This is a genomic window from Pandoraea aquatica (assembly GCF_902459565.1).
Classification (GTDB): Bacteria; Pseudomonadota; Gammaproteobacteria; order Burkholderiales; family Burkholderiaceae; genus Pandoraea; species Pandoraea aquatica.
The window spans coordinates 967724-1080986 of sequence record NZ_CABPSN010000002.1 but is presented as its reverse complement, the minus strand read 5'-3'; the positions used below and the strand labels follow the sequence as shown (position 1 = coordinate 1080986).

At 63.5% G+C, this 113263-nt stretch carries 106 protein-coding genes, 1 other RNA gene and 1 pseudogene (2 of these 108 cut by a window edge); 29 read left to right on the top strand and 79 right to left on the bottom strand.

Features of this window, described 5'->3' with window-relative positions; genetic code table 11:
- A protein-coding gene (locus PAQ31011_RS10450) for a YdcF family protein (RefSeq protein WP_150575707.1) crosses the window boundary here: on the bottom strand, positions 1–659 show its 5' portion. It extends 166 nt beyond the left edge of the window; the window shows 659 of its 825 coding nt (coding positions 1–659); its start codon is at positions 657–659; the stop codon falls past the left edge of the window.
- A gap of 143 nt (positions 660–802) precedes the next feature.
- Positions 803–1300: a Dps family protein gene (locus tag PAQ31011_RS10445; RefSeq protein WP_150575706.1), complete on the bottom strand. Its 498-nt coding sequence runs from the start codon at positions 1298–1300 to the stop codon at positions 803–805.
- 197 nt (positions 1301–1497) lie between these two features.
- Here PAQ31011_RS10445 and PAQ31011_RS10440 point away from each other — a divergent pair, with 197 nt between their 5' ends.
- Positions 1498–2178: a thiamine phosphate synthase gene (locus PAQ31011_RS10440; RefSeq protein ID WP_150575705.1), complete on the top strand. Its 681-nt coding sequence runs from the start codon at positions 1498–1500 to the stop codon at positions 2176–2178.
- Between the two features lie 107 nt (positions 2179–2285).
- On the opposite strand, the gene PAQ31011_RS10435 is transcribed toward PAQ31011_RS10440, so the two are convergent.
- From PAQ31011_RS10435 to recG, 4 genes are all read right to left on the bottom strand, one after another.
- The gene (locus tag PAQ31011_RS10435; RefSeq protein ID WP_150575704.1) at positions 2286–3734 is read right to left on the bottom strand and encodes a catalase; all 1449 of its coding nucleotides are present in this window, start codon (positions 3732–3734) and stop codon (positions 2286–2288) included.
- Between the two features lie 66 nt (positions 3735–3800).
- Positions 3801–3965, bottom strand: a complete 165-nt coding sequence (locus PAQ31011_RS26345) for a hypothetical protein (protein WP_174990055.1) — start codon at positions 3963–3965, stop codon at positions 3801–3803.
- A 211-nt stretch (positions 3966–4176) separates the two neighbouring features.
- Positions 4177–5121, bottom strand: a complete 945-nt coding sequence (locus PAQ31011_RS10430) for a LysR substrate-binding domain-containing protein (protein WP_150575703.1) — start codon at positions 5119–5121, stop codon at positions 4177–4179.
- Positions 5122–5273: 152 nt separating this feature from the next.
- A complete protein-coding gene (gene recG, locus PAQ31011_RS10425) occupies positions 5274–7586 on the bottom strand; it encodes an ATP-dependent DNA helicase RecG (protein ID WP_150575702.1) in 2313 nt (770 codons plus the stop codon).
- A gap of 78 nt (positions 7587–7664) precedes the next feature.
- Here recG and queA point away from each other — a divergent pair, with 78 nt between their 5' ends.
- From queA to secF, 5 genes are all read left to right on the top strand, one after another.
- On the top strand, positions 7665–8747 hold the full coding sequence (queA, locus tag PAQ31011_RS10420; RefSeq protein WP_150575701.1) for a tRNA preQ1(34) S-adenosylmethionine ribosyltransferase-isomerase QueA: 1083 nt from the start codon (positions 7665–7667) through the stop codon (positions 8745–8747).
- Between the two features lie 138 nt (positions 8748–8885).
- Positions 8886–10016, top strand: a complete 1131-nt coding sequence (tgt, locus tag PAQ31011_RS10415; RefSeq protein WP_150575700.1) for a tRNA guanosine(34) transglycosylase Tgt — start codon at positions 8886–8888, stop codon at positions 10014–10016.
- A 174-nt stretch (positions 10017–10190) separates the two neighbouring features.
- On the top strand, positions 10191–10520 hold the full coding sequence (gene yajC / locus PAQ31011_RS10410) for a preprotein translocase subunit YajC (protein ID WP_150575699.1): 330 nt from the start codon (positions 10191–10193) through the stop codon (positions 10518–10520).
- A gap of 144 nt (positions 10521–10664) precedes the next feature.
- Positions 10665–12557, top strand: coding sequence for a protein translocase subunit SecD (secD, locus tag PAQ31011_RS10405; RefSeq protein ID WP_150575698.1), 1893 nt, complete (start codon positions 10665–10667; stop codon positions 12555–12557).
- Between the two features lie 24 nt (positions 12558–12581).
- Positions 12582–13559, top strand: coding sequence for a protein translocase subunit SecF (gene secF / locus PAQ31011_RS10400; RefSeq protein ID WP_150575697.1), 978 nt, complete (start codon positions 12582–12584; stop codon positions 13557–13559).
- 70 nt (positions 13560–13629) lie between these two features.
- On the opposite strand, the gene PAQ31011_RS10395 is transcribed toward secF, so the two are convergent.
- Both PAQ31011_RS10395 and PAQ31011_RS10390 read right to left on the bottom strand, forming a co-directional pair.
- Entirely contained in the window at positions 13630–14358 is a 729-nt protein-coding gene (locus tag PAQ31011_RS10395) for an LTA synthase family protein (protein ID WP_150575696.1), read from the bottom strand.
- The gene (locus tag PAQ31011_RS10390) at positions 14297–15799 is read right to left on the bottom strand and encodes an LTA synthase family protein (RefSeq protein WP_150575695.1); all 1503 of its coding nucleotides are present in this window, start codon (positions 15797–15799) and stop codon (positions 14297–14299) included. The genes PAQ31011_RS10395 and PAQ31011_RS10390 overlap by 62 nt, the downstream gene beginning before the upstream one ends.
- Positions 15800–16000: 201 nt before the next feature.
- On the opposite strand from PAQ31011_RS10390, the gene PAQ31011_RS10385 reads away from it, so the two are divergent.
- Positions 16001–16714, top strand: coding sequence for a cytochrome b/b6 domain-containing protein (locus PAQ31011_RS10385; protein ID WP_150575694.1), 714 nt, complete (start codon positions 16001–16003; stop codon positions 16712–16714).
- A 104-nt stretch (positions 16715–16818) separates the two neighbouring features.
- On the opposite strand, the gene PAQ31011_RS10380 is transcribed toward PAQ31011_RS10385, so the two are convergent.
- Positions 16819–17271 carry a c-type cytochrome gene (locus tag PAQ31011_RS10380; protein WP_150575693.1) on the bottom strand — a complete coding sequence of 151 codons (453 nt, stop codon included), beginning with the start codon at positions 17269–17271 and terminating at the stop codon, positions 16819–16821.
- A 204-nt stretch (positions 17272–17475) separates the two neighbouring features.
- The gene (gene purB, locus PAQ31011_RS10375) at positions 17476–18849 is read right to left on the bottom strand and encodes an adenylosuccinate lyase (protein ID WP_150575692.1); all 1374 of its coding nucleotides are present in this window, start codon (positions 18847–18849) and stop codon (positions 17476–17478) included.
- Positions 18850–18989: 140 nt separating this feature from the next.
- Between purB and PAQ31011_RS10370 the strand changes: the two genes are divergently transcribed.
- Entirely contained in the window at positions 18990–19616 is a 627-nt protein-coding gene (locus tag PAQ31011_RS10370) for a glutathione S-transferase family protein (RefSeq protein WP_150575691.1), read from the top strand.
- A 99-nt stretch (positions 19617–19715) separates the two neighbouring features.
- On the opposite strand, the gene PAQ31011_RS26955 is transcribed toward PAQ31011_RS10370, so the two are convergent.
- The 17 genes and pseudogenes from PAQ31011_RS26955 to PAQ31011_RS10285 all read right to left on the bottom strand — a co-directional run bounded on the left by PAQ31011_RS26955 (position 19716) and on the right by PAQ31011_RS10285 (position 33480).
- Positions 19716–20987, bottom strand: coding sequence for a lytic transglycosylase domain-containing protein (locus PAQ31011_RS26955; protein WP_343031667.1), 1272 nt, complete (start codon positions 20985–20987; stop codon positions 19716–19718).
- Positions 20984–22099 carry an EscU/YscU/HrcU family type III secretion system export apparatus switch protein gene (locus tag PAQ31011_RS10360; protein WP_150575690.1) on the bottom strand — a complete coding sequence of 372 codons (1116 nt, stop codon included), beginning with the start codon at positions 22097–22099 and terminating at the stop codon, positions 20984–20986. The genes PAQ31011_RS26955 and PAQ31011_RS10360 overlap by 4 nt, the downstream gene beginning before the upstream one ends.
- A gap of 7 nt (positions 22100–22106) precedes the next feature.
- Positions 22107–22943: a type III secretion system export apparatus subunit SctT gene (gene sctT, locus PAQ31011_RS10355; RefSeq protein ID WP_150575689.1), complete on the bottom strand. Its 837-nt coding sequence runs from the start codon at positions 22941–22943 to the stop codon at positions 22107–22109.
- A 23-nt stretch (positions 22944–22966) separates the two neighbouring features.
- Positions 22967–23233 carry a type III secretion system export apparatus subunit SctS gene (gene sctS / locus PAQ31011_RS10350; protein ID WP_039396281.1) on the bottom strand — a complete coding sequence of 89 codons (267 nt, stop codon included), beginning with the start codon at positions 23231–23233 and terminating at the stop codon, positions 22967–22969.
- A gap of 19 nt (positions 23234–23252) precedes the next feature.
- Positions 23253–23901: pseudogene (sctR, locus tag PAQ31011_RS10345) on the bottom strand (type III secretion system export apparatus subunit SctR).
- Between the two features lie 226 nt (positions 23902–24127).
- Positions 24128–25195 (bottom strand): hypothetical protein, encoded by a 1068-nt coding sequence (locus PAQ31011_RS10340; RefSeq protein ID WP_150575688.1) that lies wholly within the window; start codon positions 25193–25195, stop codon positions 24128–24130.
- Between the two features lie 10 nt (positions 25196–25205).
- Positions 25206–25988 carry an HrpJ domain-containing protein gene (locus PAQ31011_RS10335; RefSeq protein WP_150575687.1) on the bottom strand — a complete coding sequence of 261 codons (783 nt, stop codon included), beginning with the start codon at positions 25986–25988 and terminating at the stop codon, positions 25206–25208.
- Positions 25981–26670 carry a hypothetical protein gene (locus PAQ31011_RS10330; RefSeq protein ID WP_150575686.1) on the bottom strand — a complete coding sequence of 230 codons (690 nt, stop codon included), beginning with the start codon at positions 26668–26670 and terminating at the stop codon, positions 25981–25983. Before PAQ31011_RS10330 ends, PAQ31011_RS10335 begins: the two co-directional genes overlap by 8 nt.
- Complete coding sequence (locus tag PAQ31011_RS10325; protein ID WP_150575685.1) at positions 26646–27320, bottom strand: type III secretion system domain-containing protein; 675 nt, start codon at positions 27318–27320, stop codon at positions 26646–26648. Before PAQ31011_RS10325 ends, PAQ31011_RS10330 begins: the two co-directional genes overlap by 25 nt.
- Positions 27320–28102, bottom strand: a complete 783-nt coding sequence (sctJ, locus tag PAQ31011_RS10320) for a type III secretion system inner membrane ring lipoprotein SctJ (protein ID WP_246179465.1) — start codon at positions 28100–28102, stop codon at positions 27320–27322. The genes PAQ31011_RS10325 and sctJ overlap by 1 nt, the downstream gene beginning before the upstream one ends.
- 29 nt (positions 28103–28131) lie before the next feature.
- A complete protein-coding gene (gene sctI / locus PAQ31011_RS10315) occupies positions 28132–28497 on the bottom strand; it encodes a type III secretion system inner rod subunit SctI (protein WP_150575684.1) in 366 nt (121 codons plus the stop codon).
- Positions 28494–28901 carry a DUF1039 domain-containing protein gene (locus PAQ31011_RS10310; RefSeq protein WP_150575683.1) on the bottom strand — a complete coding sequence of 136 codons (408 nt, stop codon included), beginning with the start codon at positions 28899–28901 and terminating at the stop codon, positions 28494–28496. The genes sctI and PAQ31011_RS10310 overlap by 4 nt, the downstream gene beginning before the upstream one ends.
- Positions 28898–29116: a type III secretion system needle filament subunit SctF gene (gene sctF / locus PAQ31011_RS10305; protein ID WP_150575682.1), complete on the bottom strand. Its 219-nt coding sequence runs from the start codon at positions 29114–29116 to the stop codon at positions 28898–28900. The genes PAQ31011_RS10310 and sctF overlap by 4 nt, the downstream gene beginning before the upstream one ends.
- Complete coding sequence (locus PAQ31011_RS10300; RefSeq protein ID WP_246179464.1) at positions 29113–29913, bottom strand: helix-turn-helix transcriptional regulator; 801 nt, start codon at positions 29911–29913, stop codon at positions 29113–29115. Before PAQ31011_RS10300 ends, sctF begins: the two co-directional genes overlap by 4 nt.
- A gap of 229 nt (positions 29914–30142) precedes the next feature.
- A complete protein-coding gene (locus tag PAQ31011_RS10295; RefSeq protein ID WP_150575681.1) occupies positions 30143–31744 on the bottom strand; it encodes an FMN-binding glutamate synthase family protein in 1602 nt (533 codons plus the stop codon).
- 84 nt (positions 31745–31828) lie between these two features.
- On the bottom strand, positions 31829–33007 hold the full coding sequence (gene mnmA, locus PAQ31011_RS10290) for a tRNA 2-thiouridine(34) synthase MnmA (protein ID WP_246179463.1): 1179 nt from the start codon (positions 33005–33007) through the stop codon (positions 31829–31831).
- Positions 33004–33480, bottom strand: coding sequence for an NUDIX hydrolase (locus tag PAQ31011_RS10285; RefSeq protein WP_150575680.1), 477 nt, complete (start codon positions 33478–33480; stop codon positions 33004–33006). Before PAQ31011_RS10285 ends, mnmA begins: the two co-directional genes overlap by 4 nt.
- Before the next feature lie 408 nt (positions 33481–33888).
- On the opposite strand from PAQ31011_RS10285, the gene PAQ31011_RS10280 reads away from it, so the two are divergent.
- The 5 genes from PAQ31011_RS10280 (at position 33889) to PAQ31011_RS10260 (ending at position 38994) form a co-directional block, all read left to right on the top strand.
- The gene (locus PAQ31011_RS10280) at positions 33889–35019 is read left to right on the top strand and encodes a Re/Si-specific NAD(P)(+) transhydrogenase subunit alpha (protein ID WP_150575679.1); all 1131 of its coding nucleotides are present in this window, start codon (positions 33889–33891) and stop codon (positions 35017–35019) included.
- 19 nt (positions 35020–35038) lie between these two features.
- A complete protein-coding gene (locus tag PAQ31011_RS10275) occupies positions 35039–35371 on the top strand; it encodes an NAD(P) transhydrogenase subunit alpha part 2 (RefSeq protein ID WP_150575678.1) in 333 nt (110 codons plus the stop codon).
- Entirely contained in the window at positions 35368–36810 is a 1443-nt protein-coding gene (locus PAQ31011_RS10270) for an NAD(P)(+) transhydrogenase (Re/Si-specific) subunit beta (RefSeq protein ID WP_150575677.1), read from the top strand. The genes PAQ31011_RS10275 and PAQ31011_RS10270 overlap by 4 nt, the downstream gene beginning before the upstream one ends.
- A gap of 122 nt (positions 36811–36932) precedes the next feature.
- On the top strand, positions 36933–37694 hold the full coding sequence (locus PAQ31011_RS10265; RefSeq protein WP_150575676.1) for a 5'-methylthioadenosine/adenosylhomocysteine nucleosidase: 762 nt from the start codon (positions 36933–36935) through the stop codon (positions 37692–37694).
- Positions 37695–37812: 118 nt separating this feature from the next.
- The gene (locus PAQ31011_RS10260) at positions 37813–38994 is read left to right on the top strand and encodes a hypothetical protein (RefSeq protein ID WP_150575675.1); all 1182 of its coding nucleotides are present in this window, start codon (positions 37813–37815) and stop codon (positions 38992–38994) included.
- Between the two features lie 84 nt (positions 38995–39078).
- Here PAQ31011_RS10260 and PAQ31011_RS10255 read toward each other — a convergent pair whose 3' ends face one another.
- From PAQ31011_RS10255 to edd, 5 genes are all read right to left on the bottom strand, one after another.
- Positions 39079–40398 (bottom strand): THUMP domain-containing class I SAM-dependent RNA methyltransferase, encoded by a 1320-nt coding sequence (locus tag PAQ31011_RS10255; protein ID WP_150575674.1) that lies wholly within the window; start codon positions 40396–40398, stop codon positions 39079–39081.
- Positions 40399–40447: 49 nt separating this feature from the next.
- Positions 40448–40981, bottom strand: coding sequence for a gluconokinase (locus PAQ31011_RS10250; protein WP_039396206.1), 534 nt, complete (start codon positions 40979–40981; stop codon positions 40448–40450).
- Between the two features lie 110 nt (positions 40982–41091).
- Positions 41092–42447 (bottom strand): GntP family permease, encoded by a 1356-nt coding sequence (locus tag PAQ31011_RS10245; RefSeq protein ID WP_150575673.1) that lies wholly within the window; start codon positions 42445–42447, stop codon positions 41092–41094.
- A gap of 169 nt (positions 42448–42616) precedes the next feature.
- The gene (gene eda, locus PAQ31011_RS10240; protein ID WP_150575672.1) at positions 42617–43243 is read right to left on the bottom strand and encodes a bifunctional 4-hydroxy-2-oxoglutarate aldolase/2-dehydro-3-deoxy-phosphogluconate aldolase; all 627 of its coding nucleotides are present in this window, start codon (positions 43241–43243) and stop codon (positions 42617–42619) included.
- A gap of 38 nt (positions 43244–43281) precedes the next feature.
- Positions 43282–45114 (bottom strand): phosphogluconate dehydratase, encoded by a 1833-nt coding sequence (edd, locus tag PAQ31011_RS10235; protein ID WP_174990084.1) that lies wholly within the window; start codon positions 45112–45114, stop codon positions 43282–43284.
- 319 nt (positions 45115–45433) lie between these two features.
- On the opposite strand from edd, the gene PAQ31011_RS10230 reads away from it, so the two are divergent.
- Positions 45434–46279: a MurR/RpiR family transcriptional regulator gene (locus tag PAQ31011_RS10230; protein ID WP_150575671.1), complete on the top strand. Its 846-nt coding sequence runs from the start codon at positions 45434–45436 to the stop codon at positions 46277–46279.
- 139 nt (positions 46280–46418) lie between these two features.
- Here the strand turns inward: PAQ31011_RS10230 and PAQ31011_RS10225 are convergent, their stop codons facing one another.
- The 3 genes from PAQ31011_RS10225 to PAQ31011_RS10215 form a co-directional block, all read right to left on the bottom strand.
- Positions 46419–47384, bottom strand: coding sequence for an NAD(P)-dependent oxidoreductase (locus tag PAQ31011_RS10225; RefSeq protein WP_150575670.1), 966 nt, complete (start codon positions 47382–47384; stop codon positions 46419–46421).
- A gap of 66 nt (positions 47385–47450) precedes the next feature.
- Positions 47451–48068, bottom strand: coding sequence for a 2-hydroxychromene-2-carboxylate isomerase (locus tag PAQ31011_RS10220; RefSeq protein WP_150575669.1), 618 nt, complete (start codon positions 48066–48068; stop codon positions 47451–47453).
- A gap of 101 nt (positions 48069–48169) precedes the next feature.
- Positions 48170–48586: a CopD family protein gene (locus PAQ31011_RS10215; protein ID WP_150575847.1), complete on the bottom strand. Its 417-nt coding sequence runs from the start codon at positions 48584–48586 to the stop codon at positions 48170–48172.
- Positions 48587–48796: 210 nt separating this feature from the next.
- Between PAQ31011_RS10215 and ruvC the strand changes: the two genes are divergently transcribed.
- The 3 genes from ruvC to PAQ31011_RS10200 all read left to right on the top strand — a co-directional run bounded on the left by ruvC (position 48797) and on the right by PAQ31011_RS10200 (position 51527).
- Positions 48797–49339: a crossover junction endodeoxyribonuclease RuvC gene (ruvC, locus tag PAQ31011_RS10210; protein WP_150575668.1), complete on the top strand. Its 543-nt coding sequence runs from the start codon at positions 48797–48799 to the stop codon at positions 49337–49339.
- A gap of 55 nt (positions 49340–49394) precedes the next feature.
- A complete protein-coding gene (gene ruvB / locus PAQ31011_RS10205) occupies positions 49395–50465 on the top strand; it encodes a Holliday junction branch migration DNA helicase RuvB (RefSeq protein ID WP_150575667.1) in 1071 nt (356 codons plus the stop codon).
- Positions 50466–50540: 75 nt separating this feature from the next.
- Entirely contained in the window at positions 50541–51527 is a 987-nt protein-coding gene (locus PAQ31011_RS10200; protein WP_425495095.1) for an oxygenase MpaB family protein, read from the top strand.
- 12 nt (positions 51528–51539) lie between these two features.
- Here PAQ31011_RS10200 and PAQ31011_RS10195 read toward each other — a convergent pair whose 3' ends face one another.
- The 4 genes from PAQ31011_RS10195 to tyrS form a co-directional block, all read right to left on the bottom strand.
- Complete coding sequence (locus PAQ31011_RS10195; RefSeq protein ID WP_150575666.1) at positions 51540–52253, bottom strand: histidine phosphatase family protein; 714 nt, start codon at positions 52251–52253, stop codon at positions 51540–51542.
- A 104-nt stretch (positions 52254–52357) separates the two neighbouring features.
- Positions 52358–52984: a YbhB/YbcL family Raf kinase inhibitor-like protein gene (locus tag PAQ31011_RS10190; RefSeq protein ID WP_150575665.1), complete on the bottom strand. Its 627-nt coding sequence runs from the start codon at positions 52982–52984 to the stop codon at positions 52358–52360.
- Positions 52985–53133: 149 nt separating this feature from the next.
- A complete protein-coding gene (gene dtd / locus PAQ31011_RS10185; RefSeq protein WP_150575664.1) occupies positions 53134–53622 on the bottom strand; it encodes a D-aminoacyl-tRNA deacylase in 489 nt (162 codons plus the stop codon).
- Between the two features lie 38 nt (positions 53623–53660).
- On the bottom strand, positions 53661–54905 hold the full coding sequence (gene tyrS / locus PAQ31011_RS10180) for a tyrosine--tRNA ligase (protein ID WP_150575663.1): 1245 nt from the start codon (positions 54903–54905) through the stop codon (positions 53661–53663).
- Positions 54906–55107: 202 nt separating this feature from the next.
- Here tyrS and PAQ31011_RS10175 point away from each other — a divergent pair, with 202 nt between their 5' ends.
- Positions 55108–56481: a M23 family metallopeptidase gene (locus PAQ31011_RS10175; protein ID WP_150575662.1), complete on the top strand. Its 1374-nt coding sequence runs from the start codon at positions 55108–55110 to the stop codon at positions 56479–56481.
- 104 nt (positions 56482–56585) lie between these two features.
- Positions 56586–57758: an anhydro-N-acetylmuramic acid kinase gene (locus PAQ31011_RS10170; protein WP_150575661.1), complete on the top strand. Its 1173-nt coding sequence runs from the start codon at positions 56586–56588 to the stop codon at positions 57756–57758.
- Between the two features lie 112 nt (positions 57759–57870).
- Here the strand turns inward: PAQ31011_RS10170 and erpA are convergent, their stop codons facing one another.
- From erpA to rplM, 4 genes are all read right to left on the bottom strand, one after another.
- On the bottom strand, positions 57871–58236 hold the full coding sequence (gene erpA, locus PAQ31011_RS10165) for an iron-sulfur cluster insertion protein ErpA (protein ID WP_039396169.1): 366 nt from the start codon (positions 58234–58236) through the stop codon (positions 57871–57873).
- Positions 58237–58333: 97 nt separating this feature from the next.
- Positions 58334–59377: an N-acetyl-gamma-glutamyl-phosphate reductase gene (gene argC, locus PAQ31011_RS10160; protein ID WP_039396165.1), complete on the bottom strand. Its 1044-nt coding sequence runs from the start codon at positions 59375–59377 to the stop codon at positions 58334–58336.
- A gap of 161 nt (positions 59378–59538) precedes the next feature.
- Positions 59539–59934 carry a 30S ribosomal protein S9 gene (rpsI, locus tag PAQ31011_RS10155; RefSeq protein WP_039396162.1) on the bottom strand — a complete coding sequence of 132 codons (396 nt, stop codon included), beginning with the start codon at positions 59932–59934 and terminating at the stop codon, positions 59539–59541.
- Positions 59935–59943: 9 nt separating this feature from the next.
- Complete coding sequence (gene rplM, locus PAQ31011_RS10150; protein WP_010805091.1) at positions 59944–60372, bottom strand: 50S ribosomal protein L13; 429 nt, start codon at positions 60370–60372, stop codon at positions 59944–59946.
- A 637-nt stretch (positions 60373–61009) separates the two neighbouring features.
- Between rplM and PAQ31011_RS10145 the strand changes: the two genes are divergently transcribed.
- Positions 61010–61432, top strand: a complete 423-nt coding sequence (locus PAQ31011_RS10145) for an OsmC family protein (RefSeq protein ID WP_046290884.1) — start codon at positions 61010–61012, stop codon at positions 61430–61432.
- 92 nt (positions 61433–61524) lie between these two features.
- Here PAQ31011_RS10145 and rnpB read toward each other — a convergent pair.
- The 3 genes from rnpB to pyrC all read right to left on the bottom strand — a co-directional run bounded on the left by rnpB (position 61525) and on the right by pyrC (position 64008).
- Positions 61525–61934: RNase P RNA component class A (gene rnpB, locus PAQ31011_RS10140), an RNA gene on the bottom strand.
- A gap of 126 nt (positions 61935–62060) precedes the next feature.
- Positions 62061–62933: a DUF3025 domain-containing protein gene (locus PAQ31011_RS10135; protein WP_150575845.1), complete on the bottom strand. Its 873-nt coding sequence runs from the start codon at positions 62931–62933 to the stop codon at positions 62061–62063.
- A 37-nt stretch (positions 62934–62970) separates the two neighbouring features.
- The gene (gene pyrC / locus PAQ31011_RS10130) at positions 62971–64008 is read right to left on the bottom strand and encodes a dihydroorotase (protein ID WP_150575660.1); all 1038 of its coding nucleotides are present in this window, start codon (positions 64006–64008) and stop codon (positions 62971–62973) included.
- Between the two features lie 204 nt (positions 64009–64212).
- Here pyrC and PAQ31011_RS10125 point away from each other — a divergent pair, with 204 nt between their 5' ends.
- Positions 64213–65043 (top strand): class II glutamine amidotransferase, encoded by an 831-nt coding sequence (locus PAQ31011_RS10125; RefSeq protein ID WP_039396153.1) that lies wholly within the window; start codon positions 64213–64215, stop codon positions 65041–65043.
- Positions 65044–65139: 96 nt separating this feature from the next.
- On the opposite strand, the gene PAQ31011_RS10120 is transcribed toward PAQ31011_RS10125, so the two are convergent.
- The 7 genes from PAQ31011_RS10120 to PAQ31011_RS10090 form a co-directional block, all read right to left on the bottom strand.
- Positions 65140–65865 (bottom strand): amino acid ABC transporter ATP-binding protein, encoded by a 726-nt coding sequence (locus PAQ31011_RS10120; protein WP_039396149.1) that lies wholly within the window; start codon positions 65863–65865, stop codon positions 65140–65142.
- Positions 65862–66542: a glutamate/aspartate ABC transporter permease GltK gene (gene gltK, locus PAQ31011_RS10115; RefSeq protein ID WP_039396146.1), complete on the bottom strand. Its 681-nt coding sequence runs from the start codon at positions 66540–66542 to the stop codon at positions 65862–65864. The genes PAQ31011_RS10120 and gltK overlap by 4 nt, the downstream gene beginning before the upstream one ends.
- A complete protein-coding gene (locus tag PAQ31011_RS10110; RefSeq protein WP_150575659.1) occupies positions 66542–67282 on the bottom strand; it encodes an amino acid ABC transporter permease in 741 nt (246 codons plus the stop codon). The genes gltK and PAQ31011_RS10110 overlap by 1 nt, the downstream gene beginning before the upstream one ends.
- Before the next feature lie 106 nt (positions 67283–67388).
- Positions 67389–68297: a glutamate/aspartate ABC transporter substrate-binding protein gene (locus PAQ31011_RS10105; protein ID WP_150575658.1), complete on the bottom strand. Its 909-nt coding sequence runs from the start codon at positions 68295–68297 to the stop codon at positions 67389–67391.
- A 164-nt stretch (positions 68298–68461) separates the two neighbouring features.
- Positions 68462–69748 (bottom strand): Glu/Leu/Phe/Val family dehydrogenase, encoded by a 1287-nt coding sequence (locus PAQ31011_RS10100; RefSeq protein ID WP_150575657.1) that lies wholly within the window; start codon positions 69746–69748, stop codon positions 68462–68464.
- A gap of 275 nt (positions 69749–70023) precedes the next feature.
- Positions 70024–70980, bottom strand: coding sequence for a LysR family transcriptional regulator (locus tag PAQ31011_RS10095; RefSeq protein WP_150575656.1), 957 nt, complete (start codon positions 70978–70980; stop codon positions 70024–70026).
- 116 nt (positions 70981–71096) lie between these two features.
- The gene (locus PAQ31011_RS10090) at positions 71097–73010 is read right to left on the bottom strand and encodes an ABCB family ABC transporter ATP-binding protein/permease (protein WP_150575655.1); all 1914 of its coding nucleotides are present in this window, start codon (positions 73008–73010) and stop codon (positions 71097–71099) included.
- A gap of 140 nt (positions 73011–73150) precedes the next feature.
- Between PAQ31011_RS10090 and PAQ31011_RS10085 the strand changes: the two genes are divergently transcribed.
- Complete coding sequence (locus PAQ31011_RS10085; RefSeq protein WP_150575654.1) at positions 73151–73570, top strand: acyl-CoA thioesterase; 420 nt, start codon at positions 73151–73153, stop codon at positions 73568–73570.
- Between the two features lie 136 nt (positions 73571–73706).
- Here PAQ31011_RS10085 and PAQ31011_RS10080 read toward each other — a convergent pair whose 3' ends face one another.
- The 20 genes from PAQ31011_RS10080 to PAQ31011_RS09985 all read right to left on the bottom strand — a co-directional run bounded on the left by PAQ31011_RS10080 (position 73707) and on the right by PAQ31011_RS09985 (position 99666).
- Positions 73707–74474, bottom strand: coding sequence for an enoyl-CoA hydratase (locus tag PAQ31011_RS10080; RefSeq protein ID WP_150575653.1), 768 nt, complete (start codon positions 74472–74474; stop codon positions 73707–73709).
- A 125-nt stretch (positions 74475–74599) separates the two neighbouring features.
- Positions 74600–75799 carry an acetyl-CoA C-acyltransferase gene (locus PAQ31011_RS10075; RefSeq protein ID WP_150575652.1) on the bottom strand — a complete coding sequence of 400 codons (1200 nt, stop codon included), beginning with the start codon at positions 75797–75799 and terminating at the stop codon, positions 74600–74602.
- Positions 75800–75816: 17 nt separating this feature from the next.
- Positions 75817–78261: a 3-hydroxyacyl-CoA dehydrogenase/enoyl-CoA hydratase family protein gene (locus tag PAQ31011_RS10070; RefSeq protein WP_150575651.1), complete on the bottom strand. Its 2445-nt coding sequence runs from the start codon at positions 78259–78261 to the stop codon at positions 75817–75819.
- Positions 78262–78278: 17 nt separating this feature from the next.
- On the bottom strand, positions 78279–80066 hold the full coding sequence (locus PAQ31011_RS10065) for an acyl-CoA dehydrogenase C-terminal domain-containing protein (RefSeq protein ID WP_150575650.1): 1788 nt from the start codon (positions 80064–80066) through the stop codon (positions 78279–78281).
- 48 nt (positions 80067–80114) lie between these two features.
- On the bottom strand, positions 80115–80708 hold the full coding sequence (locus PAQ31011_RS10060) for a TetR/AcrR family transcriptional regulator (protein ID WP_046290871.1): 594 nt from the start codon (positions 80706–80708) through the stop codon (positions 80115–80117).
- 183 nt (positions 80709–80891) lie between these two features.
- Positions 80892–82055, bottom strand: a complete 1164-nt coding sequence (gene clsB / locus PAQ31011_RS10055) for a cardiolipin synthase ClsB (protein WP_150575649.1) — start codon at positions 82053–82055, stop codon at positions 80892–80894.
- Positions 82056–82101: 46 nt separating this feature from the next.
- On the bottom strand, positions 82102–82566 hold the full coding sequence (nudB, locus tag PAQ31011_RS10050) for a dihydroneopterin triphosphate diphosphatase (protein ID WP_150575648.1): 465 nt from the start codon (positions 82564–82566) through the stop codon (positions 82102–82104).
- Between the two features lie 190 nt (positions 82567–82756).
- A complete protein-coding gene (gene aspS / locus PAQ31011_RS10045) occupies positions 82757–84559 on the bottom strand; it encodes an aspartate--tRNA ligase (protein ID WP_046290870.1) in 1803 nt (600 codons plus the stop codon).
- Between the two features lie 47 nt (positions 84560–84606).
- Positions 84607–85251 (bottom strand): DUF502 domain-containing protein, encoded by a 645-nt coding sequence (locus PAQ31011_RS10040; protein ID WP_039396100.1) that lies wholly within the window; start codon positions 85249–85251, stop codon positions 84607–84609.
- Between the two features lie 53 nt (positions 85252–85304).
- Positions 85305–85649 (bottom strand): FmdB family zinc ribbon protein, encoded by a 345-nt coding sequence (locus PAQ31011_RS10035; protein WP_150575647.1) that lies wholly within the window; start codon positions 85647–85649, stop codon positions 85305–85307.
- A gap of 294 nt (positions 85650–85943) precedes the next feature.
- Positions 85944–87389, bottom strand: coding sequence for a high affinity choline transporter 1 (locus PAQ31011_RS10030; protein WP_150575646.1), 1446 nt, complete (start codon positions 87387–87389; stop codon positions 85944–85946).
- 397 nt (positions 87390–87786) lie between these two features.
- On the bottom strand, positions 87787–88485 hold the full coding sequence (locus PAQ31011_RS10025) for a methyltransferase domain-containing protein (protein ID WP_150575645.1): 699 nt from the start codon (positions 88483–88485) through the stop codon (positions 87787–87789).
- Between the two features lie 40 nt (positions 88486–88525).
- On the bottom strand, positions 88526–90085 hold the full coding sequence (gene ubiB / locus PAQ31011_RS10020) for a ubiquinone biosynthesis regulatory protein kinase UbiB (RefSeq protein ID WP_150575644.1): 1560 nt from the start codon (positions 90083–90085) through the stop codon (positions 88526–88528).
- 3 nt (positions 90086–90088) lie between these two features.
- Positions 90089–90712, bottom strand: a complete 624-nt coding sequence (locus tag PAQ31011_RS10015; RefSeq protein ID WP_174990049.1) for a ubiquinone biosynthesis accessory factor UbiJ — start codon at positions 90710–90712, stop codon at positions 90089–90091.
- A 166-nt stretch (positions 90713–90878) separates the two neighbouring features.
- A complete protein-coding gene (locus tag PAQ31011_RS10010; protein ID WP_150575643.1) occupies positions 90879–91850 on the bottom strand; it encodes a Tim44 domain-containing protein in 972 nt (323 codons plus the stop codon).
- A 227-nt stretch (positions 91851–92077) separates the two neighbouring features.
- Entirely contained in the window at positions 92078–92812 is a 735-nt protein-coding gene (ubiE, locus tag PAQ31011_RS10005) for a bifunctional demethylmenaquinone methyltransferase/2-methoxy-6-polyprenyl-1,4-benzoquinol methylase UbiE (RefSeq protein WP_039396086.1), read from the bottom strand.
- A gap of 59 nt (positions 92813–92871) precedes the next feature.
- Positions 92872–93285 carry a gamma-butyrobetaine hydroxylase family protein gene (locus PAQ31011_RS10000; protein WP_150575642.1) on the bottom strand — a complete coding sequence of 138 codons (414 nt, stop codon included), beginning with the start codon at positions 93283–93285 and terminating at the stop codon, positions 92872–92874.
- A gap of 123 nt (positions 93286–93408) precedes the next feature.
- Positions 93409–93846 carry an HIT family protein gene (locus tag PAQ31011_RS09995; protein ID WP_150575641.1) on the bottom strand — a complete coding sequence of 146 codons (438 nt, stop codon included), beginning with the start codon at positions 93844–93846 and terminating at the stop codon, positions 93409–93411.
- A gap of 65 nt (positions 93847–93911) precedes the next feature.
- Entirely contained in the window at positions 93912–95600 is a 1689-nt protein-coding gene (locus PAQ31011_RS09990; RefSeq protein WP_150575640.1) for a Na+/H+ antiporter, read from the bottom strand.
- A 70-nt stretch (positions 95601–95670) separates the two neighbouring features.
- Entirely contained in the window at positions 95671–99666 is a 3996-nt protein-coding gene (locus PAQ31011_RS09985; RefSeq protein ID WP_150575639.1) for a DUF3683 domain-containing protein, read from the bottom strand.
- Between the two features lie 586 nt (positions 99667–100252).
- On the opposite strand from PAQ31011_RS09985, the gene PAQ31011_RS09980 reads away from it, so the two are divergent.
- Together PAQ31011_RS09980 and PAQ31011_RS09975 are read left to right on the top strand one after the other, a co-directional pair.
- Positions 100253–100711 carry a (2Fe-2S)-binding protein gene (locus PAQ31011_RS09980; RefSeq protein WP_150575638.1) on the top strand — a complete coding sequence of 153 codons (459 nt, stop codon included), beginning with the start codon at positions 100253–100255 and terminating at the stop codon, positions 100709–100711.
- A gap of 17 nt (positions 100712–100728) precedes the next feature.
- The gene (locus tag PAQ31011_RS09975; RefSeq protein ID WP_150575637.1) at positions 100729–102948 is read left to right on the top strand and encodes a xanthine dehydrogenase family protein molybdopterin-binding subunit; all 2220 of its coding nucleotides are present in this window, start codon (positions 100729–100731) and stop codon (positions 102946–102948) included.
- A 180-nt stretch (positions 102949–103128) separates the two neighbouring features.
- Here PAQ31011_RS09975 and PAQ31011_RS09970 read toward each other — a convergent pair whose 3' ends face one another.
- On the bottom strand, positions 103129–103740 hold the full coding sequence (locus tag PAQ31011_RS09970; RefSeq protein WP_150575636.1) for a YqaA family protein: 612 nt from the start codon (positions 103738–103740) through the stop codon (positions 103129–103131).
- Positions 103741–103893: 153 nt separating this feature from the next.
- Between PAQ31011_RS09970 and PAQ31011_RS09965 the strand changes: the two genes are divergently transcribed.
- From PAQ31011_RS09965 to queF, 4 genes are all read left to right on the top strand, one after another.
- The gene (locus tag PAQ31011_RS09965) at positions 103894–104514 is read left to right on the top strand and encodes a nucleotidyltransferase family protein (protein WP_150575635.1); all 621 of its coding nucleotides are present in this window, start codon (positions 103894–103896) and stop codon (positions 104512–104514) included.
- Between the two features lie 121 nt (positions 104515–104635).
- A complete protein-coding gene (gene ilvA, locus PAQ31011_RS09960; RefSeq protein ID WP_150575634.1) occupies positions 104636–106165 on the top strand; it encodes a threonine ammonia-lyase, biosynthetic in 1530 nt (509 codons plus the stop codon).
- A 48-nt stretch (positions 106166–106213) separates the two neighbouring features.
- On the top strand, positions 106214–107185 hold the full coding sequence (locus PAQ31011_RS09955) for a 5'-nucleotidase (RefSeq protein WP_150575633.1): 972 nt from the start codon (positions 106214–106216) through the stop codon (positions 107183–107185).
- Positions 107172–107999, top strand: coding sequence for an NADPH-dependent 7-cyano-7-deazaguanine reductase QueF (queF, locus tag PAQ31011_RS09950; protein ID WP_150575632.1), 828 nt, complete (start codon positions 107172–107174; stop codon positions 107997–107999). The genes PAQ31011_RS09955 and queF overlap by 14 nt, the downstream gene beginning before the upstream one ends.
- 15 nt (positions 108000–108014) lie before the next feature.
- Here the strand turns inward: queF and PAQ31011_RS09945 are convergent, their stop codons facing one another.
- The 5 genes from PAQ31011_RS09945 to PAQ31011_RS09925 all read right to left on the bottom strand — a co-directional run bounded on the left by PAQ31011_RS09945 (position 108015) and on the right by PAQ31011_RS09925 (position 112035).
- Positions 108015–108530: a tetratricopeptide repeat protein gene (locus PAQ31011_RS09945; RefSeq protein ID WP_246179499.1), complete on the bottom strand. Its 516-nt coding sequence runs from the start codon at positions 108528–108530 to the stop codon at positions 108015–108017.
- Positions 108523–108999, bottom strand: coding sequence for a hypothetical protein (locus tag PAQ31011_RS09940; protein ID WP_150575630.1), 477 nt, complete (start codon positions 108997–108999; stop codon positions 108523–108525). The genes PAQ31011_RS09945 and PAQ31011_RS09940 overlap by 8 nt, the downstream gene beginning before the upstream one ends.
- 199 nt (positions 109000–109198) lie before the next feature.
- Positions 109199–109585, bottom strand: a complete 387-nt coding sequence (locus tag PAQ31011_RS09935) for a RidA family protein (RefSeq protein ID WP_044457733.1) — start codon at positions 109583–109585, stop codon at positions 109199–109201.
- A 58-nt stretch (positions 109586–109643) separates the two neighbouring features.
- Positions 109644–111152, bottom strand: coding sequence for an N-acyl-D-amino-acid deacylase family protein (locus PAQ31011_RS09930; RefSeq protein WP_246179462.1), 1509 nt, complete (start codon positions 111150–111152; stop codon positions 109644–109646).
- A gap of 1 nt (position 111153) precedes the next feature.
- Complete coding sequence (locus PAQ31011_RS09925; protein WP_150575629.1) at positions 111154–112035, bottom strand: MurR/RpiR family transcriptional regulator; 882 nt, start codon at positions 112033–112035, stop codon at positions 111154–111156.
- A 141-nt stretch (positions 112036–112176) separates the two neighbouring features.
- Between PAQ31011_RS09925 and PAQ31011_RS09920 the strand changes: the two genes are divergently transcribed.
- Positions 112177–113263 carry the 5' portion of an amino acid deaminase gene (locus PAQ31011_RS09920; RefSeq protein ID WP_150575628.1) on the top strand. Its footprint extends 185 nt past the window's final position, so the window shows 1087 of its 1272 coding nt (coding positions 1–1087); its start codon is at positions 112177–112179; the stop codon falls past the right edge of the window.

The window sequence follows — 113263 nt, the reverse complement described above, 5'->3', positions numbered from 1 at the left end:
GCGCGGCGCATATGCCAGGCGTCCGTGACCAGATAAACACGCGTCACGCCGACGTTGGTCAGCATGCGCGCGCTGAAAATGGCGTTTTGCGCCGTGTTCAGTGATTGTCCTTCGACCCAACGTACCGGCACGCCGAATTCGTCCTGCAATACGCTCGCCATGAGTTGCCCTTCGGACACCGGATAGCCGGACGGCGCGCCGCCGGAGACCAGTACCGGCAACTGCGCATGACGCGCCAGGAATGCGCCGTAGCGCACACGAGCAAACGCGCCCGGCGGCAGATCGGCACCATCGCGCCGACCATACTCCGTCGCACCGAGGCTGATGCCACCGCCAAGAATGACGACCGCCTGGGGAAGCGTCGACGCATTGCCCGCAGGGTTGGACGGATCGGGCGGCGCTGACGCCTGTGCCCGATGGGCCGTCTCGACGGACTTGATATCGAGCGCGGGACCGATGTCGAGCGAGTGCGTCAGCCGGTTGCTGAGCCACGGTGTCGCCTGCAACCAGAGTGCAAGTGCCGCGACGATAGCCAGCGTCTTGCCCACTCTCGGAAAGCGCCGCCAGCAGATGGCTCCGAGCCCTGCAAGCACCAGCACATTGGCGGGCGGCAAGAAGAGACTGACGAGGAGGTTTCGGGCGAGCCAATCGACGGGCATCCGGCCAGTGTACTGGACTGCACAACAGAGTGCACCCTTTCTCTATGACACGTCCGCTCTCCTGAACGATCGCCTTCGGGCTGACACAAAAAAGCCCACGCGAGTGCGTGGGCGTCATCCGTCGTCAATGCGTTACGGGCGCATCACGCTAGCAAGCTGCGTAGCATCCATGCGTTCTTTTCGTGCAGTTGCATACGCTGCGTGAGCAAATCGGCGGTCGGCTCGTCCGAGGCCGCGTCGACGATCGGGAAGATGCCACGCGCGGTGCGCGTCACGGCTTCCTGTCCTTCGACCAACTGACGAATCATCTCTTCGGCCGTGGGCACGCCTTCTGCCTCGGGAATCGACGACAGCTTTGCGAATTCCTTGTACGTGCCGGGTGCCGGATAGCCGAGCGCGCGGATACGCTCGGCGACCTGATCGACCGCCAGCGCGAGTTCGTTGTACTGCCCCTCGAACATCAGATGCAGCGTGTTGAACATCGGACCCGTCACATTCCAATGGAAATTGTGCGTCTTCAGATACAGCGTGTAAGTGTCTGCCAGCAGATGGCTCAAGCCTTCGACGATGCGCTTGCGATCCTTGTCGCTGATACCGATGTTGACGCTCGCCACCTGGGTCGCACTGTGCTTCTTTGCCATGATTTGACTCCGTTTGCTGTGCCGTCTCCCGAAAACGCCGGAAGACGCGCTGAATAAAATGGCTCGATATCAAGCGATATCGATCGACACCGACCGACATCGATCTCCGTACTTTCCTCAGGACGTTCGCGACGTCATTCCGGTTACACTGCGCCCTATCCGAATCAGCCAGCGCTCCCGCTGCCAACCTCCCGTCGATGCCCATACGTCTCACCGGAACGTCGCACGCAAATGCCGTCGCTCAAGACGCCGCGCATCCCGCCCAGCCGCTTCTGCCCCGCCAGCTTCTGGTGACGCCAGACGTCGCGTCGCGCTCACAGATCGCAGCCTTCGCCTCGCAACTCGCGCAGGCGCTCGCGCGTGGCACTCGCCTCGTCCAGCTGCGCAATCGTTCGCTCGATGCCGACGGCTACCGCGCGCTGGCGGAAAGCGCGTTGGCGCTCACTCACGCGGCCGGTGCGCAACTCATCCTGAATCCGCCGCATGACGTTGCCGACCGCTGGCTCGACGCCACTCAGGGCATGCACGCAGGCACGGTGCCGCAAGCGGACGGCTGGCATTTGACGAGCGAACGCCTCATGGCCTGCGAGACGCGCCCGGCAGGCTGGAAACTGATGAGCGCCGCCTGTCACGACGCCGCTCAACTGGCGCAGGCTTCGCATCTGGGTCTGGACTTCGTGACGTTGTCACCGGTGCTCGCCACGGCCACACACCCGGAGGCGACACCTCTCGGCTGGCCAGCCTTCACGTCACTTGCCGCGCAAACCACGCTGCCCGTCTTCGCGCTCGGCGGCATGCGTGCGGAGACACTCAATACCGCTCGCAATGCCGGCGCTTACGGCATCGCCGCCATCCGCGCCTTCTGGCCGGCAGCCTGAAAATACCGGCGCTGGGACTGTCTGCCCGTCCCAGCACCCTGACTACACGGACCTTCACAGACTGAAGCTCCGGCAGCCGCGCCGCCGGAACCGTCAACCGTGATGCCTTACTCCGCCAATGCCTTGCGTGCGGCGATCACCCCTTGCGCATACGCCGGATCGATCTTGTCGAAGTGCGCGATCTGACGCTCGGCGACGTCGTCCGGCACCCCTTGCATCGACGCGGCGATGTTGCCAAACAGACGGCCCTTCTGTGCGTCGTCGAACAAGCGGAACAATGCGCGCGGCTGCGAGTAGTAATCGTCGTCTTCACGATGGTCGAAACGATCGGCCACGGCACCCACCGCCTGCTGCGGATCGCGATACTCGGCCTGCTCTGCAAATGCACCGTAACGATTCGGCTCGTAGTTCGGCGTGCTGCCCAGATTGCCGTCGACACGCATCGCACCATCGCGATGGAAGCTGTTATGGAACGGGCACTTCGGCGCATTCACAGGAATCGAGCTGTGGTTCACCCCGAGGCGATAACGCTGCGTGTCGCCGTACGAGAACAGACGTCCCTGCAACAAACGGTCGGGCGAGAAGCTGATGCCCGGCACGACATTGCCCGGATTGAACGCGGCCTGCTCGACGTCGGCAAAGTAGTTCTCCGGATTCCGGTTCAACTCCAGCACGCCGACGTCGATCAGCGGGTAATCCGCGTGCGGCCACACCTTCGTGATGTCGAACGGGTTATAGCGATACGTCGCGGCGTCTGCCTCCGGCATCACCTGCACCTGCATGCGCCAGCGCGGGAAGTTGCCCGTTTCGATAGCGTCGAACAGATCGCGTTGATGGCTTTCGCGATCGTCGGCCACGATCTGCGCCGCCTCGGCGTTCGTCAGATTCTCTACGCCCTGCATCGACTTGAAGTGGAACTTCACCCAGAACCGTTCGTTCGCCGCGTTGATGAAGCTGAACGTATGCGAGCCGAAGCCGTGCTGCTGACGATAGTTCTTCGGAATACCGCGATCGCTCATGAGGATGGTGACCTGATGCAGCGACTCGGGCGAGCGCGACCAGAAATCCCAGGCGGCCGTGGGGCTGCGCATGTTGGTCTTCGGATCGCGTTTTTGCGTGTGGATGAAGTCGGGGAACTTGAGCGCGTCGCGGATGAAGAACACGGGCGTGTTGTTGCCCACGAGATCCCAGTTGCCTTCGTCGGTGTAGAACTTTATCGAGAAGCCGCGCACGTCGCGTTCGGCATCGGCCGCACCGCGCTCACCGGCCACCGTCGAGAAGCGCAGGAACACCGGCGTTTCCTTGCCGACGGATTCGAACACGCGGGCACGGGTGTACTTCGTGATGTCGTGCGTGATGGTCAGTTTGCCGAACGCGCCCGAGCCTTTCGCGTGCACGCGACGCTCCGGAATCACTTCACGGTCGAAGTGAGCGAGTTTTTCGATCAGCCAGACGTCTTGCAACAATGCCGGGCCGCGCGGGCCAGCCGTTTGCGTGTTCTGGTTGTCGGTGACCGGCGCGCCGGCGGCGGTCGTGAGTTTCATCTTGTCGGACATGTGACGCTCTCCTGTTTCCTGGTTCCTGATCGGTCGATTTCTTGCGACTTGCGTAACTTGTACGGCTTAGGCCCCCATCAGGGCGAAGTCGGCAAGTACGTGTTCCAGCGTGGTTTCGATGTCGTGCAAATAGGCCTTGAGTTGGGTCATTGCGGGCACCTCGAATGCGTCTTTCTGCGGGTAGGGATTCGCGCCTGAGCGCTCGGGCTTCTCTGTGTGGCCCGGTTTCAAGCGCGTGGGTCTAGATTAATTATTTATATTAAAACGGTCGAATTAATCGTTTTTATATATATCATAGGCAAAAGCAATACGCCGCAGCACAAGGCAGCGGCGTAGGGCTTTACAGCGGGGAGAAGCAGGAGAAGCGAGAGATGAGGACCGGCCTGAAGTGTCCGATCCTGGGCGCGAGCCGTTGGACCGTCAACTCGACATCAGTCGGACATCAGTTGGACGTCGCTGGCAGATCGAGCGGGATGATGCCCGGCAGGTCGCACTTGGCGATGGCCTGCGCCACCGCTTCGATGGCCGGCAAACGCGTGAAGCTTTTGCGCCAGGCGAGCACGACGCGACGGTCGGGCACCGGTGCCGAAAACGGCACATAGCTCAGCAGGCTGTCCGGCGCCTGCTTTTCGGGCACGGACGTCTTCGGCAGTACCGTGATGCCCACGCCGCTCGCGACCATATGGCGAATCGTTTCGAGCGACGAGCCCTCGAACGTCTTCTGAATACCGTCGGCGTTCTGCGAGAAACGCATCAGTTCCGGGCACACGCCCAGCACGTGATCGCGGAAGCAATGCCCGCTGCCGAGCAGCAGCATCGTCTCTTGCTTGAGGTCACCGGCATCGATCTGTTCACGGCCTGCCCACGGGTGCGAGCGCGGCAGCGCCACGACGAACGGCTCGTCGTAGAGCGGGCGCACCATCAGGCCGCTCTCCGGGAACGGCAGCGCCATGATGGCGGCGTCGATCTCGCCCTGCTTGAGCAACTCGATGAGCTTGAGCGTGTAGTTCTCTTGCAGCATCAGCGGCATCTGCGGCGTGGTCTCGATCATTTGCTTGACGAGTGCCGGCAGCAGATACGGTCCGATCGTGTAGATCACGCCAAGACGCAGCGGGCCGGCGAGCGGGTCGCGTCCCTGCTTGGCGATTTCCTTGATGGCGATGGTTTGTTCGAGCACGCGCTGTGCCTGCGCCACGATCTGCTCGCCGAGCGGCGTCACGCTGACTTCAGCCGCACCACGCTCGAAAATCTGTACGTTCAGCTCGTCTTCGAGCTTCTTGATAGCCACCGAGAGCGTCGGCTGGCTGACGAAACAGGCTTCCGCCGCGCGACCGAAATGGCGTTCACGCGCCACCGCCACGATGTACTTGAGTTCCGTGAGGGTCATGTCGTCCTAACCTGTGTAAATTAATCGAACCGATGCAATCGATAGATTTTGTTTTTTATAGCACAATCGGGCGGCAATTGCCCGTTTTCGACCGTTCCGGGGTGACGCTCTACCCACCAGCTCCCGCCATCGTCCGCCGTCCCCTGCTTGCTTCAGGCCTTCAGATAGTCTTCTCGCGCCCCGAGCCATCGCTCCAGATGCGCGGCGACCGCGCCCGGATGCGACTTCAGCAGCGCATCGGCTGCTTCCTGCGCGCCCGGAATCATCCAGGCGTCCTCATTGAGATCGACGAAACGCAGCATGGCCGCGCCCGACTGACGTGCGCCGAGAAACTCGCCGGGGCCGCGGATTTCCAGGTCGCGCCGGGCGATGATGAAGCCGTCAGTCGTCTCCCGCATCGTCTGCAAGCGCGCCTTCGCGCCCATCGACAGCGGCGAGGCGTACATCAGCAAACAGACCGATTCGGCGGAACCGCGACCGACGCGTCCACGCAACTGGTGCAATTGAGCGAGACCGAAGCGCTCCGCGTGTTCGATCACCATCAGTGACGCATTGGGCACATCCACGCCCACTTCGATCACGGTCGTCGCCACCAGCAAATGCGTGTTGCCGCGCGTGAAGTCCTCCATCACGGCGGCCTTCTCGGCGGGCGACAGACGCCCGTGCACCAACCCGACCCGCAACTCCGGCAACGCCGCCACGAGCTGCGCGTGCGTATCGACGGCCGTCTGCAATTGCAGCGCCTCGCTCTCTTCGATCAGCGGACAGACCCAGTACACCTGACGCCCGGCCAGCGCCGCCGCGCGCACCCGGTCGATCACTTCCAGGCGACGTGTATCGCTGATGAGTTTCGTCACGACGGGGCTACGTCCGGGCGGCAGTTCGTCGATGACGGAGACGTCGAGATCGGCGTAGTACGTCATGGCGAGCGTGCGCGGAATCGGCGTGGCGCTCATCATTAACTGATGCGGCATGGCGTTCGGGCCCATGCCAGCGGTCTGCATCTTGCTGCGCAGCGCAAGCCGTTGCGCGACGCCGAAGCGGTGCTGTTCGTCGACGACCGCCATGCCGAGGCGCGCGAACGTGACCGTGTCCTGAATGATGGCGTGCGTGCCGATGACGAGCTGCGCTTCGCCGCTGGCCACGCGCGCCAGCGCTTCGCGCTTTTCCTTCGCCTTCATGCTGCCCGCGAGCCACGCGACTTCCACGCCCAGCGGCGTGAGCCACGCCGAAAGTTTGCGCAGGTGCTGCTCGGCGAGGATTTCGGTCGGTGCCATGATCGCCGCCTGAAACCCGGCGTCGATGGCCTGTGCGGCGGCCAACGCAGCGATGATCGTCTTGCCGCTGCCGACGTCGCCTTGCAGCAGACGCTGCATCGGATGTGCTTCGGCCAAGTCGGCGCGAATCTCGGCCCACACGCGTTGCTGTGCGCCCGTCAACTTGAACGGCAGCGCGGCTTCGAAACGTTCGAGCAAACCGCCTTTTATGTGCTCGCCAAGCGACGGGGCACGCAAACGGCGACGTGCCGCCTGCGCCCGTTTGAGCGACAGTTGTTGCGCGAGCAACTCCTCGCACTTGATGCGTAACCACGCCGGATGCGAACGCTCCATGAGCGCTGTCTCGGAGACATTCGGCGGCGGGGCGTGCAGCAGACGGACAGCGTCGGCCAGTGGCGGCAACGGATGATCGGGGCCGATAGCGTCTTGCAGCAGCCCGGGCGGCAGCAACTCGGGCAGCGGCGTGCGATCCATGGCGTTGTGGATCGCTTTACGCAGGTAGGCCTGAGACAGACCGGCGGCGCTCGGATACACCGGCGTCAGCGATTCGGGCAGCGGCGCGGCGGCGTCCTGCACGACGCGGTATGCGGGATGGACCATCTCGAGACCGAAGAAGCCACCGCGCACTTCGCCACGGACACGCACACGCGTGCCGATGGAAAGCTGTTTTTGCTGACTGCCGTAAAAATTCAGAAAACGCAGCACCAACTCGTGCCCTTCGTCGGCGATGCGTACGACCCACTGACGTCGCGGACGGTAAGCGACGTCGCTCGCCGTCACCACGCCTTCGACCTGCGCCGGCTCGCTCGGCAGCACTTCGCCGATCTTGCGCAGCGTCGTTTCGTCCTCGTAGCGCATCGGCAGATGCAGGATCAGATCGATGTCGCGCTTGAGGCCGAGCTTGGCGAGCTTGTCGGCGCTGCCGGCCGCTTTCTTTGCGGCGGGTTTGGCGTCTTTCGCGGATTTGGCGGGCTTGCTCGCCTTGGTGGCCTTTGCCGCCTTGGGATCGGCGGCGTCTGCGCTTGCGTCGTTGGTTGCGCGCTTGGCAGCGGCCTTTGCGCCGCGCTTCGCCACTTTCGCCGCAGGACGGGCGTCGGCGTCAGCCTGCGCGCTTGCCGCGTCGGCAAGATCCACGAGGTCGGCGGTAGCGTCGTCAGGCGCGGTGGCGGGCATTCTGCGTTCGGTCATGCAGTCGCGAGTCGGGGGCTTGGGGAAACGTTCGGTCGAAACAAGTAAAATGCGGGTTGCCACGTATTGTAAACGCTGATGTATACCCTTTCCGATTTCGATTTCGACCTGCCGCCCGAACTGATCGCGCAGACCGCGCTCACCGAGCGTACCGCGAGCCGCCTGCTGGAGGTCGACGGCAGCGTCACGCCGCCGCATCTGTACGACCGCAGCTTTGCCGATCTACCCGGTCTGCTCGCCCCCGGCGACCTGCTCGTGTTCAACGACACGCGCGTCATCAAGGCGCGCCTGTTCGGCCAAAAGGCCAGCGGCGGCAAGATCGAAGTGCTCGTCGAGCGCGTGATCGACAACCGCACCGTGCTGGCGCAGATCCGCGCCAGCAAGAGCCCCGCGCCCGGCACCGTGCTGCATCTGGCAGATGCCTTCGACGTCACCGTCGGCGAGCGCGTCGAGCCGTTCTACACGCTGCACTTCCCCGAAGACTGCTACACGCTGCTGGAAACTTACGGACGTCTGCCGCTGCCGCCGTACATCGAACACGATGCCGACGCCGCCGACGAGACCCGTTACCAGACCGTCTACGCCCGCAATCCGGGTGCCGTCGCCGCGCCAACGGCCGGTCTGCACTTCGACGATGGCCTCTTCGCCCGTCTCGACGCCCTCGGCGTCCAACGCGCCACACTGACCCTGCACGTGGGGGCTGGCACGTTCCAGCCGGTGCGGGTGGACAACATCGGCGAACACAAAATGCACTCGGAGTGGTACGAGATCACGCCCGCGCTGGTCGACGCCATCGCCGCCACGCGCGCACGCGGCGGTCGGGTGATCGCTGTAGGCACGACGTCGATGCGCGCGCTGGAGTCGGCCGCGCAGGCCACGCTCGCGGCCGGTGGCGCGCCGGGCACGCTGCGCGCGGGCAGTGCCGAGACGGACATCTTCATCACGCCGGGTTACCGCTTCCAGTTGGTCGACCGGCTCGTGACCAACTTCCACCTGCCCAAGTCCACGCTGCTCATGCTCGTGTCCGCGTTTTCGGGCATGGAGACGATCCGCGCAGCCTATCGTCACGCGATCGAGCAGCGTTATCGCTTCTTCAGCTACGGCGACGCGATGATCCTCTCGCGCGTCGAAATTCACGACACCCCGAAGGCTGCCGCCTGAATCCCGGACGGCCATGGCGTCCAGGGCCGTCCGACCAAGTACAATACCGCCTTGGCCGCGCATTGGGCGCAGGCCGCTTTTTTGACGTCCCGTGCGGGCGCCGGCTTGTTTTGCCGGTGGTGCCGGGGCGCACGACACATGCTCAAGTTCGAACTCATTACCACCGACGGGCAAGCCCGCCGGGGGCGCGTCACGCTCAACCACGGTGTGGTCGAGACACCCATCTTCATGCCGGTCGGCACTTACGGTTCGGTCAAGGCGATGTCGCCGGTCGAACTCGTCGAGAACAACGCCCAGATCATCCTCGGCAATACCTTCCACCTCTGGCTGCGCCCGGGGCTGGAGACGATTGCCGCACACGGCGGCCTGCACCGCTTCATGGGGTGGGATCGTCCGATTCTCACGGATTCGGGCGGTTTTCAGGTGTTCAGTCTCGGCGAGCTGCGCAAGATCAGCGAAGAAGGCGTGAAATTTGCGTCGCCCGTGAACGGCGATCGCCTCTTCCTCTCGCCCGAGATCTCGATGCAGATCCAGCACGTGCTCAATTCGGACATCGTCATGCAGTTCGACGAATGCACGCCGTACGAGATCGACGGCCGTCCGGCCACGGAAGTCGAGGCCGGCCAGTCCATGCGCATGTCGCTGCGCTGGGCCAAGCGCTCCATCGACGAATTCAACCGCCTCGAGAACCCGAATGCGCTGTTCGGCATCGTTCAGGGCGGCATGTATGAGCATTTGCGCGACGAATCGCTCGCCGGGCTGTCGGAACTGGACTTCCACGGCTACGCCATCGGCGGGCTGTCGGTCGGGGAGCCGAAGGAAGACATGATGCGCGTGCTGGAGCACGTGGCGCCGCGTCTGCCCGCGAACAAGCCCCATTACCTGATGGGCGTGGGCACGCCGGAAGATCTGGTGGCCGGTGTGGCCGCCGGCGTCGACATGTTCGACTGCGTCATGCCCACCCGCAACGCGCGTAACGGCTGGCTGTTCACGCGTTTCGGCGATCTGAAGATCCGCAATGCGTCGCACAAGACCGATACGCGTCCGCTGGACGAAACTTGCGGCTGTTACGCCTGTCGAAACTTCTCGCGCGCCTATCTGCACCACTTGCAGCGAGCCGGGGAGATTCTGGGCGCGCGGCTCAACACCATCCATAACCTGCATTACTATCTCACGCTGATGCAGGAAATCCGGGATGCCATCGAAGCTCACCAATTCGACGCGTTCGTTGCCAAATTCAAGGCCGATCGCGCGCGCGGCGTGCAGTAACGTGGCCGGTGCGCCGAGGCGGTTGACTCGGCCACCGAATCCCCCGGGAACGGGGTCGGGCAGTGGTAAAATGCCGGGCTTGGATGCTGCATCCTCGCACCGAAACACACGCCGCGCGTGTCCTGAGACCGGCCACACGCGGCTTTTACACGTCTTACATAAGGAGAACCGAACGTGCTGATTTCCGAAGCCTTCGCTCAGACCGCTGGCGCCAGCGCCAGCCCCCTGGGCAACCTGACGAGCTTCCTGCCGCTCGTGCTGATGTTTGTGGTGCTGTACTTCATCATGATCCGTCCGCAGATGAAGCGTCAGAAAGAGACCCGCAACATGCTGGCCGCACTCGCCAAGGGCGACGAAGTCGTGACCTCGGGCGGCCTGGCCGGTCGTATCTCGAAGGTCGGCGAGACCTTCGTGACCGTTGAAATCGCCGACAACGTCGAGATCAACGTGCAGAAGGGCGCTATCACCACGTTGCTGCCGAAGGGCACCATCAAGGCGCTCTGATCGTTTGCACCACCGCACGCGGCCGCCCTTACCGGCGGCCGCAGTGCATGGCGACGCCGGTCCGGCTTGTCCGATACGCCTGCGTCGCCGTGCAAGACGGTCTGAAGCACGGTTTGCCACGAGGCATCACCCTAGCCCGCTGCTATGAATCGCTATCCTCTTTGGAAGTACATCGTCATTCTGGTGGCTCTTGCCATCGGGGTGCTCTACACGCTGCCGAACCTGTTCGGTGAAACACCGGCGGTACAGATTTCCAGCGTCAAGGCGACCGTCAAGGTCGATCCCTCGACGCTCTCGCGCGCCGAAGACGCGCTCAAGGCACAGAACATCGCCTATACCGGCGCGGTGTTCGACAGCACGGGCAACAACCCGAGCGTGCGTATCCGCTTCGCCGATACCGACACGCAGCTGCGCGCCAAGGATCTTCTCCAGACGTCGCTGAACACCGACGCGACCGATCCGACCTTCGTCGTCGCCCTCAACCTGCTGTCGGCCTCGCCGGAATGGCTCTCCAAAATCCACGCACTGCCGATGTACCTCGGCCTCGACCTGCGTGGCGGTGTGCACTTCCTGCTGCAGGTCGACATGGCCGGTGCGATTACCAAGCGTCTGGACGCGTCTGCTGCCGACGCCCGTACGCTGCTGCGTGACAAGAACATCCGCCACAACGGCGTGACGCGCACGGACACCGGCATCGAAGCCGCCTTCAGCTCGCAAGCAGACGCCGAGCGCGCCCGCAGCGCGCTCTCCGACGGTCTGCCCGACCTCGCCTACACCACGCAGCCCGCTGCGAACGGTGCGTTCAAGGTCGTGGGTGCGTTCACGGAAGCCGCCCGCCGCGCAGTGCAGGACAACGCCGTCAAGCAGAACATCGTCACGCTGCATAACCGGGTGAACGAACTCGGCGTGGCCGAACCGGTGATTCAGCAGGAAGGCCCGGACCGTATCGTCGTGCAGTTGCCCGGCGTGCAGGACACCGCCAAGGCCAAGGACATCATCGGTCGTACGGCAACGCTCGAAGCACGTCTGGCCGATCCGGATGCCCCGCGCATCGTGTCGGCCGACACGCCTGTGCCGCCGCAGGACGAACTGTTCCTGCACGGCAACGGTGCACCGGTCATGCTCAAGCGTCAGGTGATCTTCAGCGGCGACCGCATCACGAGCGCCTCGGCCGGCTTCGACGACCACCAGCAACCGTCGGTGAACATCAAGCTCGACGCCGCCGGCGGCCGTGTGCTGCGCGACGTCTCGCGTGACAACATCGGCAAGCCGATGGCGATCGTGCTGTTCGAGAAGGGCAAGGGCGAAGTGCTGACGGTGGCGAACATCCGCAGCGAACTGGGTCAGAGCTTCCAGATCACCGGTATGGGCTCGGCACAGGGTGCGAACGATCTGGCGCTGCTGCTGCGCGCCGGCTCGCTCGCCGCGCCGATGGAAATCATCGAAGAACGTACGATCGGCCCGAGCCTCGGTGCGGACAACATCCATAAGGGTGTCGACTCGGTGATGTATGGCTTCCTCGCCATCGCCGTGTTCATGATGGCGTACTACATGCTGTTCGGCGTGTTCTCGGTCATCGCACTGATGTTCAACCTGCTGCTGCTGGTGGCCGCGCTCTCGATGATGCAGGCCACGCTTACGCTGCCGGGTATCGCCGCTATCGCGCTCACGCTCGGTATGGCCATCGACGCGAACGTGCTGATCAACGAACGTATCCGTGAAGAGTTGCGCGGTGGTGCGTCGGCCCAGAAGGCGATTTCGCTGGGCTTCGAACACGCCTGGGCGACGATTCTGGACTCGAACGTGACCACGCTGATCGCCGGTCTGGCGCTGCTGGCCTTCGGTTCGGGCCCGGTGCGCGCGTTTGCCGTGGTGCACTGCCTGGGTATTCTGACCTCGATGTTCTCCGCCGTGTTCTTCTCGCGCGGTCTGGTCAACCTGTGGTACGGCGGCCGTCGCAAGCTCAAGTCGCTGGCGATCGGTCAGGTCTGGCGCCCGGACGGTGCGACGAACGCACCCGACGCAGGCGAGCAATAACCGCAGGCGCGAGAGGAAACAGTCATGGAATTTTTCCGCATCAAGAAAGACGTGCCGTTCATGCGGCATGCCCTGATCTTCAACGTCGTCTCGGCACTCACGTTCCTGGCGGCGGTGTTCTTCCTGCTCACGCGGGGCTTGCACCTGTCGATCGAGTTCACCGGCGGTACGGTCATGGAAGTGGCCTACACGCAAGCGGCCGATCTCGAGAAGATCCGAGGCGAAGTCGGCAAGCTCGGCTATCGCGACGTGCAGGTGCAGAGCTTCGGCACCTCGCGCGACGTGATGATCCGTCTGCCGATTCAGAGCGGTCCGGACGGCAAGCAGGTCACCAGCGCGCAGCAAAGCGACGCCGTGATGACCGCGCTCAAGGCCGACGCCCCCGACGTGTCGCTGCGTCGCGTGGAATTCGTCGGCCCGCAGATCGGGCACGAACTGTTCACGGACGGTCTGCTGGCACTGACCTTCGTGGTCGTCGGCATCATCATCTACCTGTCGTTCCGCTTCGAATGGAAGTTCGCCGTGGCCGGCGTGATCGCCAACTTGCACGACGTGGTGATCATTCTCGGCTTCTTCGCCTTCTTCCAGTGGGAGTTCTCGCTGGCGGTGCTCGCCGGGGTGCTCGCCGTGCTGGGCTACTCGGTGAACGAATCGGTCGTTATCTTCGACCGGATTCGCGAGACGTTCCGCAAGATGCGCAAGGCGACGGTGCAGGAAGTCATCGACCACGCCATCACGACGACGATGTCGCGTACCATCATCACGCACGCGAGTACGGAAATGATGGTGCTGTCGATGTTCTTCTTCGGTGGCCAAACGCTGCACTACTTCGCACTCGCCCTGACCGTGGGTATTCTGTTCGGTATCTACTCGTCGGTGTTCGTGGCCGCAGCGCTTGCGATGTGGTTCGGCGTGAAGCGCGAAGACCTCATCAAGCATGGCAGCAAGGATGACGAAGAAGGGCTGGATCGCAACGATCCGAACTTCGGCGCACGTGTCTGATTCACACGTCGTCGCACACGAAAAAGCCGCCGGCATGTCCGGCGGTTTTTTTTCGTCCGTCGTTCAGGCGTTACTCCCTTGATACCGCGGATGCACTGGGCGCAGGCTTCGTCAGGCGTTGCATCTCGCCAAACCATGCCGACAGCGCAAGCGACGCGTTGGCATCGGCGGCTTGCTGCCTGAGCGTATCGGCGTCGCCCCCTTCCATATGCGTATAGCTCACGCCACTACGCAAATCCTGCGCCCCTGCCGTCGAGAACAGATAGCGCTGCTGCGCCACCGCATAGCGACGGGCTGCCGGCACCGGGCCGAACAGCGGTTCACCGAACCCCACGTAAGGGGCGTCGGACAGGGCGAGGTGATAGAGCGTGGGGAAGATATCGCGATGCCCGACGAAGTCGTCCAGTCGCAGCGGCCCCATCGGTTGATACGCACGCGGCACACGGAAATAGATCGGCACGTGATAGCGCTCGAACGGCGAGAGCGACGCGTTGTCGAGATCACGCCATTGCGGCGCGCGATGATCGCCCGTCGCCACCAGAATCGTGCGCGAACTCATCGGTGAGTATTTGAGACGGTCGATGAAGTCACCAAGCGCATCCATCGCGTAACGATAGGCGCGCACGCCGCGCTGACGTTCGTCCCGCTCGGCGTCGCTGGCGGGTGACGCACGCCATCCCTTCGTGAGGTCGAACGGGCCCGTCGCCGCATCGTCGGGCACATTGAAGGGCCAGTGGTTACTCATCGTCAGTGCGAAAACGAACAGCGGCTGGCCGCGGGCGTCGGCCTCTTCGAGCATGTCGTGCACGTAGCGCCAGAGATAGCCGTCGTACACGCCGTAGGTGCCCGTGTCGGCGTGCGGATAACGCGCGACGATATCGGCGCGTGATCACCTCGTCAAACCCTTGCTGACGCATCACACGGTCGATGTGCCGCCAAGTGCGTGCGCCACCGTAGACGAATACGGTTCGATATCCCTTTTGCTGAAACGGTCTGGCGGCAGCCGACGTGAAGGAGACCGGCCGCGTGTCATCCGTCAGCATCAACGACTGGCTGCCGCTGTTGATCAGCAGATGTTCCAGCGTGGAGATCGTATCGGAGCGCGCGGCGACGGCATGCCGGAACCACCATCCGGCATCCAGATGCCTGCGCATCGCGCCTGCGATGGGAAAGCTGTCGGCGTCGAGCGACAGGCCGTAACCGCCCCACCCTTCCATCAGTCCGAAGACGACATGCGGCGGATGCGCTGCCAGCATGGCATTGGGCGGCGTGCGATGCCACGCGGCGTGCTGAAGGGCCGCTGTCGGATCGTATGCATGCTCCTCGTCGTTTGCGTTACCTTCACTGCTTTCGTTGCTTGCGTTGCTTTCGTCACCTTCGTCGCGCGGGCTGTCCACGCCCAACGCGCGAGCAAGCGCCGCAGCATCGTCGAAGCCGTGCGACTTCAGCGCGCGATTCGGTGTGTCTGCCCGTTCGTGCACTTCCCGACTTTGCCGGAACGCGAGGTAAAGCCGTACGGGCGTGTTGACGAGCAGGTCGTCGAGGATCGGACGCCGAGCCACGCTGACACCCTCCTGCGTCGTCAACTGCGAAGCGGGCTTGCCACAGGCGACTACCAACAAGGTCGAGACCACCGCGATCTGCGCGATTGCGTCGCGCCACGTCGCTTGACGATGCGGGACCAGCGTCAGGCGCAGCGTGCACCACGTCTGCAAGAGTGCGAGCCCCACCGCGCACAGCAACGCCGTGCCCACGGGGAGCAGATGCGCGGCGGCGTCCATGGCGATGCCGATATCGTCGTCGTAAATGCTGAAAATCTGTGGACCGAACGGCACGCCGAAGTAGCGCACGTAGAAGTGTTCCGCCAAGCCCGCCACGTTCACGGTGACAAACCAGAGCGCAACGCCTGCGACAAAAGCCGTCCGCATGGCGGGCGTCGACGCGAACATCCCCCGCCCGATCGCCAGCGGTAGCAGCCACGCCAACATTCCCCAACTGCTCAACAGGATGTCGTAGCGTGCGCCGTACCAGAGCCACAGCATCCATTCATGGGCACTCGTAATGACTGTGGCGTGCTGCGCGTCGGGCGTGAGCGTCATGACACCGAAGCCACGGATCAGCAGATTGCCGAGCCACGTCGCGACCATCACGGCGGCGCATAAGCGCCATAAACAAGGAAGTCGAGGAACGGCTGGCGAGGCGAGCGTCGCCGCCGGGATGTCGGCAGTCGAGGGCGTCATGAATGGACGGATGGTCGGAGGAGGGGCGGCCCGCTGCGCAGACGCGAGCGAGACCTGCATGGAGATGGCTGTCAGCCTGACAGCGAATGTCCGGCCCCCGATGCGGGCAATTTCACAACGTGCGTGTCTCCGGTCGAACGTGCACGCGCCACAGGCTTGCGGTAATCTCGCGGAATTCGCAATTTACGAATTTTCACGCCGATGAAGCCGATCCGCATCTGGGACTTGCCGACGCGATTGTTCCACTGGTCGTTCGTGGTACTGGCCGTCGCCGCCTACGTCACCGCCAAGACCGGTGGCAACGCCATGATCTATCACTTCTGGTGCGGCTATGCCGTGCTCGCGTTGCTGATCTTCCGTGTGATCTGGGGCATCGCCGGTCCGCGCTATGCGCGTTTCTCGGCGTTCCTGACCGGGCCGCGCACGTTCTTGCGCTCACTACGCGACACATCGAACACGTCGGATGCGTCGGGCACGTCGGAGATGCAAGCGCGCTTCGCCGGACATACGCCGCTCGGCGGCCTGTCCGTCATCGCCATGCTGTTGTTCTTCGGCATTCAGGTCGCGTTGGGCCTGCTCTCGAACGACGACATCTTCAACGACGGCCCGCTCGTCAAGTTCATCGACAAGGATACGAGCGACATGCTCACCGGCTGGCACCTGCGCAATCAATGGGTGCTGGTCGCGCTGGTGGCATTGCATGTGCTGGCCATTGCGTATTACCGCATCGCGCGCAAGAAGGATCTGATCCGGCCGATGATTCTCGGCGACAAGACGCTGCCGGGCCCCGTGCATCCGGCACGTGACGACTGGCGTGTGCGCGCGGGCGCGCTGGTGCTGATCGTGCTGGCGTCGGCGCTCGTGTACCGCCTCGTGCATCTCACACCTGCGGTGGCGGCATTGCCGTCATATTGACGACTCGCCGGTGTCCGACGAAGGTCGGCATCGCGCCCATGAAAAAAGCCGGTCGCTTGAAACGACCGGCTTTTTTGTGGGTGCGGCAGATGCCGCCAGACAGCTTACTTCGCGCGGAAGTTGTCGTGGCAGCTCTTGCAGGTTTGTGCCGCCTCGCCGAAAGCGGTCTTGATCGACGCGAGGTCACCGCCCTTGGCCACCGTGTTGAGCTTGGCCACCGCCGTTTCCATCTTCTCGGCAGCTTGCTGGAACTTCGCCTTGTCGGAGAAGACTTCCGGCTTGGCTTTGCTCTTGCCGTTCGTCTGGCCGCCCTCGAAGGCGGGCCACGGCAGCTTCGAGAGCGTGGCGACGAGTTCGGCGTTCTTCGCCACATCGTCCTTGTTGAACGGTGCGTCGCCCTTGACCACCGCACCGATGCGGCCGAAGTGGTTGCCCATCAGGAACAGCGCGGACTGACGGTACTCGACGGCGTCGTCGGCTTTGGCGAACTGGGCTTGAGCGAGGGCCGGCGTGAGGACGGCTGCGGCGAGCGCAACCACTGCGAGAGCGGACTTCATTCGTGGGGTTCTCCTTATGGTTTGTGCGGCTATGATACACACCAACTTGCGTACCCGTATGACACGATGGGACACGAGGGTCATATGCACAGAAGCCCGCCATAAGGTCGACGAACAAAGACGAACACCGAAGAACCATGCAAAACGGGCCGCAGAAGCGGCCCGTCTCGATGATGCAGATGCTGCGGATGAAGCGTCGCGAGCTTACACGCGCTTGGCGAGCGACTCGGCGATGCCGACGTAGTTCGCCGGCGTCATTTCCAGCAGACGCGCCTTGGCATCTTCCGGGATAGCGAGTTGCTTGATGAACGCCTGGAGTGCTTCGCGGGTGATGCCCTTACCACGCGTGAGCTCCTTCAGTTGCTCGTACGGGTTCGGCACACCGAAGCGGCGCATCACCGTCTGCACCGGCTCGGCCAGCACTTCCCACGTGTTGTCGAGGTCTTCGTCCAGACGCTGCGGGTTCACTTCGAGCTTGCCCAGACCGCGCAGGCACGAGTCGTACGCCAGCAGGCTGTAACCGAAGGCCACGCCGATGTTGCGCAGCACGGTCGAATCCGTCAGGTCACGCTGCCAGCGCGAGACCGGCAGCTTGTCGGCCAGGTGACGCAGCACGGCGTTGGCCAGACCGAGGTTGCCTTCCGAGTTTTCGAAGTCGATCGGGTTGACCTTGTGCGGCATGGTCGACGAGCCGATTTCGCCGGCCTTCGTCTTTTGCTTGAAGTAGCCGACCGAAATGTAGCCCCAGATGTCGCGATTCAGGTCGAGCAGGATCGTGTTGGCACGGGCCACGGCGTCGAACAGCTCGGCCATGTAATCGTGCGGTTCGATCTGGATCGTGTACGGGTTGAACGTGAGGCCCAGACGCTGTTCGATGACCGTCTTCGAGAACGTCTCCCAGTCGTATTCCGGGTAGGCCGACAGGTGCGCATTGTAGTTACCCACAGCACCGTTCATCTTCGCGAGCAGTTCGACGCGACGCACGCGCTCCAGCGCACGCGCCAGACGCACCGCCACGTTGGCGATTTCCTTGCCGAGCGTGGTCGGGGAAGCCGGTTGGCCGTGCGTGCGCGAGAGCATCGGCTGGGACGCATGTTCACGCGCCAGTTCACCGAGCTTCGTCACGAGCGATTCGAGGGCCGGGACGATGACTTCGTCGCGTGCGCCCTTGAGCATCATGCCGTGCGAGGTGTTGTTGATGTCTTCCGACGTGCAGGCGAAATGGATGAACTCGCTCGCCTTCTCCAGTTCGGCCTGCCCCTGCACCTTTTCCTTGAGCCAGTACTCCACGGCCTTCACGTCGTGGTTCGTGACCTTCTCGATGTCCTTGATGCGCTGGGCATCGGCATTCGAGAAGTTGGCTGCCAGATTCAGCAGGAACGTCTCCGCCGCGCCCGAGAACGGGGCGATCTCGGCGAAACCGGCCTTGGACAGGGCGATCAGCCAGTGGATTTCGACCTTCACGCGGTTGCGCATGAATGCCGCCTCGGACAGCCAGGGACGCAGGGCGTCGGTTTTGCTGGCGTAACGGCCGTCGAGCGGGGAAAGCGCGGTCAATGGGGAGAATTCGTCGGACATGGCACTGGGCACCGAAAAAGAAAATCGGGGGAGCCGGCGATGTGCCAACTCGGAAAGGCCAGTATTTTACCATTCCCGGGGCCTGGCCATCCCACACGTTATACTCTGCTCCGCGCTACAGCGATTTATCAAGGATTCACATGAAGTTGATCGGTGCCCTCGCCAGTCCCTACGTTCGTAAAGTCCGCATCGTGCTGGCTGAGAAAAAGCTCGACTACAAGCTCGAGCTGGAGAACGTCTGGGCCGACGACACCCGTATCCAGCAGTCGAACCCGATCGGCAAAGTGCCGTGTCTGGTCATGGAAGACGGCGAAGCCGTGTTCGATTCCCGGGTGATCTGCGAGTACCTCGACACCCTCTCCCCGGTCGGCAAGCTCATTCCTCCGTCGGGACGCGAACGCGCCGAAGTCTGCTGCTGGGAAGCCCTCGCCGATGGCGTGACGGACGCCGCCGTCCAGATTCGCGTCGAAAAGATGTTCCACGACGAAGCCTCGCGCTCGCAGGTCTTCATTGCGCGTCAGGTCGGCAAGATCGAGGAAAGCCTGCGGGCGATGGCGCGCGGACTCGACGAGCGCCAGTGGTGCGCAGGCAACCGCCTGACGCTGGCCGATGTGGCCGTCGTCTGCGCGCTCGGCTATCTCGACTTCCGCTATCAGGAAATCGACTGGCGCGGCGACCATCCGAACCTGGCGCGTCACTTCGAACGCATGTCCGCCCGCGCCTCGGTCGCGGACACCGTGCCGACGGACGTCGTGCCGGCACTTTGACGTGACACGGGGCGGTGGTGCCCTTCATCCTCGTAGCGCCTACGCCGCCCCAAACGTCTCATTGCGTCACCGTTCTTCGCATCCAGCCCTCCCCCACCCTCACCCGTCGCCGTGCCCGCCCGGCCGGAGTACCGCCCCGGCGGTACGCTCCCGCACGCGCGACGGCATGACGACCGCCGGTTGATCCCGCCCGCGGGCATTGGCTTTGCCCGCACGACGTGCGGCGTCGGCCGACGGGCTGCGGGTAATCAGCTCTCCCAGTCCCTGTAGCAAACGCCACGCGCGGGCGTTCTTCTCGTCGGCGACATCGGCCCTGCCTGCCCCTTCGCTCCCCTCGGCTTTCGTCACCGTCCGCACATTCGCGGCCTTGTCCCGCGTGTCACCCCGCCGCATTTCATCCGACGGAACGAGTGCCTGTGCCGCAGACGGCGAGGCTGCGCCTCCCGATGCCAACGGCGGTACGACAGCATTCGCCCCCCTGGCGTCGCGCAGACGCGAGTAACCCGCCATGACCTTGCGCACGTAGTTTTGCGTCTCGGGGAACGGCGGCACCTGACGGCCATACCGCAATACCGCCCCCTCGCCAGCGTTGTACGCCGCGAGTGCAAGACTGATATCGCCATCGAAGCGCGAGAGCAGCCAGCGCAGATACGACGCGCCTGCGCGCAGGTTCTCGGCAGGGTCTTCGAGACGACGCACACCGAAGCGCTGGCCGGTGCGCGGCAGGATCTGCATCAGCCCGATGGCCCCGCGCTCCGACACTGCCTGAGGGTCGTATCCCGACTCGGTGTCGATGATCGCGTGCAACAAGGCCGCATCGACGGAGGTCGCGTGGGCCGCGCGACGCACGAGCGCATCGAAGGGGAGCTTTGCAGGGATTGCAGTCGCGATAGCGCCGGGGTTGGCGGGTGTGCGGCTCGCCTGCGATGCTGAATCGGCAAGATCGAGGCGACTCTCCGGATCGGACGCGACGTTCGGGTCAGCCTGCGGGATCTGCCCCACAACAGGTGTCGCGGTCCTCGCCGACGCGATGGGCGGTGGCGTCGATGCCTGCGCCTCCCGAAACGACGAGACGAGGCGTCTCGCGGCATCACGTGTGCGCGTCGCATAGGGCGCATTGATCACGTCAGGCGCCCCCGGCGTCTCATGCGCCTCGCGCAGCGCTGTGCCGGTTCCACCGGCCACACCCGTCCTATTCACGACATGCCCCGTCGTCGGCACGGCGATCTGCGCATCCGCAACTCTTGGATGATGCGGCAGCAATCCCCGATCCGCCGCCAATGTCGGCAAACCGCTCAGCCCCAGCGCGCCGGACATCAGCAAAACGTGACGCCAGCGCGACCGCCCCCGATTCGTCAACCGCCCGCTCATGCGCCCTCCCCGTCACGAGTTCGCATCGCCGGACCTGCCGGTGCATCGGCTTCTGCCGAGGACGTCTGCACCTCATAAGGCAAATCCAGTGCGAGACGCAGAATCGCGGCGACTGCATCGAAGAGGTCTGGCGGGATCGGTGCATCGATGTCGACATCGTCCATCAGCCGCCGCGCCACCGGCACATGCTCAACGACCGGCACGCCCTCGCGCTCCGCGATCCGCACAATCGTGCGCGCCCGCGCGTGGCGGCCCTTCTCGATCACCAGCGGCACAGCCGTCTCGCCGGGCACGTAACGCAGACAAATGGCGAGACGCGTCGGGTTGCGCACCACCGCCGTCGACCGCTTGACGTTGTCCGACAGGCTGCCGCTCTCGATCGTCTCCCGGTGAATCTCGCGCCGCTTGTTCTTGATCTCGCGGTTGCCCTCCACCTCCTTGGACTCACGCTTGGTCTCGTCGTGAGACATCATGAGCTGTTTGCGCAACTGATACTTCTGATACGCGAAGTCCAGCCCGCCGAACACGACATAGGCGATCACCAGCACCGCCATCAACCAGAACATCAGCCGCACGGTGAGCGCCAGCCCGCAGGACGGTCCGCACTGCGCAAGCACGGCCAGCGACGGCGTGTACTGCCGGATCAGATAGAAGAACACCAGCCCCAGCACGACGACCTTAACGAGCGACTTGCCGAACTCGAAAAGCGATTGCATCGAGAACAGCTGCTTGGCTTTGGCGACGGGGTCGATGCGCTCGTACTTCGGACGAATCACTTCAGGTGCGACCAGCGCGCCCACTTGCAGGACCATCGCGAGCCACGTCGTCACGATCAGCAGCACGGCAAGGCCGCCAGCGAAGCGCACGAAGATCAACAGCGACGGACCGAGCATGCCCTGCACCGCTTCCTCCACCGGATCGCGCAGCACGAGCAGCATGCGGGCAATCAGCGCTTGCAGCGCGTCGTAGAGAGCAGGCCCCTCGAACGTCAGCCACGCGAGCGTTACGCCGAGTTGCATACAGACGGCAAGATCGGCACTCTTGGCGACGCGCCCCTTCTTGCGCTCGTCCTGAATCTTCTTGGGTGTCGGGGGAAGGTTCTTCTCGCTCATGCGCGCCTCACGAAGCGGGAAGCGCCATGGCGGCCCATGTGCGGAACACCTCAGGCAGGCGATACCAGTGCGCGAGCGGCACGGCAATGGCGAACGGGAGACTTGCAACGGTCACAAGCAGCGCCATCGCGCTCTTGACCGGCATCGCGAGGAAGAACACGTTGAGCTGTTGCGCCGCGCGGTTCACGAAGCCCATCGACATATCGACGAGCACCATCACGACCATCGCAGGCAACGCCACCGCCACGCACATCACCTGCATCGCCTGCCAGAGCGACAGCAGCCAGGCGACGGACGCGTCCTCCCATCGCCATGACTGCCCGATGGGCAACGCCGTGTACGAGTCGTACAACGTGCCCAGCACCGCATGCGCCGCCGGCGTGACGAAGAAAAGCACGCAGAGCATCTGGGTCAATGCAATGCCGAAGATCGACGATTGCGCGCTCATGAGCGGGTTGAGCACGCTGGCCATCGACGCCCCGCGCATGGTGTCGATCACATACCCCGTCATGTCGACGGCCCAGAACGGCAACGCCGCCACGAAGCCCACAAGACCGCCGATGAAGAGCTCGCGCAAGATCAACATGCCCCACGCGCTCCATTGCGTTGGCAGATCGGGGGTCGCATGCACGAGCGCGACGACCGGCAACGCGAGCGCGAGCACCAGCGCGTTGCGCAACATGCCCGCGCCCAACATGCCGACCGACAGCACCGGCAGCAACATCGCAACACCCAGCGGGCGCAGCATCGCCACGCCCCACGCCAGCGTCCAGCCGAACAGATCGGTCCACTGCGGCGCGATCAGCGTATCGGACGACGCCGTCATGGCGGTGATCTTCGTCATATCAACCATATCGACCATGGCGCTCACCCCATCCGGCTGATTTGCTCGAACGCGCTGCCCGCGTAGTTGAGCAACACGTGGCCCATCCATGCGTAGGTCGCAGCCAGCGTGACCGACACCGCAATGAGCTTGATGAGGAACTGGACGGTCTGGTCCTGCACCTGCGTAAGCGCCTGCACCAGCGACACCAGCACGCCGACGGCGGACGCAACGACGACCGTCGGCAGTGACATCAGCAATGTGAGCCAGAGCATTTCACTGGTGAGATTGACGACGATGGCTTCGCTCATGCGCAGGCTCCCCTCGGTGTCATGCGTAGGAGAGCATTAACTGCCGCACCAGTTGCTCCCAACCGTTCATCATCACGAAGATGAGCAGCTTGAACGGCAGCGCGATGGTCATGGGCGACCATCATCATCCCCATCGCAAGCAGAATGTTCGAGATCACCAGATCGATCACGATGAACGGCAGATAGAGCAGTAAGCCGATCTTGAAGGCCTCGGCCAACTGACTCAGCGCGAAGGCAGGCATCAGTACGAGCAGCGAGTCCTCAGCGAGCCGGTCGCGATGCGCTTGCGGCCATGTCTCGTTCCCCAACCCGGCGAAGAAGTCACGCTGTCTGGCGTCGGTGTGACGGGTGAGGAACGCACGGTACGGTGAGAGCACGCTGGCATCGACGTCGGCCACGAAGCTTTTCGAAGAGAGCGAAACCGGCCGGGAACCAAGGTTCGCTTCGATATCGAACGCGACCGGCGCCATGATGAAACAGGTGAGCACGAGCGACAGACCGTAGATGGCGATGTTCGGTGGGATCTGCTGCGTACCCAGCGCATTGCGTAGCAGCGCGAAGACGACCGCCAGTTTCAGGAAAGCAGTCCCCAGCACCACCAGCAGCGGCATGATCGAGAGCAGCGAAAGCAAGACGACAAGCTGCACCGGGTGGTCGAGCAGGGACATACGAACTCCAATGAACGCCTGGGTCCACCGGACGAGCGCGTCGGCCGGCGAGGACGAAGGAAGAGACTGCGGGACGAGGCGAAACGACATGGCAGCGACGCGGCCGTACCGTGGCCGCAACGTAGCCGTAGTGCAGTCGCGTGCGGACGAAGCACGACGCAGAGGTCGTCGATCGGCAAATGGTAGGACGTGGCCGAATGCACGCCCATCGGGTCACGACCCGAAATCAGGGCACCGGGTCGATTTGCACCGCCAGCCGTCCGTCGCCGAAGCGCAAAAGACGTCCGTTGACCCATGGCGTGCCATCGCGCCAGAGCGCGACGTGGGCGGCGCTCAACACGCTTTGTGGCGCGTGTTCGTGTGACGTGGCGCGCCCGAGATGCCACGCCGCCAGACTCGGAATGGACAACGCCCTTTCGGCAATGACCGCGACCAGACGGGTACATGGCGCTGCGCCGTCTCCGGCGTCCGACGTCGCGATATCGGGCATTGCGACGTGACGCCCCGACGGCTGTCCATCGCGCATGGCAATGCCTCGCGTACCGTCGAGCAGCCAGTATTCACCGGACGCAACGTCGGCCGCCACGTCGAGCAGTACCGCGCCGCCCCCGCGCAGGCGATCGCAAAGCGAGGCGGGAAGCTCACCCCAGCCCGCCGCGAGGATGCATCGACGCGTCGGCAGACCGGACGGGTCCAGCGGCGTATCGCTCGGCAGTGCGTGCTGACAACGGTCCGTGAGCCACGACGTCACACCATCGAGATGCATTAACGCCAACCGGCGCGCCTCACGCTGCAACACAATGCCGATTCGCCACGTCGTCTCGACGGGCTCACGCGTCATCGTCGTCACCTGCGGCCAGGACGTCGGCGCAGCCGGTGCAGCCTGTGCGTCCGGGCACTCACGATGCGTCGCGGCAGCCCGCTTTTCCGTGTCCCACGCGCGCCCGGTCATCGCCTCGCGCTGAGGGTCGTCCTCCCCCTCGGTGTCCACGCCCTCCGTCGCGAAGGTCAGCGACGCCGCGCTCGCCTGCCAGTCCGGCGGCAAAGCGTCCCAAGACGGCACGGGAAGCCGGTCGCCGAGCCAGTCCGCCCATTGCCTGGCATCGCACCAGAAGCGCGTCTGCCCCACGACACCCTCGTCGACCCGTGCGGTCACAACGAGGCCGTCGCCCCCTGCGTAGAGCCATCCAACGCGCACCTCCGTCCCGCCTTCGTTGAAGCGCACGCAACCCGAGCCCGCCAGCACCCCCTCCAGTGCAACGCCGACATCCTGCGTGGACGGATGATCCGACACCCCGCTCGCCTCACGGCACATAGCGTGCCTCGACTTCCACCGTGACGGGCAGCGCAAAGCGCGACGTCAACGTCCGCGAGAGTTGCCCACGATGCGCCAGCAGCCTGCGATACATCGCCAGACGCACGCACAGCAGACTCACGGTGATGCCCTGCGCGCCTTGCGATTGACGAAACAGCGATTTGAGCTGTTGCATCAACGCCAGGCCGGGCGACTTTCCGTCTCCGCATTCGAGAGCCCCAAATGCCTCGATGGCCCATACGTCCGACGTCGTCAACGCGTCGAGCGTGCGCCGAAGTCGCGTGCGGGTTTCCGCATCGAGCCCATTGTCTGCCAACCACGCAGCGACAACCAATGCAGCGTGCCCACCCGACATCTGCGCCTGACGGATCAGTTGATGAGGGTCGGGGACAAACGGGAGATCGCGCAATTGACTGCGCAGCCGTTCGAACTGCGCACCGTTCACGCGTGCGAATCGTTGCATCTGCTGTTCGAACAACGCGCGCGCGCGTTGCTTGTCGTCGCGAACGTCTCGCTCGCCGGTGCGCCGAAAGCGAACGCCCAGTGCGAAGCTCAGATTTTCCTGCGACTCGGAGAATGCGGCTTCCTCGTTCTGCGCGATGGTCGCTTCGATCAGCGCCACGTGCCCCGGCAAGTCCGTCGGCGCTCCACGAGACGAAAGACCGTCGGCTTCGAGCGCCTGCCATTCGTCCGTCAATATGCGCTCGAGCGCCTTGTTTTCCTGCGGTGTCTGAACGCTCGAATTTGCGGACGTGGGCAGACGCTCAACCATAAGCGACCTCCAGATTCGGCACGGCGCGCAAACGTTTGATCACCGCCGCCAGATCCGCGTCGAGATCCAGACGCACGGTGACCCACTCGCTTTCGATGTGCGCCTGACGGCCCGAGAGCGACGCATCCGGCGTACACGCGAGCATGATGTCAGCCTCGCGCAATGCGTCTGTGACAGCGCTGTGGTGCGCAGTCGGCACACGCAGGACGAGGGCGCCTTCGCGTACGAGGCCGGGCAGCGTTTGCCCGATACGATGCGCGAAGCGCTCACCGACGTCGAGTTTGCCGACGAAATTCGCCAGCGCGCCCGTCATCGCATCGGCAACTCTGCGCTCCAGCGAACGCACAATCTCGCGCTCCATCGACGCTTCGTCGACCAACCAATCCACCGTCTGCGCGATGGCCGCTTGCCGCGCGGCTTCCGCCTGTGTCGACGCCTCCTGTCTGGCACGCGCCTGCGCCGCTTCCTGCCACGCATTGCGCTGCACCTCGACATCGTGTCGCGTCTGCTCGCGCTCCGCTAGCGCAGCGTCGCGCTCGGCACGCGCCTCGCTCATCCAACGTGCCCGCTGACCGGCGTCTTCACGCAGTCGAGTAAGTCCTTCGGCGGAAATCACCGGCCCCGCCGGAGCGGGGCCGTCAATCGTTTCGATGGGGGTCAATGCGTAGTCGACGACATACATAGCATTTTCTCCAACGCCGCGAGTCGCGGCCAGATATCGTCCGTGACCGGATCGCCGCCCACTGCCGATGCGGCGGTCGTCGCCGGCGGTGGAAGCACGATCCGTGCAGCCATTTGGACGGTGGCGACGTCGTCGATCGTCGCGACGGGATCGTCGGGCGCGTCCGAAGTGCCCAGCGATGCGCGCGCGGCAGCGGCGGCATCAAGCTGTTCACCGGTCGTCGCCATGGCCGCCATGGCAATCTCGTCCGCCGCAAACGCACGGTGCGACGGCCAGTCGTGCCGCGTTAGCAGAAGACGATCGCATTGCCACGCGTCCAACCACGGCGAGAGCGCACGACGATAGGCCCCGAGCAGCAGGTAATCCGGACAGCCCAGCACGCGCAATCCGTGGGCCAGCGCGACGCGGCGCAAGTTCGGCATCAGTTGCACCATGGCGAGCGCAGCGTCGCTCCGGGGAAGCGAGCAGTCCATTCGCCCGGCCACCGGCCATCCGCGTCGCTGGACCAATAGCCTGTCGACTGGCGGACGACACGCCGCATGTCTGCGGTACAGTGCACGCCAAGCCGACATCCCGAATGTGTCCCACCACTGCACATCCATATGCCATCCGGGTCGCCAGATCAGATGCGTCAGCCAAGCGCACGTCATCACGTCGCTCTCGCCAGGCGCTGCCGTAACCGGACGACCCATGCGCCCCGTCGACGCCACGCCATCGCACCGGCCACGGCGAGCACCATCGCCGCCGTCGCGAACATTCCCCACCCCAGCCACGGACGCCACGACATCTCGCCGTCACCGTTCGCCGGCACGGCGGCCGCTTCAATGGCTGCCCGAGGCAAACGATAGTCCGCCGGTTGCAGCACGATGCTGATGCGCTCCGGCGATACCCCCGGTACGCTGTCGTGCACCAGACTGCGAATATCGGTCATGCGCTGTGTCATATTGATCTCGGGGCTGTACTTCACGAAGACGGCGACGCCCGGTGGCAAGGTGGCCCGTCCGGCCGAGTCCGTCGGCACTTGCGCAATGGAAACCTCCGCCACCATCACACCGTCGAGCGCCGCCAGCATGCGCTCCAGCCGCTGCTCCTTGAGAAAGATGAGTTTCGCCTGCTCCTGCACCGGAGAACTGACGAGTTGTCCCGGCGGAAACACATCTTCGACCGATGCCCGCTTCTGACGCGGCAACCCATGTTGACGCAGCACCTCGACGCCACGCACGAAATCGCTCCGCTCAATCCGGACGGTCATGCCCGTGGTGTCCGCGCGCTTGTCCGCCTGAAGCCCGGAGACCAGCAACAGCGCGAGCATCTGATTCGCTTCGGTTTCGCTCAGCGCGCGATGCAACTCGACTTTGCAGCCGACGAGCATCAGCAAAAGCAAGCCAACGAGAAGGGTCCGCCCTGATGCGATGCCCACAGCGAACGGCATGACGCCCTTCATGACGCGACCGCAGCGCATCATTGCATGTGCACCAGCTTGTTGACACCCTGCGTCGTGGCACCGGCCGCCTTCGCGACAAACTCCAGTGCCAGCACCCGTTCGGTGATGTCGAGCTGCGTGGCCAGCAGACGCGCCGGATCGTCCAACGCTCGCTCGTCCAGCGACACACGCTGCGTCAAATACTCGGTGTCGCCGGACAACTTGCTCGCCGCGCTCAGCAAGTGATGCTCGGGCAACGGCGCGGCATTCGACAACGCGAGATTGAATCGCACGGCGTCGGCCTGTTCGGCAGCAGGGAGTGTTGCAGACGGTTTCATCGCCGCATCGACGGTCGACGTTTGCGCAACGGCCGCAGAGAGCGCATGTGATGAGAGTGTCGTCATGGCAAAGGGAGGACTTCGGGAGAGGAAGGTGAAGATGAAGAGGAAGACGCAGAAGAAGGCGATGACGCATAGGCAGGATCCGTCGCATCGAGCCAGTGCTGCAATACACTCGCGGCGCTGACGTCTGCCTCGACTGCCTGCTCTGCCCCGTCTCCGGCCGTTAGACGCGCAAGGCAGGCGCGCGCTTGCGCCGTGTCGCCCAGCGCGATGAGCAACGCGGCATGCAGACACTGACGCGCCTCAACCTGAGGCACGAGCGACGGTAGCGCACGCAGAATCGTCCGCGCTTCCGTCTCCAGACCGTGATGCGCGCCGGCCAGCGCCAATTCGACGATATGCTGCCGGACCGAGGCGTCCAGCCACACCATCGCGCCATCATTGGGCTTAGGCGACGTCGTCATCATGCAATCTTGGCGATGATGCCCATCAACGTATCCTTGATGAGCTTGATGGCCGCACTGTGCAAACCGACGCCCGTTGCGAACTGCTGCAACTTGAACTGCACATCGAGCATCTGACGGGGATCGTTGACTTCCCGCGTGCGCACTGCCTGCGTCGCTTCGTCCGACATGCGCCGCACGCCTTCCGACATACTTCGATGGATTTCCTCGACGTTCATAGCACGCCCGCATCGGTCACTGCGCCGTGTCCCGCAACGAGATCGGCACGCATGGCAGCGTAGGCGTCCGCGCGTGGCATCGCGACACGACGACCACCGCGCTGAGGCGGCGTGCCCAGACGAATCTCCGTCGGCGCACAATCGAAGCGCTTACGGAACGTATCGGTGAAATGCGCGTGATTGGTGAAGCCACACTCCAGCGCAATGTCGAGCACCTTGTGACGCGTCGAAAGCAGCAGGTCGCGTGCCAGTCTCAGCCGCCGCTCAAGCAACCACTGCTTGGCCGGCATGCCGTACGTCTGCTGAAACAGATACCGGAATTTTCTTAACGGCATGCCGAACTCTTCGGCCAGACGCCCCACCGGCCAGGGTCGATGGAAATTCGCTTCGACGAAGTCGAACAGAGAATGACTGCCTGCAATCGTCTGGCGCAGCATCGCGGAGAAGTAACGCTGATCGCGGCACAGACAGTAGACGTAAAAGAAGCGCAGCATCGCCATGCGGTCGACGTTCTGCAACGTCATCGCCACATCGACCATGCTGGGCTCAAGGATCAGCGTGCGCGCCGCCTGTCGGTGGAACACGCCGAGCGGGCGGCGGTCGAGCAGATCGACGACGTCCGGATACAGCGCCTGTAGATCGCAGGCATGAAAATCGTGAGACACCACTGGCCCTGGGGCATCGATCGTCGCATCCGAACTGGTCGCGGTCATGCTGCCCGCAGGCAACGTGTGCACAAGACCGTTCACAATGAGTTTGACGTCGTGGCGGCTGATCAGAAATCGCACCGTACTCATAGGCTCCTCCTCTGACGACAATCCGTCGGCGGGATGACAAAGTCGAAGGCCACACGATAGGCGAGTACGCGCGCGAGCATCATCCGGTGGAGACCTTAATGTGAGTCGCCACGCCCGGCACTTTTGGCTTTTGGGAAGAAAACTATCGAGAAGCATAAAAAAACCCGACGCCACCACGCGTCGGGTTTGTTTTCAAGCGACCGATTCGGATCGCTTTAGCGCGACACCGTCAGGCGACGGCCGCCGGCGAGAAACTGTCGGCACGCGCCATCGGCCAGTACTTCTCGTACAACTGATAGCGGAACTGACCACGCAGCAAATCGCCCGGCTCCAGATACTTCAGCGATTCGGACATGAGACGAATCTCATTGGACGACACACGCTTGACGATGTGATGCGCGCGCAGATCCGACGGATGCGCCAACCCTGCGGCCTGAATCAGTTCCTGCAACGCGTGCAGCGTCTGCGAATGGAACTGATGCACACGCTGCGCCTTGTCCGGCACCACGAGCGCGCGTTGACGCAACGTATCCTGCGTGGCCACACCGGTAGGACAACGGTCCGTGTGGCACTTCTGCGACTGAATGCAGCCGATGGCAAACATGAAGCCGCGCGCCGAATTGCACCAGTCGGCACCAATGGCGAGCGTGCGTGCAATGTCGAACGCCGTCACGATCTTGCCCGACGCGCCGATGCGGATCTTGTCACGCAACCCCGCACCGACGAGCGTGTTGTGCACCAGCAGCAGCCCTTCCTGCAACGGCGCGCCCACGTGGTCCGTGAACTCCAGCGGTGCGGCACCGGTGCCGCCTTCCGAGCCGTCCACCACGATGAAGTCGGGGAGGATACCGCTCTCGAGCATCGCCTTCACGATGCCGAAGAATTCCCACGGATGGCCGATGCAAAGCTTGAAGCCTGTCGGTTTGCCACCCGAGAGCGTGCGCAGCCGGTCGACGAATTGCAGCAGACCCAGCGGCGTCGAAAACTCGCTGTGGCGCGACGGCGAGATGCAGTCCTGCCCCATCGGCACACCGCGCGTTGCGGAGATCTCCGGCGTGATCTTCGCGGCCGGCAACACGCCACCGTGGCCGGGCTTCGCGCCTTGCGAAAGCTTCACCTCGATCATCTTCACCTGCGGCGTGGTGGCCTGCGCGGCGAACTTCTCGGCGTTGAACGTGCCGTCGTCGTTACGGCAGCCAAAGTACCCCGACGCCACTTCCCAGATCAGATCCCCGCCCTGCTCGCGGTGATGCGGCGAGATCGATCCTTCGCCGGTGTCGTGAATGAAGTTGCCGAGCTTGGCCCCGCGATTGAGTGCACGGATCGCGTTGGCTGACAACGCACCGAAGCTCATCGCCGAGACATTGAAGATCGAAGCCGAATACGGTTGCGCGCGATCCGCACCGATGGTGATGCGGAAGTCGTGATCTTTCAGGACGGTCGGCGCGAGCGAGTGGGCAATCCACTCGTAGCCGGTGGCCTTGACGTCCAGCTCCGTACCGAACGGCCGGCTGTCGACGTCACCCTTGGCGCGCTGATAGACAATGCTTCGCTGAGCGCGCGAGAACGGCGTCTCGGAGGTGTCGTCTTCCACGAAGTACTGACGGATTTCCGGCCGGATGAACTCGAACAGAAACCGGAAGTGTCCCCACAGCGGGTAGTTGCGCAGTACCGCGTGACGCTGCTGAACGACGTCCCAGACCCCGAGGACGACCAACGCAGCAAACGGTATGGGCCAGAGCGGATTCCATCCGTCGACGAGCACCAGCACGAGCGTTGCGACGAGCAACGCCACGGCGATCCAGAGAGCCAGAAATCGGCGCGAAAACATGAAACCTCCTAGGCTTTTGCGGGGGGAGCGGCAAGACGGTCACCGGCACGCTGCCGGGTGTCCCCCCGGCGAGCGCCGGCGGCTTCAATGCGTATTGAGGATGATGTGTTTCGATGCGGCGGACTTGGCACCGCCATCATCCGCTGCGTGCGTTGCCGCGCCCGTTGGCGTGACGGCAGGCGTCGTAGACGCGATGATGCCACCGCCCAGACACACCTCGCCGTCGTACAGCACGGCGGACTGGCCGGGCGTGACGGCCCATTGCGCGTCCGAAAACGACAGCGTGAGGGCACCGGCGTCGGCGCGCACGACTTCGCAGGCCGCGTCGGCCTGACGGTAGCGGGTTTTCGCGCCGCATCGCGTGCCCTCGGCCGGTGCTTCGCCCTCCACCCACGAGAGGTCCTCGGCGTCGAGCGTGCCCGAGAGCAGCCACGGGTGATCGTGGCCCTGAACGACATACAGCGTGTTGTTGGCCATGTCCTTGCGCGCGACGAACCACGGCTCGCCCGAGCCATCGCGGCTGCCACCCAGGCCGATGCCCTTGCGCTGACCCAGCGTGTAGAACGCCAGCCCGACGTGTTCACCGACGATGGTGCCGTCCGGCGTCTTCATCGGCCCCGGTTTGGTCGGCAGATAGCGATTGAGGAAGTCGCGGAACGGACGCTCCCCAATGAAGCAGATCCCCGTCGAATCCTTCTTCTTCGCGTTCGGCAGGCCGATCTGCGCGGCGATCTCGCGCACCTTCGTCTTCGGCATTTCGCCGAGCGGGAACATCGTGCGCGAGAGCTGCTGCTGGTTCAGACGGTGCAGGAAGTAGCTCTGGTCCTTCGTGTGATCGAACGCCTTGAGCAGTTCGAAACGTCCGTCGCGCTCACGCACACGGGCGTAGTGGCCGGTGGCGATGGTCTCGCCGCCCAGCGCCACGGCGTGATCGAGGAACGCCTTGAACTTGATCTCGGCGTTGCACAGCACGTCCGGGTTCGGCGTGCGTCCGGCCGAGTATTCGCGCAAGAATTCTGCGAAGACGCGGTCCTTGTATTCGGCGGCGAAGTTCACCGCTTCAACGTCGATGCCGATCAGATCGGCGACCGAGACCACGTCGATCCAGTCCTGCCGGGTCGAACAGTACTCGCTGTCGTCATCGTCTTCCCAGTTCTTCATGAACAGACCGACGACGTCGTAGCCTTGTTGTTTGAGCAGCCACGCCGTGACCGACGAATCGACGCCGCCCGACATGCCCACTACTACGCGTTTTTGACTCATGTGTTGCCTTGCCCACCGGTCAGTGCCGGATGGGTCTGAAGTATGCCGAGGTCGTATCTGACGCCTCGCAGGTAATCGTCCATGCACTGCTCGAGAATGGGCGAGCGGTGCCGTGCCCGCTGCGCGCGCACCTCGTCCGGCGTGAGCCAGAGCGTGCCGACGATGCCGTCGTCGAGCGTGCGCGTCGCGTCGAACTCGCCCAGCGTGCCGCTGAAGGTGAAGCGCAGATAGGCGATGTCTTCGGGTCCCGGCGCGAGATAAATGCCCAGCAGATGCTGCGGTTCGAACGTATGCGCGGTCTCTTCCAGCACCTCACGGCGCACGGCGTCGAGGATCGACTCGCCAGGCTCCAGATGACCGGCCGGTTGGTTAATCAGCAGACCGGCACGCTTTTGCTCTTCGACAAACAGAAAACGGCCGTCTCGTTCGACGACCGCTGCCACCGTCACGTTGGGCTTCCAGCGTGCATTCATGGGACATCCTTGCGGGACGCGGGGACACGATACCCCGATAAAAGCGACATTTTACCGTCTGACAGGGTTTGGCGCTGAAGACGAGGCGGTTTCAAGACCGACCGGCCGGTCGGCGAGTCCCATGCAGATCCCGTCACATTCATTACCGATAGTTAGTATTGATATGCCATTCCATGCAATAGGCGCATTTGTAATGTTCATGTAAGCTTCGAAGCTCCAGCAATGGGCAATGTGCAGTTGCAGTACCGCATCACCGGTTTTTGCAGTAGTTCGAACGCAGTGGTTTGTGCAGGACTAATGTCATCAGCGGCGAAACAGGTAACGCGCCTGCCTCGGCAGCGTACGCGCTGCGGCTCCTTGGTTTATGGCCGCTGATGAGATCAGTTCACAAACCCAAGGAGATACGCAATGAAAATCGGCATTCCCGCCGAGACGCTTGCTGGCGAATCCCGTGTCGCGGCCACGCCCGAGACGGTGAAGAAGCTGGTCGCGTCAGGACACCAGATCGTGATCGGCCGCGGCGCAGGAGACGCCGCCAGCGTGCCCGACGCCGCCTTCGAAGCCGCCGGGGCCACCCTCGGCAGCGCCGCCGACGCGCTCGGTGCAGAACTCGTCCTCAAGGTTCGCGCCCCCTCCCCCGAAGAACTCGCCCAGATGACACGCGGCAGTGTGGTCGTCGGCATGCTCAATCCGTTCGACGCGGAGAACAATGCCCGTATGGCCGCCGCTGGCGTCACCGCGTTCGCGCTCGAAGCCGCGCCGCGCACCACGCGTGCGCAAAGCATGGACGTGCTGTCCTCGCAGGCCAACATCGCCGGTTACAAGGCCGTGATGCTCGCCGCGAACCTCTATCAACGCTTCATGCCGATGCTGATGACGGCTGCCGGTACGGTGAAAGCCGCGCGTCTGGTCGTGCTCGGTGCGGGTGTCGCGGGCTTGCAAGCCATTGCGACGGCCAAGCGTCTGGGCGCGGTGATCGAGGCGTCGGACGTGCGTCCGGCCGTGCGCGAGCAGATCGAATCGCTCGGCGCAAAGTTCATCGACGTGCCGTTCGAGACCGACGAAGAGCGCGAGATCGCCAAGGGCGTGGGCGGCTATGCTCGCCCCATGCCTGCCGCATGGCTCGCCCGCCAGGCACAACTGGTGCACACGCGTCTGACGCAGGCCGACATCGTCATCTCCACCGCCCTGATCCCGGGCCGTGCCGCACCGACGCTCATCAGCGAAGACACCGTCAAGGCCATGAAGCCCGGCTCGGTGATCATCGATCTGGCGGCGGGACGCGGTGCCAACGGCGGCGGCAACTGCCCGCTGTCGGTGGCCGACGAAGTCGTCAAGGTGCATGGCATCACCATCGCGGGCTACACCAACCTCGCTGGCATGGTCGCTGCCGACGCCTCCGCGCTTTACGCACGTAACGTGCTCGACTTCCTCAAGCTGGTGATCGACAAGGAAGGCAAGCTCGTGATCGACACGAACGACGACATCGTCGCCGCCTGTCTGATGTGCCGCGATGGTCAGGTGCTGCGCGCCGCCTGAGAAAAACAAGGGGAATGTTATGGAAATGATCAATCACACGGTGATCAATCTGATCATCTTCGTGCTGGCGGTGTACGTCGGCTATCACGTGGTGTGGAACGTCACACCGGCGCTGCACACGCCACTCATGGCCGTGACGAACGCGATTTCGGCCATCGTGATCGTGGGCGCGATGCTCGCCGCCGGTCTCACCGAAGGCAGCCTCGGCAAGACGATGGGCGTGATCGCCGTGGCACTCGCAGCCGTCAACGTGTTCGGGGGCTTCCTCGTCACCCAGCGAATGCTAGAAATGTTCAAGAAGAAAGATAAGCCCGCCAAGACGGCTGGGGCGATCGAGGGGGACAAGCAATGAGCATGAATCTCGTCACGCTGCTGTATCTGGTCGCGTCGATCTGTTTCATTCAGGCGCTCAAGGGCCTGTCGAACCCGAAGATGGCGCGACGCGGTAACGCGTTCGGCATGATCGGCATGGCAATTGCGGCCGTCACCACGATTGCGCTGATTTACGAGTTGCGCCGTCTGATGGGGGGCAACTACTCGGGTCTCGCTTTGATCCTCGCAGGTCTTGTCGTCGGTGGTGGCATCGGTGCCTTCGTCGCTCGCAAGGTCGAGATGACGAAGATGCCCGAACTCGTGGCCGCCATGCACTCGCTGATCGGTCTCGCCGCCGTGTGTATCGCCGTCGCTGCGGTGGCGGAGCCTGCGGCATTCGGTATCGTGCCTGCGGGCGAAACCCTCCTGCCGCCGGGCAACCGGATCGAGCTGTTCATCGGCACGTTCGTCGGCGCGATCACGTTCTCGGGGTCGGTCATCGCCTTCGGCAAGCTCTCGGGCAAGTACAAGTTCCGCCTGTTCCAGGGCGCGCCGGTGCAGTTCACCGGACAGCACACGATCAACCTGCTGCTCGCCATCGCGATGCTCGGCTTCGGCGTCATCTTTTTCCTGTCGCAAAGCTGGCTGCCGTTCATTCTGATGACGGCCATCGCGTTCGTGCTCGGCGTGCTCATCATCATCCCGATTGGCGGCGCAGACATGCCGGTCGTGGTATCGATGCTGAACTCGTACTCGGGCTGGGCAGCGGCGGGCATCGGCTTCTCGCTGAATAACCCGATGCTGATCATCGCTGGCTCGCTGGTCGGCTCGTCCGGCGCGATTCTGTCGTACATCATGTGTCGCGCGATGAATCGCTCGTTCTTCAACGTGATTCTCGGCGGCTTCGGTGCAACGCCGGGCACGAGTGCGGCGGGTGGCGAACAGCAGCAGCGTCCGGTGAAGTCGGGTTCGCCCGATGACGCCGCATTCCTCATGAGCAACGCCGAATCACTGGTCATCGTGCCGGGCTACGGTCTGGCGGTCGCCCGTGCGCAGCACGCGCTCAAGGAACTGACCGACAAGCTCTCGGAGAAAGGCGTGAACGTGCGCTATGCCATCCACCCGGTTGCAGGCCGTATGCCGGGTCACATGAACGTGCTGCTCGCCGAAGCCGAGGTGCCGTACGATCAGGTGCTGGAGATGGACGAAATCAACGGCGAATTCGGTCAGACGGATGTGGTGCTGGTGTTGGGTGCCAACGACGTGGTGAACCCGGCCGCCAAGAACGATCCGGGATCGCCGATTGCGGGCATGCCGATCATCGAGGCATACAAAGCCAAGACGATCATCGTCAACAAACGTTCGATGGCCGCCGGTTATGCCGGTCTCGATAACGAACTCTTCTATCTCGACAAGACCATGATGGTCTTCGGCGACGCGAAGAAGGTGATCGAGGAGATGGTGAAAGCGGTCGAGTAAGCCGAACGCTTTCGCCGGGTCTTTGCGCGGGGCTGCACGCCGACATCGGGTGCAGCCCCGCGCTACAATGCGCGCTCGATCCACGCAACGTCGCGCCACCGCGCGCGAAAGAGTCCCGCATCATGACGCTAGGCATCGTCGCCGCCCTTCACGAAGAAATCGCCGATCTGCTCGCAGAGATGGCCCCCGGGGCACACGTCGAACACATCGGCATGCGCGACTATCACGTAGGCAAGCTGCACGGCCACGACTGCGTCATCGTGCTCGCGCGTATCGGTAAAGTCGCGGCAGCGGCCACGACAGCTGCGCTGATTCATCGCTTCGACGTGCGGGAAATCGTCTTCACCGGCGTAGCAGGCGGACTCGCGCACGGCTTGTCGGTGGGCGATGTCGTCATTGCCGACACGCTCACGCAGCACGACATGGACGCCAGCCCGCTCTTCCCCCGTTTCGAAATCCCGCTGCTCGGGCGCACCGCGTTCGACGCCGAAGCGACCTTGCGCGACGCACTCGCTCAGGCCGCACGCGACTGGCTGGCTGACGAGATGGCCGCGCAGGTGAGTGCCGCGTTGCGCACTGAGCTGCGGATGTCCGCGCCGCGCGTGCACGTCGGACAGATCGCCAGCGGCGACCGCTTCGTCTCCAGCACCAACGAAGTCACGCTGCTGCGCAGCACGCTGCCGCAAGCCCTTGCCGTCGAGATGGAAGGGGCCGCCGTCGCGCAGGTCTGCCACGAGTACGGCATTCCGTTCGCCGTCATGCGCACACTGTCCGACGCGGCCGATGACACCGCACACGTCGACTTCCCTCGCTTTCTGCGCGAAGTTGCGAGCCACTATTCGCACGGCATCCTCCGCCGCTTCCTGAGCACGCGTTCAACTTAAGCGCGCCACACCGTCACCGTCCATCCTCGTTTGGACATTCCGACGGGCGATCTCGACATCGCGCGTCGGTGTCCTTCCAGACAATGTCGCCTTGTCCATTGTCCGGAGGAGACACCCCATGAATGCAGACGGTCATCACACGCTATCTGCGCCATCCACGCCATCCGCGTCCTCAGCGCAGGCCGATTACCCAAGCACCCCCGTCCTCGAACCGCTCTACCGGGGGCTCAGTTGGACGGACGTCGTCAACATCCGGGCGCGCAACCCGAAGTGCAATCCGACGAAGGCTGCCGTGATGCGCGCCGCCGAACACCCCGACAGCATCTTCGGACGCGAGATCGAGGCGTGCATGGGAAGGACCGTCGTCGGCGAGCCGACACGCACGGCGGAACAGACCATCGCGGTTCGTCGGCTGGCTGTCCTGGAAAATCACGAGGTCACACTGGACGCCCTCAGAGACACAGGATTGCCGACGGACATTGCCGTCGATCTACTGCGCCGTCTGCTCCCGCACCCCACCGGCTGGACACTCTACGAGCGCATCGCCGGTACCCCTAACCTCGAAACGTGGGCGCAATCGGTGTTCGCGCGCGATCCGGAAACGCACGTCGCCGACGACATCCTGACGCTTCGCATCCTTCAAGCGTTTGGACACGATATCGCCGTGCCCTGGTCGTTCGATACGACCAACAAGTGGGTGTATTTCTATAGCGCGGATGCCGATCCGACCAGCGTGCTCTCGCGCTTGATCGACATCGCCACACTGGATCGTCCCGGGTGCTACGCGACGCGCGACGCCTGCCGCAAGGCCTATCAGGCGATCGCGTACTGTCACTACGGCGCGGGCGGGCAAATCTGGCCACACTGGGAAGCGACGCACGACGTGTGGCAAATTCATCCGGACCCGCGCGAACATGGGGTCGTCGACGACATCCTGAGTCACAACGCCGTGACGTGCGACACCGAACGGTGGCTCAGGGACGTCACCGTCGTCGGTGTGCTGGATGTGCGGGACTATTCGCCGCGCACCGGCCCCGATTACGAGAGTGACCTGTCAGATCCGGAAAACGTGACGTGCGATCCCCGGCGCAGTCGTATCGCGCCGAGCGATCTGCGCGAGCGGCGCGCAGTGCTCACGGCGGTCGCCGCCCAGCGACGCGCCGCACAGCGCGCCGCCCTGCCACCGCCGCCGGAACCTCCATCGCCGGCTTTGCAACCGCCGAGCGAGCGCCCCCGCTCCGCGCCGCCTGCGACCTATCGCGCTGAGGCGGACGACAGCCGCGGCGGCAACGCGGGCTAACGTCTTCGTCCGCACAAAACAAAAGACCGGCCAGTGGCCGGTCCTTTTCATGACGCAGGACGTAGCGGGTAGAGGCGCTAAGACTTACTCAGCCGCGTCGCGCCCGCCATCCGCCTTACCCTCACCGTCGCCCCCGCGCTTGCGCACGGAACCGGCGATCAGATCGAAGCGGAACAAACGGCATTCCAGCGCTCCGTTGTACAGCGGCGTACGACGCGATTCGCGCAGACGCATCTGCCCCGGCAAGCTCATGTCGGCCGTGAGCAGGAACGCGCTCCAGCCGGTGAAGCGTTGCTTGAGCGCGTCGCCGAAGGCACGGAAGAACTCGGCGTCGACGCCGTCCGGCTGGTTACGCTGGAAGCCGCCGCGATTGCCTTGCACGTCCGGCGAATAACCGTCGTCGGCGTCGCGCGGAGCACGGCGGCCACGCACTTCGATACGTTCGCCGTACGGCGGATTGGCGACGATGATCCCCGGACGATCCACCGGCGGCGACATATCGCGCGCATCCACCTGCTTGAGGCCGATGTCGCCCACGCCGGCGCGCTCCAGGTTGGCGCGCGACTTGACCAGCATGTCGCCGGAAATGTCGCTGCCGAAGATGCTGTCGGGCACACCGCGCACACGGGCGTCGCGCTGTGCTTCGTCCGCCTGCACCTTGAGCGCCTGCCAGGCGGTGATGTCGTAGCCCTTCAGCTTCTCGAAGCCGAAACGGCGACCAGTCCCCGCCGGGACGCCCAGCGCGATCTGCGCGGCTTCCGCGAGGAACGTGCCGCTACCGCACATCGGGTCGTACAACACCATGTCGGCGGCCGTATCGGTGCGCCAGCCGGCCAGTCGCAGAATGCCCGCCGCGAGGTTCTCACGCAGGGGCGCTGCACCTTTGTCCAGACGCCAGCCCCGCTTGAACAGCGGCTCGCCGGAAGTATCGAGATAGAGCGTAGCGTCGGTCGCCGTCAGGAAGGCGAACACGCGCACGTCGGGCTGCATGGTGTCGATGTTCGGACGCGCGCCGGTCTTCTCGCGCAGGCGGTCGCAGACGGCGTCCTTCACGCGCAGCGTGACGAATTCGAGGCTGCGCACCGGTGCCTTGATACCCGTGACATCCACCCGCAGCGTCTGTTGATAGCCGAACCAGTCTTCCCAGCGCTGACGCAGGGCAAATTCGTAGATGTCCTGTTCGGTGCGGTAGCCCTGCTGCGCGACGCGCAGAAGAATACGGCTAGCAATGCGCGAATGCAGGTTGGCTGCCATGCCTGCGGCCCACGGACCGGCGAAGTGCACACCACCGGGCACCTGTTTGCCCACCGAAATCGGGGCGAGACGCCCCAGTTCTGCCAGTTCGGCGGCGAGCGCCTCTTCCAGTCCACGGGGACAGGGCGCGAAGAATTCGAAGGAAGCCATGTTGATGCGTGCGACCGGCGCGCGAAGCGCCGGCGGAGGGAATAAACCGCTATTGTACGCGCGCCGAACCGGCGGACGTCAGCGGCACGCCGCCGGGGCAGGCGGCGAGCTTGTGAAGCAAGGTTTCGACGATGGCGTCGGGGGAATCGCAGATGTCGACGATCAGCGCGTCGCGCGGTTCTTCCAGCGTATTGAACTGGCTTTGCAGCAACGCCGGATCGAAGAAATGGCCGGAGCGCGAGGCCAGACGCTCACCGATCACCTCGGGCGCGCCCTTCAGGTAGACGAACACCACATCGCCGTCGTGCTCGCCGAGCACGTCGCGATACCGTGCGCGCAGCGCCGAACACGCGAACACGTGATGACGCCCCGCGACGCGGCGCGCGACGATGGCTTCACGAATCGCCGCCAGCCACGGCGCACGGTCGGCGTCGTTAAGCGCTTCGCCGCGACGCATCTTCTCGATGTTCGCGGCGCTGTGAAACGAATCTGCGTCGGAAAACCCGCAGCCCAGCCGGTCGGCAAGCATCTGCCCAACCGTGCTCTTGCCGCTGCCCGATACGCCCATTACCACGACGATCATGGCTCGTCTCCTTGTTCCGTGCCGACCTGTGCCGGCGTGTTACCCGTATTGCTCGCGCCGCTCGCGCGTGTTCCTTACCCGAGCGGCGCGCTTACCCGTTGCTGTGCCGATTACACCACCGCTGCCAGACCGAGCGTGAGCAGCAATGCGACAACCGAAATGATCGTCTCGCACACCGTCCACGTCTTGAAGGTCTGCGGCACGGTCATGTTGAAGTATTCCTTGACCAGCCAGAAACCGCCGTCGTTCACGTGCGACAGGATCAGCGAACCTGCGCCCGTGGCCAGCACCATCAGCTCCGGCTTGACCGTCGAGCCGGCCGCCATTGCGATCGGGGCGACGATACCGCAGGCGGTCGTCATGGCCACCGTGGCCGAGCCCGTCGCGATACGGATCAGCACCGCCACCAGCCAGCCGAGCAGCAGCGGCGAGAGATGGGCATTGTTCGCCACGTCGACAATCGCCTTCGACACGCCGCTGTCCATCAGGATACGCCCGAAACCGCCACCGGCACCCACCACCAGCGTGATCGTGGCAATCGGGGCCAGACACTCGTTGGTGAACTTCAGAATCTGGTCGCGATTGAAGCCGCGCTGCTTGCCGAACGTGAAGAAGCTCACGAGCGTGGCGATGAGCAGCGCCATCACCGAGTTGCCGATCAGGCGCAGGAAGTCGTTCGCGAACGTCTTCGGCGCGAAGAACAGATCCGCCCAGCTACCGATGAGCATCAGAATGACCGGCAGCAGAATCGTGAACAGCGTGATGCCGAAGCCCGGCAGCTTGTCCATCGGACGGTCGGCTTCGACGAACTGCGCGAGCAGCGGGTTATCCGGATTGGGCACCACGTGACGCGCCATCAGCTTGGCGAAGAGCGGACCGGCAATCGCGGCCGTCGGAATACCGACGATCAGCGCGTACATGATGGTGTGGCCAATGTCCGCGTTGTAAGCGGTCACAGCCAGCAGCGCCGCCGGGTGCGGCGGAATCAGGCCGTGCACGACCGACAGACCGGCGACCATCGGAATGCCCACGAGCACCATCGACGTCCCGGTGCGCTTGGCGACGTTGAACGCAATAGGAATCAGCAGTACGAAACCGACTTCGAAGAACACCGGCAGACCGACGATGAACGCGATCACGACCATCGCCCAATGCACGTTCTTCTCACCGAAGAAGCCGATGAGCGTGCGCGCAATGCGCTCCGCACCGCCCGACTCGGCCATCATCTTGCCGAGCATCGTGCCAAGCCCCACCACGAGCGCAATGTGCCCCAGCGTGTTGCCCACGCCCGTCTCGAACGCCTTGACGATACCGCCCATCGGCATGCCCACCGCCAGCCCGAGCACGAGCGAGACGACGATCAGCGTGATGAACGGATTCAGTTTGAAACGCGCGATCAGCAGAATCAGCGCGATTACCGCGATAAGCGCGTATACCAGCAGCAAGTTGCCTTGCACCGCGACCATGGGGGGTCTCCTCGTTTGGCTAGATGGGCGGATGCCCGTTGGGCTCGCGCCCGTTTATTGAAATCCTGTTATTCGGTAAAACCGGCGATGTTCCGCCGTCGATGCGAGTTGCTACAGTTGCGAGATTCGACGTTGCGTTTGCGGTGCTGGCACCGCTTCAGACACCCTTTCAGGCACGCGGCAGCGCGCTCGCCGCCCGGGCCAGACGCGTGATGCCGTCCCAGTCCTTCGCGTCGACCAGCGCCTTGGGGGTGAGCCACGAACCACCGACACACACCACGTTCGGCTGCGCCAGATACGACGGTGCCGACTCCGCGCTGATGCCGCCCGTCGGGCAGAAACGCACGTCGCGGAACGGGCCGTACAACGCCTTGAGCATCGGCACGCCACCCGAGGGCTCGGCCGGGAAAAACTTCACCGTCTCGTAACCGTCGGCCAGCGCGGCCAGAATGTCCGAGGGCGTGACCACGCCCGGCAGCAGCGGCAGGCCGGCTGCCTTGGCGGCCGCGCCCAGCGCCGGCGTGTAGCCCGGCGACACACCGAAGCGCGCACCGGCGGCCACGGCCTGTGCCATCTCTTCGGGACGCGTGAGTGTGCCCACGCCAACGATCAGTTCGTCCGACAGTCCGGCCACATGGCGAATGACGTCCATCGCCGCCGGGGTGCGCAGCGTGATTTCGAGCACGCGCACGCCGCCCGCGAGCAACGCACGCGAGACCTGCTCGCCCTGCTCGACGTTATCGAACTGGAGCACCGGAACCACGGGGCCGGCGCGAACGATGTCATTGATGTTCATTACGTTTTCCTTGAATGCAGTGACGTAGTGAGTACGCGTCACTCAGTACCGAAGAACACGGAAGCGCCCGTTTCCGCCGCGCCCACCGACGCACGCATGTGGCCGAAGAGCAGACGTCCGGTGTCGTCGCCCGACGCCTCGACCGGCGCGATCTCGCGCTCGGCCCACACTTGCGGCGACACCTCGGCGTGCAGCATGCCGGTGTTGGCGTCGAGCACGATCAGATCGCCGTCGCACACACGCGCCAGCGGACCACCACCGGCCGCTTCGGGCGACACGTGGATCACGGCGGGCACCTTGCCCGACGCGCCGGACATCCGGCCATCGGTCACCAGCGCCACGGCGAACCCCTCGTCCTGCAAGACACCGAGCAGCGGCGTGAGGCGATGCAGCTCGGGCATGCCATTGGCGCGCGGCCCCTGGCCACGCAACACCACGACCACGTCGCGACGCAGCTCGCCTGCATCGAACGCGGCCTGGACCGCTTCCTGCGAAGTAAATACGCGTGCCGTTGCGGCCACGCGCCGATGTTCCGGCTTGACCGCCGACACCTTGATGACGCCACGCCCCAGATTGCCGTGCATGAGCCGCAATCCGCCATCGGGGGCGAATGGCTCGGCATGGCCGCGCAAGACGTCACGATCACCACTGTAGGCGCTCCCTGCGCGCCACGCCACCCCTTCGGGCGACAACCACGGCTCGGCGCGGTAGCGCGAGAGGCCCGGTCCGGCGACGGTCTTCACGTCGTCGTGCAACAGGCCCGCGTCGAGCAGTTCGCCGATCAGGAAGCCCATGCCGCCCGCGGCGTGGAAATGGTTCACGTCGGCTTTGCCGTTCGGGTAGACGCGCGCCATGAGCGGCACGATGGCCGACAGCGCGTCGAAATCGTCCCAGTCGATGACGATGCCCGCCGCACGGGCCATCGCCACGAGGTGCAGCGTGTGATTGGTCGAGCCGCCCGTGGCCAGCAGGCCGACAATGCCGTTGACCACGGCGCGCTCGTCGACCACATGGCCGACGGGGGTGTATTCGGGGGTATCCGCGCCGATCGCCAGCACGCGCGCGAGCGCCGCGTCGGTGAGTGCGTCGCGCAGGGGCGTGTGCGGATGCACGAAGGCCGCGCCCGGCAGATGCAGGCCCATGATTTCCATGAGCAACTGGTTGCTGTTGGCCGTGCCGTAGAACGTGCACGTGCCCGCGCCGTGATACGCCTGCGATTCGGCTTCGAGCAGCGCGTCGCGGCCCACTTTGCCGGTGGCGTACAACTGGCGAATCTTCGCCTTCTCGTCGTTCGACAGACCGCTCGCCATCGGGCCGGCCGGCACGAAAATCGTCGGCAGATGGCCGAACTGCAAGGCCCCGATCACGAGACCCGGCACGATCTTGTCACACACGCCGAGCATCAGCGCGGCGTCGAACATGTTGTGCGAGAGCGCAACGGCCGTGCTCATCGCGATGATTTCGCGCGAGAACAACGACAGTTCCATGCCCGCATTGCCTTGCGTGACGCCGTCGCACATGGCGGGCACGCCGCCGGCGACCTGCGCCGTCGCGCCCAGCTTGCGGGCCGCTTCACGCAGACGCGCCGGGTACTGCTCGTACGGCTGATGCGCCGAGAGCATGTCGTTGTAGGCGGTGACGATGCCCACGTTCGGGCGACGCTGCTCGCGCAGGATCAGCTTGTCGTTGGCCGGCATGGCCGCGAAACCGTGCGCCAGATTCGCGCAGGACAGCGCGCCGCGCTGCGGAAAGCGGCCAGCGCTCGCGTCGATGCGGGCCAGATACGCTGCGCGCGTGTCGCGGCTGCGCGCGGCAATGCGCGCAGTGACGGCCATTACGGTCGGGTGCAGGGGCTTCTTTTGCTCGGACATCATGTCGTGGGACTGGACTTGCGATGCACCCGGGGCAGGTGCGATTGGGAGCGGAGTTTAGTAGAAATTCTACATCCCATCAATCCAAAGACATCGACAGTCAGGGTTTTACCCAGTTATATCCAATACTTACGCCATATTTTGCCGGATTGAGAAACCTCACACCACTATGTGAAATGTCGTATTTTTGTAGTTTTTGTACATTTCATTCATGATTCCTGCGTCTGCACCGCCAAGCCCGGCGCGGTGCCGCGCGGTGTGCGGGTGCTATAGTGAGCGCCGTCCCCTTGCTGCGCGTCTGCTTTTGTTGCTGCCTGCCATGCTTAACCGAATCGAAGCCACGCTGACCCAATTGCGCCCGTCCGAGCGCAAGCTCGCGACCTATGTGCTGGACGCCCCGCGCGAAGTCGTCGATCTGTCGATGAACGAACTCGCCGAGCGCGCCAACGTCAGCCAGCCGACGATTGCCCGCTTCTGTCAGGCGGTGGGATGCAGCGGCTATCGTGAATTCAAGATCCGTCTGGCGCAGGGCATCGCACGGGGCGTGCCGTTCGTACACCGTGACGTGCGTCCGGATGAGCCTGTGCCGGGCATCGCCAGCAAGGTGCTCGACCGCACCATCGGCAGCCTCATGCAGGTGCGCAACAATCTCTCGCCCGACAGCATCGGCGAGGCTATCGAACTGCTCGCATCGGCCCGGCGCATCGAGTTCTACGGCGCGGGTGCTTCGGGCATCGCCGCGCAGGACATGCAGCACAAGTTCTTCCGCCTCGGTGTGCCCGCGGTCGCATACAGCGATCCGCACGTGTACGGCATGTCGGCCGCGCTCCTCAAGGAAGGGGATGTCGTCGTGGCGATCTCGAATACGGGGCGCACGCAGGATCTGCTCGAAGCGACGCAACTGGCGCGCACGGCAGGCGCGAGTGTGATCGCCATCACGCACAGCAACTCACCGCTGGCGCGGCAGGCCAGCGTGGCGCTGTTCGCCGACGTCGATGAAGACACCGACGTATATTCGCCGCTCACCTCGCGCATCGCCCATCTCGCCATCGGCGACGTGCTCGCGGTCGGCATGGCGCTTCGGTTGGGCGACCGGCTGCCATCGCAACTCGCACGCGCCAAGGAAGTCATCAACCGGCGACGCACGGCGAACGACGGCAAGTAACCGGATGCGGTGCGGATGTAGTGCGGCTGCGATGCACATCGAAGGCACCGTAACCGGCAACGAAAAGGGGCGGAGCGCCATGACAGCGCTCCGCCCCTTTTCGTTGTCGAGCGCGATGTTCAGCGCTCGATAGCCTTGCTTACGGATTCACCACGTTTTGCAGCGGCTTGCCCGTCAGCGCGGCGATCAGATTGTCGGCGGCGCACGACGCCATCGCATGACGCGTCTCGTGCGTGGCCGAACCGATATGCGGCAACGCCACCACGTTCTTCATCTTCAGCAACGGCGAATCGACCGACACCGGCTCGCGTTCGAAGACATCGAGACCGGCAGCGCGAAGATGCCCGGAGGCCAGCGCGTCGACCAGCGCGGCTTCGTCGATCACCTTGCCGCGCGCGGCATTAATGAAGATTGCACCACGCTTCATCTGCGCGAACTCGTTAGCACCGATCAGACGCTCCGTCGCGGGCGACAGCGGCACCAGCGTCACGACGAAATCGGATTGCGCGAGCAGTTCGGGCAACGTGCGATGTGCCGCGCCGTAGGCCTTTTCCGCCGCTTCGTTGCGCGAGCGGTTGCTGTACAACACCTTCATGCCGAAGCCGAGGGCGGCACGACGCGCGACTGCGCCACCGATGCGTCCCATGCCGACGATGCCGAGCGTCTTGCCCTGCACGTCGGTGCCGAAGTGCTCCTCGCCGAGGCTCGCCTTCCAGCCACCGGCCTTCACCAGTTCGGCGAGTTCGACCACGCGACGCGCACTCGACAACACCAGTGCGAAAACGGTATCGGCGGTGGTTTCCGTCAGCACGTCGGGGGTGTTCATCAGCTTGATGCCGCGACGCGTGAGGTCGGGCACATCGAACTGGTCGTAGCCCACCGAGATCGTGGCCCACGCCTTGAGCTTCGAGGCCCCGTCGAGCAGCGCGGGCGTCGCGTTCACGCCGACGCCGATGGCGCCGTCCGCACGGCTGAGCGCCGCCGCGAACTCGGCGCGATTGCCGTCGTTCACGCCGTCGAATTCAGTGAGCGAGAAATGCTCGGCCAATCGTGCACGCACGTCAGGCGGCACGCTCTTGTACAACACAACTTCCGGACGACTCATGCGATTCACTCCTGGGGGTTGCCGCTGCCGGCATCCCCGGCAGCCAGCGAGAGATTCTGCGACGGTTCAGCGTTTCGCGCTGGCCTCGGCGAAGGCACGCTCGAGGAAGTCGAGACGGTCCTGGCCCCAATACGGCTGGCCTTCGAAGACGAACCACGGTGCGCCGTACACGCCTGCGGCGGCCGCGTCGTCGGTGTTGGCGTCGTAGGCGGCCTGCACGCTCGCGCCATGCGACGCGGCGAGCAGCGACTTGCCGTCGAGCGACAGGCTATCGGCGAGGGCTTGCAGCGTGGCGTCATCGGCAATGTTGCGCTCGTCGACCCACAGCGCATTCGAGACTGCGCCGACGAGTTCCAGCGCCTTGTCGGTGCCGTGCGCGAGCTGGGTCGCGATCACGAGTTTGGCCGCCGGATCGCCCGAGACGGGGAAGAACTTCGGTTCGAGGTTCAATGGCAGCCCGAGATACTTCGACCAGCGCGCCAGTTCCACCAGACGATACGCCTGACGTTGCGGCGCGCGCTTGGCGAGCGGGAGACCACCCGAACCGCTGAAGACGCGTCCGAGATCCATCGGCTTGAGCTGGATCTGAACGCCGTAGTGGCGCGCCAGCTCGACAAAACGGGCGTGCCCCATGTAGACATAGGGCGACTGCGTCGCCAGAAAATACTCACAAGTCAGACTCACGGCAAAACTCCTCTTGCTATCGGTAAGGGGCGCCTATGACTGGCGCTGTTGATGCATGACGTGTTCGATGTGTGTTGTTCAGGCGACGCTCGCAAGCGATGTCAGAACGGTTTGACGACTGCGAGAATCACCGCGCCGAGGAGCCCCAGCACCGGAACTTCGTTGAAGTAGCGATACCAGCGATGCGAGTGCGTGTTGCGGCCGGTCTCGAATTTGCGCAGCAGACGGCCGCACGCATGGTGGTAGCCGAGCAGCAGCACCACGATCAGCAGCTTGGCGTGCAACCAGCCACCGTAGCGTCCGATGCCGTAGTACAACCAGAGGATCAGTCCGAAAGCGAGCGCCGGGACGGCGAGAATCGTCATGAAGCGGTAGAGCTTGCGCGCCATGAGCAGCAGACGTTGCGTGGCGGCCGGATCGCTCTCCATCGCGAGGTTGACGAAGATACGCGGCAGATAGAACAGACCGGCAAACCACGAAGCGACGAAAACGATGTGAAGCGCTTTGATCCAGAGCATCGGGGACAAGCGGCCCACGAGCAGGCCGTCGAATATTTTGAACAGCAAGCAATGTACAACAATCCGCCGTCTCGCGACGTTCAACGCCCCGCGCGAACGGCCGCCGGGTCTGCGGCAAATCGACGCGCTGCAGTCCGGCTGTGCCAGAATACGGACCATATTGGCTTTTTTGCCCCACATCGGCGCTGCACGCCGGTCATCGGCCCCCGCATGAGAATTCTTGGTATCGACCCCGGCCTGCGCGTCACCGGCTTCGGCGTGCTCGAAAAGCACGGCAACCGTCTGCAATATGTGACGAGCGGCGTCATCCGTACCGGCGAAGGCACCCTGCCTGCCCGGCTGCGCATCATCTTCGAGAGCGTGGCCGAACTGGTCGACACCTACCGGCCCGATCAGGCCGCCATCGAAAAGGTGTTCGTCAACGTCAACCCGCAATCCACGCTGCTGCTCGGACAGGCGCGCGGGGCGGCGATCACGGCGCTGTCGGTCGGCGGACTCGAAGTCTTCGAATACACCCCGATGCAACTGAAACAGGCGGTCGTCGGCTACGGACGCGCGCGCAAGGAGCAGGTGCAGGAGATGGTCACGCGGCTGCTGACGCTCACCGGCACGCCGGGCAAAGATGCCTCCGACGCACTGGGCGTCGCCATCTGCCACGCGCACAGCGGCGAAACCTACGCGGCGCTGACCGAAGTCGCACCCGCACTCGCCGCCAAGGGCCTGCGCGTGAAACGCGGTCGACTGGTGGGCTAAAGCGTGACCCAAAGGGTGGGCTAAAGGCGGACGTCCGAAGCGCTACAATGCATCCATGATCGAAACCGACAAACTCGCCGCCGAGCGCATCATTGCGCCCACACCGGCCTCGCCCAACGAAGAAGCCTTCGAGCGCGCGCTGCGCCCCAAGCTGCTCGACGAATACGTCGGCCAGCGCAAGGTGCGCGAACAGCTCGAAATCTTCATCGAGGCGGCCCGCAAGCGCTCGGAACCGCTCGACCACGTGCTGCTCTTCGGCCCGCCGGGTCTGGGCAAGACCACGCTCGCCCACATCATCGCCCGCGAAATGGGCGTGCATCTGCGTCAGACGTCGGGACCGGTGCTGGAGCGTCCGGGCGACCTCGCCGCGCTACTGACCAATCTCGAAGCCAACGATGTGCTGTTCATCGACGAAATTCACCGGCTCTCGCCGGTCGTCGAGGAAATTCTGTATCCAGCGCTCGAGGACTACCAGATCGACATCATGATCGGCGAAGGTCCGGCGGCGCGCAGCGTCAAGCTCGACTTGCAGCCGTTCACGCTCGTGGGTGCGACGACCCGCGCCGGCATGCTGACGAACCCGCTGCGCGACCGCTTCGGGATCGTGGCACGTCTGGAGTTCTACACGGCCGACGAACTGGCGGGCATCGTGCGCCGCTCGGCGAGCCTGCTCGGCGCGGTCATCGCTGACGACGGTGCCTTTGAGATCGCGCGTCGCGCACGCGGCACGCCCCGTATCGCCAACCGATTGCTGCGACGCGTACGTGACTACGCCGAAGTGAAAGCCGACGGCCGCATCACCGCCGCCGTGGCCGACGCCGCCCTGTCGATGCTCGACGTCGACGCGGTCGGCTTCGACGTGATGGACCGCAAGCTGCTCGAAGCCGTGCTCCACAAGTTCGACGGTGGCCCGGTCGGTGTCGACAATCTTGCCGCCGCCATTGGCGAGGAGCGCGACACCATCGAAGACGTGATCGAACCGTTCCTGATTCAGCAGGGCTTCCTCCAACGTACGCCGCGCGGACGCGTCGCCACGCTCGCCGCCTACCGTCACTTCGGGCTGGCTGCGCCCGGCAGCGCGCCGGAAAGCGGTTCGCTCTGGTCGCCGGACGCGACGGGCAAATAGCGACGATAGGTCGCAGGTCCGGCAGCCCTGTCTGCCGGACAATCGACGCTCACGCCTCCCGCCTCAAGGCACAACATGGCCTCCCACGACGATCTGCCCACCCCGCCCCCGGCAACGCCTCTGCGCCCTGCCGGACCGGTCGTGGGCGTGTCGGGGCGTTTGCGGCACGCCATCGCCATGCGGCTCGTGAGTCTGACGTCCGGCCCCGGCGCACCGCGTCTGAACTACGACACGCCTGACGGCGACCCGGGCCTGTTCGGGCCGGACGCCGCCTGCTGGCACGTGCATGGCGATTTCACATCGATGATGATTGGCGGCGTGAGCGCGCTGCTACTGCAATCGCTGCATCCGCTGGCGATGGCCGGCGTCTGGGACCACTCGACATTCCGGCAGGATGTGATGGGCCGTCTGCGCCGCACGGCGACGTTCATCGGCGGCACGACTTTCGGCAATACGGCCGACGCCGAAGCGCTGCTTGAGCGCGTGCGACGCATCCATCTTCAGGTCAAAGGCACGGCCCCCGACGGTCGGGCGTACGCCGCCTACGATCCCGATCTTCTGACGTGGGTGCACGTCGCCGAGACGTCGAGCTTCCTGCGCAGCTATCTCGTCTACAAGAACCCCGCGTTCTCGCGTGACGATCAGGATCGCTATTACGCCGAGGTCGCACGCATTGCCATTGCCTTGGGTGCGCGCGATGTGCCGACAAGCGTCGCACAGATCGACGACTATCTCGCGGCGATGCGTCCGGCACTCAGCGCCAGCGACCGCACAGAAGAAGTCGTGCGCGTGTTGCGCAACTTGCCTGCGCCGTTTGCCGGCGCGCGTGTGTTCAGTGGATTGTTGTTTCGCGCCGGTGTCGATCTGCTGCCGAACTGGTCGCAAACGATGCTCGGCTTCGACGAGAAGGCGACGATTCGACGTCTGACCGTGCGCCCTGCCGTGCGTCACATGGCGCAAGTCGCGCGCTGGTCGATGCGCAACAGCGTGGCCCATCGGGCACGTCGACGGGCGCTGGCAACACCCGCAGTGGTGGTGACGGAACCGTCGCTGGAGCGCTAGACGCGCGTTCTGTTACACCACGCGCGGATCGACGCGGTCACCAGCGGCATCAGCGTCGGCAGGCTTGTCGTTGCTCTCGTCACGCACGGCATCGTCCAGATGTGTGACATCGCCCCAGCTCAACACCTTCCAATGCGCGCCGTCATACGACAGACGGTTCACGCTGGCATTGAGCAGCGGGTACGACCGCGGCTCAGTCAGCGCCAGCCCCGTCGCAAGCCGGTAGCAGCAATCGAGCACGCCGCCATGCGCCACGAGCGCAACGCGCTGGCCCGCGTAATCACGCAGCACCTGTGCGATGAAACCGGTGATGCGCGTGTAGAAGCCACGCGTCGATTCGCCGCCGGGGATCACGAAGTCCGGATCGCGGCTCTGCCACCGCACGTAGTCCTGCGGAAAGTCCGCCTGAATCTCATCGGGCACGCGCGTCTCGAAAGCGCCATAGTGACGCTCCCGAAGACTCGCCGTGCGCACCAGCGGCAATCCGCACGCCTGCGCGACAGGTTCCGCCGTCTGCACCGCACGCTGCAAGTCGCTCGTCAGCACATGATCGAAGACACTGCCGCTCGCTGCCGTCTCACGCGCAATACGCGCACCCAGCAACACGGCCTGACGCTCGCCCTCCGCCGACAGCGGAATGTCAGTGTGCCCCTGAATCCGTTTGACGCGGTTCCAGTCGGTCTCGCCGTGGCGAATCAGGGTCAGGGTGGTGGTCGTGCCGTTCATCGATGCAGTTGCGTATTCAGGTTAAGCGGAGTACTGAGCAGGCCATAAAGAAGGCCGTAGAGCGCAGGCTGTAAAGCAGATGGCGAGCCAGCGTAATGCAGCGCTTACTTCGCCTTCGAATTGAGCGTGTAAGTGCCGGTCACGCTGGCGCTGCCCAGGACGTGGGGCTTGATCGCAGCGAGCACGTCGTTGCCGTCGAAACGGCCATCAAGCGGCGCACGCGCGACGTCGAGCGCATACACGGTGAAGTGATAGTGGTGGACGATCGTGTCGTTCCACGGCGGGCACGGGCCGTCATAGCCGTAATAGTCGCCCTTCATGGTCTCGTCGCCCGCGAACCACGCGGTGTAGTCGTTCACCCCGTGACGCATGCCGTCGAGCGCATCGGGGCCGAACTTGCCGCGCGGCGTCACATGATTGCTGTGGCTGGCCGCCGGGATTTCGCTGGTCGACGCGGGCACATCCACGAGCACCCAGTGGAAAAAATCGACACGCGGCAGATCGGCCGGCACTTCACGGCCTTCCTTGTTGACGTCGTCGCCCTGGCTCGGCACATCGCTGTCGGTACAGATCACGACAAACGAGCGCGTACCGGCGGGGACATCGGACCAGGCGAGATGCGGGTTCTTGTTCTGCGAGAGCGCAACGTGCGTCTCCGCGTCCGGTTTGCCAAAGGCGAACTGTGCATCCATCGCCGCATTGTCGGCAAACGAGTCACTCCAGACTTTCATCAGATTCTCCCAAGCTGTGAATTCTTGAATTCGCGAATTCGGAACCCAAGGACGTTATCACACCGATGCGAATCGCGTGCACTCACCCCGGCACTTCCGGAAGATTCCAGATAATTCCGAGCGATTTTCGGGATAACGGGCAGGTGGGATCAGGCGGCGTCCGGCCGCGTCTGCAACCAGAACGTAACAGGACCGTCGTTCACGAGCGAGACACGCATGTGCGCCCCGAACTCGCCGGTTTCCACGATGGGATGGCGAGCACGCGCCTGCGTCACGAAGTGATCGAACAGACGCTTGCCATCTGCCGGGCTGGCCGCCGGCGTGAAGCTCGGGCGTGTGCCGCTGTTCGTGTCGGCCGCGAGCGTGAATTGCGAGACGAGCAGCAAGCCACCCGCCGCACCGTTGCCGTCAGGGCTGCCATCGAGATTCACGATATTCGACAGACTGCGGTTCATCTTGCCCGCCTCGTCCGAGAACACGCGATAGCCGAGCAACTTCGTCAGCAGCTTGTCGGCGCTCGCCTCGGTGTCGCCACGCTCGGCACACACCAAAGCGAGCAGCCCGGGGCCGATCGCGCCGACAGTGCGGCCGTCGACCGTCACCGCCGCTTCGAGCACACGCTGAATGAGCGCGATCATCGTCGCCTACCCCGGATCCCGTACAGAAACGCCGACGCTCAGGCGAGCGTCACGCGTGCGAAGCGGCGCTTGCCGACCTGCACGACGTAAGTGCCTGCATCGATCTTCGCGCCCTTGTCGGACACCACTTCGCCATCGATGCGCACACCGCCCTGCTCGATGTTGCGGTTGGCTTCCGACGTCGACGGCACGAGCGCCGCCTGCTTGAGCAGTTGCGCAATGCCAAGCGGGGCACCATCGAGGGAAACTTCCGGAATATCGTCCGGCACGGCACCCTTGGCACGTGCGTTGAACTCTTCGAGCGCGCGTTCGGCGTCGGCCTGCGAATGGAAGCGCGCCACGATCTCCTGCGCGAGCAGCACCTTCACGTCGCGCGGGTTACGGCCTTCGTCGATATCCTTGCGCAGTTGCGCAATCTCGTCGAGCGTGCGGAACGACAGCAGCTCGTAGTAGCGCCACATGAGCGTGTCGGAGATGCTCATCAGCTTGCCGAACATATCGGCCGGCTTCTCGCTGATACCGATGTAGTTGTTCTTGGACTTCGACATCTTCTCGACGCCGTCCAGCCCTTCGAGCAACGGCATCGTGAGAATGCACTGCGGCTCCTGACCGTATTGCTTCTGCAATTCACGGCCCACGAGCAGGTTGAACTTCTGGTCCGTGCCGCCGAGCTCCAGATCCGACTCCAGCGCCACCGAGTCGTAGCCCTGCATCAGCGGGTAGAGGAATTCGTGGATGGCGATCGGCACGCCGCCCTGGAAGCGTTTCGTGAAGTCCTCGCGCTCCATCATGCGCGCCATCGTGTAGCGCGACGCGAGCTTGATCATGCCATCGGCGCCCAGCTTCATCGACCATTCGCTGTTGTAGCGGATTTCGGTCTTTTCCCGATCGAGCACGAGCGCTGCCTGCTCGAAATACGTCTTCGCGTTCGTTTCGATCTGCTCACGCGTGAGCGGCGGACGCGTGCTGTTGCGGCCCGACGGATCGCCGATCAGCGAGGTGAAATCGCCGATCAGGAAGATGACGGTATGCCCCAGATCCTGCAACTGACGCATCTTGTTGAGCACCACCGTGTGACCGATGTGAATATCGGGCGCGGTCGGATCGAGACCCAGCTTGATGCGCAGCGGCTTGCCGGTGGCTTCGCTGCGCGCGAGCTTCTGCAGGAACTCCTCTTCCACGAGGAGTTCGTCGCAGCCGCGCTTGGCGACAGCCAGCGCAGCGCGCGCAGCATCGGTCACGGGGTACTTCTTTTCCGAGGTGAGTGCGTGTTCACTTGTCATAACATCATTGTCCAGACTGGGTCGGGGGTTTCCCCTTATCGAGTCAGTAAAGGCGGAGGCAGCGGCGGGTCTGCTATAATCGCCGCTCAATTCTCGGCTCGGGCCGAAGCGACGCCGGGTTGCCCCGGAAATTCCGGCAGGCAATCTCGAAGCGTGTCGCTCCGCCCGGGCTTTTTTCGTAAGTTGCGCAGAATTTTACGTGATGTGGCCAAAACTCCGTGATTTTTTTGCGCGTGAACTGCTGACTCTGATCGATCCCACGCAGCCGAAGCACCGTCGCAGAAAGGTGCAAATCGTGGCGACGGTCGGTTCGGCCCTGACGTTGGGAATGGTGACCGCTTTCGGCGTGGCACCGATGGTGCCGGATTCGGCACGCAACGGTGCGAGCGTGACTTTGCCGCTCACCTTCCCCGACCTGGCCAAACAGATCCAGCAGCTCGACGCGCAATCTCAGACCTTTATTCATCAAGTGGCGCTGCGGCGCGGCGAGACCCTCGGCGACATGCTCTCCCGGCTGTCGATTCAGGACCCCGCCGCCGAGAAGTTCATTCGCGAGAATGCCGTCGCCCGTCGACTGATCGGTGTGCCCGCTGGGCAAGTCGTTCAGGCCGAAACCGATGACGACGGCAAGCTCGTCACGCTCTCCACCGTCCTGTCGACCGGCAGCACTGCCGCACAGCAACTGGTGATCGAGCGTAACGACGCCGGCCGTTTGCGCGCGCGCATGGAGCAGTTGGCCAACGACACCGAATGGGCCATGCGCTCCGGTGCCATTGCAGGCAACTTCTTCACCGCGATGGACGATGCGGGCGTGCCCGACGCCGTTGTCGCACAGATGGTGAACATCTTCTCCGGCGTGATCAACTTCCAGCGCGACGTGCGCCGTGGCGACCGTTTCCGCCTCGTGTACGAAGTGATCAAGCAGCAGGACCGCACCGTTCGCACCGGGCGTGTGCTCGCCATCGAGTTCATCAATCAGGGCAAGACGCACCAGGCGATCTGGTACGCCGATCCGCAGGGCAAATCGCCCGACGGCGCGTACTACGGCTTCGACGGTCGCAACCTGAAGCAGGCCTTCCTGCGCACGCCGGTGGAGTTCTCGCGGATTTCGTCGGCATTCGGCGGACGCGAGCATCCGTTCCAGCACAAGTGGAAGAAGCACGAAGGCGTGGATCTGGCCGCACCGGTCGGCACGCGCGTGTTCGCTGCGGGTGATGGTGTCGTGAAGTTCGTCGGCACGCAAAACGGTTACGGCAATCTGGTCGAAATCGACCACGCCGGCAACTATCAGACGCGCTACGCCCATCTGTCCGGTTTCGGTCAGGGGATGAAGCCCGGCACGCGCGTGACGCAAGGTCAGGTCATCGGCTTCGTCGGTCAGACGGGCTGGGCAACCGGCCCGCACCTGCATTACGAACTGCGCCTCAACGGTGTGCCGCGCAATCCGTTCTCGACGGATGTCGCCGCCGTCGCCCCGCTCGCGGGCAACCGGCTGAAGCTGTTCGACATGTACGCCGAGAACTTGCTCAAGCGCATCGACCTGATGCGCACCGTGCAAGTCGCCGAACGCGATTGAGGTATGCTGGAGTCCGCACTGTGCGGGGTGACGTCTGATCCATCGACGCGCCGCGCGCCGTGCGAGACTTCCTTCTCAAGCTCATCGCGCGCGCGCGCCCGCACATGAACGACATCGCTCGTCACCTGGCCGATCCGGCCACTGCCTCCCTCGCTGCCTCCGCCAAGTCTGCTCACTACATCGGCCTGATGTCCGGCACCAGTCTGGATGGCGTAGACGGTGTGCTCGTCTCGACGACTGACGGGCAAGTGCTCGCGGAAGCCTATCTGCCGTTCCCGAACGACCTGCGTGAGACGCTGATGGTGCTGCAAGCGCCCTCGGAGAACGAACTGCATCGCGAAGCGCTCGCGGCGAATGCGCTGGTGCGCGTGTACGCCGAGTGCGTCACGCAGTTGCTCGCCACGGCGGGTTTGCCGGCGTCTGCGGTTTCCGCCATCGGCGCGCATGGGCAGACGATCCGCCATCGCCCCGGCGAATTCGACGGCATCGGCTACACGCGCCAACTCAACGCGCCCGCATTGCTCGCCGAACTGACGAATATCGACGTCGTGGCCGACATTCGCAGCCGCGACGTCGCCGCCGGCGGTCAGGGCGCACCGCTCGTGCCGGCCTACCATCAGGCGATGTTTTCGGATGCTGGCGAGACACGCGTCGTGTGCAATCTCGGGGGCATCAGCAATGTGACGATTCTGCCCGCCGCCGCGCTGGGCCAGCCGGTGTCCGGCTTCGATTGCGGTCCGGGCAATGCGCTGCTCGACGGCTGGGCGGCACGCCATCTCGGCAAGTCCTACGACGACGGTGGCGCATGGGGCGCGACGGGACGCGTGGACGCCGCCCTGCTCACCGCACTGCTCAGCGAGCCGTACTTCCGCCAAACGCCGCCGAAGAGCACCGGACGCGACCTGTTCCACGCTGCATGGCTCGACGCACACCTCGCCGCCTTCCCGAATGTGTCGCCGATCGATGTTCAGGCGACGCTCGTCGCGCTGACCGCACAATGCGTCGCCGATGACGTGCTGCGCTTCGCCCCGGACTGTCGAGGCTTCTATGCCTGCGGCGGCGGCACGCGCAACCACGCGCTGATGCAGGCCATCGCCGATCGCCTGCCGGGTGTGACCGTGGCGACGACCGACGCGCTGGGCGTTCCGCCGCATCAGGTCGAAGCACGTGCATTCGCATGGCTCGCAGAGCGTTGCGTGACACGTCAGCCGGGCAATCTGCCGTCCGTCACGGGTGCGAAGGGCCTGCGCATTCTGGGTGCGATCTACCCGCGCTGAGACCGATCAGTCGGCGTCGAGATATCAGCGACGGCGTAAACGAGAAAAGGGCCCTTCCGGGCCCTTTCTCTTACTACCTCTTACTACGGCAGGACGACTGCTGTCGCGTCGCTCAGACCGAGAACGAGGAACCGCAGCCACACGTCGTGGATGCGTTCGGGTTCTTGATCACGAACTGCGCGCCGTTGATGTCTTCCTTGTAGTCAATCTCGGCGCCGACGAGGTATTGATAGCTCATCGAATCGATCAGCAGCGATACGCCGTTCTTGTCGAGCACGGTGTCGTCTTCGTTAACATCTTCGTCGAAGGTGAAACCATACTGGAAGCCCGAGCAACCGCCACCTTGCACGAAAACGCGCAGTTTCAGGTCCGGGTTGCCTTCTTCGTCGATCAGTTGCTTGACCTTGTCCGCAGCGCTGTCGGTAAAGACCAGGAATGCGGGCATTTCCGTGACGGCGTCCTCAAGCAGTGCGCTCATCGCAAATCTCCATAAATCGGTTTGGTGTCATTCTAGCCCTATTCCCCAAATCGTGCCGAACGCCGGAAAATCAAGCGCTTAGTGACGATAAATACCGTTACGGCAGTACGGGAATATGGGTCAGGCCCATGTTCTCCGGCAGGCCGAACATCAGGTTCATACATTGCACGCCCTGACCGGACGCGCCCTTGACCAGATTGTCCTCGACGACGAGGATCACCAGCGTGTCGCCATCGTTCGGACGGTGCACGGCCATGCGCACATAGTTCGAGGCACGCACCCAGCGCGTTTCCGGCATCGAGCCGGCCGGCAGCACGTCCACGAACGGCTCACCGGCATAATACGTTTCAAACAGCGCCTGGAAGTCGGTGTCGCGCGCTTCGGGCAGGATCGTCGCGTACAGCGTCGAATGGATGCCGCGAATCGTCGGCAACAGATGCGGCACGAACGTGAGACCCACGTCGTAACCGGCAATCGCCTCGAGACCCTGCTTGATTTCCGGGTGGTGACGGTGTCCCTTCACGCCATAGGCCTTGAAGTTGTCAGCCGTTTCCGCGAGGATGAGCGACGTTTCTCCCTTACGACCCGCACCGCTCGCGCCCGACTTGGCGTCTGCGATCAGATGCTTCGGGTCGACCAGCTTGCGCCCACCGGCGAACAGCGGCGCATAGCCCAGTTGGACGGACGTCGGATAGCAGCCCGGCAGGCCGATCACGCGCGCGCTCTTGATCTTGTCGCGGTTGATCTCGGGCAGGCCGTAGACGGCTTCTTCGAGGATGTCCGGGCACGAATGCGGCATGCCGTACCACTTTTCGAACGTGGCGGTGTCCTTCAGGCGGAAGTCTGCGGCCAGATCGATCACGCGCACACCGGCGGCCAGCAACTCGCGCGCCTGCGCCATCGCCACGCCGTGCGGCGTCGCAAAGAACACCACATCGCAATCCGTCAGACGTGCGTCGTCAGGCGTGCAAAATGCCAGGTCGACACGGCCTCGCAGGTTCGGATACATATCGGCGACCGGCGTACCCGCTTCCTTGCGCGAGGTAATCGCCGTCAACTTCACTTCCGGGTGCTGCGCCAGCAAACGGAGCAGCTCCACACCGGTATAGCCGGTGCCGCCTACGATACCTACCTTGACCATGTCCTACCCCTTTCAATCGGAACCGCGATTCTATCAAGCTTCGACGACACTTGTGGGACGGTAACGTCCCTCGCGTCTCACGCGTCGCCAAAAGAAAAAGGCCGCGCGAGGCGGCCTTTTCTTGCATCCACCGAAGTGGATACCCACAAGCACTCGGGCGATTAACGCTTCGAGAATTGCTTGCGACGGCGGGCTTTGTGGAAGCCAACCTTCTTACGTTCGACTTCACGGGCATCGCGCGTCACGAAGCCTGCGGTCGACAGCGTCGGCTTGAGCGTCGCGTCGTAGTCGATCAGTGCGCGGGTGATACCGTGACGAACCGCACCAGCCTGACCCGTTTCACCGCCGCCCGACACGTTGACTTTGATGTCGAACGTTTCGCCGTGGTTGGTCAGCTCGAGCGGCTGACGAACGATCATCAGCGACGTTTCACGAGCAAAGTACTCTTTGATCGGCTTGCCATTGACGATGATATCGCCCTTGCCAGCCTTGATGAACACACGAGCCACTGCGCTCTTGCGACGGCCGGTGCCGTAATTCCAATCGTTTTTGAACATGGCTGGCCCTTAGATCTCGAGCGACTTCGGTTGCTGCGCTTCGTGCGGATGGTTGCCGTCGGCGTAAACCTTCAGCTTCTTGATCATCGCGTAGCCCAGCGGACCCTTCGGCAGCATGCCCTTCACGGCCTTCTCGAGCGCACGGCCCGGGAAGCGCTCTTGCATCTTGCCGAACGTGGTTTCGTAGATACCGCCCGGATAACCGGTGTGACGGTAGTACTTCTTGTCAGTTTGCTTTGCGCCCGTAACTTTCAGCTTGGCAGCATTGACGATGATGATGTAATCACCCGTGTCAACGTGCGGCGTAAATTCAGGTTTGTGCTTGCCGCGCAGACGGCGTGCCACTTCGCTGGCGACACGGCCGAGGACTTTGTCCGTCGCGTCAATCACAAACCATTCGCGCGTCACCTCTGCCGGCTTAGCGGAAAACGTCTTCATGATCGATCCAAATAAAATGCGTTTGCCCCATTAACACCAACTTCCTGCTTGTCTGCCGGCCGCGTCCTGGTGACTCGAGGTCACATGGCGCAGTCCTGTGCTTGCAGGCTCTCCCTGATGCTTTTTCCGTGGGCATTTCCGGAAAAGCCGTTGATTATACAGAAAAATCACCCCACCGGTAAACGACGTTTCCGGCAGCACAAAAAAAACCCGAACCTCAATGGGTCCGGGTTAAATCCACCAAAGGAGGAGGGTGGAGGAGACACTTGCAGCGTTGCTGTGAAGCACAACAACCAATGACTGCAGTGTAGCAAACGGTATGGTGCAACGCAAGAAAATTTATAGTGCGAAATGCAACACCATAATGTGAAATGCACAACAAACGAGCGTCATCACAAAAAATCATTAAAAATCAGTCAGATAAAACCTTTCAGAATCCTTCGCAGCGTCATCCTCTAGAGGGCAAAACCTAAATTCAGGGTTTATCCCCCTCAAAACCCGATCAAAAAAGCGCCAATATTGCGATGCAACAACCTGAGACGCGAATCGCGGTCACTCAGGTTTGAGGCGGCGTCGTACGCAGGTTCTCGGAAGCCGCTACAATTTTTGCTTGAATGGGATATCGGGGTTTCGAAATATGGAATGCAAGGTTAGCTGGATGGGCCCGGGCGGCATGTCCTTCGTCGCACAGACGGGCAGCGGACACATTGTCGCGATGGACGGCGCACCGGAAGGCGGCGGCAACAATCTCGCGCCGCGTCCGATGGAGATGGTGCTGGTCGGCACCGGCGGATGCACGGCGTACGATGTGGTGATGATCCTCAAGAAGAGCCGCGCGGACATCAAGGATTGCAGCGTGACGCTCAAGGCCGAGCGCGCCAGCGAAGACCCCAAGGTCTTCACGAAGATCCACTTCCACTTCACCGTGACGGGCCGCAATCTGAACCCGAGCGCTGTGGAGCGCGCGGTGACGCTCTCGCACGACAAGTACTGCTCGGCGTCGATCATGCTCGCCAAGACGGCTGAACTCACGCACAGCGTTGAGATCGTGGAAGGCTGACAGCGGCAGTCGTTGCCCGCGCGGCATACTTGGCGGTGGCAAGCGCTGAAACACAAAAGGCTCCCGAGGGGAGCCTTTTGCATTGTGTTGGGATGCAGAGCTGGCCGATAAGCCGGATTCTGTGAACGCGACTCGCGCCGCGCCTGACAATCATTCCTCTAGGCGGCGCATCACTACGCCGCTCAAGCTTCCTACCCGCAGGCTCCCGGGGGCCCCGTTGCCGGCACACGCACGAGGCGCATGCCGCTCACCTGCCTATTTGGAATTGCTCCGGGTGGAGGTTACCGTGCCGTGTGCGTTGCCGCACGCCGCGGTGCGCTCTTACCGCACCGTTTCACCCTTACCTGATCCCCTGACTTGCGCCAGAGGCCATCGGCGGTCTGTTCTCTGTTGCCCTGTTCCGCGTCTCGCGACGGATGGCCGTTAGCCATCACCCTGCCCTATGGAGTCCGGACTTTCCTCCCCCTCCCCGAAAGGAGGCGGCGATTGTCTGGCCGACTCTGCGGGCCGAAGTGTATCACGGGGCTCTGCGTTGACGCTGGGGCTTTCCCTGTCTCCCGGCCATGGCGACACGCCAATCCCGCGCGGCTACGAGGCCCGTACGGTCATTCGGACAGCCAGCACACTATCAGTCCGTGCGTGCTCGCTCCCGGCGTCCGGGACGGAAGACGGACACGTCCCGATAAAACGCCGGATCGTCGTTCGCAGGCCACCAGCCCGGGATGCCCAGTACTGGCAGCGGCGAGAAATCACGGGGCGTAAGGGAGGCAGATGCCAGCGTCGGGGCGATCTGCGCGTCGAGCCACCCGCGCCGTTGCGCGTCCGGCCATTCGAAGTAAGTCTGGGGAACGTCGACGATCCACGCGTGCGCGGTGACCGACTTGTAGGGCGTGACCAGCTTTTCCAGCAAGGCATGCCCGAACGGCTGCACTTCGCAAGCACGTCCCCAGTCGGCACGACGCGCCACGAACAACGTCTGCCAGTCGAACGCCCGCAACGCCGCACCGAGCGTGGCATCGCTGCACGCGAAAACAACGGCGTTCTCGTCGAACAGCGTTGCGGCGTCGCGCATCGCGCCTCGGGTGGATTGCACGCCGTCCACCGCAATGGCCGACGCCTGACGCGCGTTGAGCGCCGCCTTGCCGCGCGGAAACGTCAGCCAGATCAGCGCATTGAAGAAGTCGTGGAGATTGCGGCGCGTCGGCACGCCACCGGTGGACGCGATGAACACCTCATAGGCGACACCGGCGGGCAGATCGTCCTGCGCGACGAAGCGAAGCGCCTGCCCCTGCCCGCTGACCAGACCAGCGTTCGCGGCCAGCGACGACAGCGCACCGCCCCAGTCGTCGTCAGCCAGCGCCGCCCGGCCCGGTGCCGCCACGGCGCTAAACCATGGTGCACACCAGTCGATCTCCGGCAGGTCGGATGTCGCGCCCGCCGAATGCAACTGACTCGGCGGACTTAGCGGACTTAGCGGACTCGACGACACACGCTCATGCATCGACATCATCGAAACGAGAGCGAACCGAGGCCCAGCCTCAGCCCTTGAACTTCCAGCCGATGACTTCACCGCCGCGCAGAGGCACAACAGTCTGGTCGCCCATCGGCAGTTCCGCCGGCAGCGTCCAGTCTTCGCGCACAAGCGTGACTTTATCTGCGTTACGCGGCAGTTCGTAGAAGTCCGGGCCGTAGAAGCTGGCGAACGCTTCGAGCTTATCGAGCGCGCCCGCCTTGTCGAATGCCTCGGCGTACAGCTCCACGGCGTGCAGCGCCGTATAGCAACCGGCACAGCCGCAGGCGGCTTCCTTCACGCCACGGGCGTGCGGCGCGCTGTCGGTACCGAGGAAGAAGCGCGGGCTGCCCGACGTAGCGGCCTTTACGAGGGCTTCGCGATGCGTCTCACGCTTGAGCACCGGCAGGCAGTAGTAATGCGGACGAATACCACCGGTAAAGATGGCATTACGGTTGTACAGCAGGTGGTGCGGGGTGATCGTGGCGGCGATCGGACCTTCGGCCGACGCGACGTATTCGGCAGCATCCTGCGTCGTAATGTGCTCGAAAACGACCTTCAACTCCGGATAATCGCGACGCAGCGGCGACATCACCTTGTCGATGAACACCTTTTCACGATCGAAGATGTCGATGTCCGAACTCGTCACTTCACCGTGCACGAGCAACGGCATGCCGACTTCTTGCATCGCTTCGAGCGCGCCGCGGCACTTGGCCAGATCGGTCACGCCGGCGTCCGAGTTCGTCGTGGCACCGGCCGGATACAGCTTCACGCCGTGGACGAAGCCCGACGCCTTCGCGCGACGGATCTCTTCGCCCGGCGTGTTGTCGGTGAGGTACAGCGTCATGAGCGGCTCGAACGTGTTGCCGGCCGGGCGTGCGGCGAGAATGCGCTCGCGGTACGCCGCCGCGTGTTCGGTCGTGGTGACCGGCGGCTTCAGGTTCGGCATGATGATCGCGCGGCCGAACTGGCGAGCGCTGTCGGGCAGCACGCTCTTGAGCACGTCGCCATCGCGTACATGCAGGTGCCAGTCATCGGGACGGGTGATAGTCAGTTCGGTGCTCATGAGCGTTTTCCGGGGGCAGGAGGGACGTCTAGCCCAGTGCGAACGTAGCGGCGAAGTGCGAACGAGTGACGCGTCGACGCGACGGACCGCCTGGGCGGGAATGTACGTGCACAGAGGCCGGTGCTATGCTTCTGTAACCCCATATTGTAACGGTTGCGGCGCTCAGACACGACGTGCGCAGCCAATCATCGATTTGCCCGTCCCATGTGCCAACTGCTCGCAATGAATTGCGCGGAACCGACCGACATCACGTTCTCATTTACCGGTTTCGCGGCGCGTGGGGGTGGTACGGATCACCATGCCGACGGTTGGGGTATCGCGTTCTTCGAGGACAAGGCCTGCCGCCTGTTCATCGATCATCAGGCCGCGGCCAACTCGCCCATCGCCGAATTGGTGAAAAAGTACCCGATCAAGTCCAAGAACGTCATCGCGCACATCCGTAAGGCCACGCAGGGCATCGTCGAACTGGAGAATTGCCATCCGTTCCAGCGAGAGCTTTGGGGACGTCACTGGATCTTCGCCCACAACGGCGACCTGCACGATTACGACCCGTTTCTCTCGGGCGTCTATCAACCGGTGGGGACGACGGATAGCGAGCGCGCCTTCTGCGACATCATGCAGGGCCTGCGCAAGCGCTTCCCCGGCTCGCAACCGCCGCTCGACGAACTGTTCCACGCGGTGGAAGACATCACGCGCACGATCACGCGCCACGGCGTGTTCAACTTCGTGCTCTCGAACGGTCAGGCGCTGATCGCACATTGTTCGACCCGCCTGCATTTCATCGCCCGTCAGTGGCCGTTCACCAAGGCGCACCTGATCGATGCCGACTGGGAGATCGATTTCGCCAAGTTCACCACCCCGGCCGATCGCGTCGCAGTGATCGCGACGGCACCGCTCACCGACAACGAAGTCTGGACGACCTTCGAGCCGGGCGAACTCATCCTGTTCGAGAAAGGCGCGCCGACGCTGCGCACCGTGGTACCGATTCCGGAAGCGGTGCGACTGCGCAACGCGCAAAACACGGCCTGCCAGTAACGACTGTCGTAGGACGCGGGGTGTCTGCCTCGCGTCGACGCCCATAAAAAAAGCGTGCCCGAAGGCACGCCTTTTTCATTCCTGCGCTGGCGTCGATCAGTGAAGGATCTTGGCCAGGAAGTCCTTGGCGCGGTCCGACTTCGGATTCGCGAAGAACTCGTCCTTCTGGTCGTCTTCCACGATGATGCCCTGATCCATGAAGATCACGCGGTTGGCGACCTTCTTGGCGAAGCCCATTTCGTGGGTCACCACCATCATGGTCATGCCTTCCTGCGCCAGTTCGACCATCACGTCGAGCACTTCGTTAATCATTTCCGGGTCGAGCGCCGAGGTCGGCTCGTCGAACAGCATGGCGATCGGGTCCATGCACAAGGCACGGGCGATGGCCACACGCTGCTGCTGACCACCCGAGAGCTGGCCCGGGAACTTGTGAGCGTGCGCCTTCAGGCCCACGCGCTCAAGCAGCTTGAGGCCCTTGTCGCGTGCCGCTTCCTTGCTGCGACCCAGCACCTTGACCTGTGCGAGCGTCAGGTTCTCGGTGATCGACAGGTGCGGGAACAGTTCGAAGTGCTGGAACACCATGCCGACGCGCGAGCGCAGCTTGGCCAGGTTCGTCTTCGGATCTGCGACCGAGGTGCCATCGACGATGATCTCGCCTTGCTGGATCGGCTCCAGACCGTTGACGGTCTTGATGAGCGTGGACTTGCCCGAACCCGACGGGCCGCACACCACCACGACTTCACCCTTCTTGACTTCAGTGGAGCAGTCCGTGAGCACCTGGAACTGGCCGTACCACTTGGAGACGTTTTTAAGGGTAATCATTTCGCCAACCTCTTTTGAAGACGTTTAACCAACATCGAAACCGTGAAGCAGATCACAAAGTAGACCGCCCCGGCAAACACAATCATGGCAGGCAGCGTGCCGTCACGCTGACCGACCGAGTACGCCATGCCGAAGAAGTCGGACAGGGCGATCGCGTACACGAGCGAGGTATCCTGGAACAGAATGATGCCCTGCGTGAGCAGCAACGGCACCATGTTGCGGAACGCCTGCGGCAGCACCACGAGGCCCATCGCCTGCCAGTACGACATGCCCAGCGCGAAAGCCGCGGACATCTGACCACGCGACACACTCTGAATACCGGCGCGGATAATTTCCGAATAATACGCCGCTTCAAAAAGCGAGAAGGCCACGAGCGCGGAGACCATCCGGATATCCCACGTCGGCGGCACGTCGAGCAACGAACGCAGCACCTGCGGCACGATCAGGAAGAACCACAGCAGCACCATCAGCAGCGGAATCGAGCGGAACACGTTCACGTACAGATCCGCGAACCACTTGAGCGGTGCGACGCCCGACAGGCGCATCATCGCGAGCAACGTGCCCCAGATGATGCCGACGACCACAGCCAACGCCGTGACCTGCAGCGTGGTGATCATGCCCTTGACGAGCAGAGGCCAAGCGTCGACGACACCGCCCCATGCGAAGATCTCGAACATTATTTGCCCCCGATGTAGCCCGGCAGGCGGGTCTTGGCTTCGATGAAGCGCATGAGCACCAGCACCGCGATGTTGATGATCATGTAAGCCACCGTGATAACGATGAACGACTCGTAGCTATGCGCCGTGTAGTCGATAAGCTGCTTGCCCTGGCCCGTCAGTTCGAGCAGGTTCACCGTCGAAATCACAGCCGAGTTCTTGAAGATGTTGACGAACTCCGACGTAATCGGCGGAATCACCACACGGAACGCGACCGGCAACAACACGAAGCGGTAGGTCTGCGGGAGCGTGAGCCCCATCGCGAGACCGGCATTCTTCTGACCCTTCGGCAACGAATTGATACCCGATCGCACCTGTTCGCAAACCCGCGCCGCCGTGAACAGTCCCAGACCGATCACACCGGTGAGCAGCGAGACGTTAGCGGGATTGAGCGAGAACAGCCACTGGCGAACGGCTTCCGGCAGGAAGTCGGGGGCCACGTAATACCAGAAGAACAACTGCACGAGCAGCGGGATGTTCCGGAACAGTTCGACGTAAGCCGCTGCGAATCCGGAAATCCATTTGTTTGGGACGGTGCGCATCACCCCGAGCACGGAGCCGACGACGAGCGCGATGATCCAGCCGCCGAGGCCGACCTCAAGCGTGAGCTTGAGACCCGAGAGCACCCAACCGAAGTAGGTGCTGTCCTCACCGGTAGCAACCGGCTGGAAGAAAAAACTGAAATCGAGACCGAAAGCCATGATCTCCCCTCTTCTACTTGTCTTGCTTAAAAAGAAGCGGAAGGATTGACTCCTTCCGCTTCGGAATTACCGGCTTAGCGCCTGGCGAATCAGTGAGCCTGTTGGCTTACTTGGCGCCGTCGACATCTGCCTTGTCGTTCGGGTTCTTCCACAGGGCGGCCATTTCAGCCGACGGTGCGAAGTCCATGTTCACACCACCCAGTGCCGGAATCGGCTGTTGGAACCACTTGGCGTAGTCCTTCTGTGCCTGACCCGACTTTTGATAGTCGGCGACAGCCTTGTCCACCACCTTCTTGAACGCCGGATCGTCCTTGCGCATCATGCAGCCGTAGGCTTCGTACGAAGCAGCCTTGCCGACAATGCTGTAGTCCTTGGCATCCTTGAACTTGGCGCGCTCGCCAGCCAGCAGTGCGTCGTCCATCATGAACGCCACGGCACGACCCTGATGCAGCGTGATGGCGGCTTCGCCGTGATCCTTCGCGCTGATGATGTTCATGCCCATGTTGTCTTTCTGGTTCATCTCGCGCAGCAGACGCTCAGACGTCGTGCCAGCCGTCGTGACAACGTTCTTGCCCTTCAGGTCCGCGAAATCCTTCACGCCCGACGTGTTCTTCGTCAGCAGACGCGTGCCGATGATGAAGAACGTGTTCGAGAAGGCAGCCTGCTTCTGACGGTCGGCGTTGTTCGTGGTCGAACCGCACTCGATGTCGATGGTGCCGTTCTGAACCAGCGGAATGCGGTTCTGCGACGTGATCGGCGTTTGCTTGACGTCCAGCTTCGCCAGCTTCAGGTCTTTCTTGACTTCAGCAACGATCGCCTGAGCGACGTCGTTGGCATAACCGACAACATTGTGGTTGTTGTCATAGAACGAGAAGGGAATCGACGATTCGCGGTTTCCCAGCGAAATGATGCCCGTGTCCTTGATCTTCTTGAGGGTACCGGCTTCCTGAGCCTGAGCAGCACCTGCCATCAGGCCAACACAGCACATCGCCAACGCAATTTTCGAGAGGGTCATTCCTTGGTCTCCTTGGCAAAAACCAGTGCATTTTAGCACTGCAATTACCGATTTTTTTATTCTCGATTGTTCGGAACGAGCGTCTTTTTTGACTTAACTCGCCCCGAACATTCCTTTTTACGCACGAATGCGTACTACTACTTAGCCGGACTATACCCTATCGATCAGGGGTACAGACCACGCATTTCACGGGCTTGCAGAATACGGCTACACGCGACGATGAATGCGGCTGTACGCAGCGAAACCTGGTGCTCCTGCGCCACGTGCCACACGCCATCGAAGGCCTCGCGCATGATGCGCTCCAGACGCTGGTTGATCTCTTCCTCGGTCCAGAAGAAGCTCGAGAAGTCCTGCACCCATTCGAAGTACGACACCGTCACACCACCGGCGTTGGCAACCACGTCCGGCACCACAAGAATGTTCTTGCTACGCAGGATGTCGTCCGCAGCCGTCGTGGTCGGGCCGTTGGCGCCTTCCACCACGACCTTGGCGCGGATCTGGTCGGCGTTCTTCTCGGTGATCTGGTTTTCCAGCGCGGCCGGGATCAGGAATTCGCAGTCGATCGACCAGAATTCTTCGTCCTTCATGGTTTCCGCTGCCGGGAAGCCGCCCACGCCGCCGGTCTCGGCCACATGCTTGAGCAGGTTCGGCACATCGAGGCCGTCCGACTTGTAGATCGTGCCGGTGTGATCTTGCACGCCGATGACATGCGCGCCGGCTTCATGGAACAGACGGGCAGCGATACCGCCCACGTTGCCGAAGCCCTGCACGATCACGCGCGCACCGCGCACGTCCATGCCCAGACGGCGAGCCGCTTCGCAGCTCACCACGAACACACCGCGGCCGGTCGCTTCACGGCGGCCCAGCGAGCCACCCAGCGAGATCGGCTTGCCGGTGACGACGCCCGTGGCGGTGGAACCCTCGTTCATCGAGTAGGTGTCCATCATCCACGCCATGATCTGCTCATTGGTGTTGACGTCCGGTGCCGGAATGTCCTTCGTCGGCCCGATGATGATGTTGATTTCGCTGGTGTAGCGACGCGTCAGACGCTCCAGCTCGCCACGCGAAAGCTTGCGCGGATCGACGCGGATACCGCCCTTGGCACCGCCGTAAGGCACGTTCACCGCAGCGTTCTTGACCGACATCCAGGCCGAGAGGGCCATGACTTCGGACAGCGTCACATCTTGGTGGAAACGCACGCCGCCCTTACCGGGACCGCGCGAGGTGTTGTGCTGAACGCGATATCCCTCGAAGTGGGCGATGGTGCCGTTGTCGAGTTCGATCGGGCAGTCGACCACGAGAATACGCTTCGGACGCTTGAGGGTTTCGACCCAGCGCGATAGCGAACCGAGGTAGGGGGTAACGCGGTCGACTTGTTGGAGGTAGTTACCCCACGGACCGAGGTGTTCGGCGTCGAGGTAAGAGGGCAAGGCATGTGACGTTTGAGACATCGTTGGATTCTCCGGCTTCAATCTGCACCGCCGGCACACACCGCGCCAGCGACACGAATGGCTGGCACTTTACAAAGAACCTCGATTAACAATCCAATGCCGAATAAACATGCATCTATGCAATTCCTGCATAGATGCAAGCACACCCTCATTTCGCCGGTACGTCAGGCAAATCGACGTGATCGCGCGTCAACGAGGGCCTCCTTACCGGATGCGAATCCCCCGCTGCCCCCTGAAGCCCTACTGCATATCCGGTCTATTGAAACCGTCTATCTCTAGCCTTTGACCTGGTCCCGAACCGCCTGCCAGAAGGCTTCGACGACGTCGCGTTTGGCACGCTCGCGGCGGTTGCTCGCGTCCGTATGGGCAAGGCGATCGCGATACAACCGGATTTCCATGTCCAGATGCCAGGGCGACGCGGTTTTGCCCGGCGGTGCGAGATCGATCAGCTCGCCTCGTGCCACGGAATCGACCACCGCACTCTCCGGCAGGAACGCCACGCCGTGTCCGGCGAGCACCATCGCTTTGAGCGCCTCCGCCATGTCCGTCTCGTAGACCTTGTCCAGATGCGGCCGGCTCGACACGTCTCCCACGAGCAGATCGGCCATCCGACCGAGGTAGGCGTTGGACGTGTAGGCCAGATAAGGCACCGGTGCTTCGGGGGTGCCCGGCAACTTGAAACGGGCGCGCTTTTGCGCGGTCGGCGCGCTGTACGGACTGAAGCGCTCACTGCCGAGCACGATCATCTCGTAGCGCGCCGAGTCGAGTTGCAGCGGCTGGCTCGGGTGGTAGTAGCACATCAGAAGATCGCAGCCGCCGTCGGTGAGCGACATGGCCGCATCGTGCACGTTGAGCGCACGCAGACGGCTGCGCAGCAAGCCCTGACGCTTCTCCAGCAGCTTGAGCCAGCGCGGGAAGAACGTCATGGAGAGCGTATGGGGGACGGCGAAGTCGATCACGGAATGATCGGCAGAGCGCTGTTCGCGCAGCAACGCGCGGGCTTCCTGCGCCTGCGCGAGCAACGTCAGCGCCTGCTCGTAGAAGACCTCGCCCGCTGGCGTGAGACGCGTCGGATAGCTGGAACGGTCGATGAGTTCGCTGCCCAGCCACGCTTCGAGCGATTGAATACGCCGCGAGAACGCCGGCTGCGTTACGTGACGCAATTCCGCCGAGCGGCTGAAACTGTTCGTCTTGGCGAGGGACACGAAGTCCTCGAGCCACTTGATTTCCATGCGGTGCTCCCGCGCAGGCGATGTCGGTGCGCCAGTCTACTCAATCGCCTGCCGGGATGACAGACCCGCGCCCGTCATCCCGACGCGGAATCGCGCTCAGTCATGCGCCGTCAGGCTCAGGACACCACCGTGGCGAAGTGCGACGCCTCCGCGTCCCCTTCCCCGCCGCGACGCTGCTGCTGCAACGCCCACATCTGTGCGTAGAGGCCTTCGGCGCGCAGCAACTGATCGTGCGTACCACGCTCCACGATGCGCCCCTTGTCGAGCACGATGATCTGCGCCGCGTGCACCACCGTCGAGAGACGGTGTGCGATGACCAGCGTCGTGCGCTCGCGTGCGATGTTGCGCAACTCCGTCTGAATCGCCTGTTCCGAGCGCGAATCGAGCGCCGACGTCGCTTCGTCGAAAATCAGAATATGCGGATTCTTGAGGATGGTCCGTGCAATCGCCACACGCTGCTTTTCGCCACCGGAGAGCTTGAGTCCGCGCTCACCGACCATCGACTGGTAACCGGCCGGCAGACTTTCGATGAAGTCGTGGATGTGCGCAGCCCGCGCGGCGGCAATCACCTGTTCGCGCGACGCCGACGGATTGCCGTACGCGATGTTGTAGTAGATCGTGTCGTTAAACAGCACCGTATCCTGCGGCACGATACCGATGGCCGCGCGCAGCGAATCCTGTGTGACGTTGCGAATGTCCTGACCGTCGATGGAGATGCGTCCGCCGTCGAGCCCCGGGAAACCTACGTCGTAGAAGCGGAACAGCAGACGCGAGAGCGTCGATTTGCCCGAGCCGCTATGGCCCACGACCGCAGTGGTCGTCCCCGCCGCGATGGTGAAATCGACGTCGTGCAGGATCTGGCGCGCCGGCTCGTAGCCGAAGTTCACGTGTTCGAAACGCACGGTGCCGCCGTTACACACGAGCGGCTGCGCGCCCGGCGGGTCGGCCACTTCTCGGTTCACGTCGAGCAGCGTGAACATGCGATCCATGTCGGTCATCGCTTGCTTCAGCTCGCGATAGATCACGCCGAGGAAATTCAGCGGAATGTAGAGCTGCAACATGAACGTGTTGACGAGCACGAGATCGCCGAGCGTCATGCGTCCGCTCATCACGCCCTGCGTGGCGTGCCACAAGATCAGAATCAACCCGCTGGCGATGATCACCTGCTGGCCGAAGTTCAGCACCGAGAGCGAGTTCTGCGAGCGGATGGCGGCCGCGCGATAACGCTTGAGGTTCTCGTCGTAGCGCTGCGTCTCGAAGGCTTCGTTGCCGAAGTACTTCACCGTCTCGTAGTTGATGAGCGAATCGATGGCGCGGGCGTTTGCCTTCGAATCGAGTTCATTCATCGTGCGACGAAAGTGCGTGCGCCACTCCGTGACCTTCACCGTGAAGGTGATGTAGAACACCAGCGCCACGAGCGTGACGATGGCGTAGAACGCTTCGTAGCGTACGACGAAGAAGCCGAGTACCAGCGCGACTTCGATGAGCGTGGGGAGAATGCTGTAGAGCGAGTACGAGATCATCGACTGGATGCCTCGCGTGCCCCGCTCGATGTCGCGACTCATGCCCCCCGTCTGCCGCTCCAGATGGAAGCGCAGCGACAGGGCGTGCAGATGCCGGAACACCTTGAGCGCGATCTGACGCACAGCGCTCTCCGTCACCTTCGAGAACAGGATTTCGCGCAGCTCGGTGAAGAGCGACGTCGACAGCCGCACCACGCCGTAAGCGATCACCAGCATGCCGAGGCCGCCCACGACGATCAGACTCGGATCGTTCGTGGCGCGCGCCGTGGCCGAGAGCGACGCCACCGGGCCGAGGGCGTCGACGATGTGCTTCATGATGACCGGCACGCCAAGGTTGGCGACCTTTGCCAGGATCAGGCACGACAGCGCCAGCGTCACGCGGCCGCGAAATTCCATCAGATAGGGAATCAGGGACTTGATGACCTGCCAGTCGCCGCGCGCCGGTTTGGCGGCATTGGGCTTGCCGGAGGCCGCCGGCGCGGGCTCGGCCGGAGTAAAACGTCTCATGGTGGGGTGGGGCGGCGTCCGGCTCGGGAGAGGGCTTTCCGCTAGAATCGTCGATGACGTATTTTCGCAGAACCCGGCGACGTGCGCTGAACCGTGCCAAATCGCCGCCGGCCGGCTTTCCCGCTCTAGCAAGGAACCTCATGAGTACCCCGACCCCTGCCCTCACGGCCCTGCCCGAAGAAAAAGAACTGGCGTTGCGCGTGATGCCGATGCCCGCCGACGCCAATGCCCATGGCGACGTCTTCGGTGGCTGGATCATGTCCCAGGTCGACATCGCCGGTTCGATCCCGGCCGCTCAGCGCGCCAACGGCCGTGTGGCGACCATCGCCGTCAACTCGTTCCTGTTCAAGGAGCCGGTCTTCGTCGGCGATCTGCTCAGCTTCTACGCCACCATCGTCAAGACCGGCAATACGTCGATCACCGTCTACGTCGAGGCGTACGCCCAGCGCATGCGCCTGTCGCACGAGATCGTCAAAGTGACCGAGGCCATGGTGACGTACGTCGCGACCGACGAAGACCGTCGTCCGCGCCCGCTGCCGAAGCTCGACGCCATCGGTTGACGTCAGTTGACCCTGGGGGACGGTTGCTCCGCGCGGCCGTCCGACCGGTTTAGACAAAAAAACGCCGCCGCCTCGAAGTGAGGCGTGCGGCGTTTGTCTTTTGCGGGCCGGACGCTGGGTCCGGCGCTGCCAGAACTTACGAAATCTTCGTGAAATCCGGTTTGCGCTTCTCGAAGAAGGCCGTGAACGCTTCACGGGCCTCGGGCGACAGCAGACGCTTGGCGAACTCGACGCCCTCCTCGCCAATGCGTGCCTGTACGTCGCTTGCGCCGTCAGCCTTCATCAGCTGCTTGGTCACGCGCAGCGACCCGGCAGGCATGGCGGCCAGTTGCGCAGCACGCTTCGCCGCGAACTCGGTCAACTCGGCTGCGGGAACGATCCGGTTGACGAAGCCCATGGCGACCGCTTCGTTCACATCGAACGGCTCACCGAAGAGCAGCTTCTCGGCGGCGCGGTGATAGCCCGACACACGCGGCAGCAGCCAGCTCGAGGCCGCCTCCGGGCACAGCGCCAACTGCGAGAACGGCAACGAGAAGCGGGCCGAATCGGCTGCGTAGACCACATCGCAGTGCAGCAGCATCGTCGTGCCCACACCGACGGCGTTGCCCGCCACGGCGGCCACGATCGGCTTGGTCGCCTGGCTGATCGCACGCAGGAACTGGAACACGGGTGCGCTCTCGTCCTTCGGCGGATTCTTCAGAAAGTCTTCGAGGTCGTTGCCCGCCGAGAAGGCTTCCGGCTGGCCCTGAATCAGGATCACGCGCAGCGACGCGTCGTCTTCGGCTTCGTTGATCCCGTCCGCGAGCGCCTGATACATGTCGGCCGTGATCGCGTTTTTCTTCTGAACGCGGTTGAGCGTGAGCACCTGCACCGCGCCCTGACGCTGCACCAATACGTCTTCCATCGTGTGTGTCTCCTCGGTGTCTCAATAGCGACAGATGACGACGCCGGGGGCAGCCACGCATTCGCGAAACCGCACCCCGGCGTCCTGAGCCGTCGTCAATCGTAGTGTCTGGCGTGCCGCCCGACTTACATGCGCTCGATGATGCCCGCCGCGCCCATGCCGGTGCCAACGCACATCGTCACCATGCCGTACTTCAGGTTGTGACGGCGCAGCGCGTGCACCACGGTCGCCGCGCGAATCGCGCCGGTCGCACCCAGCGGGTGGCCCAGGGCAATCGCGCCACCCATCGGGTTGACCTTGCTGGTGTCGAGGTCCAGATCCTTGATGACGGCGAGCGCCTGCGCGGCGAACGCTTCGTTCAGTTCGATCCAGTCCATGTCCTGCTGGCTCAGCCCTGCGGCACGCAGCGCCGCCGGAATCGCTTCCTTCGGCCCGATGCCCATGATCTCGGGCGGCACGCCGCGCACGGCGAACGACACGAAACGCGCGAGCGGCGTGAGGTTGAATTGCTTGAGGATCTTCTCGCTCACGACGAGCAGCGCACCGGCGCCGTCCGACGTCTGCGAGCTGTTACCGGCCGTCACCGAACCCTTGTTCGCGAACACCGGACGCAGCTTGCCCAGTCCTTCGATGGACGTATCGGGACGCGGACCTTCGTCGAGCGACAGCATGCGCGTCTTGACCGACACTTCGCCCGTCGCCAGATTCGGGAAACGCTCGACGATCTCGATCGGCGTGATCTCGTTCGTGAACTCCCCGGCCTGCTGCGCCTTGATCGCCTTCTGGTGCGAAGCCAGCGCGAAGGCGTCCTGCGCTTCACGGGTCACGCCCCACTGCTGCGCGACCTTCTCGGCCGTCAGGCCCATACCGTAGGCGATGCCCACGTTTTCATCACGCTCGAAGATCGACGGCGAGAGCGACGGCGTGTTGCCCATCATCGGCACCATGCTCATGCTTTCGATACCGCCGGCGATCATCGCGTCGGCTTCGCCCACACGGATGCGGTCGGCGGCCATCGCCAGCGCGGTCAGGCCCGAGGCGCAGAAACGGTTGACGGTGACACCACCGACCGTGTTCGGCAGACCCGAGAGCAGCGCACCGATACGCGCCACGTTCAGGCCCTGCTGGGCTTCGGGAATGGCGCAACCGATGATCGCGTCCTCGATGACCTTCGGATCGAGATCCGGCACCTGAGAGAGCGTGCTTTTGAGGATGGTCGCGAGCAGATCGTCCGGACGCGTGTTCTTGTAGCTGCCCTTGGGTGCCTTGCCGATCGGCGCACGCGTGGCGGCAACGATATAGGCGTCTTGCAGTTGTTTGCTCATGTCAGTCTCCGGTCGGCTTAGTTGCGCACCGGCTTGCCGGTCTGCAGCATGCCCATGATGCGTTCCTGGGTCTTCGACGTGCCCAGCAGTTCGATGAAGGCGCGACGCTCGAGCGCCAGCAGCCATTCTTCGTTCACGAGGCTGCCCGCTTCGACGTCGCCGCCGCACACGGCTTCGGCAATGCGCGAGGCGATCAGGAAATCGTGCGCCGAGATGAAGTTACCGTCGCGCATGTTCACGAGCGACGCCTTGATCGTCGACACGCCCGAGCGTCCCGCCACCGGAATGCCTGCCGGCTTGAGCGGCGGACGATAACCAGCAACCGACAGCGCGCGCGCTTCGTTGCGGGCGACCGACAGCAGCTCATGCACGTTGTAGACGATGGTGTCCGACGGCTTGAGATAGCCCATGTCGCGGGCGTCGAGCGCCGAGGCCGAGACCTTCGCCATTGCGGCGTTGGTGAACGACTTCGTCACGAATTGCAGATACTGGACGCTACCCGCAGCGGTGGCCGCTTCGGCCGCACGGATCGCCGCTTCCTTCAGGCCGCCGCCGCCCGGCACGAGGCCGACGCCGACTTCCACGAGACCGATGTAGCTCTCCAGCGCCGCCACGCGCTTGGCGCTATGCAGCAGCAGTTCGCAGCCACCGCCCAGCGCGATGCCGGACACGGCCGAGACGACCGGCACCTGCGCGTACTTCACACGCATCATGCCGTCCTGGAACTTCTTGATGAACGGTTCGATACCCTTCGCACCGCCCATCATGAAAGCGGGCATGGCGGCTTCCAGATCGGCACCTGCCGAGAACGGACCGCCCGGCGCGCCGAGCTTGAGCGACGTCGGCTGCCACACGACCACGCCGCGATATTGCTGCTCGGCCAGATCGATGGCGCGGGTCAGTCCGTCGATGACGTCCGGCCCGATGGTGTTCATCTTCGTCTTGAACGAGACGATCAGCACGTCGTCCTGACCCGGGGTCTCATCGACCCACAGACGCACGGCGTCGGTCTCTTCGATGGTCTTGCCGAACTTGCGCGGATCGGCGCTGGCTTCGCCCACGAGCGAGGCCGGGAACACCTGACGCTGATACACCGGCAGCGTGCTGCGCGGCACGAACGCGTCCTTCGCCGGGTTGTACGAGCCTTGCGCCGTGTGAACGCCACCGGCTTCGGCGACCTTACCGCCCGTCACCCACTTGGGTAGCGGTGCATTCGACAGGGCCTTGCCCGCGTCGATGTCTTCCTGCACCCATTGAGCGATGTCTTTCCAGCCCGCGGCTTGCCAGTCTTCGAACGGCCCCGTGGTCCAGCCGAAGCCCCAGCGAATCGCGAAGTCGACTTCGCGTGCGTTGTCGGCGATCTGCTCCAGATACACGCCGATGTAATGGAAGACGTCGCGGAACACGGCCCACAGGAACTGCGCCTGCGGGTTGGTCGATTCGCGCAACAGGCGCAGACGCTCAGCCGGTGCCTTCTTCAGAATGCGCGCGACCATTTCGTCGGCCTTCTTGCCCGACTCGACGTACTCGCCCGATTGCGGGTCGAGCACCTTGATGACCTTGCCTTCCTTCTTGTAGAAGCCCGCGCCCGTCTTCTGACCCAGCGCGCCCTTCTCCACGAGTGCCTTCAGCACAGGCGGCGTGGCGTACGTCGCGGCAAACGGGTCGTCCTTCAGACCGTCCTGCATCGTCTTGATGACGTGCGCCATCGTGTCCAGACCGACGACGTCGGCCGTGCGGAACGTGGCCGACTTGGCGCGGCCGAGCTTGCTGCCCGTCAGGTCGTCGACAACGTCGAACGGAATGCCGTACTTCTGTGCTTCGGCGAACACCGCCAGAATCGAGAAGACACCGACACGGTTCGCGATGAAGTTCGGCGTGTCCTTCGCACGCACGACGCCCTTGCCGAGCGTGGACGTGAGGAACGTTTCGAGTTGATCGAGGATTTCCGGCGCGGTCGTCGCGGTCGGGATCAATTCGACCAGATGCATGTAACGCGGCGGGTTGAAGAAGTGCACGCCGCAAAAGCGTGCCTTCAGATCGGTGTCGAAGCCTTCCGAGAGTTCGGTGATCGACAGACCCGACGTGTTCGACGCGAAAATCGCATGCTTGGCCAGGTGCGGCGAGACCTTCTTGTACAGGTCATGCTTCCAGTCCATGCGCTCGGCGATCGCTTCGATCACCACGTCGCAACCGGCGAGCTTTTCGAGGTCGTCTTCGTAGTTCGCGGCTTCGATGTACTGTGCGTCGGCCTTATCGGCGAACGGCGCGGGGCTCAGCTTCTTCAGGCTCTCGATGGCGCGCGTGACGACGCCATTCTTCGGGCCTTCCTTGGCCGGCAGATCGAACAGTACAACGGGCACTTTCGCGTTGACGAGGTGCGCGGCGATCTGCGCACCCATCACGCCGGCGCCGAGCACGGCGACCTTGCGTACAACCAGGGGTTTGTTGGTTTGGCTCACGGTGATCTCCTCCGCTCTCAGAACAGGTCGACGTCGACTTCCATCAGCGTCTTCGCGCCGGCACGGGCCATGCGAATTTGCGACGCGGTCTCCGGCAGCAACTTGGCGAAGTAGAAACGCGCCGTGGCGAGCTTCGATTCGTAGAACTTGTCGCCGCTGCCTTGCTTGTCCAGTGCAATACGTGCCATGCGCGCCCAGAAGTACGCGAAGACCAGATGACCGACCACGCGTTGATACGGCACAGACGCCGCACCCACTTCGTCCGGATTGGCCATGGCCTTCATACCGATTTCCATCGTCAGCTTCTGGACCTTGTCACCGATATCCGCGAGCGGATTGATGAACTCCTGCATCTCTTCCTTGGTGCCTTCGGCTTCCACGAAGTCCGACACCAGCTTGCCGAACTTCTTGAGCTTCGCGCCCATGTCGCCCAACACCTTGCGGCCGAGCAGGTCGAGCGCCTGAATCGAGTTGGTGCCTTCGTAGATCATGTTGATACGCGCATCGCGCACGTATTGCTCCATGCCCCACTCGGAGATGAACCCGTGGCCGCCGTAGATCTGCATGGCGTGGTTCGTGCACTCGAAAGCGTTGTCCGTCAGGAACGCCTTGATAATCGGCGTGAGCAGCGCGACGAGATCCGCCGCTTCCTTACGCTCGGCTTCGTCGCCGTGCGACAGTTCCTTGTCGATATGCAGCGCGGTCCAGTACGAGAAAGCGCGACCGCCTTCCACATAGGCCTTTTGCGTGAGCAGCATGCGGCGCACGTCCGGGTGCACGATGATCGGATCGGCGGGCTTGTCCGGTGCCTTCGGGCCGGTGAGCGAGCGCATCTGAATGCGTTCCTTCGCGTACACCAGCGAGTTCTGATAAGCGACTTCGGTCAGGCCCATGCCTTGCATGCCAACGCCCTGACGCGCCGCGTTCATCATCACGAACATGGCGTTCAGGCCCTTGTTCGGTTCGCCGACGAGCCAGCCCTTCGCGCCGTCGAGGTTCATCACGCACGTGGCGTTGCCGTGAATGCCCATCTTGTGTTCGATGGAGCCGCACTTGATGCCATTGCGTTCACCCGGTGCACCGTTCGCATCGGGGATGAACTTCGGCACGACGAACAGCGAGATGCCCTTCGTTCCCGGGGGAGCGTCCGGCAGACGTGCCAGCACGAGGTGGATGATGTTGGCGGCCATGTCATGCTCGCCCGCCGAGATGAAGATCTTGGTGCCGGAGATGGCGTACGAACCGTCGCCGTTCGGCTCGGCCTTCGTGCGCAGCATGCCCAGGTCGGTGCCGCAGTGCGGCTCGGTCAGGCACATCGTGCCCGTCCATTCGCCCGACACGATCTTCGGCAGATAGGTGGCTTGTTGTTCGGGGGTGCCGTGGGCATGCAGACACTCGTAAGCGCCGTGCGACAGGCCGGGATACATCGTCCACGCCTGGTTGGCCGAGTTGAGCATTTCGTACAGGGCGTTGTTCACGACCTGCGGGAGTCCCTGACCGCCGAATTCCGGATCGCAAGCCAGCGAAGGCCAGCCGGCTTCGACGTATTGCTGATACGCGGCCTTGAAGCCCGTCGGGGTCGTAACGACACCGTCGCCTTCGTATGTGCAGCCTTCGCGATCGCCCACCTGATTGAGCGGGAAGACGACTTCGCTACAGAACTTGCCGGCTTCTTCGAGCACCTGATTGATGGTGTCGGCATCGATGTCCGCGTGCTTCGGCATCGCCTTCAATTCGTTTTCCACGCCCAGCAGTTCGTGCATGACGAATTGCATGTCGCGCAGCGGCGCGTTGTACTGTCCCATGACCTACTCCTCCGAACAAATCGAATCGAATCGCGGACGGCTCGCGCCTCACCCGCGCTGATAAGACGAAATCAGTTTTTCCAGTGCCACCCGGGTCATGTCGACGGCGCCGGGGTCCCGAAGGAAGCGCGCGTCGTGATGCAGGCCGAGTGTCAGGCTGTACATTTCAAAGAGCATCAGGCGCGGATCGGTGTCCGGGCGCAGATGTCCCTCCTCCTTCGCTTGCGTAATCGCGCGCAGCAGGGCCGATCGCCACAACTGCACACTCTTCACCAAGGCTTCGCGCACCGGACTGGCCGCACGATCGTCATACTCGACAGCGCCGCTGATATAGATGCAGCCCGTCGTCACTTCGCGAATCCGCTTGTCCATCCAGCGATCCACCAGCGCTCTGAGTCGCGGCAGGCCGCGCGGCGCTTCCATGCTGGGAGCGAACACTTCTTCATCGAAGCGCCGGTGGTACTCCATCAGCACTTCGATCTGCAAATCCTCACGCGACCCGAAGTGCGCGAAGACGCCGCTCTTGCTCATTTGCATACGATCGGCCAGCAAGCCGATCGTCAGCCCCTCAAGCCCATCCCGCCCCGCCAGTTCAAGCGCGGCATTCAGGATCGCGGCACGTGTCTGTTCACCCTTTCGCATATGTTTTGCATCGCTTTGGTTATCCGTTCTTCGATGCTAACCAAAAAATCGAACGGCCGTCCTATTATTGGGAAACGTCCATGGGGTAACAAGGAATTTATTAGATCGGAATACCTAATCGGTATTGGGCGCGGACCCCGGCCCGGCGGGCGCGGGCAGGCAGTCGGCAGGGGCGTACGGCGCTCAGTCGTACTTGCCGCGCGTGAGGACTTTCATCGCCAGGCGATAGAGCCGGTAGGCCATCCACTGACGGAAGCGCCGCCAGCGCGAGCGTTCGCCGTAGCGCTCCGGGTCGATCAGACGCGCCTCCGCAAACGCCCGACGGATATGGTCGCGCAGTTCGATGACAACGGGATCGTCGAGCACGACGACGTTAGCTTCGTGATTCAGAAACAGGGACAACGCATCGAGATTCGACGAGCCGACCGTCGCCCAGACATCGTCGACCACGGCCACCTTCCCGTGCAACTGGCGCATGTCGTACTCCCCGATGCGCACCCCGGCGTCGAGCAGCTTGGCGTACAGCCACGGCACCGCCGTGTCGAGCAGACGGAACTCCTTGCGGCCGATGAGCAGATGCACGGCAACGCCGCGTCGGGCGGCCTGCGTGAGGGCACGTCGCAGACGGCGTCCCGGCACGAAGTACGGATTCGCGAGCCAGACCTCGTGACGTGCCCGCCCCAACGCCATCAGATAGGCCTTCTCGACCGAGCGACGATTGTGGAGGTTGTCCCGCGCGACGAAGGCCGCCTGCCCCGCATAGGGCGCGTGCAAACGCCCGCGAAGTCCCCGACGACGGTGACGAAACGGCGTACCGAGATATCCCGGTGCGAGACGCTGCCATTGAATGTGGAACGCCGCCACAATCTCGGCGACGATGGGCCCGCGACACTGCACGGCGAAATCCCAACGCGGGTCGTCCATGCGCGTGCCGCCACCACCGCCGCCGTTGTAATCGTCGATGATGTTGATGCCGCCCACGAACGCCACCGTGTGATCGACAACAGCGATCTTGCGATGCGTGCGCGAAAAGCCGAACTTGCCGAAGAGTCGCGGATTGTAGATGCGGTGCGCCACCCCGTTCTCGCGCCAGGCGTCGAAGAACGGCAGACGTCGACTCGTGCCGATGCCGTCCGTGATCACCCGCACCTTCACGCCGCGTTGTGCCGCGCGTTGCAGGGCCGCGGAGACGTTCTCCCCGGCGTCGTCGGCTTCGAAGATGTACGTTTCGAGCGCCACGTCATGCTGGGCGTGGTCGATGGCGTCGATGAGCGCGGTGAAGTAGTTCGCGCCGAGATAAAGCAATGCCAGTTCGTTGTCGCGGGAGAACGGCAGGTATTTGCTCATCGGCTGGGCGGGGGGACGATGGGCACGCAGGACATGGGGCGGACGATCAGCGCACGCGCAACGGCAACTGCCGGATCGCGTCGCCGTTCGAGGGAGAGAAGCAACGCTCGGCCGCCGCTTCCCACGGCAACCAGACATAGTCGACGTGCTCGCGCGGCGAGAGCGTCACGACCGTGTTTTCCGGGACACACAGGCCGAACCAGTGCTCGGTGTTGCGCGTGACGCCCGGCGCGTAGCGATGTGCCCAGCGCGGGTAGATGTTGTACTGAATCTCGTGATGCCAGTCGGTCAGCGCCGCATCCGGCACGGGCGTACCGTTCGCTACGCGAATCCCCGTCTCCTCGAAGACTTCTCGCGCAGCCGTCTCGGCGAGCGGCTCGTCGAGCTGATCCTTGCTGCCGGTCACGGACTGCCAGAAATTCCCCGCGTCGGCACGCTCGATGAGCAGAACGTCGAGCGCCGGCGTATAGATCACGACCAGCACGGATTCGGGAATCTTGAAGGGTTTCATGCAGGCAACGGAGTTCAGGCAGCGATGATGCATTGTATAGGGCCGGCGCGGCGTTGCGGTGCACGGATCCCCAACATCACGCGTGCCAGAAAGCAAAAACCCCCTCGCCTCACGGCAAAGGGGGTTTTCCAACCGGCTCGCCATGCCGGGACAAAGGCCCGGCGATGACTTGCACGAACGTCGCGTCGGCTTACGCCTTCGGCGCTTCCGGCTGACGCAGACGGATGTGCAGTTCGCGCAGCTGACGCTCGTCGACCGGCGACGGCGCTTGCGTGAGCAGATCCTGTGCACGTTGCGTCTTCGGGAACGCGATCACGTCGCGGATCGAATCGGCACCGGCCATCATCGTGATGACGCGGTCCAGACCGAACGCGATACCGCCGTGCGGGGGCGCGCCGTATTGCAGGGCGTCGAGCAGGAAGCCGAACTTCGCACGCGCTTCTTCTTCACCCAGCTTGAGCGCACGGAACACCTTGCTCTGCACGTCTTCCTGGAAGATACGGACCGAACCGCCGCCGATTTCCCAGCCGTTGAGCACCATGTCGTAGGCCTTCGCCAGGCACTTGCCCGGGTCGGTCTCGAGGTAGTCGATGTGCTCGTCCTTCGGGCTCGTGAACGGGTGGTGGCAAGCGACCCAGCGGGCGTCTTCCTCGTCGTACTCGAACATCGGGAAGTCGACGACCCACAGCGGACGCCAGCCGGCTTCGAACAGGCCGTGCGACTTGCCGAATTCCGAATGACCGATCTTCAGACGCAATGCGCCGATACCGTCGTTGACGACCTTTTCCTTGTCCGCGCCGAAGAAGATGATGTCGCCGTCTTGCGCGCCGGTGCGCTCAAGGATCGAAGCAACAGCCGCGTCGTGCAGGTTCTTCACGATCGGGCTTTGCAGACCGTCGCGGCCCTTGGCGACTTCATTGACCTTGATCCAGGCCAGACCCTTCGCGCCGTAGATCTTCACGAAGTCGGTGTACGCATCGATTTCGCTGCGCGAGATCTCTGCACCGCCCGGCACGCGCAGGGCGACCACACGGCCGCCTTCGGTCGTGGCCGGCACCGAGAACACCTTGAAGTCCACGTCGCCCATCACGTCGGTCAGCTCGGTGAATTCGAGCTTCACGCGCAGGTCCGGCTTGTCCGAACCGAAGCGGCGCATCGCTTCCGAGTACTCCATGACCGGCACCTTCGCGTCGAGTTCGACGTCGATGGCTTCCTTGAACACGTGACGGATCATGTTCTCGAACAGATCGCGGATTTCCTGCTCCGAGAGGAACGAGGTTTCGCAGTCGATCTGCGTGAATTCCGGCTGACGATCAGCGCGCAGGTCTTCGTCGCGGAAGCACTTGGTGATCTGGTAGTAGCGGTCGAAGCCGGCCACCATCAGCAGCTGCTTGAACAGCTGCGGCGACTGCGGCAGCGCGAAGAACTGACCGGCGTTCACACGCGACGGCACGAGGTAGTCGCGCGCACCTTCCGGGGTGCTCTTCGTGAGCATCGGCGTTTCGATGTCGATGAAGCCTTGCGCGTCGAGATACTTGCGCACTTCCATCGCCACCTTGTAACGCAGGCGCAGGTTGTATTGCATCTGCGGACGACGCAGATCCAGCACGCGATGCGTGAGGCGCGTGGTTTCCGACAGGTTTTCGTCGTCGAGCTGGAACGGAGGCGTAACCGACGGGTTGAGCACCTGCAGCTCGTGGCACAGCACTTCGATCTTGCCGCTCGTCAGGTTGGCGTTCTCGGTGCCGGCCGGACGGCTGCGCACGAGACCCGTGATCTGCACGCAGAACTCATTGCGCAGGCCTTCGGCGGCCTTGAACATCTCAGCGCGGTCCGGATCGCACACGACCTGCACCAGACCTTCGCGATCGCGCAGGTCGATGAAGATGACCCCGCCGTGATCGCGGCGGCGATTGACCCAGCCACAAAGCTTGACCGTCTGGCCCAGTTGTTGCTCGGTCACCAGACCGCAGTAGGAGGTACGCATGGACATTTTGCTGTTCCGATTTTCAAAAAATGGCGTCGACAGATCCCGGTGGCTCACAGGAGCGGACCGGGACGTTGTTGGCGCGGGTTGTGGGCGGGCGCCACCACGCCCATCGATACGATGTACTTCAGTGCAGCGTCGACCGTCATGTCGAGTTCGATCACGTCGCTCGCCTTCATCATCAGGAAGAAGCCCGAGGTCGGGTTCGGCGTCGTCGGGACGTAGACGCTCACATACTCGCCCTGCAAGTGATTGACCACATCGCCGCCCGGCGCGCCGGTCAGGAAGGCGATGGTCCAGGACTCGCCGTGCGGATAACGCACGAGCAACGCCTTGCGAAACGCGTTGCCGCTGCTCGAGAGCAGCGTGTCGGAGACCTGCTTGACGCTACCGTACAAGGGTCCAACGATGGGAATGCGCGTCAGAATCGCTTCCCACCAGCCGACCAGCTTCTGGCCAATGAAATTATGCGTCAGAAGGCCGACGACGAACACGAAGGCGAGCGTGACGATCACGCCGAAGCCCGGAATGCGCAGACCGAGCAGGCGCGACGGTTGCCACTCGTCCGGCAGGAGCAGCAGGGTCTGATCCATCGTGCCGATGATCAGGCCGAGCACCCAAAGCGTGATGGCGAGGGGCACCAGCACCAGCAGGCCGGTGAGGAAAATCGTCTTCAACGCGGGTTTTTTGACGCTCATGGCAGGACTCGCGAATGTGGTCGGCTACTGAGGGACAGCGGAATTAGTTTGACTCAATGGCAGGCGCAACCGCCGCCGCAGCTCGCTGCCGGGGCGCTCGACGACTCGCCGCCCGCAGACGCCGACGACGATGCGGAGGCGCTCTCGCCGGACGATGCCGCTGCAGGGGCTGCCGATGCTGCCGCGCCCGATGCCGGCGCGCTCGTGCCGCCGGAGCCACCACGGAAATCGGTCACATACCATCCCGAGCCCTTGAGCTGGAACCCGGCAGCAGTCACCTGCTTGACGAACGAGTCCTTGCCGCATTCGGGGCACTGGGTGAGCGGGTCATCGCTCATTTTTTGCAGCACATCCTTGGCGAAACCGCATGTTTCGCAACGATAGGCATAGATAGGCATGATTCTTTCCGACGGAAAAAGGCGCGCAAAGCCTTGAATTATAACCGCTTCACAAGGCTTTCGGGATTTGTACGGAGATAAATGGGGGCGTCGCGACGCAAGATCAAGACCGGGCGTCGCCGCAATCCGCGTGGCAAGCCGCGTCGCCCATGGAAAAGGGCGACGACCGCCGCCCTTTTGCCCTGCACTCGCCGTCAGCCATTTGCAGCCGCCAGCACACCGTCGGGTGCGCACCGGTTGCGGCCACCGAGCGAGCACTCACATGCATCGCACCGAGGCCTCAGCCCGCCAAGGTCAGATCGTCGAGACCTGCTGCTCAGGCGGCTGACCGCGCTCCGAGGCCGGTTGCAGCAACGAGCCGACGACCATCCCCGTAATCGACGCCAGCAGACCGGCCAGTTGCGGCGGCACCAGCGCTTCCGGTGCGAGCGCTTCGCAGGCAATCCACACAATCAGCCCGAAGAACACGGCCAGCGTGCCGCCCAGCGAGCTGGAGCGCTTCCAGTACAGACCGAACGCCAGCGGCACGAAGCAGCACACGAGCGTGACCTTGTACGCGCTCTCGACCATCTGGAAGATCGACGCCTTCGAGTTCATGGCGTACACCAGCACCAGCGCCGTGAAGCACAGCACGACGATACGCATCAGACGCAGCAGATGCTTGTCGTCGATACGCCCCTTGAGCATCGGACGAATGATGTTCTCCGCGAACGTCACCGACGGCGCCAGCAGCGTCGCCGACGCACAGCTCTTGATGGCCGAGAGCAACGCGCCGAAGAACATCACCTGCGCGACGATCGGCACACTGGTGAGCACCAACTGCGGCAGGATCTGCTGCGGGTCCGTGCCGATGTACTTCTGCACCATCGACGGAGCGATCAGCAGCGCCGAGTAGGCGAGGAAAATTGGGATGAACGTGAAGAAGAAGTACAGCACGCCGCCCGTCACGGAACCGGAGACGGCAATGTTCTCCGACTTGGACGACATCACCCGCTGGAACACATCCTGCTGCGGGATCGAGCCGAACATCATGGTGACGCCGGCCGCTATGAACGCTAAGACATCCGCCGGATTCATCTCCGGCAGGAACACGAACTTGCCCGCTTCAGAAGCGTGCGCGATGACCGCGCTCGCCCCGCCCGGCACCATGCCCGACACGACCACGGCGATGTACACGAGCCCCACGACGATGATGATCATCTGGATGAAGTCGGTCACGGCCACCGAAATCATGCCGCCCAGCAGCGTGTAAGCAAGCACCGAGACCGCGCCGATGATCATGCCCGTCGGCTCCGACATCGCGCCGCCGGACACCGTATGGAACACGAGGCCCAGCGCCTTGATCTGTGCGCCGACCCAACCGAGGTACGAGATGACGATGGCCACCGACGTCACCACTTCGACCGTCCGGTTGTACTTGAGCTTGTAGAAGTCGCCGATCGTCATGAGGTTCATGCGATACAGCTTTCGGGCGAAGAACATGCCCACGAGGACCAGACACATCGACGAGCCGAACGGATCGGCGACCACGCCGCGCAGGCCCTCGCCGATGAACGTCGCGGGAATGCCGAGCACCGCTTCAGAGCCGAACCAGGTCGCAAACACGACAGCCACGACCATGCCATAAGGCAGGCGGCGGCCAGCGACGGTGAAATCCTTGGTATTGCGGACCTTGAGGGCGGCCAACAGCCCGATAGCCACCGAAATGACCCAATACAGAATGACAAACCAGATCAGCATAACGCGGCCCCAGCCAAGCCCCAGAGCGACGGTTGCGGCAGGGAAACGTCAAAGGCCGCGCGTGATCCGGTCGACAGAAGCCGCCGCGCAAGCCAACGAAACCGAGCCTTGGGCCGCAGCCTTCCGGGCAACAGAAAATCAGGTCGTGCATGACGGGGCTGATGCGATGCAGCGCTCTTGGGCGCCCGTTTTTGCCACCTGGGGAAAAAATTTTGGGCCGATTATAGCGGCGCGCGGGATGCGCGGGGAAAAAAGTCACAAATCCCCGGATGGATCGTGGCAAATATCGGGAAATACCGAGTGACTGCCAGGCGGTTAGGCGTAGTTGACGTCAGCGACGTGTTGCACAAACGCGTCGCCAGGACGCTTCGACAAGCAGGCCACCCGGGACGAGACTTCAGCGACGCCGCCAGACCATCCAGTGTTCGGCTCCGGCAAAGACCGGCACCGAGTCGTCGACGAGACGGTCGACTTCGCAGACGAAGTCGGGCGACAGCAGCGCGTCGAGCGACTCCGGCGTCATACCGAACGGCGGCCCCTTGGGCGTTTCCTTGAGGAAGAAGAATCCGGCAAGACGTCCGCCCGAGGGCAGCAGTTGCGCCATGCGACGGGCGTAGCCCGGCCAGAGATCGCGCGGCAACGCACAGAGGAATGCACGTTCGTAGACTACGTCGAGCGTGAATGGCGGCGTGTAGGTGAAGAAGTCGGCTTGTTCGACGAGCGACGCCCGCGCACCCAATTGCGCTTTGGCTGCATCGACGGCCCCCGGCGCGAAGTCGATGGCGCGCACCGGCCAGCCTTGTGCGTCGAGCCACGCAGCTTCGTACGCCGCGCCGCAACCGGGAATCAGCGTGGCGGCGCGTGCTGCACCCTCGCCTGCCACGAACTCGCGCAGTGCCGACGGAACGCCGGCGGCGTCCCACGGCATGAAGGCGTTGGCGAAACGTTCGTTCCAGAATTCGGCGCGCGACGGATCGCGGTGGGAAAACGACGGCACAGCGGGTTTGTCGCCCCCGTTTCCTGCTGCGCCACTCTCGCCGGCATCGCCTTCGCGCGGTGCGCGCAACACGGTATAGGACTTACGAATTGCAACCATGCTCAGGCGCTCCTCAGCGGCAGAGATCGGCGAACGAGAATCAGCTATACAACCACACGAACGCCGTCAGCACGCCGATAGCGATCCCACCGACCAGACAGAACGCGCCGGTCAGCAGGCGGTTAGTGCGGCGTTGCTCCTGAAGGAGTGCGAGCAACAATGTATCGTCCTGCGGGCGCGCGTGCGCCGCCAGTGCCTGATGGATGAGCCGCGGCAATTGCGGCATCGTCTTGCTCCACTGCGGCACTTCCGCTTTCAAACGCTCCAGCCAGCCGCGCGGGCCAATCTGCTCGGCCATCCAGCGCTCCAGGAACGGCTTGGCCGTCTTCCAGAGATCGAGATCGGGATCGAGCTGACGTCCCAGCCCTTCGATATTGAGCAGCGTCTTTTGCAGCAACACAAGCTGCGGTTGAATTTCGACGTTGAAGCGGCGCGACGTCTGGAACAGGCGCATCAGCACCAGCCCCAGCGAGATCTCCTTGAGCGGACGATCGAAGTACGGCTCACACACCGCGCGGATCGCGCCTTCGAGTTCTTCCACACGCGTATCCGGCGGCACCCAGCCCGACTCCAGATGCAGCGACGCCACCCGGTGATAGTCGCGACGGAAGAACGCGAGGAAGTTCTGCGCCAGATAGTTCTTGTCGAATTCGGACAGCGCCCCGACGATGCCGCAGTCGAGCGCGATGTAGCGTCCGAACGTTGCGGGATCCAGGCTCACGAGAATGTTGCCCGGATGCATGTCGGCGTGGAAGAAACCGTCGCGCAGGAACTGCGTAAAGAAGATCTCGACGCCTTCGCGCGCCAGCTTCTTCAGATCGACGCCCGCCTCGCGCAGCACCTCGATCTGGCTGATCGGCACACCGTGCATGCGCTCCATCACGAGCACGGAGCTGGAGCTGAATTCCCAATAGATCTCCGGCACCATCAACATGCCGGAATCGATGAAGTTGCGACGCAGCTGCGCAGCGTTGGCGGCTTCGCGCATCAGGTCGAGTTCGTCGTGCAGATACTTGTCGAACTCGGCCACGACCTCACGCGGCTTCAGGCGCTTGCCGTCGGGCCACAGACGCTCCACCCAACCGGCCAGATCGCGCATGAGCGCCAGATCGCTGTCGATCACGTTGAGCATGTTCGGACGCAGCACCTTGACCGCAACCTCCTTGCCTGCGTGCTCGCCGTCGCGAACCCGTGCAAAGTGCACCTGTGCAATCGATGCGCTCGCCACCGGCGTGCGCTCGAACTCCACGAACACTTCGTCGAGCGGACGGCCCAGCGACTTCTCGATGCTCGCGTGTGCCACCTGCGGATCGAACGGCGGCACCTGATCCTGCAAGCGCGCCAGTTCCTGTGCGATGTCCGGCGGCATCAGATCGCGACGCGTCGAGAGCACCTGCCCGAACTTCACGAAGATCGGACCCAGCGATTCGAGCGCCAGACGCAGTCGCTCGCCGCGCGGCGCTTTCAGCCCGCTGCGGCCGATCGTGAGCACGCGCAGCAACCCGCGCGTAACCGGATGGGGAATGCTTGAGAGCACCAGCTCGTCGAGCCCATAGCGATAGCAGACGAAGAAAATCTTGATGAGACGCAGGAGACGCATCGGTCAGCGGCCTCCGGTAGTACGGGACGCCGCATCGGGCGATCCCTTCAGGCGTTCGAGCTTCTCGAGACGCTTTTCCAGCCGCGCGAGGTCGTCACGCAACGTGCCGATGTCGGAGCGCATCGCGTCCAGCCGCGGACGCGCGACCAGCAGCGGGTTCTCTTCCACGAAGTAGTCGGCCAGCGAGCGCACCAAAGTGCCGCCTGTGCGGCGAGCGCCTGCGACAGCAGCGCGGCCCGTCTCCGTCACGCGGTGGGCTGCGGCGTCGCCGATGACCTTACTGAGGTCTTCGGCCACTTCCCAGCGCAGATGCTGCGCCAGATAGGACACCGTATTGGCGAACTCGGCGTCGCCCTCGATCTTGACGTGACGCATCACGGCGGCCTGTCCACCGCCCGCGAAGTCGGCCAGCGCCGCCGGGGGCACCGAGATGCTGACGTCGCAGGGGAAGTCCGCCTCAGTGGCGGCCAGATAGCCGTCGTCGCCGACACGCAAGCGCACGTCGATTGCCGACATGGCCAGCCGGGCGGATGCGCCGACATGATGGCGCAGACGGTCGCGTGCCCACGGTTCGCGGGCAAGCAAATGGTTCACGGTGGCGGCAAAGGCTTTGGCGGCTACGGTCATGAGCTTGGCGGCCGGCCGGCGCTGAACACCGGTCGCACCGAAAGACGCCGTCCGCAGACAACCTTCGGACGGCAAAAACAAAAGAGCCCGCGCATTGACGCGCGGGCTCTCATTGTAAGGCAGGTTACGCCAAAAACGTCGCCAGCCTAGTTCAGATCAAGGCAGCTTAAGCGAGCTGCTGAATCCCGGCGAGCACCCAGCCACCGTTGCCGGTCACCGGCTTGGTCAGGTTCCACACCTCGTTGAACGGCTCGGCGGCGGCACCTTCGGCTTCACGGATCAGGCCCGAGAAGCGAACGCTTGCCATGTACTCGCTGGTCGATTGCTCGATGCCAAGGAGTTCGGCGTCCAGTTGCACGACGTCCGTACGGTTGGTCGACTTACCGCGCTCTTCGAGGTCCATCTTGATTTCCGCGAACATCTGCGGCGTGGTGAACTCGTTGATGTCGGCCTGATCGCCCTTGTCCCAGGCGGCTTGCAGACGGTTGAAGTACACCTTCGCGCTGCGCAGGAAGCCTTCCGTGTCGAAACCAGCCGGCACACCGAACGACTCGGCTGCGGCGGCACCTGCGGCGACCGGAGCAGCCGTCTGGAAGGCGGTTTGCTGCGGTTGCTGCGTTTGTTGCTGGCTATCCCATTGCTGACGCAACGAATTGTTCGACGATGCGTCGTTGCCTGCGCCTGCATAAGCCGGCGTCTGCGACTGCGACTTATTGCCACGGAAGCGGCGGATCAGCCACATCACGGCGAACGCGATCAACGCAATGATGATGACGTTGGCCATCATGCTGGCGAACGCGCCACCCATGCCGAAGTGCGACAACAGCGCGGCAATACCGAGGCCTGCGGCCAGACCGGCGATCGGTCCGAGCCAGCGGTTGGCCGGTTTGGCGGCTGCGGCCGCGCCTGCGGCACCTGCGCCTGCGGCCGCCGGAGCGGCCTGAGTCGGGGCTGCGCCCGGGGCGGCTTGCGCCGGCTGCTGCGGCGTTGCCTGACGTTGCGTCACGGTGTTGGACTGCTTGCCGATGCTCCGGCCGCCGCCAACGCGCTTGGCGTCAGCGTCCGCGATCGTCATGCCGACCGCCACTACGCCGGCCACAACGCCCAACAACAGCTTGTTTTTCAGGAACTGGAACATCGTTCTGGTCTCTCCGTGGAGTTATAGGTTGCTGTCTACTGACAGACGTCAACCCAAATGGTTCAGCCGTTTTTTACGTACTGAAACCAGATAAGGCGATGGGCGATTCTGCCACAGCAAAATTAGCTTGTACTTAGGGGACGGCAAACAAAACGCCCCGGCGCGGCGATTCTCCGCAATCCGGGGCGCTGCATGTCGTCTGGATGATCAGGTAAGTAAGTGTGTACTCAGAACTTACGCCCGATATGCAGGGCGACGACACCGGCGGTCAGGTTGTGATACTCCACGCGCTCGAGACCGACGTCTTCCATCATCGTCTTGAGCGTTTCCTGATCCGGGTGCATGCGGATCGATTCGGCCAGATAGCGATAGCTGTCGGCGTCGCCCGCGATACGCGAGCCGAGCCACGGCAGCACTTTGAAGGAATACGCGTCGTAGGCCTTTTCCAACGGCTGCCAGACCTTCGAGAACTCCAGCACCATGACCTTGCCGCCCGGCTTGATCACGCGGCGCATTTCCGCGAGCGCGGCGTCCTTGTGGGTCATGTTGCGCAGGCCGAACGCCACGGTCACCACGTCGAAATAGTTCGACGGGAACGGCAGCTTCTCGGCGTCGCACAGCAGCGACGGCGTCACGATGCCGTCGTCGAGCAGACGATCGCGACCCACACGCAGCATCGATTCGTTGATATCGGTGTGCCAGACTTCGCCGGTCGGACCTGCCGCACGCGCGAACGCCTTCGACAGATCGCCCGTACCACCTGCGATGTCGAGTACCTTGAAGCCGGGACGCACGGCCGCGCGTCCGATCGTGAAGGCCTTCCAGATGCGGTGCAAGCCGCCCGACATCAGGTCATTCATGATGTCGTACTTGCTCGCCACGGAATGGAACACCTCGGCCACCTTGCCGGCCTTTTCCTTTTCGTCGACGGTCGTATAACCGAAGTGGGTCTGATCACCCATTGCACATCTCCAAAATCAGGTAAGCGGGCACACACTCGCGTGTGTGCGGCGCCGGGGCCTCAATGGTGGTGACAGCCACCGGCCGCCGGCGACACCATCGGCGTGTCGCGATCGACACCCGCTGCGGCGAGCTTGTCCAGGTATTCCTGCCACAGCGCGTCCTGACGCACGCACAGCTCGTAGAGGTAATCCCACGAATAGATGCCGGTGTCGTGGCCGTCCGAGAAGACGGGACGCACGGCGTAATTGCCGATCGGTTCCAGACCGTTCAGCGTGACGTCACGCTTGCCGGTTTGCAGCGTCTCCTGCCCCGGCCCGTGACCACGCACTTCCGCCGACGGCGAAAGCACGCGCAGCATTTCGAACGGCAGGCGGTAGGTCTTGCCGTCTTCGTAACCGAGTTCCAGCACCTTTGATGCGCGATGCAGCGTCAGGGAAACGGGAATCGGCGTATCTTTCTCCAGCCCAGCCATGGTCTTGCTCCAGAAAATTCGGTCGCCGCGCGAACTTGCTGCGCGTATGCCTAATACGGCACATCGGCCGGCAGTATAGCCGCTCAGGCGCACGCAGTCAGTCTGCTCAGTCAGGCCGCTGAATCAGGCCGGCCAGCCCGGCATGCGTTCCAATTCTGCCACGATGGCCTCGCGCAACGCCGGCAGCCATGCCGAGCGCTCGGCGATCACAGCATCCGGCAGCTCGCGCTGCGGCGCGCTCCAGACCGAACCGGGGAAGTGGATGTCGTCGCGATAACGCGGAATCACGTGCCAATGCACGTGCGGCACCATATTACCCAGGCTCGCCACGTTGACCTTATGCGGCGACATCACCGTGCGCTGCGCGGTCTCGACGGCGAACACCGCACGCATCACATGCTCGCGTGCCGCCTGCGGCAGATCGCTCATCTCTGCGACGTGCTCGCTCCAGATCACACGTGCGAAGCCCGGATACCCCGGTTCGCTCGCCAACACCACGCGCAACACCGGATCGCGCCACACCACTTCGCCGCCATCACCGGCGCAAAACGGACATTCCATAATGATTCTCCCTCCCGTTGGCCTGTCGTGCTGCCATCCTCAATGCAATGAAAGGACGGCACACCTCAGTGCTTCTTTCCTTTGCGACGTTTGCCGGTGGCCGGATCGACCGGCCCCAGCGCGAGTTCGGCGAAGTCGATTTCGCTAAGCAGTTCGCGCAGCGTTTCGTCGTTGATGCGGTGCGTGATGCGCAGGCGCGACAACTCCACGCGCTCTGCCTGCAATGCGGCAGCCCGCAAACGCCGCTCCACCTCGACCTCGCGCACCGCGCGCTCACGCATCTCTTCGGTCGCCGTCGCAGCGTTGAGCGTGCGGCGATACCGTCCCATCACCCGCGCCGCCGCTTCCGCGCACACGGCCGTATCCAGTTCGTCGCCCGACTTGGCGATCATCTTCTGCAAAGACTCCACCGCACGAATCGCCGCTTCGGACGCCGCCAGCCGCGCCTCGCCCATCTCGCGATTGCGTGGGTCTTCCACCGGCCAGCGCACGCCGCGCAGCAGGATCGGCAACCCGAGGCTGCCGCCGATCAGCGACAGCAGAATCACACCAGCGGCGAGGAAGATCAGCAGATCGCGCCCCGGAAACGGCGCACCGCCCGGCAGCGCCAGCGGCACGGAGAGCGCACCGGCCAGCGTCACCGCGCCGCGCACGCCCGAGAGCGCCGTCACACCGGTAAAGCGCATTCCCGGCTTCATCGTGATTTCGCCGCGACGCATGCCAAGGAAATACATCACGCGCCACGCGACCCAGACCCAGCAGAAACGCAGGACGATGAGTACGGCGGAAATCGCGCCGACGTAGAACATCAGTTCGCCGAGATTCGTCAGCGTCCCCCACAGATGCTCGCTCGGGCGCAGCGCCGCGCGTACGATGTCCGGCAGTTGCAGGCCGAGCAGCACGAACACCGAGCCGTTGAAAACGAATTCGAGCATCGACCACACCCCGTTGCCGAGAATGCGGGTGGCCGTGCGGCTGTTGAGCAGATCGGTCGAACTGACGGTCATGCCCGCCGCAACCGCGGCGAGAATCCCCGAGAAACCGAAGTGTTCGGCGAGCAGATAAGCCGCGAACGGCATGAGCAGCAGCAGCAACACGACGGTCGCAGGCTCTTCTGTCGACGCGTCCAGCACCCGGCGGTGGAATTGCGTGAACAGCCACGTCACCGCCCAGCCCGCGAGCAGGCCACCCAGCGCGATGACGAAAAAGGAGAACGTGGCGTTACCGACGGAGAAGATGCCCGTGGTCGCAGCCACCAGTGCGAACTTGAACGCGACGAGACCCGACGCGTCATTCATCATCGCCTCGCCTTCGAGCACGTGCATCAGCCGCGTGGGCATGCGCATGCGCCCGGTGAGCGCGGAGACGGCGACGGCGTCCGTCGGCGAGAGCACGCCGCCGAGCGCAAACGCGACGGCCAGCGGAATCGACGGGATCATCCAGTGGATGAAGTAGCCCACGCCGAGCACCGTGAAGATCACGAGGCCGAGTGCCATGGCGACGATCGGCACGCGCAGGTGCCAGAACTCGCGCTTGGGCATGCGCCAGCCGTCGGCAAACAGCAAGGGCGGGATGAACAGCAGGAAGAATATCTCGGGATCGAGATCGATGTGCAGACCCGCGCCCGGATAAGCGAGCGCGGCACCCACGGCGATCTGCACGAGCGGGACAGGCAGGAATCTGACGAAGCTGACCAGCACGCCGGTCAGCGCCACTACGAACAGCAGGATCAGTGCTGTGTAGACTACCTCCATGCCACCTCCGTGGTCCGTCGGTCAGTCATCGGCCGCGTCCCCCAGAGGTGCACGAGGGGTGAGAGGTGCATCAGACCAGCACGCGTTCGATGCCGCCGTTGTTTGCATCCTTGACGTAGTCCACCAGCCACTGATCGCCCAGAATGTGCTTGGCGATCTCGACGACGATGTAGTCGGCGGTGACATCGGCGTCGTCGTTGTAGCGCGACAGACCTTGCAGGCACGACGGGCAGCTCGTCAGAATCTTGACGTCTTCCACCTTGCCGTCCGCCCGCAGCTTCGCCGCGCCCTTGCGCATCTCCTCTTCCTTGCGGAAGCGGATCTGCGTCGAAATATCCGGACGCGTGACCGCCAGCGTACCCGATTCGCCGCAGCACCGATCGTTCTTCTCGATCTTGTAGCCGTCGTTCTCGCTGCCCATCAACTGGTTCACGAGCTTGACCGGGTCCATCGTCTTGATCGGCGTGTGGCACGGATCGTGATACATGTAGCGCGTACCGTTCACGCCTTCGAGCTTCACGTTCTTCTCAAGCAGGTACTCGTGGATGTCCACGATACGGCAGCCCGGGAAGATCTTCTCGAATTCGTAGCCGGCGAGCTGATCGTAGCAAGTACCGCACGACACGACCACCGTCTTGATGTCGAGGTAGTTCAGCGTGTTGGCCATGCGGTGGAAGAGCACGCGGTTGTCCGTCACGATCTTCTCGGCCTTCTCGCCCTGGCCCGATCCGCGTTGCGGATAGCCGCAGCACAGATAGCCCGGCGGCAGCACCGTCTGCACGCCCACATGCCAGAGCATCGCCTGCGTGGCGAGACCGACCTGCGAGAACAGACGCTCCGAGCCGCAGCCCGGGAAGTAGAACACCGCTTCCGAATCCACCGTGGTGGCCTTCGGATTGCGAATGATCGGCACCACCTTGTTGTCTTCGATGTCGAGCAGCGCGCGCGCCGTCTTCTTCGGCAGGTTGCCCGGCATCTTCTTGTTGACGAAGTGGATCACCTCTTCGCGCAGCGGCGGCTTACCGACCGTTGCCGGCGGGTGTGCCGTCTGCTTCTTGGCAATCTTCTTGAAGATGTCCGCACCGAAGCGTTGCGCCTTGTAGCCCCAGTCGATCATCACCTTGCGGGTGATGTTGATCGTCTCGGGGTTAGTCGCATTCAGGAAGAACATACCGGCGGCCGCGCCCGGGTTGAACTTCTTCTTGCCCATCTTGCGCAGCAGATTGCGCATGTTCATCGTCACGTCGCCGAAGTCGATCTTGACCGGGCAAGGCGTGGCGCACTTGTGGCAGACCGTGCAGTGATCGGCCACGTCGTTGAACTCGTCCCAGTGCTTGATCGACACGCCACGGCGCGTCTGCTCTTCGTACAGGAACGCCTCGATGAGCAGCGACGTTGCGAGAATCTTGTTACGCGGGCTGTAAAGCAGATTCGCGCGCGGCACGTGCGTGGCGCACACCGGCTTGCACTTGCCGCAGCGCAGACAGTCCTTCACGCTGTCGGCAATCGCGCCGATGTCCGATTGCTGCATGATCAGCGACTCGTAGCCCATCAGCCCGAAGCTGGGCGTATAGGCGTTGCGCAGATCGGCGGGCAGCTCGGGCAGATTGAGCAGCTTGCCCTTGTTGAAGCGCCCTTCCGGGTCCACGCGCATCTTGTACGCGCGGAATTCGCCGATTTCGGCTTCCGTCAGGAACTCCAGCTTGGTGATGCCGATACCGTGTTCGCCCGAGATCACGCCGTCGAGCGAGCGGGCGATGTCCATGATGCGAGCCACCGCCTTGTGCGCATCCTGGAGCATCTCGTAGTTGTCCGAGTTCACCGGGATGTTCGTGTGCACGTTGCCGTCGCCCGCGTGCATGTGCAGAGCGACGAACACACGACCGTGCAGCACGCGCTTGTGGATCGCCTGCGCTTCGTCGAGGATCGGCTTGAACTCGCCGCCCGTGAAGATCTGACGCAGTTCTGCGCGAATCTCCTGCTTCCACGAAATGCGCACCGTGCGGTCTTGCAGCAGATCGATGAGGCGCGTCTCCGGATGCTTGTTCAGACGGTCGTTCAGCGCGACGTTGATATCGCGAATGCCGTGACGGTTGAGCAGCGGAATAGCGTCGGCGAGCGACATCTCGAAGTTGTCGCGCAGGTACTCCCAGCGTGCGCGCACTTCGCGCAGCATCGTGAGCGCCGTCTGCACGCGATCTTCGAGAATTTCGGCCGACGGAATTTCGTTCGCGTCGTCGGTCTTGCCGAGCGGCAGATTACCGGCTTCGAAGAACGTTTCGAGCGCGTCGACCAGTTGCAGCTTGTTCTTGAGCGAAAGCTCGATATTGATGCGTTCGATGTGATCCGTGTACTCGCCCATGCGATGCAGCGGAATCACCACGTCTTCGTTGATCTTGAAGGCGTTCGTGTGACGCGCGATGGCGGCAGTGCGCGAGCGGTCGAGCCAGAACTTCTTGCGCGCTTCGGCCGACACGGCGACGAACCCTTCGCCGCTCTTGCCGTTGGCCATGCGGATGACTTCCGACGTCGCTTGTGCGACCGCGTTGTCGTCGTCGCCGACGATATCGCCGATCAGCACCATCTTCGGGAACGCGTTGCGCTTCGACTTCGTGGCGTAGCCCACGGCGCGCAGATAGCGTTCGTCCAGATGCTCCAGACCTGCAAGAATCGCGCCGCCTGCGGCCGTCTGCGCGAACATGTAGTCCTTGATTTCGACGATGCTCGGAATTGCTTCCTTCGCCTGGCCGAAGAACTCCAGACACACCGTGCGCGTGTGCGCCGGCATCTTGTGCAGAATCCAGCGCGCGCTCGTGATCAGACCGTCGCAGCCTTCCTTCTGAATACCGGGCAGACCGGCGAGGAACTTGTCCGTGACGTCCTTGCCGAGGCCTTCCTTACGGAAACGCTTGCCCTCGATCTCCAACATTTCGGTCTTGAGCAGCACTTCACCCGGGGCGTGATTGCCGTCGAACCATTTCAGTTCGAAGCGCGCGACCGGAATGTCGTGAATCTTGCCGAGGTTGTGATCGTGACGCGTAACTTCCAGCCAGTTGCCCTGCGGATCGACCATGCGCCACCAGGCGAGGTTATCCAGCGCGGTGCCCCACAGCACGGCCTTCTTGCCGCCGGCGTTCATGGCGACGTTGCCGCCGATGCACGAAGCGTCGATCGACGTCGGGTCCACGGCGAACACCAGACCGGCGCGCTCAGCGGCTTCCGCCACACGGCGCGTGACCACACCAGCACCCGAGAAGATCGTGCCGACCGGCTTGTCGACGCCCGGCAGTTGCGAGTATTCGACCTCGTCGAGCTGTTCCAGCTTTTCCGTATTGATGACGGCCGAGAACGGCGTGAGCGGAATCGCGCCGCCTGTGTAACCCGTGCCGCCTCCACGCGGGATCACCGTCAGCCCGAGTTCGAAGCAGCCCTTCACCAGCGACGCCATTTCGGCTTCGCTATCCGGGGTGAGCACCACGAACGGATATTCCACACGCCAGTCGGTGGCGTCCGTCACGTGCGAGACGCGCGACAGGCCGTCGAACTTGATGTTGTCGCTGGCGGTCGTGCGGCCGAGCACCTTCTTCGCGCGACGGCGCAGTTCCGCCATCTTCTCGAACTCGGCGGCGAAATCCGCCACGGCGCGGCGTGCGGCCACTTCCAGTTGCTCGACGCGGGCCGCACGTTCGCGGCCATGCGCGTCGGCGTGTTCGGCGACGTCGGCACGGCGACGCTTGTCGATCTCGTTCAGACGGTGATCGAGCGCGTCGATCAGCAGCTTGCGGCGCTTCGGATTGTCGAGCAGGTCGTCCTGCAGATACGGGTTACGGCGCACCACCCAGATGTCGCCGAGCACTTCGTACAGCATGCGCGCCGAGCGGCCGGTACGGCGTTCTGCGCGAAGTTCGTCGAGGATGGCCCAAGCGTCCGCGCCGAGCAGGCGCATGACGATTTCGCGGTCCGAAAACGACGTGTAGTTATAGGGAATTTCACGCAGACGCGGGGGTTGAGCGGCTACGGCATGCTTAGCGTCGTGCGGCTCGAAGGCAGGCAAGGGTGCGTTCATCTTGTCGGGCTCGTCATTGCGGCGGTGCATCCGCCGTCGGCGTTCGTCTCGCGGGACGCGCCGAAAGTCAAAATCGGGTATGCGCGGGGCGTGCCGACCGCAGGCGCAAGGGGTGCGCGCGGGCCGGCAACGGTCAATCTGCGGTCAACGAGATCGACGACTGCCGTGCAAGGACGTCGATGACGAATCGTGTTCGGTCATCGAGCAGAAGCACAGAGGGGTGAGGCAGTTGGTGCGCATGCCCAGATCTTTCTTCCGGCTTGGGAAAGTGTTGGTAGGGGAATGTAGGTCGAATTGTACTTCATTGCACCGCAACACGTCGGCGCCGCGCCGAAAACCCCTGCGTGACGCGCCAATCCCCTCTTTTCCATCGTTTGCGACCCCGCCGAACGCCTCATCGTTGCGTTGATAACAGCTTCACAACGCCATCGCCGCCCGCCACCGAACATCACTTTCACCATAAAAGCAGACCGCTATATTCCTTTAGATACAACGACTTGCCTCGCACTTCTGAACTGAAATTTCCATGGAATGGGAGTATGTTCTAGCCGTCCCCCGACTTATCCACCCATCAAGAGGTGTTTCCATGGCTTCGTTCCAACTGAACGGCAAAACGGTGAAGGTCGACGTCGACCCCGCCACTCCCCTGCTCTGGACCTTGCGCGACGCGCTGAACATGACCGGCACTAAATTCGGTTGTGGCATGGCGCTGTGCGGGGCCTGCACCGTCCATATGGACGGCCAGCCCATCCGTAGCTGCGTCACCCCCGTCTCCGCCGTCGAAGGCAAGAAGATCACCACCATCGAGAACGTCGGTGCCGATCCGGTCGGCGCTGCCGTGCAGGCCGCATGGGTCAAGCACGACGTGCCGCAGTGCGGCTACTGCCAGAGCGGCCAGATCATGTCGGCCACCGCCCTGCTGCGCGATAACAAATCGCCGAACGACGAACAGATCGATACCGCGATGGCGGGCAACATCTGTCGTTGCGGCACGTACGCCCGCATTCGCGCGGCCATCAAAGACGCTGCATCGTCGCTGGCTTGAGGCGAGGAGACACCCACATGCGTGAACTTCGTTTCTCCCAACGTCCCGGCGTGGCCGTGGGCGACTTCACCGGCGTGAGCCGTCGTGGCTTCCTCAAGACGTCCGCCATTGCCGCGGGCGGCCTGATGCTGGAAATGTCGCTGCCCGGCATGATGCGCACGGCCAGTGCGCAGGGGGCGGCCCCGGCCGCAGTCGTGCCGTCCGCCTTCGTGCACATCGCCCCGGACGACACCGTCACCATTCAGGTTAACCGACTCGATTTCGGACAGGGCGTACAAACGGCGCTGCCGATGCTCGTCGCCGAAGAACTCGATTGCGACTGGTCGAAGGTCCGTGGCGAGCTGGCCCCGGCCGCCGACGTCTACAAAGACCCGATGTTCGGCATCCAGATGACGGGCGGCTCCGGTTCCATCGCGCACTCGTGGATGCAGTACCGGCGCATCGGTGCGTCGGCGCGCGCGATGCTGATTGCGGCGGCGGCTCAGCAATGGAAAGTCCCGGCCGATCAGTTGCGCACCGAGAAGGGCGTCGTCCTCGGCCCGAACGGCAAGCGCGCCACCTACGGCAGCCTCGCCGCAAAGGCGCAGGCCATGCCGGTGCCCGCCAACGTTGCGCTTAAGGATCCATCGGCTTTCCGTCTGCTCGGCAAGCCGACGGGTCGTCTGGACGCCAAGGCCAAGTCGACCGGCACGCCGATGTACGGCATGGACTTCAAGCTGCCCAACCTCAAGGTGGCGGTCGTGGCGCGTCCGCCCGTGTTCGGCGCAAAGGTGAAGTCATTCGACGCCAAGGCGGCAAAGGCCATCAAGGGCGTGCGCGACGTCCTCGAAATTCCTGACGACCGTGGCGGTACCGCCGTCGCCGTCATCGCCGACGGCTATTGGCAGGCGAAGACCGGCCGCGACGCGCTCAAGGCCGAGTGGGACACCAGCGGCGTCGAGCATGTCGACACCACGGCGCAGTTGGCCAAGTACAAAGAGATGGCGAAGACGCCGGGCACCGTCGCGATCGACACCGACGTCTCCAAACTCAAGGGCGCACCGAAAACGCTGGTGGCCGAGTACAGCTTCCCGTACCTCGCTCACGCGCCGATGGAGCCACTGAACTGCACCGTGCAGATCTCGGGCAAAGGCGCAGAAGTGTGGACCGGCACCCAGTTCCAGACCGTCGATCAGGCAGCCATCGCGCAAACGCTGGGTCTCAAGCCTGAGCAAGTGAAACTGCATACGCTCATGGCGGGTGGCGGCTTCGGCCGTCGTGCGGTACCGACGTCGGACTACGGTGTTGAAGCCGCGCAGGTCGCGAAGGCATGGCACGGCGCGGGGCATCGCGAGCCGGTCAAGGTCATCTGGAGTCGTGAAGACGACATTCACGGTGGCTACTACCGTCCGATGTACGTGCACCGTGCCGAGATCGGTCTGGATGCCAAGGGCAACGTACTGGCGTGGAATCACACCATCGTTGGTCAGTCGATTCTGGCGGGCACGCCGTTCGAGAAGATGATGGTGAAGAACGGCATCGACGGCACGAGTGTCGAGGGTGTCTCCGGCACACCTTACGCCGTGCCGCTACGTCTGACGCTGCATAGCCCGAAGGTCAACGTGCCGGTGTTGTGGTGGCGTTCGGTGGGCAACACCCACACGGCGTTCGTCATGGAGACGTTGATCGACGAGTTGGCGAAGAACGCGGGCCAGGACCCTGTCGCGTACCGCTATGCGTTGCGGGGCGACAAGCACCCGCGTCATCGCGAGGCGCTGGCGCTGGCTGTGGAGCGTTCGGGATACGGCAAGACCAAGTTGCCTGCGGGACAGGCCTGGGGTGTGGCCGTGCATGAGTCGTTCGACTCGGTGGTGGCGTATGTAGTCGTTGCCGAAATGCGCAACAACGCACCGCGGTTGGTCAGCGCTGTGGCCGGTGTTCATTGCAACTTCGCGGTAAACCCGCTGACGGTCGCCGCGCAGGTCGAAGGTGCTGCGTTGATGGGATTGGGCACAACGTTGCCGGGAGCGGCGATCACGATGAAGGATGGTGAGGTTGAGCAGAGCAACTTCCACCAGTACACCGTGGCGCGGTTGACCGACATGCCTGCGATTAGCGTGCACGTGGTGAGTTCGGGCGATGCCCCGACGGGGATGGGTGAGCCGGGGTTGCCGCCGTTGGCCCCGGCGTATGCCAATGCCGTGTTTGCGTTGACGGGCAAGCGTCAGCGCGCGTTGCCGTTCGAAGTCACAACGTAAGCAGGAAGAGCGTCACTCACGAGGGATAAAGAAGGTGGGTCCTGGGAAAGCATGATGGTGAGCCGGACCGGGGCCCCTTTCTGAACCGAGTTGGGTCTATGTCTGAGGGGCGGAAAGGGGCTCCGGTCCGGCCTCCGGACTTCGTGAGAACCGCAATTGTGAGAACCGCGAGTCAGAACGTCACCCGATAAGCAGATGCTTAAAGGGCGCGAAGATGCCTTGCCAGAAGGATTCGGGCACACGCAGCATCAGATAGGTGATGGCGATGTAGCGGAGTGTCTTGCCGACGGCGATGTAGACGAGGCATGAGCGCCATGAGAGCCGGAGCCATCCGGCGAGGGTGCAAAGCGGGTCGCCAACGACCGGCAGCCACGAGAGCAGAAGCAGCGGCGGTCCGAAGCGGCGCATCCAGCGGGTGTAGCGCTCGTTCATGGGCGCTTTGCCATCCGCGTCAACTTTGCCTGCCTTCCCCTGCGGCACATCGACATTAACGGCGACACCACAGGCCGCCGCCCGCGCATGCGCGCGCCGACGCGCCTTGAGCCGCACGAATGCGCGACGCGCCGCGAACCCCATCCACCAGTCCAGCATGCCGCCGAGCGTATTGCCCACGCTGGCCACAACGATGGCGGCCCAGAACATATGCGGATTGAGCGCCACATAGCCGAAGAGCGCGGGTTCCGAGCCCATCGGCAGCAGTGTGGCGGAGAGAAACGACACGAGAAAAATGGCGGGCAAGCCCACGCCGGGTAGCGCCAACACGCCCAGCAGCCAGGTGATAAACGACTCCATGCAGCTCCGCAGAAAGCAAAATCCGACCGAAAAACACCGCATTGACACCGCATCTCCGCCGTCCCCAACCGACCAGACGGTCGGCCAACGACACAGCGAATGCGTGCACACGCGTTTGGCAGAAACAAAAAGTCTGGCGCATAATGCGTGACCATGACCCGACCCTCGACGCCGCCCGTGGCCATTCTACTGGCAGGCGGACTCGGTACCCGCTTCGACGCGGCGGGGCGCCGGAACAAGCTGCTCGCGCCGCTGCCCGGAGATCCCCTGAACCGACCCGTTGCCCTCGCCAGCGCCCACGCGCTGCTGGCGGTATTGCCGCGCGTGATCGCGGTGGTGCGACCGGACTCGGCCGAGCTGGAGAACGTGCTGTTGCAGGCGGGTTGTGAAGTTGTCATGAGCCACGCCACCAAGCGCGGCATGGGTGCGACGCTCGCGGCCGGCATCAATGCCGCCACCGACGAAGATCCGCCCCCGGGGCTCGAGCATCTCGACGGTTGGCTCGTCGCGCTGGCCGACATGCCCTACATCCACCCGAATACCCTGCGCGCGATTGCGAACGGCCTCACGTCGCCCGAAGCCATCGTCGCCCCGAGTTATCAGGGACAGCGCGGCCATCCTGTCGCGTTCGGTTCCGCCTATACCTCACGCCTTGCCGCCCTCGATGGCGACATCGGCGCGCGCGACCTGTTGATTAGCGAGCACATTACGATCGTCGATGTCGACGACGCCGGAATCGTGCGCGACATCGACACCCCAGACGACCTACGCTAGGGCGCGCACTCCCCTTTCCTGCTTTTCCCCGAAAGACCAAGCGCGACCGCCCCGGCGGAAGTGCTGGTCTATCATTGTCCTTTTGTTCCTTGATGTGCCTAACCTGAAGAAGCCCTAAATCATGTCTGACGCAGCTCCTGACTACCTGAAGAAGATCCTGACCGCCAAAGTCTACGACGTCGCCTTTGAGAGCGAACTCGAACCGGCTCGCACGCTTTCCATGCGGCTGCACAATCGAATTTATCTCAAGCGCGAAGACAACCAGACGGTGTTCTCCTTCAAGATTCGGGGCGCGTACAACAAGATGGCCAACCTCAGCGAGGCCGAGCGCGAGCGCGGCGTGCTGACCGCCTCCGCCGGGAACCACGCGCAGGGCGTTGCGTACTCGGCCGCGCGTCTGGGCTGCAAGGCCGTCATCGTCATGCCGGTCACCACGCCGCAGGTCAAGATCGACGCCGTGAAAACCCACGGCGGACGCGCCGTCGAAGTCGTGCTCGCCGGCGACTCGTATAGCGACGCCTACGCCCACGCCATGACGCTGCAAGCCGAGCGCGGCCTGACCTTCGTGCCGCCGTTCGACGACCCCGACGTCATCGCCGGTCAGGGCACCATCGGCATGGAAATCCTGCGCCAGCATCAAGGCCCCCTGCATGCCATCTTCGTGCCCATCGGTGGCGGCGGACTGGCCGCTGGTGTCGCCGCGTACGTCAAAGCCGTGCGTCCGGAGATCAAAGTCATCGGCGTGCAATCGGTCGACTCCGACGCCATGGCGCAATCCATCCACGCGGGCGAGCGGGTTCTGTTGAACGACGTCGGCCTCTTTGCTGACGGCACCGCCGTCAAGTACGTGGGCGAAGAAACCTTCCGCCTATGCAGCGAATATCTCGACGAAGTCGTGCGTGTCGACACCGACCAGCTCTGCGCCGCCATCAAGGATGTGTTCCAGGACACGCGCAGCGTGCTGGAGCCGTCCGGCGCGCTGTCCGTGGCGGGCGCGAAGCTGTACGCCGAGCGTGAGAAGCTCAAGGGCGAAACACTCGTCGCGATCACCTCGGGCGCGAACATGAACTTCGACCGCCTGCGTTTCGTCGCCGAGCGCGCCGAAGTCGGTGAAGCACGCGAAGCCGTGTTCGCCGTCACCATTCCGGAGGCGCGCGGCAGCTTCAAGCGCTTCACCGAAGTGGTGGGCAGCCGCAATGTGACCGAGTTCAACTACCGAATTAGTGAAGCGTCCAGCGCCCACATCTTCGTGGGTATCCAGATGCATAACCGCGACGAAGGCGAGCGTATCAAGGCCGGTTTCGAGCGCCACGGCTTCCCGACGCTCGATCTGTCCAACGACGAACTCTCCAAGCAGCACATCCGCTACATGGTGGGTGGCCGTTCGGCGCTGGCGAGCCACGAAGTGCTGTATCGCTTCGAGTTTCCGGAGCGTCCGGGCGCGCTGATGAAGTTCCTCTCGGCCATGAGCCCGAACTGGAACATCAGCCTGTTCCATTACCGGAATCAGGGCGCGGACTACAGCAACATCCTCGTGGGGATTCAGGTCCCGACCGACGAGAAGGCCGCCTTCCGCGACTTCCTCGCAACGCTCGGCTATCCTTACTGGGACGAAAGCGACAACCCCGTGTACAAGCTGTTTCTCGGGTAAGTCGCAACGTCTTCAATCATCGACACACGACAGGAAATCGCCGCCGCCATGCCCATCACGCTCGAGAACAAACTCGTTGTCGCGATCTCGTCGCGCGCGCTGTTCGACTTCGAAGAAGAGAACCGCGTGTTCGATGCTGGCGTAGCGAGCGGCGACGATCAGTCGTACATGCAGTATCAGCTCGACCGCCTCGACACGCCGGCACCGGCAGGCGTCGCTTTCCCGCTCGTGCAGAAACTGCTCGCGTTCAATCAGGGGAGCGATACCAGCGGAGCGAACGGCGCCAGCGGTGCCGGTGACACGAAAGACAAGCATCGCGTGGAAGTCGTGGTGCTCTCGCGCAACGATCCCGTGAGCGGCATGCGCGTGTTCCGCTCGGCACGACAACTCGATCTCAAGATCGAGCGCGGCGTGTTCACGCGCGGACGCGACCCGTTCGGCTATCTCAACGCGCTGGGGGCACATCTGTTCCTGTCGGCGAACGAGCGCGACGTGCGCGGTGCCCTTGCCGCCGGTTTTCCGGCCGCACGCGTGTACCCGGACTCTGCGAAGAAAGCCGAATTGCATCCCGACGAAATCCGCATCGCTTTCGACGGCGACGCGGTGCTCTTCTCCGACGAGGCCGAGCAGGTCTTCCAGCGCAACGGCCTCGACGCCTTTCAGCAGCACGAAATCGAGCGCGCCGCCACGCCGTTGCCGCCCGGCCCGTTCAAGCCGCTGCTGCTCGCGCTGCACCGTTTGCAAACCCTCGCAGGCCACGAAGTGCCGGTCAAAATCCGCACCGCGCTCGTCACAGCGCGTTCGGCCCCGGCGCACGAACGTGCCATCCGCACGCTGATGGACTGGAAAATCGACATCGACGAGGCGATGTTCCTGGGCGGGCTGGACAAAGGCGCATTCCTGCGCGAGTTCGAGCCCGATTTCTTCTTCGACGATCAGACTCGCCACTGCGAATCGGCGGCCCGCGTCTCTCCGACCGGTCACGTCATCAGTGGCATCGCCAATCATGACCACGCCTGAACAATCTTCGCTCGGCAAGGAAGTTGCCTACACCGAGCAGTACGACCCGTCCCAACTCTTCCCGATCGCCCGTGCGCCCGCGCGTGCGGAAATCGGCGTGCCCGACACCCTGCCGTTCTTCGGCGCGGACATCTGGAACGGCTACGAACTCTCGTGGCTCAACGAGAAGGGCAAGCCGCAAATCGCGCTGCTGACCGCCATGGTGCCGGCCGACTCGCCGTTCATCATCGAGTCGAAGTCGTTCAAGCTGTATCTCGGCTCGTTCGCGCAGACGAAGCTCGCAAATGTGGACGCTGCGCGCGCCCTCATCCAGCAAGACCTGTCGGAAGCGGCAGGCGCACCGGTGCAAGTGAAGCTCGTGGAGCCGAGCGGTTTTGCCAAGCTCGAACTCGACGAACTCGACGGTCTGCTCGTCGACCGGCTCGACATCGATACCGACATCTACGTGCCGGATGCATCGCTGCTTACCGCCGCGTTCGACGAAGCGCCCGTGGACGAAACGCTCGTGTCCAACCTGCTCAAATCGAACTGCCCGGTCACCGGCCAGCCCGACTGGGGCAGCTTGCAGATCCGCTACGTCGGCCCGCCGATCAAGCAGGAAGGCTTGCTCAAGTACGTGATTTCGTACCGGCGTCACACCGGCTTTCACGAGCAATGCGTGGAAGGGATCTTCATGGACATCATGCGCCAGTGCAAGCCGACCCAGTTGGCTGTCTACGCCCGTTACACGCGACGCGGTGGCCTCGACATCAACCCGTTCCGTACCAACTTCACGTTGCCGATGCCGGACAACGCACGCACGGCACGTCAGTAAGCGAAAGCTGGGCTGTCATCCGAGATAGCCCAACTTCGCGATCAGTTTCAGCGCGACGTTTCTGACGTTGGCGTATCTCGGCTCACCGCCGCAACGCGCCATCGTCTGCTTCAACGCTTGGCTCGCGGCGTCGAACTGCCGCAGTTCGATCAGACACTCCCCCACGCGATACATCGGTCCGGGCGCGTCCTGGTCCATGAGCGCCGCCGCCATGAACAGCGGCAGCGCCGCCTCGGGCTCGCCCTGACGTTGCATCGATAGCGCGAGCGCCACCGCGTAGTCCGCTTCGAGCGGACACGCAGACAGCAGCGGCGCAAAACACTCGATAGCCTGCACAAAGTCGCCGCGCTCAAACGCCCCGTAGCCACAGCGATAGACGGCGTCGCACTGCGCGGCGTCCCATTCGCCGGGACGCGGCAAGTCCATCGCCTCGCGTTGCGCTTCGGCGTCGCGCACCGCCGCCAACGCCTCATCGATCTTCCCCGCTACGGAGGTCGACGAGAGCGCGTGTCCCGACGGATCGTCAAACATAGTCACGAGGCCGCACATCCCGCGCGGCTTCGAATTGCACACGCGTGCTGAGCGTCGTCATCTCCCGTCCGGCGTCACGCTGCTTCTTCATGCACCGGCAGATCTGCGCGAGACCGAACGTCACGGCAATCGACGACAGCACCGCCATCCCGCCGCCAACGCCTACCGCGATCCACTGGCCCTGCCTCGTGGCGTCCGACGCGTCGTCCGCCAGGGAGGCTTCAAGGCAGTAGTACGCGCCGGACGCAAGCCCCAGCATGCCGAGCACCGTAATGGCCACGCCGGTCAGTCCATCCGACAGTCCGCCGTGCTGCAACCGGCTCATGGTCTGCGAGCGCAAGCGGACGTCGTCCGGCGTCACAGGGAAGTCGATCGAGATGCGAGCGTCGTCGGCAGACTCGATAATCGCCCGATATGTGGGTGCAACCTGTGCGCTCGGCCCGGCTCCTTCGCTAAATCCAGCTCTCACATTGACCTCCTTTCGGGATAGGAGGCTGAAGCTTGCGCGCTTCCGGGACAACCGACCATCGAAGGCAAACCGCAGACTTTGCGAAACGGTAACGTCCGTATCGGTCAACCGGAAGGCACAGCGTTGGCAACGTCGAAATGAAAAAAGCCGACGATGATCGTCGGCTTTCTCCTGATGCGCGCAGTTAAGCGCAGGCGTCTTACGCCGCCGGCTTCTTGTACGCCACGCAGTCCACTTCCACCTTGCAGTCGATGACCATGCTCGACACGACGCAAGCGCGTGCGGGCGGGTGGTCGCCGAAGTACTCCTTAAACACCTTGTTGAACGACGCGAAGTCGCGCGGGTCGTCCAGCCACACGCCGATGCGCATGACGTGCTCGGTGCCGTAACCGGCTTCGGTCAGAATCGCGATCATGTTCTGGATCGCCTGATGCGACTGGGCGACGATGCCCCCGTCGATCACTTCACCGTCTTTCATCGGGGTCTGCCCCGAGACGAACAGAAAGCCGTCGGCTTCGGTCGCTCGCGCAAAGGGCATGCGCTGGCCGCCAGTGCCCTGCCCGCCTTCCACGCCATATCGTTTGATGCTCATCATCGCTCCTTTCAACGAATCGTTTTCAACAACGCCGGTTCATCACAACAGTTCACAGCACCGGCTGCGGCGTGCCGCGACGCACGAAGCGTCCGGCGCGCGCGTTCTGCGTCGGTGCGCGGTCTTGCCACGAAAGCACACCGTTGACCCACACCGCCGAAATGCCATAGGCGGGTTGCATCGGATCGGTAAACGTCGCGGCGTCGGCCACGGTCGCCGGATCGAACAACACCAGATCGGCCCAATACCCTTCGCGCACGAATCCGCGCTCGCTCAGACCGAAACGCTCGGCGGAAAGCCCCGTCATCTTGTGGACGGCTTCCGCCAGCGGGAACAGTGCCTGCTCGCGGCTGTAGCGTCCCAGCACTCGGGGGAACGCGCCCCACAGACGCGGGTGCGGCAGCGGGTCGTTGGGCAGACCGTCCGAGCCGACGACCGTCGCCGGGTGACGCAAGATGCGGCGAACGTCGTCTTCTTCCATGCAGTGATACACGGCACCGGCCGGTTGCAGACGCTTCGCCGCTTCCATCAGATCGACGCCCCAGTCGGCGGCAATCGTCGCGAGCAGCTTGCCGCCCTGATCGGGATGCGGCTGCGACCAGGTGACGAGAATGTCGAAGTCGTCGGTGACCTGCTTGAGATCGAGCGTCGACGAACTCGCCGTGTACGGATAGCAGTCGCAGCCGACCGGCTGAAAGCGCTGTGCCTTGTCGAGTGCTTCGAGAATTTCGGTGCTGCGCCCCCAGTTGTCGACGCCCGCGCACTTCAGATGCGAGACGACCACCGGCACGCGCGCATGACGTCCGATGCGGAAGGCTTCATCGAGTGCCTCAAGAATCTCGGCGAACTCGGTACGCAAGTGCGTCGCATAAAGGCCGCCCGCTTCCGCCAGCGGTTCGGCCAGCGCGAGGACTTCCTCCGTCGGTGCCGCATTGGCGTTCGCGTAAGCCAGCCCCGTCGACAACCCCAGCGCACCGTTAGCCAGCGCCTCGCGCAATTGCGCGCGCATGCCTTCGATTTCGGCTTCGGTTGCGGGCCGGTCGAGACGATCCATATGGTTGTTGCGCAGCGCCGTGTGGCCGATAAGCGCCGCCACATTGATCGACGGTTGCGCCTTTTCCAGCGCCTCGACATACGCGGCGAACGTCGGGTATTGGAACGCGTTAGCCTCGCCCAGCAGATTCATCGGATCGGGCGGATCGCCCTTGAGCGTAACCGGCGAGGCGCTGATGCCGCAGTTGCCCACGACCACCGTCGTCACGCCCTGCGACAGCTTCGGCGTCATTTCCGGCGCGCGCACAACGTTGGTGTCGTCGTGCGTATGGACGTCGATGAAGCCGGGACTCAGCACGTTGCCATTGCCTGCGACGACTTGCGTCGCCTGCCAGCCCGAGCGCTCGCCCGCTGGCGTAATCGCGTGGATGCGGCCATCGCGCAAAGCCACGTCGAAGCGATCGTCCGTCATGGGGGTGCCGGAGCCGTCCGCCAGACGAACGTCGGTGATCAGCGTATCGACCGTGCGATCGGCAAGATTTCCGCTGCGATCCATGATGTCAGTCATGTCAGTCTCCCAGAGGCTGACGATCGCCGCCGCCCCGATGTGTGTCGAGCACATATTTGATTCGTCGCAACAGCGCCTGACTCTGCGGCTTGGCGAGCAACGCCAGTTCCGTAGCCAGCACGTCCATGGCAAGCAGCATCGCGTAACGCGACGACGACGGTTTAAAAATGAAATCGGTTTCCAGCGCGCGGATCGGCAACACCTCGTCGGCGAGCGCCGCGAGCGGCGAGCCGGTCGCCGTGACGGCCACGACCTGCGCGCCGTATTCGCGCGCAATCTCGCAGGCGGACAGCAGCTCCGGCGTGTGGCCGCTTACCGAGAAGGCGAGTACGACGTCGTCACGACCGAGCGTTCCCGCGACCATGCGCGCAAGCACGGCATCCTGATAGCTCGCGACCGGGCGGCCCAGACGCACGAGTCGGTAGCGCGCCTCGTCCGCCAGCAGCGACGACCCGCCGCCCATCCCGAACGCGTACACCATGCGCGCCGAGAGCAGTCGCGTGGCGGCACGTCGCACGGTATCGGGCTTGATCAATCCGCGATGCACCTGCAACGTCGTCTGAATATCGTCGGCAATCCGGTCGATGGTCTCGCCGCCGCCATCCTGCCCGTTGGCCGCGCTCGCGCCAAGAAAGCGCTGGCCGACGACCGCAGCCTGCGCCAGTCGCAACTTGAGGTCGCGCACGTCGCGGCAGCCCATCGCCTTGGCGAAGCGGGTCACGCTCGCCTCGCTCACGCCCGCGCGCTCGGCAAGCACGTTGATCGACGCCGCGGCGGCACCCGCCACGTCTTCCAGTACGACCTGTGCGACTTTGCGTTCCGCCTGACTCAGCGCGTCGCTGCGTTCTGCAACGCGGGTCACGATATCGAAGGTTTCGGCCATATATCCGGTCTAAGCGGCGTCCCAAGGGTCGGACGCTCAATATTTGTTACTTTATAACAAAACTGTCAAACACTGGTAATTAAACGCTATTATAGGAGCCATCCAGCGGCTTTCAGCGCACAGACATGAGGAGAAATGGGAATGAGTGATACAAACTATCAACACGGCATGATCGATACCCTCAACAAGGGTCTGGGTGCGCTGGACGCGCCGCTCGCCCCGTCAGCCGCGACCGGTCTGGGTTGGAATCTGCTGAACGAAGACCTGAGCCTGCCCACGGCGGTGCTCTATGAAGACAAGATTCGTCACAACCTCGCGTGGATGCAGCGTTTCGTGCATGAGTACGGCGTGAAGCTCGCCCCGCACGGCAAGACGACGATGGCTCCGAAGCTGTTCCGTCGTCAATTGGACGGCGGCGCATGGGGCATCACGCTCGCCACGGCACAGCAGACGTACGCGGCCTATCACCACGGCGTGCGCCGCGTGCTCATGGCGAACCAGCTCGTCGGCAAACGCAACATGACGATGATTGCCGACCTGCTGAAGGATCCCGACTTCGAATACTTCTGTCTGGTGGATTCCGCCGCTGCGGTGGTCCATCTAGGCGAGTTCTTTCGCGCGCGCGGCCAGACGATTCAGGTATTGATCGAACTCGGCGTGACGGGTGGCCGCACGGGTGTGCGCGACGCAGCGCAACAGCAGGCTGTACTCGATGCGCTCACGCAATATCACGACGCCGTCAAACTCGCGGGCGTGGAAGTGTACGAGGGCGTGCTGAGCACGGAAGCCGACATCCGCGCTTTCCTGCAACGCGCGGTGGGCATCACGCGCGAACTGGTCGCAGCGGGTCGCGTCGAGCGCAACCCGGCGGTGCTCTCGGGTGCGGGGTCGGCATGGTACGACGTGGTCGCGGACGAGTTCGCACACAAGGACGTGGGCGCGCCGCTGGACGTAGTACTGCGTCCCGGCTGCTATCTCACGCACGACGTGGGCATCTACAAAGCGGCACAGGCACAGATCGCGACGCGCAATCCCATCGCGAAGCAGATGCGCTCGCAACTGCAACCGGCGCTGCAACTGTGGGCGTACGTGCAATCGATTCCTGAGCCCGAGCGCGCCATCATTGCGCTGGGCAAGCGCGACGCCGCGTTCGATGCGGGCATGCCGGAACCGGCGCAGCAGTTCCGTCCGGGTGAGAGCAAGTCACCGAAGGCGACGCCCGAGCACT

Excerpts from the sequence above, each read along its gene's own strand:
- PAQ31011_RS10080 (WP_150575653.1), bottom strand. The coding sequence starts at position 74,474 with ATGGAAGACGTATTGGTGCAGCGTCAGGGCGCGGTGCAGGTGCTCACG.
- dtd (WP_150575664.1), bottom strand. The coding sequence starts at position 53,622 with ATGATCGCGCTCATTCAGCGTGTGCTCGAAGCGGCGGTGACGGTCGAC.
- PAQ31011_RS10260 (WP_150575675.1), top strand. The coding sequence starts at position 37,813 with ATGAATGCAGACGGTCATCACACGCTATCTGCGCCATCCACGCCATCC.
- PAQ31011_RS10430 (WP_150575703.1), bottom strand. The coding sequence starts at position 5,121 with ATGACCCTCACGGAACTCAAGTACATCGTGGCGGTGGCGCGTGAACGC.
- PAQ31011_RS10090 (WP_150575655.1), bottom strand. The coding sequence starts at position 73,010 with ATGAGACGTTTTACTCCGGCCGAGCCCGCGCCGGCGGCCTCCGGCAAG.
- PAQ31011_RS09925 (WP_150575629.1), bottom strand. The coding sequence starts at position 112,035 with ATGGCCGAAACCTTCGATATCGTGACCCGCGTTGCAGAACGCAGCGAC.
- PAQ31011_RS10370 (WP_150575691.1), top strand. The coding sequence starts at position 18,990 with ATGAAGTTGATCGGTGCCCTCGCCAGTCCCTACGTTCGTAAAGTCCGC.
- aspS (WP_046290870.1), bottom strand. The coding sequence starts at position 84,559 with ATGTCCATGCGTACCTCCTACTGCGGTCTGGTGACCGAGCAACAACTG.
- PAQ31011_RS10435 (WP_150575704.1), bottom strand. The coding sequence starts at position 3,734 with ATGTCCGACAAGATGAAACTCACGACCGCCGCCGGCGCGCCGGTCACC.
- PAQ31011_RS10025 (WP_150575645.1), bottom strand. The coding sequence starts at position 88,485 with ATGGTTGCAATTCGTAAGTCCTATACCGTGTTGCGCGCACCGCGCGAA.
- PAQ31011_RS10125 (WP_039396153.1), top strand. The coding sequence starts at position 64,213 with ATGTGCCAACTGCTCGCAATGAATTGCGCGGAACCGACCGACATCACG.
- rplM (WP_010805091.1), bottom strand. The coding sequence starts at position 60,372 with ATGAAGACGTTTTCCGCTAAGCCGGCAGAGGTGACGCGCGAATGGTTT.
- PAQ31011_RS10245 (WP_150575673.1), bottom strand. The coding sequence starts at position 42,447 with ATGGTCGCGGTGCAAGGCAACTTGCTGCTGGTATACGCGCTTATCGCG.
- PAQ31011_RS10200 (WP_425495095.1), top strand. The coding sequence starts at position 50,541 with ATGGCCTCCCACGACGATCTGCCCACCCCGCCCCCGGCAACGCCTCTG.
- ubiB (WP_150575644.1), bottom strand. The coding sequence starts at position 90,085 with ATGCGTCTCCTGCGTCTCATCAAGATTTTCTTCGTCTGCTATCGCTAT.
- PAQ31011_RS26955 (WP_343031667.1), bottom strand. The coding sequence starts at position 20,987 with ATGAGCGGGCGGTTGACGAATCGGGGGCGGTCGCGCTGGCGTCACGTT.
- PAQ31011_RS10015 (WP_174990049.1), bottom strand. The coding sequence starts at position 90,712 with ATGACCGTAGCCGCCAAAGCCTTTGCCGCCACCGTGAACCATTTGCTT.
- PAQ31011_RS09995 (WP_150575641.1), bottom strand. The coding sequence starts at position 93,846 with ATGGAATGTCCGTTTTGCGCCGGTGATGGCGGCGAAGTGGTGTGGCGC.
- PAQ31011_RS10335 (WP_150575687.1), bottom strand. The coding sequence starts at position 25,988 with ATGGTTGAGCGTCTGCCCACGTCCGCAAATTCGAGCGTTCAGACACCG.
- PAQ31011_RS09970 (WP_150575636.1), bottom strand. The coding sequence starts at position 103,740 with ATGGAGTCGTTTATCACCTGGCTGCTGGGCGTGTTGGCGCTACCCGGC.
- PAQ31011_RS10040 (WP_039396100.1), bottom strand. The coding sequence starts at position 85,251 with ATGAGCGTCAAAAAACCCGCGTTGAAGACGATTTTCCTCACCGGCCTG.
- PAQ31011_RS10230 (WP_150575671.1), top strand. The coding sequence starts at position 45,434 with ATGCTTAACCGAATCGAAGCCACGCTGACCCAATTGCGCCCGTCCGAG.
- nudB (WP_150575648.1), bottom strand. The coding sequence starts at position 82,566 with ATGAAACCCTTCAAGATTCCCGAATCCGTGCTGGTCGTGATCTATACG.
- gltK (WP_039396146.1), bottom strand. The coding sequence starts at position 66,542 with ATGTTCGAGATCTTCGCATGGGGCGGTGTCGTCGACGCTTGGCCTCTG.
- PAQ31011_RS10360 (WP_150575690.1), bottom strand. The coding sequence starts at position 22,099 with ATGAGCGAGAAGAACCTTCCCCCGACACCCAAGAAGATTCAGGACGAG.
- PAQ31011_RS10110 (WP_150575659.1), bottom strand. The coding sequence starts at position 67,282 with ATGGCTTTCGGTCTCGATTTCAGTTTTTTCTTCCAGCCGGTTGCTACC.
- PAQ31011_RS10075 (WP_150575652.1), bottom strand. The coding sequence starts at position 75,799 with ATGAGCAAACAACTGCAAGACGCCTATATCGTTGCCGCCACGCGTGCG.
- argC (WP_039396165.1), bottom strand. The coding sequence starts at position 59,377 with ATGGTCAAGGTAGGTATCGTAGGCGGCACCGGCTATACCGGTGTGGAG.
- PAQ31011_RS10285 (WP_150575680.1), bottom strand. The coding sequence starts at position 33,480 with ATGAATGCACGCTGGAAGCCCAACGTGACGGTGGCAGCGGTCGTCGAA.
- PAQ31011_RS09985 (WP_150575639.1), bottom strand. The coding sequence starts at position 99,666 with ATGAACGCACCCTTGCCTGCCTTCGAGCCGCACGACGCTAAGCATGCC.
- erpA (WP_039396169.1), bottom strand. The coding sequence starts at position 58,236 with ATGAGCGCACTGCTTGAGGACGCCGTCACGGAAATGCCCGCATTCCTG.
- pyrC (WP_150575660.1), bottom strand. The coding sequence starts at position 64,008 with ATGAGCACCGAACTGACTATCACCCGTCCCGATGACTGGCACCTGCAT.
- ruvB (WP_150575667.1), top strand. The coding sequence starts at position 49,395 with ATGATCGAAACCGACAAACTCGCCGCCGAGCGCATCATTGCGCCCACA.
- edd (WP_174990084.1), bottom strand. The coding sequence starts at position 45,114 with ATGTCCGAGCAAAAGAAGCCCCTGCACCCGACCGTAATGGCCGTCACT.
- PAQ31011_RS10325 (WP_150575685.1), bottom strand. The coding sequence starts at position 27,320 with ATGACGTGCGCTTGGCTGACGCATCTGATCTGGCGACCCGGATGGCAT.
- PAQ31011_RS10275 (WP_150575678.1), top strand. The coding sequence starts at position 35,039 with ATGGAAATGATCAATCACACGGTGATCAATCTGATCATCTTCGTGCTG.
- PAQ31011_RS10390 (WP_150575695.1), bottom strand. The coding sequence starts at position 15,799 with ATGACGCCCTCGACTGCCGACATCCCGGCGGCGACGCTCGCCTCGCCA.
- PAQ31011_RS10310 (WP_150575683.1), bottom strand. The coding sequence starts at position 28,901 with ATGATGACGACGTCGCCTAAGCCCAATGATGGCGCGATGGTGTGGCTG.
- PAQ31011_RS10445 (WP_150575706.1), bottom strand. The coding sequence starts at position 1,300 with ATGGCAAAGAAGCACAGTGCGACCCAGGTGGCGAGCGTCAACATCGGT.
- PAQ31011_RS10120 (WP_039396149.1), bottom strand. The coding sequence starts at position 65,865 with ATGATTACCCTTAAAAACGTCTCCAAGTGGTACGGCCAGTTCCAGGTG.
- PAQ31011_RS10010 (WP_150575643.1), bottom strand. The coding sequence starts at position 91,850 with ATGTTCCAGTTCCTGAAAAACAAGCTGTTGTTGGGCGTTGTGGCCGGC.
- PAQ31011_RS09990 (WP_150575640.1), bottom strand. The coding sequence starts at position 95,600 with ATGGAGGTAGTCTACACAGCACTGATCCTGCTGTTCGTAGTGGCGCTG.
- mnmA (WP_246179463.1), bottom strand. The coding sequence starts at position 33,007 with ATGAGTCAAAAACGCGTAGTAGTGGGCATGTCGGGCGGCGTCGATTCG.
- ilvA (WP_150575634.1), top strand. The coding sequence starts at position 104,636 with ATGTCTGACGCAGCTCCTGACTACCTGAAGAAGATCCTGACCGCCAAA.
- PAQ31011_RS10060 (WP_046290871.1), bottom strand. The coding sequence starts at position 80,708 with ATGCGAAAGGGTGAACAGACACGTGCCGCGATCCTGAATGCCGCGCTT.
- sctT (WP_150575689.1), bottom strand. The coding sequence starts at position 22,943 with ATGACGAAGATCACCGCCATGACGGCGTCGTCCGATACGCTGATCGCG.
- PAQ31011_RS10170 (WP_150575661.1), top strand. The coding sequence starts at position 56,586 with ATGAACGACATCGCTCGTCACCTGGCCGATCCGGCCACTGCCTCCCTC.
- PAQ31011_RS10190 (WP_150575665.1), bottom strand. The coding sequence starts at position 52,984 with ATGAAAGTCTGGAGTGACTCGTTTGCCGACAATGCGGCGATGGATGCA.
- PAQ31011_RS10225 (WP_150575670.1), bottom strand. The coding sequence starts at position 47,384 with ATGAGTCGTCCGGAAGTTGTGTTGTACAAGAGCGTGCCGCCTGACGTG.
- rpsI (WP_039396162.1), bottom strand. The coding sequence starts at position 59,934 with ATGTTCAAAAACGATTGGAATTACGGCACCGGCCGTCGCAAGAGCGCA.
- secD (WP_150575698.1), top strand. The coding sequence starts at position 10,665 with ATGAATCGCTATCCTCTTTGGAAGTACATCGTCATTCTGGTGGCTCTT.
- secF (WP_150575697.1), top strand. The coding sequence starts at position 12,582 with ATGGAATTTTTCCGCATCAAGAAAGACGTGCCGTTCATGCGGCATGCC.
- PAQ31011_RS09980 (WP_150575638.1), top strand. The coding sequence starts at position 100,253 with ATGGCTTCGTTCCAACTGAACGGCAAAACGGTGAAGGTCGACGTCGAC.
- PAQ31011_RS10330 (WP_150575686.1), bottom strand. The coding sequence starts at position 26,670 with ATGTATGTCGTCGACTACGCATTGACCCCCATCGAAACGATTGACGGC.
- PAQ31011_RS09945 (WP_246179499.1), bottom strand. The coding sequence starts at position 108,530 with ATGTTTGACGATCCGTCGGGACACGCGCTCTCGTCGACCTCCGTAGCG.
- PAQ31011_RS09965 (WP_150575635.1), top strand. The coding sequence starts at position 103,894 with ATGACCCGACCCTCGACGCCGCCCGTGGCCATTCTACTGGCAGGCGGA.
- PAQ31011_RS10105 (WP_150575658.1), bottom strand. The coding sequence starts at position 68,297 with ATGACCCTCTCGAAAATTGCGTTGGCGATGTGCTGTGTTGGCCTGATG.
- PAQ31011_RS09930 (WP_246179462.1), bottom strand. The coding sequence starts at position 111,152 with ATGACTGACATCATGGATCGCAGCGGAAATCTTGCCGATCGCACGGTC.
- PAQ31011_RS10085 (WP_150575654.1), top strand. The coding sequence starts at position 73,151 with ATGAGTACCCCGACCCCTGCCCTCACGGCCCTGCCCGAAGAAAAAGAA.
- PAQ31011_RS09955 (WP_150575633.1), top strand. The coding sequence starts at position 106,214 with ATGCCCATCACGCTCGAGAACAAACTCGTTGTCGCGATCTCGTCGCGC.
- PAQ31011_RS10265 (WP_150575676.1), top strand. The coding sequence starts at position 36,933 with ATGACGCTAGGCATCGTCGCCGCCCTTCACGAAGAAATCGCCGATCTG.
- PAQ31011_RS10250 (WP_039396206.1), bottom strand. The coding sequence starts at position 40,981 with ATGATCGTCGTGGTAATGGGCGTATCGGGCAGCGGCAAGAGCACGGTT.
- queA (WP_150575701.1), top strand. The coding sequence starts at position 7,665 with ATGTATACCCTTTCCGATTTCGATTTCGACCTGCCGCCCGAACTGATC.
- PAQ31011_RS10280 (WP_150575679.1), top strand. The coding sequence starts at position 33,889 with ATGAAAATCGGCATTCCCGCCGAGACGCTTGCTGGCGAATCCCGTGTC.
- PAQ31011_RS10000 (WP_150575642.1), bottom strand. The coding sequence starts at position 93,285 with ATGGCTGGGCTGGAGAAAGATACGCCGATTCCCGTTTCCCTGACGCTG.
- sctF (WP_150575682.1), bottom strand. The coding sequence starts at position 29,116 with ATGAACGTCGAGGAAATCCATCGAAGTATGTCGGAAGGCGTGCGGCGC.
- PAQ31011_RS10255 (WP_150575674.1), bottom strand. The coding sequence starts at position 40,398 with ATGGCTTCCTTCGAATTCTTCGCGCCCTGTCCCCGTGGACTGGAAGAG.
- PAQ31011_RS10135 (WP_150575845.1), bottom strand. The coding sequence starts at position 62,933 with ATGCATGAGCGTGTGTCGTCGAGTCCGCTAAGTCCGCTAAGTCCGCCG.
- sctS (WP_039396281.1), bottom strand. The coding sequence starts at position 23,233 with ATGAGCGAAGCCATCGTCGTCAATCTCACCAGTGAAATGCTCTGGCTC.
- PAQ31011_RS10300 (WP_246179464.1), bottom strand. The coding sequence starts at position 29,913 with ATGAGTACGGTGCGATTTCTGATCAGCCGCCACGACGTCAAACTCATT.
- sctJ (WP_246179465.1), bottom strand. The coding sequence starts at position 28,102 with ATGCCGTTCGCTGTGGGCATCGCATCAGGGCGGACCCTTCTCGTTGGC.
- PAQ31011_RS10195 (WP_150575666.1), bottom strand. The coding sequence starts at position 52,253 with ATGAACGGCACGACCACCACCCTGACCCTGATTCGCCACGGCGAGACC.
- PAQ31011_RS10385 (WP_150575694.1), top strand. The coding sequence starts at position 16,001 with ATGAAGCCGATCCGCATCTGGGACTTGCCGACGCGATTGTTCCACTGG.
- PAQ31011_RS10095 (WP_150575656.1), bottom strand. The coding sequence starts at position 70,980 with ATGGAAATCAAGTGGCTCGAGGACTTCGTGTCCCTCGCCAAGACGAAC.
- PAQ31011_RS10295 (WP_150575681.1), bottom strand. The coding sequence starts at position 31,744 with ATGTTTTCGCGCCGATTTCTGGCTCTCTGGATCGCCGTGGCGTTGCTC.
- PAQ31011_RS10270 (WP_150575677.1), top strand. The coding sequence starts at position 35,368 with ATGAGCATGAATCTCGTCACGCTGCTGTATCTGGTCGCGTCGATCTGT.
- PAQ31011_RS10440 (WP_150575705.1), top strand. The coding sequence starts at position 1,498 with ATGCCCATACGTCTCACCGGAACGTCGCACGCAAATGCCGTCGCTCAA.
- queF (WP_150575632.1), top strand. The coding sequence starts at position 107,172 with ATGACCACGCCTGAACAATCTTCGCTCGGCAAGGAAGTTGCCTACACC.
- tyrS (WP_150575663.1), bottom strand. The coding sequence starts at position 54,905 with ATGACAAGTGAACACGCACTCACCTCGGAAAAGAAGTACCCCGTGACC.
- clsB (WP_150575649.1), bottom strand. The coding sequence starts at position 82,055 with ATGAGCAAATACCTGCCGTTCTCCCGCGACAACGAACTGGCATTGCTT.
- purB (WP_150575692.1), bottom strand. The coding sequence starts at position 18,849 with ATGTCCGACGAATTCTCCCCATTGACCGCGCTTTCCCCGCTCGACGGC.
- ruvC (WP_150575668.1), top strand. The coding sequence starts at position 48,797 with ATGAGAATTCTTGGTATCGACCCCGGCCTGCGCGTCACCGGCTTCGGC.
- PAQ31011_RS10100 (WP_150575657.1), bottom strand. The coding sequence starts at position 69,748 with ATGTCTCAAACGTCACATGCCTTGCCCTCTTACCTCGACGCCGAACAC.
- tgt (WP_150575700.1), top strand. The coding sequence starts at position 8,886 with ATGCTCAAGTTCGAACTCATTACCACCGACGGGCAAGCCCGCCGGGGG.
- PAQ31011_RS10030 (WP_150575646.1), bottom strand. The coding sequence starts at position 87,389 with ATGCTGATCTGGTTTGTCATTCTGTATTGGGTCATTTCGGTGGCTATC.
- eda (WP_150575672.1), bottom strand. The coding sequence starts at position 43,243 with ATGAACATCAATGACATCGTTCGCGCCGGCCCCGTGGTTCCGGTGCTC.
- ubiE (WP_039396086.1), bottom strand. The coding sequence starts at position 92,812 with ATGGGTGATCAGACCCACTTCGGTTATACGACCGTCGACGAAAAGGAA.
- PAQ31011_RS10395 (WP_150575696.1), bottom strand. The coding sequence starts at position 14,358 with ATGCTCGAAGAGGCCGACGCCCGCGGCCAGCCGCTGTTCGTTTTCGCA.
- PAQ31011_RS09975 (WP_150575637.1), top strand. The coding sequence starts at position 100,729 with ATGCGTGAACTTCGTTTCTCCCAACGTCCCGGCGTGGCCGTGGGCGAC.
- recG (WP_150575702.1), bottom strand. The coding sequence starts at position 7,586 with ATGACCGAACGCAGAATGCCCGCCACCGCGCCTGACGACGCTACCGCC.
- PAQ31011_RS10215 (WP_150575847.1), bottom strand. The coding sequence starts at position 48,586 with ATGCTCTGGATCAAAGCGCTTCACATCGTTTTCGTCGCTTCGTGGTTT.
- PAQ31011_RS10035 (WP_150575647.1), bottom strand. The coding sequence starts at position 85,649 with ATGCCTATCTATGCCTATCGTTGCGAAACATGCGGTTTCGCCAAGGAT.
- PAQ31011_RS10145 (WP_046290884.1), top strand. The coding sequence starts at position 61,010 with ATGGAATGCAAGGTTAGCTGGATGGGCCCGGGCGGCATGTCCTTCGTC.
- PAQ31011_RS10175 (WP_150575662.1), top strand. The coding sequence starts at position 55,108 with ATGTGGCCAAAACTCCGTGATTTTTTTGCGCGTGAACTGCTGACTCTG.
- PAQ31011_RS10065 (WP_150575650.1), bottom strand. The coding sequence starts at position 80,066 with ATGGGACAGTACAACGCGCCGCTGCGCGACATGCAATTCGTCATGCAC.
- PAQ31011_RS10380 (WP_150575693.1), bottom strand. The coding sequence starts at position 17,271 with ATGAAGTCCGCTCTCGCAGTGGTTGCGCTCGCCGCAGCCGTCCTCACG.
- sctI (WP_150575684.1), bottom strand. The coding sequence starts at position 28,497 with ATGACGACACTCTCATCACATGCGCTCTCTGCGGCCGTTGCGCAAACG.